This window comes from Citrobacter sp. Ca225 (assembly GCF_030337175.1).
Taxonomy (GTDB): domain Bacteria; phylum Pseudomonadota; class Gammaproteobacteria; order Enterobacterales; family Enterobacteriaceae; genus Citrobacter_A; species Citrobacter_A amalonaticus.
The window spans coordinates 57,672-170,666 of sequence record NZ_JAOWCD010000057.1; the positions used below are offsets into that span (position 1 = coordinate 57,672).

120 protein-coding genes and 3 pseudogenes (2 of these 123 running past the window's edge) are annotated in these 112,995 nt (G+C 53.8%); 54 read left to right on the forward strand and 69 right to left on the reverse strand.

The window, feature by feature from the left end; translation table 11 throughout:
* Together menA and rraA are read left to right on the forward strand one after the other, a co-directional pair.
* Nucleotides 1–148, forward strand: partial view of a 1,4-dihydroxy-2-naphthoate polyprenyltransferase gene (menA, locus tag OGW13_RS05960; protein WP_042998925.1) — the end only. The gene continues 782 nt to the left of window position 1, outside the view; the window shows 148 of its 930 coding nt (coding positions 783–930); the start codon falls outside the window, past its left edge; it ends in the stop codon at nt 146–148.
* 92 nt (nt 149–240) lie between these two features.
* Complete coding sequence (rraA, locus tag OGW13_RS05965) at nt 241–726, forward strand: ribonuclease E activity regulator RraA (RefSeq protein WP_042998924.1); 486 nt, start codon at nt 241–243, stop codon at nt 724–726.
* Nucleotides 727–947: 221 nt separating this feature from the next.
* On the opposite strand, the gene zapB is transcribed toward rraA, so the two are convergent.
* On the reverse strand, nt 948–1,193 hold the full coding sequence (gene zapB / locus OGW13_RS05970; protein WP_090050665.1) for a septal ring assembly protein ZapB: 246 nt from the start codon (nt 1,191–1,193) through the stop codon (nt 948–950).
* Between the two features lie 388 nt (nt 1,194–1,581).
* On the opposite strand from zapB, the gene glpF reads away from it, so the two are divergent.
* The 4 genes from glpF (at nt 1,582) to fpr (ending at nt 5,970) form a co-directional block, all read left to right on the forward strand.
* On the forward strand, nt 1,582–2,427 hold the full coding sequence (glpF, locus tag OGW13_RS05975; RefSeq protein ID WP_042998923.1) for a glycerol uptake facilitator protein GlpF: 846 nt from the start codon (nt 1,582–1,584) through the stop codon (nt 2,425–2,427).
* Nucleotides 2,428–2,449: 22 nt separating this feature from the next.
* Nucleotides 2,450–3,958 (forward strand): glycerol kinase GlpK, encoded by a 1,509-nt coding sequence (gene glpK / locus OGW13_RS05980; RefSeq protein ID WP_044257467.1) that lies wholly within the window; start codon nt 2,450–2,452, stop codon nt 3,956–3,958.
* A gap of 158 nt (nt 3,959–4,116) precedes the next feature.
* Complete coding sequence (gene glpX, locus OGW13_RS05985) at nt 4,117–5,127, forward strand: class II fructose-bisphosphatase (RefSeq protein ID WP_042998921.1); 1,011 nt, start codon at nt 4,117–4,119, stop codon at nt 5,125–5,127.
* A 96-nt stretch (nt 5,128–5,223) separates the two neighbouring features.
* Nucleotides 5,224–5,970: a ferredoxin--NADP(+) reductase gene (gene fpr, locus OGW13_RS05990; protein WP_287115797.1), complete on the forward strand. Its 747-nt coding sequence runs from the start codon at nt 5,224–5,226 to the stop codon at nt 5,968–5,970.
* Nucleotides 5,971–5,976: 6 nt separating this feature from the next.
* On the opposite strand, the gene OGW13_RS05995 is transcribed toward fpr, so the two are convergent.
* A complete protein-coding gene (locus OGW13_RS05995) occupies nt 5,977–6,405 on the reverse strand; it encodes a DUF805 domain-containing protein (RefSeq protein WP_042998919.1) in 429 nt (142 codons plus the stop codon).
* Nucleotides 6,406–6,505: 100 nt separating this feature from the next.
* Between OGW13_RS05995 and OGW13_RS06000 the strand changes: the two genes are divergently transcribed.
* Together OGW13_RS06000 and tpiA are read left to right on the forward strand one after the other, a co-directional pair.
* The gene (locus OGW13_RS06000) at nt 6,506–7,102 is read left to right on the forward strand and encodes a YiiQ family protein (RefSeq protein ID WP_287115798.1); all 597 of its coding nucleotides are present in this window, start codon (nt 6,506–6,508) and stop codon (nt 7,100–7,102) included.
* A gap of 112 nt (nt 7,103–7,214) precedes the next feature.
* Nucleotides 7,215–7,982 carry a triose-phosphate isomerase gene (gene tpiA, locus OGW13_RS06005; protein ID WP_042325562.1) on the forward strand — a complete coding sequence of 256 codons (768 nt, stop codon included), beginning with the start codon at nt 7,215–7,217 and terminating at the stop codon, nt 7,980–7,982.
* Between the two features lie 42 nt (nt 7,983–8,024).
* Here tpiA and OGW13_RS06010 read toward each other — a convergent pair whose 3' ends face one another.
* From OGW13_RS06010 to fieF, 10 genes are all read right to left on the reverse strand, one after another.
* Nucleotides 8,025–9,497 (reverse strand): DASS family sodium-coupled anion symporter, encoded by a 1,473-nt coding sequence (locus tag OGW13_RS06010; protein WP_090050662.1) that lies wholly within the window; start codon nt 9,495–9,497, stop codon nt 8,025–8,027.
* Nucleotides 9,498–9,609: 112 nt separating this feature from the next.
* The gene (locus OGW13_RS06015) at nt 9,610–10,914 is read right to left on the reverse strand and encodes an SLC13 family permease (RefSeq protein ID WP_042998914.1); all 1,305 of its coding nucleotides are present in this window, start codon (nt 10,912–10,914) and stop codon (nt 9,610–9,612) included.
* An 85-nt stretch (nt 10,915–10,999) separates the two neighbouring features.
* Nucleotides 11,000–11,722, reverse strand: a complete 723-nt coding sequence (locus OGW13_RS06020) for a GntR family transcriptional regulator (protein ID WP_043001793.1) — start codon at nt 11,720–11,722, stop codon at nt 11,000–11,002.
* A 62-nt stretch (nt 11,723–11,784) separates the two neighbouring features.
* On the reverse strand, nt 11,785–12,825 hold the full coding sequence (locus OGW13_RS06025; RefSeq protein ID WP_042998913.1) for an ADP-ribosylglycohydrolase family protein: 1,041 nt from the start codon (nt 12,823–12,825) through the stop codon (nt 11,785–11,787).
* A gap of 18 nt (nt 12,826–12,843) precedes the next feature.
* Nucleotides 12,844–13,794: a PfkB family carbohydrate kinase gene (locus OGW13_RS06030; RefSeq protein ID WP_046401643.1), complete on the reverse strand. Its 951-nt coding sequence runs from the start codon at nt 13,792–13,794 to the stop codon at nt 12,844–12,846.
* A gap of 10 nt (nt 13,795–13,804) precedes the next feature.
* Entirely contained in the window at nt 13,805–15,139 is a 1,335-nt protein-coding gene (locus tag OGW13_RS06035) for an MFS transporter (protein WP_042998911.1), read from the reverse strand.
* 265 nt (nt 15,140–15,404) lie between these two features.
* Nucleotides 15,405–16,160 (reverse strand): CDP-diacylglycerol diphosphatase, encoded by a 756-nt coding sequence (locus tag OGW13_RS06040; RefSeq protein ID WP_042998910.1) that lies wholly within the window; start codon nt 16,158–16,160, stop codon nt 15,405–15,407.
* Nucleotides 16,161–16,262: 102 nt separating this feature from the next.
* Nucleotides 16,263–17,252, reverse strand: a complete 990-nt coding sequence (gene sbp / locus OGW13_RS06045; protein ID WP_054176967.1) for a sulfate/thiosulfate ABC transporter substrate-binding protein Sbp — start codon at nt 17,250–17,252, stop codon at nt 16,263–16,265.
* Between the two features lie 202 nt (nt 17,253–17,454).
* Nucleotides 17,455–18,417 carry a 6-phosphofructokinase gene (pfkA, locus tag OGW13_RS06050; protein ID WP_042998908.1) on the reverse strand — a complete coding sequence of 321 codons (963 nt, stop codon included), beginning with the start codon at nt 18,415–18,417 and terminating at the stop codon, nt 17,455–17,457.
* A gap of 184 nt (nt 18,418–18,601) precedes the next feature.
* Nucleotides 18,602–19,504 carry a CDF family cation-efflux transporter FieF gene (gene fieF, locus OGW13_RS06055; RefSeq protein WP_042998907.1) on the reverse strand — a complete coding sequence of 301 codons (903 nt, stop codon included), beginning with the start codon at nt 19,502–19,504 and terminating at the stop codon, nt 18,602–18,604.
* A 286-nt stretch (nt 19,505–19,790) separates the two neighbouring features.
* Here fieF and OGW13_RS06060 point away from each other — a divergent pair, with 286 nt between their 5' ends.
* Nucleotides 19,791–20,438, forward strand: coding sequence for a hypothetical protein (locus tag OGW13_RS06060; protein ID WP_059328368.1), 648 nt, complete (start codon nt 19,791–19,793; stop codon nt 20,436–20,438).
* A 26-nt stretch (nt 20,439–20,464) separates the two neighbouring features.
* Here the strand turns inward: OGW13_RS06060 and OGW13_RS06065 are convergent, their stop codons facing one another.
* Together OGW13_RS06065 and OGW13_RS06070 are read right to left on the reverse strand one after the other, a co-directional pair.
* Complete coding sequence (locus tag OGW13_RS06065) at nt 20,465–20,707, reverse strand: Ogr/Delta-like zinc finger protein (protein ID WP_001251454.1); 243 nt, start codon at nt 20,705–20,707, stop codon at nt 20,465–20,467.
* A gap of 48 nt (nt 20,708–20,755) precedes the next feature.
* On the reverse strand, nt 20,756–21,874 hold the full coding sequence (locus tag OGW13_RS06070; protein WP_287115799.1) for a phage late control D family protein: 1,119 nt from the start codon (nt 21,872–21,874) through the stop codon (nt 20,756–20,758).
* 157 nt (nt 21,875–22,031) lie between these two features.
* Here OGW13_RS06070 and OGW13_RS06075 point away from each other — a divergent pair, with 157 nt between their 5' ends.
* From OGW13_RS06075 to OGW13_RS06100, 6 genes are read left to right on the forward strand one after another with little or no spacing between them, the layout of a single operon-like run.
* Nucleotides 22,032–23,225: a phage tail sheath subtilisin-like domain-containing protein gene (locus OGW13_RS06075; protein WP_182945189.1), complete on the forward strand. Its 1,194-nt coding sequence runs from the start codon at nt 22,032–22,034 to the stop codon at nt 23,223–23,225.
* A gap of 12 nt (nt 23,226–23,237) precedes the next feature.
* Nucleotides 23,238–23,753 (forward strand): phage major tail tube protein, encoded by a 516-nt coding sequence (locus OGW13_RS06080; RefSeq protein ID WP_001207579.1) that lies wholly within the window; start codon nt 23,238–23,240, stop codon nt 23,751–23,753.
* 14 nt (nt 23,754–23,767) lie between these two features.
* Complete coding sequence (locus OGW13_RS06085; RefSeq protein ID WP_287115800.1) at nt 23,768–24,103, forward strand: phage tail assembly protein; 336 nt, start codon at nt 23,768–23,770, stop codon at nt 24,101–24,103.
* A 50-nt stretch (nt 24,104–24,153) separates the two neighbouring features.
* Nucleotides 24,154–24,228 (forward strand): GpE family phage tail protein, encoded by a 75-nt coding sequence (locus OGW13_RS06090; protein WP_322928566.1) that lies wholly within the window; start codon nt 24,154–24,156, stop codon nt 24,226–24,228.
* Entirely contained in the window at nt 24,229–27,162 is a 2,934-nt protein-coding gene (locus OGW13_RS06095) for a phage tail tape measure protein (protein ID WP_287115801.1), read from the forward strand. It abuts the gene before it with no gap.
* Nucleotides 27,163–27,172: 10 nt separating this feature from the next.
* Complete coding sequence (locus OGW13_RS06100; protein ID WP_087855241.1) at nt 27,173–27,622, forward strand: phage tail protein; 450 nt, start codon at nt 27,173–27,175, stop codon at nt 27,620–27,622.
* A gap of 106 nt (nt 27,623–27,728) precedes the next feature.
* On the opposite strand, the pseudogene OGW13_RS06105 reads toward OGW13_RS06100, so the two are convergent.
* A pseudogene (locus tag OGW13_RS06105) lies at nt 27,729–28,109 on the reverse strand (recombinase family protein); the annotation flags it as partial.
* A gap of 12 nt (nt 28,110–28,121) precedes the next feature.
* On the opposite strand from OGW13_RS06105, the pseudogene OGW13_RS06110 reads away from it, so the two are divergent.
* Nucleotides 28,122–28,415, forward strand: a pseudogene (locus OGW13_RS06110) (tail fiber assembly protein); the annotation flags it as partial.
* On the opposite strand, the gene OGW13_RS06115 reads toward OGW13_RS06110, so the two are convergent.
* The 16 genes from OGW13_RS06115 to OGW13_RS06190 all read right to left on the reverse strand — a co-directional run bounded on the left by OGW13_RS06115 (nt 28,387) and on the right by OGW13_RS06190 (nt 38,846).
* Nucleotides 28,387–28,980, reverse strand: coding sequence for a tail fiber assembly protein (locus tag OGW13_RS06115; protein ID WP_287115803.1), 594 nt, complete (start codon nt 28,978–28,980; stop codon nt 28,387–28,389). The pseudogene OGW13_RS06110 and the gene OGW13_RS06115 overlap by 29 nt on opposite strands.
* Nucleotides 28,980–30,080 carry a phage tail-collar fiber domain-containing protein gene (locus OGW13_RS06120; RefSeq protein ID WP_287115804.1) on the reverse strand — a complete coding sequence of 367 codons (1,101 nt, stop codon included), beginning with the start codon at nt 30,078–30,080 and terminating at the stop codon, nt 28,980–28,982. The genes OGW13_RS06115 and OGW13_RS06120 overlap by 1 nt, the downstream gene beginning before the upstream one ends.
* Entirely contained in the window at nt 30,070–30,684 is a 615-nt protein-coding gene (locus OGW13_RS06125; RefSeq protein ID WP_088732422.1) for a phage tail protein I, read from the reverse strand. The genes OGW13_RS06120 and OGW13_RS06125 overlap by 11 nt, the downstream gene beginning before the upstream one ends.
* Nucleotides 30,677–31,588, reverse strand: a complete 912-nt coding sequence (locus tag OGW13_RS06130) for a baseplate assembly protein (RefSeq protein ID WP_016246759.1) — start codon at nt 31,586–31,588, stop codon at nt 30,677–30,679. The genes OGW13_RS06125 and OGW13_RS06130 overlap by 8 nt, the downstream gene beginning before the upstream one ends.
* Nucleotides 31,585–31,947 (reverse strand): GPW/gp25 family protein, encoded by a 363-nt coding sequence (locus OGW13_RS06135; RefSeq protein ID WP_287115805.1) that lies wholly within the window; start codon nt 31,945–31,947, stop codon nt 31,585–31,587. Before OGW13_RS06135 ends, OGW13_RS06130 begins: the two co-directional genes overlap by 4 nt.
* Nucleotides 31,944–32,573 carry a phage baseplate assembly protein V gene (locus tag OGW13_RS06140; RefSeq protein ID WP_287115806.1) on the reverse strand — a complete coding sequence of 210 codons (630 nt, stop codon included), beginning with the start codon at nt 32,571–32,573 and terminating at the stop codon, nt 31,944–31,946. Before OGW13_RS06140 ends, OGW13_RS06135 begins: the two co-directional genes overlap by 4 nt.
* 157 nt (nt 32,574–32,730) lie before the next feature.
* A complete protein-coding gene (locus OGW13_RS06145) occupies nt 32,731–33,375 on the reverse strand; it encodes a phage virion morphogenesis protein (RefSeq protein WP_087855248.1) in 645 nt (214 codons plus the stop codon).
* Nucleotides 33,336–33,830 carry a phage tail protein gene (locus tag OGW13_RS06150; protein WP_000917106.1) on the reverse strand — a complete coding sequence of 165 codons (495 nt, stop codon included), beginning with the start codon at nt 33,828–33,830 and terminating at the stop codon, nt 33,336–33,338. Before OGW13_RS06150 ends, OGW13_RS06145 begins: the two co-directional genes overlap by 40 nt.
* A complete protein-coding gene (locus OGW13_RS06155) occupies nt 33,830–34,360 on the reverse strand; it encodes a DUF2514 family protein (RefSeq protein WP_087855249.1) in 531 nt (176 codons plus the stop codon). Before OGW13_RS06155 ends, OGW13_RS06150 begins: the two co-directional genes overlap by 1 nt.
* A 101-nt stretch (nt 34,361–34,461) precedes the next feature.
* Nucleotides 34,462–34,902, reverse strand: a complete 441-nt coding sequence (locus OGW13_RS06160; protein WP_087855250.1) for a lysozyme — start codon at nt 34,900–34,902, stop codon at nt 34,462–34,464.
* Nucleotides 34,886–35,221, reverse strand: a complete 336-nt coding sequence (locus OGW13_RS06165) for a phage holin, lambda family (RefSeq protein ID WP_000543937.1) — start codon at nt 35,219–35,221, stop codon at nt 34,886–34,888. The genes OGW13_RS06160 and OGW13_RS06165 overlap by 17 nt, the downstream gene beginning before the upstream one ends.
* Before the next feature lie 10 nt (nt 35,222–35,231).
* Nucleotides 35,232–35,432 carry a tail protein X gene (locus OGW13_RS06170; protein ID WP_087855251.1) on the reverse strand — a complete coding sequence of 67 codons (201 nt, stop codon included), beginning with the start codon at nt 35,430–35,432 and terminating at the stop codon, nt 35,232–35,234.
* On the reverse strand, nt 35,432–35,920 hold the full coding sequence (locus tag OGW13_RS06175; RefSeq protein ID WP_087855252.1) for a head completion/stabilization protein: 489 nt from the start codon (nt 35,918–35,920) through the stop codon (nt 35,432–35,434). Before OGW13_RS06175 ends, OGW13_RS06170 begins: the two co-directional genes overlap by 1 nt.
* A 102-nt stretch (nt 35,921–36,022) precedes the next feature.
* Nucleotides 36,023–36,871 (reverse strand): phage terminase small subunit, encoded by an 849-nt coding sequence (gene gpM, locus OGW13_RS06180; protein ID WP_063159707.1) that lies wholly within the window; start codon nt 36,869–36,871, stop codon nt 36,023–36,025.
* 42 nt (nt 36,872–36,913) lie between these two features.
* Nucleotides 36,914–37,960, reverse strand: coding sequence for a phage major capsid protein, P2 family (locus tag OGW13_RS06185; protein WP_001246220.1), 1,047 nt, complete (start codon nt 37,958–37,960; stop codon nt 36,914–36,916).
* A gap of 40 nt (nt 37,961–38,000) precedes the next feature.
* Nucleotides 38,001–38,846, reverse strand: coding sequence for a GPO family capsid scaffolding protein (locus tag OGW13_RS06190; RefSeq protein ID WP_087855261.1), 846 nt, complete (start codon nt 38,844–38,846; stop codon nt 38,001–38,003).
* A 153-nt stretch (nt 38,847–38,999) separates the two neighbouring features.
* Between OGW13_RS06190 and OGW13_RS06195 the strand changes: the two genes are divergently transcribed.
* Complete coding sequence (locus OGW13_RS06195) at nt 39,000–40,712, forward strand: terminase large subunit domain-containing protein (RefSeq protein ID WP_287115807.1); 1,713 nt, start codon at nt 39,000–39,002, stop codon at nt 40,710–40,712.
* Entirely contained in the window at nt 40,713–41,762 is a 1,050-nt protein-coding gene (locus OGW13_RS06200; protein WP_181561891.1) for a phage portal protein, read from the forward strand.
* A 394-nt stretch (nt 41,763–42,156) separates the two neighbouring features.
* Here the strand turns inward: OGW13_RS06200 and OGW13_RS06205 are convergent, their stop codons facing one another.
* From OGW13_RS06205 to OGW13_RS06260, 12 genes are all read right to left on the reverse strand, one after another.
* The gene (locus OGW13_RS06205) at nt 42,157–42,795 is read right to left on the reverse strand and encodes a hypothetical protein (protein ID WP_064165005.1); all 639 of its coding nucleotides are present in this window, start codon (nt 42,793–42,795) and stop codon (nt 42,157–42,159) included.
* Between the two features lie 3 nt (nt 42,796–42,798).
* The gene (locus OGW13_RS06210) at nt 42,799–43,797 is read right to left on the reverse strand and encodes an ImmA/IrrE family metallo-endopeptidase (protein ID WP_052929074.1); all 999 of its coding nucleotides are present in this window, start codon (nt 43,795–43,797) and stop codon (nt 42,799–42,801) included.
* Between the two features lie 158 nt (nt 43,798–43,955).
* Nucleotides 43,956–46,310, reverse strand: a complete 2,355-nt coding sequence (locus tag OGW13_RS06215) for a replication endonuclease (protein ID WP_287115808.1) — start codon at nt 46,308–46,310, stop codon at nt 43,956–43,958.
* Nucleotides 46,310–46,615, reverse strand: a complete 306-nt coding sequence (locus OGW13_RS06220) for a DUF4406 domain-containing protein (RefSeq protein WP_048275531.1) — start codon at nt 46,613–46,615, stop codon at nt 46,310–46,312. Before OGW13_RS06220 ends, OGW13_RS06215 begins: the two co-directional genes overlap by 1 nt.
* Nucleotides 46,615–47,586: a DNA adenine methylase gene (locus tag OGW13_RS06225; RefSeq protein WP_000620903.1), complete on the reverse strand. Its 972-nt coding sequence runs from the start codon at nt 47,584–47,586 to the stop codon at nt 46,615–46,617. Before OGW13_RS06225 ends, OGW13_RS06220 begins: the two co-directional genes overlap by 1 nt.
* A gap of 1 nt (nt 47,587) precedes the next feature.
* Complete coding sequence (locus OGW13_RS06230) at nt 47,588–47,800, reverse strand: hypothetical protein (RefSeq protein ID WP_000166617.1); 213 nt, start codon at nt 47,798–47,800, stop codon at nt 47,588–47,590.
* Between the two features lie 42 nt (nt 47,801–47,842).
* Nucleotides 47,843–48,025: a DUF3927 family protein gene (locus OGW13_RS06235; RefSeq protein WP_000946669.1), complete on the reverse strand. Its 183-nt coding sequence runs from the start codon at nt 48,023–48,025 to the stop codon at nt 47,843–47,845.
* Nucleotides 48,025–48,459 carry a tellurite resistance TerB family protein gene (locus OGW13_RS06240; protein ID WP_000482341.1) on the reverse strand — a complete coding sequence of 145 codons (435 nt, stop codon included), beginning with the start codon at nt 48,457–48,459 and terminating at the stop codon, nt 48,025–48,027. The genes OGW13_RS06235 and OGW13_RS06240 overlap by 1 nt, the downstream gene beginning before the upstream one ends.
* Before the next feature lie 94 nt (nt 48,460–48,553).
* On the reverse strand, nt 48,554–48,784 hold the full coding sequence (locus OGW13_RS06245) for a phage filamentation protein Fil family protein (protein ID WP_048275527.1): 231 nt from the start codon (nt 48,782–48,784) through the stop codon (nt 48,554–48,556).
* On the reverse strand, nt 48,774–48,980 hold the full coding sequence (locus tag OGW13_RS06250) for a DUF4761 family protein (protein ID WP_000290619.1): 207 nt from the start codon (nt 48,978–48,980) through the stop codon (nt 48,774–48,776). Before OGW13_RS06250 ends, OGW13_RS06245 begins: the two co-directional genes overlap by 11 nt.
* Before the next feature lie 10 nt (nt 48,981–48,990).
* Nucleotides 48,991–49,194, reverse strand: coding sequence for a hypothetical protein (locus OGW13_RS06255; RefSeq protein ID WP_016246742.1), 204 nt, complete (start codon nt 49,192–49,194; stop codon nt 48,991–48,993).
* A gap of 10 nt (nt 49,195–49,204) precedes the next feature.
* A complete protein-coding gene (locus tag OGW13_RS06260) occupies nt 49,205–49,486 on the reverse strand; it encodes a Cox family DNA-binding protein (protein ID WP_238058969.1) in 282 nt (93 codons plus the stop codon).
* 100 nt (nt 49,487–49,586) lie between these two features.
* Between OGW13_RS06260 and OGW13_RS06265 the strand changes: the two genes are divergently transcribed.
* Nucleotides 49,587–49,907, forward strand: a complete 321-nt coding sequence (locus tag OGW13_RS06265) for a helix-turn-helix domain-containing protein (protein WP_000229411.1) — start codon at nt 49,587–49,589, stop codon at nt 49,905–49,907.
* Nucleotides 49,908–49,976: 69 nt separating this feature from the next.
* Nucleotides 49,977–50,957 (forward strand): phage integrase, encoded by a 981-nt coding sequence (locus OGW13_RS06270; protein ID WP_287115809.1) that lies wholly within the window; start codon nt 49,977–49,979, stop codon nt 50,955–50,957.
* Nucleotides 50,958–51,134: 177 nt separating this feature from the next.
* Here the strand turns inward: OGW13_RS06270 and cpxP are convergent, their stop codons facing one another.
* The gene (gene cpxP, locus OGW13_RS06275; protein ID WP_043001792.1) at nt 51,135–51,635 is read right to left on the reverse strand and encodes a cell-envelope stress modulator CpxP; all 501 of its coding nucleotides are present in this window, start codon (nt 51,633–51,635) and stop codon (nt 51,135–51,137) included.
* Nucleotides 51,636–51,785: 150 nt separating this feature from the next.
* On the opposite strand from cpxP, the gene cpxR reads away from it, so the two are divergent.
* Both cpxR and cpxA read left to right on the forward strand, forming a co-directional pair.
* Nucleotides 51,786–52,484 (forward strand): envelope stress response regulator transcription factor CpxR, encoded by a 699-nt coding sequence (gene cpxR / locus OGW13_RS06280; RefSeq protein WP_001033731.1) that lies wholly within the window; start codon nt 51,786–51,788, stop codon nt 52,482–52,484.
* On the forward strand, nt 52,481–53,854 hold the full coding sequence (gene cpxA, locus OGW13_RS06285) for an envelope stress sensor histidine kinase CpxA (RefSeq protein ID WP_044257455.1): 1,374 nt from the start codon (nt 52,481–52,483) through the stop codon (nt 53,852–53,854). Before cpxR ends, cpxA begins: the two co-directional genes overlap by 4 nt.
* A 116-nt stretch (nt 53,855–53,970) precedes the next feature.
* On the opposite strand, the gene yiiM is transcribed toward cpxA, so the two are convergent.
* On the reverse strand, nt 53,971–54,645 hold the full coding sequence (gene yiiM, locus OGW13_RS06290; protein WP_287115813.1) for a 6-hydroxyaminopurine reductase: 675 nt from the start codon (nt 54,643–54,645) through the stop codon (nt 53,971–53,973).
* A gap of 152 nt (nt 54,646–54,797) precedes the next feature.
* On the opposite strand from yiiM, the gene OGW13_RS06295 reads away from it, so the two are divergent.
* Entirely contained in the window at nt 54,798–55,688 is an 891-nt protein-coding gene (locus tag OGW13_RS06295; protein WP_044257454.1) for a dihydrodipicolinate synthase family protein, read from the forward strand.
* Nucleotides 55,689–55,773: 85 nt separating this feature from the next.
* Here OGW13_RS06295 and kdgT read toward each other — a convergent pair whose 3' ends face one another.
* Together kdgT and sodA are read right to left on the reverse strand one after the other, a co-directional pair.
* A complete protein-coding gene (kdgT, locus tag OGW13_RS06300; RefSeq protein WP_044328279.1) occupies nt 55,774–56,757 on the reverse strand; it encodes a 2-keto-3-deoxygluconate transporter in 984 nt (327 codons plus the stop codon).
* Between the two features lie 193 nt (nt 56,758–56,950).
* Nucleotides 56,951–57,571, reverse strand: a complete 621-nt coding sequence (sodA, locus tag OGW13_RS06305) for a superoxide dismutase [Mn] (protein ID WP_044257452.1) — start codon at nt 57,569–57,571, stop codon at nt 56,951–56,953.
* 286 nt (nt 57,572–57,857) lie between these two features.
* Between sodA and rhaT the strand changes: the two genes are divergently transcribed.
* A complete protein-coding gene (gene rhaT / locus OGW13_RS06310; RefSeq protein WP_042998900.1) occupies nt 57,858–58,892 on the forward strand; it encodes an L-rhamnose/proton symporter RhaT in 1,035 nt (344 codons plus the stop codon).
* Here rhaT and rhaR read toward each other — a convergent pair.
* Nucleotides 58,889–59,737: an HTH-type transcriptional activator RhaR gene (gene rhaR, locus OGW13_RS06315; protein WP_042998899.1), complete on the reverse strand. Its 849-nt coding sequence runs from the start codon at nt 59,735–59,737 to the stop codon at nt 58,889–58,891. The two genes, rhaT and rhaR, sit on opposite strands and share 4 nt — an antisense overlap.
* Nucleotides 59,738–59,877: 140 nt before the next feature.
* Nucleotides 59,878–60,714, reverse strand: a complete 837-nt coding sequence (gene rhaS, locus OGW13_RS06320; protein WP_042998898.1) for an HTH-type transcriptional activator RhaS — start codon at nt 60,712–60,714, stop codon at nt 59,878–59,880.
* Nucleotides 60,715–61,014: 300 nt separating this feature from the next.
* On the opposite strand from rhaS (OGW13_RS06320), the gene rhaB reads away from it, so the two are divergent.
* The 9 genes from rhaB to rhaM all read left to right on the forward strand — a co-directional run bounded on the left by rhaB (nt 61,015) and on the right by rhaM (nt 70,914).
* Nucleotides 61,015–62,484 (forward strand): rhamnulokinase, encoded by a 1,470-nt coding sequence (gene rhaB, locus OGW13_RS06325; RefSeq protein ID WP_044265192.1) that lies wholly within the window; start codon nt 61,015–61,017, stop codon nt 62,482–62,484.
* A complete protein-coding gene (gene rhaA, locus OGW13_RS06330; RefSeq protein ID WP_042998896.1) occupies nt 62,481–63,740 on the forward strand; it encodes an L-rhamnose isomerase in 1,260 nt (419 codons plus the stop codon). The genes rhaB and rhaA overlap by 4 nt, the downstream gene beginning before the upstream one ends.
* A 110-nt stretch (nt 63,741–63,850) precedes the next feature.
* Complete coding sequence (gene rhaD / locus OGW13_RS06335) at nt 63,851–64,678, forward strand: rhamnulose-1-phosphate aldolase (RefSeq protein ID WP_042998895.1); 828 nt, start codon at nt 63,851–63,853, stop codon at nt 64,676–64,678.
* Nucleotides 64,679–64,777: 99 nt separating this feature from the next.
* Nucleotides 64,778–65,764 carry a rhamnose ABC transporter substrate-binding protein gene (gene rhaS, locus OGW13_RS06340; RefSeq protein WP_042998894.1) on the forward strand — a complete coding sequence of 329 codons (987 nt, stop codon included), beginning with the start codon at nt 64,778–64,780 and terminating at the stop codon, nt 65,762–65,764.
* 119 nt (nt 65,765–65,883) lie between these two features.
* A complete protein-coding gene (locus OGW13_RS06345; RefSeq protein WP_058587293.1) occupies nt 65,884–67,389 on the forward strand; it encodes a sugar ABC transporter ATP-binding protein in 1,506 nt (501 codons plus the stop codon).
* Nucleotides 67,389–68,393, forward strand: coding sequence for an ABC transporter permease (locus tag OGW13_RS06350; RefSeq protein ID WP_109739657.1), 1,005 nt, complete (start codon nt 67,389–67,391; stop codon nt 68,391–68,393). Before OGW13_RS06345 ends, OGW13_RS06350 begins: the two co-directional genes overlap by 1 nt.
* A complete protein-coding gene (locus tag OGW13_RS06355) occupies nt 68,390–69,394 on the forward strand; it encodes an ABC transporter permease (RefSeq protein ID WP_287115814.1) in 1,005 nt (334 codons plus the stop codon). Before OGW13_RS06350 ends, OGW13_RS06355 begins: the two co-directional genes overlap by 4 nt.
* Nucleotides 69,395–69,454: 60 nt before the next feature.
* On the forward strand, nt 69,455–70,603 hold the full coding sequence (fucO, locus tag OGW13_RS06360) for a lactaldehyde reductase (protein ID WP_042998890.1): 1,149 nt from the start codon (nt 69,455–69,457) through the stop codon (nt 70,601–70,603).
* A complete protein-coding gene (gene rhaM, locus OGW13_RS06365) occupies nt 70,600–70,914 on the forward strand; it encodes an L-rhamnose mutarotase (protein WP_042998889.1) in 315 nt (104 codons plus the stop codon). Before fucO ends, rhaM begins: the two co-directional genes overlap by 4 nt.
* 43 nt (nt 70,915–70,957) lie before the next feature.
* On the opposite strand, the gene OGW13_RS06370 is transcribed toward rhaM, so the two are convergent.
* Complete coding sequence (locus OGW13_RS06370) at nt 70,958–72,349, reverse strand: carbohydrate porin (protein ID WP_109739658.1); 1,392 nt, start codon at nt 72,347–72,349, stop codon at nt 70,958–70,960.
* Nucleotides 72,350–72,688: 339 nt separating this feature from the next.
* Nucleotides 72,689–73,234: pseudogene (locus OGW13_RS06375) on the reverse strand (helix-turn-helix domain-containing protein); the annotation flags it as partial.
* Between the two features lie 98 nt (nt 73,235–73,332).
* On the opposite strand from OGW13_RS06375, the gene OGW13_RS06380 reads away from it, so the two are divergent.
* Together OGW13_RS06380 and OGW13_RS06385 are read left to right on the forward strand one after the other, a co-directional pair.
* Nucleotides 73,333–73,992: an AzlC family ABC transporter permease gene (locus OGW13_RS06380; RefSeq protein ID WP_042998885.1), complete on the forward strand. Its 660-nt coding sequence runs from the start codon at nt 73,333–73,335 to the stop codon at nt 73,990–73,992.
* Nucleotides 73,992–74,315, forward strand: coding sequence for an AzlD domain-containing protein (locus OGW13_RS06385; RefSeq protein ID WP_287115815.1), 324 nt, complete (start codon nt 73,992–73,994; stop codon nt 74,313–74,315). Before OGW13_RS06380 ends, OGW13_RS06385 begins: the two co-directional genes overlap by 1 nt.
* Nucleotides 74,316–74,361: 46 nt before the next feature.
* On the opposite strand, the gene OGW13_RS06390 is transcribed toward OGW13_RS06385, so the two are convergent.
* The 7 genes from OGW13_RS06390 to OGW13_RS06420 are packed head-to-tail and all read right to left on the reverse strand — an operon-like array spanning nt 74,362 to nt 79,213.
* Nucleotides 74,362–74,922, reverse strand: a complete 561-nt coding sequence (locus OGW13_RS06390) for a P-loop nucleotide/nucleoside kinase family protein (protein ID WP_044265183.1) — start codon at nt 74,920–74,922, stop codon at nt 74,362–74,364.
* Nucleotides 74,919–75,356 (reverse strand): PTS sugar transporter subunit IIA, encoded by a 438-nt coding sequence (locus OGW13_RS06395; RefSeq protein ID WP_044257193.1) that lies wholly within the window; start codon nt 75,354–75,356, stop codon nt 74,919–74,921. Before OGW13_RS06395 ends, OGW13_RS06390 begins: the two co-directional genes overlap by 4 nt.
* 32 nt (nt 75,357–75,388) lie before the next feature.
* Nucleotides 75,389–75,658: a hypothetical protein gene (locus tag OGW13_RS06400; protein WP_042998881.1), complete on the reverse strand. Its 270-nt coding sequence runs from the start codon at nt 75,656–75,658 to the stop codon at nt 75,389–75,391.
* Nucleotides 75,659–75,717: 59 nt separating this feature from the next.
* On the reverse strand, nt 75,718–76,560 hold the full coding sequence (locus tag OGW13_RS06405; protein WP_042998880.1) for a class II fructose-bisphosphate aldolase: 843 nt from the start codon (nt 76,558–76,560) through the stop codon (nt 75,718–75,720).
* Nucleotides 76,547–77,914: a PTS sugar transporter subunit IIC gene (locus OGW13_RS06410; RefSeq protein ID WP_287115816.1), complete on the reverse strand. Its 1,368-nt coding sequence runs from the start codon at nt 77,912–77,914 to the stop codon at nt 76,547–76,549. The genes OGW13_RS06405 and OGW13_RS06410 overlap by 14 nt, the downstream gene beginning before the upstream one ends.
* On the reverse strand, nt 77,907–78,221 hold the full coding sequence (locus OGW13_RS06415) for a PTS sugar transporter subunit IIB (RefSeq protein ID WP_287115817.1): 315 nt from the start codon (nt 78,219–78,221) through the stop codon (nt 77,907–77,909). The genes OGW13_RS06410 and OGW13_RS06415 overlap by 8 nt, the downstream gene beginning before the upstream one ends.
* A gap of 11 nt (nt 78,222–78,232) precedes the next feature.
* Nucleotides 78,233–79,213 (reverse strand): 6-phosphofructokinase, encoded by a 981-nt coding sequence (locus tag OGW13_RS06420; RefSeq protein WP_044265180.1) that lies wholly within the window; start codon nt 79,211–79,213, stop codon nt 78,233–78,235.
* A gap of 483 nt (nt 79,214–79,696) precedes the next feature.
* On the opposite strand from OGW13_RS06420, the gene OGW13_RS06425 reads away from it, so the two are divergent.
* The 4 genes from OGW13_RS06425 to OGW13_RS06440 are packed head-to-tail and all read left to right on the forward strand — an operon-like array spanning nt 79,697 to nt 84,413.
* Entirely contained in the window at nt 79,697–80,143 is a 447-nt protein-coding gene (locus OGW13_RS06425; RefSeq protein WP_044265178.1) for a PTS fructose transporter subunit IIA, read from the forward strand.
* A gap of 10 nt (nt 80,144–80,153) precedes the next feature.
* Entirely contained in the window at nt 80,154–81,605 is a 1,452-nt protein-coding gene (locus OGW13_RS06430; protein WP_287115818.1) for a PTS fructose-like transporter subunit IIBC, read from the forward strand.
* Complete coding sequence (locus tag OGW13_RS06435; RefSeq protein WP_287115826.1) at nt 81,595–82,665, forward strand: aminopeptidase; 1,071 nt, start codon at nt 81,595–81,597, stop codon at nt 82,663–82,665. The genes OGW13_RS06430 and OGW13_RS06435 overlap by 11 nt, the downstream gene beginning before the upstream one ends.
* Nucleotides 82,665–84,413 carry a putative frv operon regulatory protein gene (locus OGW13_RS06440; protein WP_287115819.1) on the forward strand — a complete coding sequence of 583 codons (1,749 nt, stop codon included), beginning with the start codon at nt 82,665–82,667 and terminating at the stop codon, nt 84,411–84,413. The genes OGW13_RS06435 and OGW13_RS06440 overlap by 1 nt, the downstream gene beginning before the upstream one ends.
* A gap of 54 nt (nt 84,414–84,467) precedes the next feature.
* Here OGW13_RS06440 and OGW13_RS06445 read toward each other — a convergent pair whose 3' ends face one another.
* Together OGW13_RS06445 and fdhD are read right to left on the reverse strand one after the other, a co-directional pair.
* On the reverse strand, nt 84,468–84,680 hold the full coding sequence (locus OGW13_RS06445) for a YdgH/BhsA/McbA family protein (protein ID WP_042998873.1): 213 nt from the start codon (nt 84,678–84,680) through the stop codon (nt 84,468–84,470).
* A gap of 128 nt (nt 84,681–84,808) precedes the next feature.
* Nucleotides 84,809–85,645 (reverse strand): formate dehydrogenase accessory sulfurtransferase FdhD, encoded by an 837-nt coding sequence (gene fdhD / locus OGW13_RS06450; RefSeq protein ID WP_187251526.1) that lies wholly within the window; start codon nt 85,643–85,645, stop codon nt 84,809–84,811.
* Between the two features lie 192 nt (nt 85,646–85,837).
* On the opposite strand from fdhD, the gene fdnG reads away from it, so the two are divergent.
* The 7 genes from fdnG to fdhE all read left to right on the forward strand — a co-directional run bounded on the left by fdnG (nt 85,838) and on the right by fdhE (nt 95,239).
* Nucleotides 85,838–88,888 (forward strand): formate dehydrogenase-N subunit alpha, encoded by a 3,051-nt coding sequence (fdnG, locus tag OGW13_RS06455; RefSeq protein ID WP_080721738.1) that lies wholly within the window; start codon nt 85,838–85,840, stop codon nt 88,886–88,888.
* 12 nt (nt 88,889–88,900) lie between these two features.
* A complete protein-coding gene (gene fdoH / locus OGW13_RS06460) occupies nt 88,901–89,806 on the forward strand; it encodes a formate dehydrogenase O subunit beta (RefSeq protein WP_042998870.1) in 906 nt (301 codons plus the stop codon).
* Complete coding sequence (gene fdoI / locus OGW13_RS06465; protein WP_061069452.1) at nt 89,803–90,438, forward strand: formate dehydrogenase cytochrome b556 subunit; 636 nt, start codon at nt 89,803–89,805, stop codon at nt 90,436–90,438. The genes fdoH and fdoI overlap by 4 nt, the downstream gene beginning before the upstream one ends.
* 184 nt (nt 90,439–90,622) lie before the next feature.
* The gene (locus OGW13_RS06470; RefSeq protein ID WP_287115820.1) at nt 90,623–91,960 is read left to right on the forward strand and encodes a vWA domain-containing protein; all 1,338 of its coding nucleotides are present in this window, start codon (nt 90,623–90,625) and stop codon (nt 91,958–91,960) included.
* 17 nt (nt 91,961–91,977) lie between these two features.
* Nucleotides 91,978–93,474, forward strand: coding sequence for a sensor histidine kinase (locus OGW13_RS06475; RefSeq protein ID WP_109739661.1), 1,497 nt, complete (start codon nt 91,978–91,980; stop codon nt 93,472–93,474).
* Between the two features lie 4 nt (nt 93,475–93,478).
* Entirely contained in the window at nt 93,479–94,165 is a 687-nt protein-coding gene (locus OGW13_RS06480; protein ID WP_287115821.1) for a response regulator transcription factor, read from the forward strand.
* A gap of 144 nt (nt 94,166–94,309) precedes the next feature.
* Complete coding sequence (fdhE, locus tag OGW13_RS06485) at nt 94,310–95,239, forward strand: formate dehydrogenase accessory protein FdhE (protein WP_042998866.1); 930 nt, start codon at nt 94,310–94,312, stop codon at nt 95,237–95,239.
* Nucleotides 95,240–95,269: 30 nt separating this feature from the next.
* On the opposite strand, the gene OGW13_RS06490 is transcribed toward fdhE, so the two are convergent.
* Nucleotides 95,270–95,656 (reverse strand): type II toxin-antitoxin system VapC family toxin, encoded by a 387-nt coding sequence (locus tag OGW13_RS06490; RefSeq protein ID WP_044328134.1) that lies wholly within the window; start codon nt 95,654–95,656, stop codon nt 95,270–95,272.
* Nucleotides 95,656–95,898, reverse strand: a complete 243-nt coding sequence (locus OGW13_RS06495) for a ribbon-helix-helix domain-containing protein (protein WP_161215612.1) — start codon at nt 95,896–95,898, stop codon at nt 95,656–95,658. The genes OGW13_RS06490 and OGW13_RS06495 overlap by 1 nt, the downstream gene beginning before the upstream one ends.
* 207 nt (nt 95,899–96,105) lie before the next feature.
* Here OGW13_RS06495 and OGW13_RS06500 point away from each other — a divergent pair, with 207 nt between their 5' ends.
* Complete coding sequence (locus tag OGW13_RS06500) at nt 96,106–97,032, forward strand: alpha/beta hydrolase (protein WP_287115822.1); 927 nt, start codon at nt 96,106–96,108, stop codon at nt 97,030–97,032.
* Between the two features lie 15 nt (nt 97,033–97,047).
* On the opposite strand, the gene fabY is transcribed toward OGW13_RS06500, so the two are convergent.
* From fabY to OGW13_RS06535, 7 genes are all read right to left on the reverse strand, one after another.
* Nucleotides 97,048–97,989, reverse strand: a complete 942-nt coding sequence (gene fabY / locus OGW13_RS06505) for a fatty acid biosynthesis protein FabY (RefSeq protein WP_042998862.1) — start codon at nt 97,987–97,989, stop codon at nt 97,048–97,050.
* A gap of 44 nt (nt 97,990–98,033) precedes the next feature.
* Nucleotides 98,034–98,471 carry a D-aminoacyl-tRNA deacylase gene (gene dtd, locus OGW13_RS06510; RefSeq protein WP_061075714.1) on the reverse strand — a complete coding sequence of 146 codons (438 nt, stop codon included), beginning with the start codon at nt 98,469–98,471 and terminating at the stop codon, nt 98,034–98,036.
* The gene (locus OGW13_RS06515; RefSeq protein WP_044257165.1) at nt 98,468–99,340 is read right to left on the reverse strand and encodes a virulence factor BrkB family protein; all 873 of its coding nucleotides are present in this window, start codon (nt 99,338–99,340) and stop codon (nt 98,468–98,470) included. The genes dtd and OGW13_RS06515 overlap by 4 nt, the downstream gene beginning before the upstream one ends.
* Nucleotides 99,334–99,933 (reverse strand): glucose-1-phosphatase, encoded by a 600-nt coding sequence (gene yihX, locus OGW13_RS06520; protein ID WP_044265152.1) that lies wholly within the window; start codon nt 99,931–99,933, stop codon nt 99,334–99,336. Before yihX ends, OGW13_RS06515 begins: the two co-directional genes overlap by 7 nt.
* 143 nt (nt 99,934–100,076) lie before the next feature.
* A complete protein-coding gene (locus OGW13_RS06525; RefSeq protein WP_200016097.1) occupies nt 100,077–102,698 on the reverse strand; it encodes an autotransporter outer membrane beta-barrel domain-containing protein in 2,622 nt (873 codons plus the stop codon).
* 433 nt (nt 102,699–103,131) lie between these two features.
* Nucleotides 103,132–103,935 (reverse strand): DeoR/GlpR family DNA-binding transcription regulator, encoded by an 804-nt coding sequence (locus OGW13_RS06530; RefSeq protein ID WP_044265149.1) that lies wholly within the window; start codon nt 103,933–103,935, stop codon nt 103,132–103,134.
* A gap of 32 nt (nt 103,936–103,967) precedes the next feature.
* Nucleotides 103,968–104,864: a sugar kinase gene (locus tag OGW13_RS06535; protein ID WP_044265147.1), complete on the reverse strand. Its 897-nt coding sequence runs from the start codon at nt 104,862–104,864 to the stop codon at nt 103,968–103,970.
* A 166-nt stretch (nt 104,865–105,030) separates the two neighbouring features.
* Between OGW13_RS06535 and yihU the strand changes: the two genes are divergently transcribed.
* The 7 genes in view from yihU to OGW13_RS06570 are tightly spaced (at most 49 nt apart) and all read left to right on the forward strand, a layout consistent with a single transcriptional unit that may run on beyond the window.
* Complete coding sequence (gene yihU, locus OGW13_RS06540; protein ID WP_042998855.1) at nt 105,031–105,921, forward strand: sulfolactaldehyde 3-reductase; 891 nt, start codon at nt 105,031–105,033, stop codon at nt 105,919–105,921.
* Between the two features lie 20 nt (nt 105,922–105,941).
* On the forward strand, nt 105,942–106,820 hold the full coding sequence (gene yihT, locus OGW13_RS06545) for a sulfofructosephosphate aldolase (RefSeq protein WP_042998854.1): 879 nt from the start codon (nt 105,942–105,944) through the stop codon (nt 106,818–106,820).
* Nucleotides 106,821–106,835: 15 nt separating this feature from the next.
* Nucleotides 106,836–108,077 carry a sulfoquinovose isomerase gene (yihS, locus tag OGW13_RS06550; RefSeq protein ID WP_044326763.1) on the forward strand — a complete coding sequence of 414 codons (1,242 nt, stop codon included), beginning with the start codon at nt 106,836–106,838 and terminating at the stop codon, nt 108,075–108,077.
* A gap of 18 nt (nt 108,078–108,095) precedes the next feature.
* A complete protein-coding gene (locus OGW13_RS06555; RefSeq protein ID WP_042998853.1) occupies nt 108,096–108,938 on the forward strand; it encodes an aldose-1-epimerase in 843 nt (280 codons plus the stop codon).
* Between the two features lie 49 nt (nt 108,939–108,987).
* Nucleotides 108,988–111,024 (forward strand): alpha-glucosidase, encoded by a 2,037-nt coding sequence (locus tag OGW13_RS06560; RefSeq protein ID WP_287115827.1) that lies wholly within the window; start codon nt 108,988–108,990, stop codon nt 111,022–111,024.
* Between the two features lie 45 nt (nt 111,025–111,069).
* Nucleotides 111,070–112,452 (forward strand): MFS transporter, encoded by a 1,383-nt coding sequence (locus tag OGW13_RS06565; protein ID WP_287115823.1) that lies wholly within the window; start codon nt 111,070–111,072, stop codon nt 112,450–112,452.
* Between the two features lie 44 nt (nt 112,453–112,496).
* A protein-coding gene (locus OGW13_RS06570) for an MFS transporter (RefSeq protein WP_287115824.1) crosses the window boundary here: on the forward strand, nt 112,497–112,995 show its 5' end (the start). 923 nt of this gene lie beyond the right edge of the window; the window shows 499 of its 1,422 coding nt (coding positions 1–499); its start codon is at nt 112,497–112,499; its stop codon lies beyond the right edge, outside the window.

Below are 112,995 nucleotides of genomic sequence, written 5' to 3' on the forward strand. Positions count from 1 at the left end.
ACCGGTACTGGTAAAACAGGCGCGTTACGTGATGCGCCAGATGGAACCAGCAGCGATGCGCCCAATGCTTGAACGTACGGTAAAAGCCGCGTTGCTGACTAACCTGCTGTTTGTTGTCGGGATTTTCTTAAGTCAGTGGGCAAGATAACTGACAAATATCAATTAACAATTGATGATTTTGCCAACAGTACGCATAGCGCGATATACTAAAAATTCTCGCAGCAACTGAACGTTAAGCCTATGAAATACGATACTTCCGAGCTTTGTGACATCTATCAAGAAGATGTCAACGTCGTGGAACCACTGTTCTCTAACTTTGGAGGACGGTCGTCGTTTGGCGGACAAATCGTCACGGTGAAATGTTTCGAGGACAACGGGTTGCTGTACGATCTGCTCGAACAAAATGGCCGTGGTCGCATTCTGCTGGTCGATGGCGGCGGTTCTGTCCGTCGTGCGCTGGTCGACGCCGAACTGGCGCGTCTGGCTGTACAAAATGAATGGGAAGGCCTGGTCATCTACGGCGCAGTGCGTCAGGTAGACGATCTGGAAGAGCTGGACATCGGCATTCAGGCGATTGCCGCGATTCCGGTAGGTGCAGCAGGCGAAGGGATTGGGGAAAGCGATGTCCGCGTCAATTTCGGCGGCGTGACCTTCTTCTCCGGCGACCATCTGTACGCCGATAACACCGGTATTATCCTCTCCGAAGACCCACTCGATATCGAGTGATCGAAAAAGGCACCGTAAGGTGCCTTTTTTATTGGTTATCGCGGGCTACTGGATGGCGGCTTGCGCCTTATCCGGCCTACAAGCTACTTGCTCAGGAATCCTCTAAAGATTTCGCGTTAGGGCAAGGCGGCAAGCGAATGAATCCCCAGGAGCGTAGTAAACTACGTGACCGGGGTGAATACGCGCAGCCAACGCCGCCATAACGTGAAAGATGACGAGGATTAGACTTCTTCCATGCGGCCCAGCAATGCCTGCAAACGATCCTGCCAGCCATTCTGCTGTTCTTTCAGAGACTGATTTTCGCGCTCGAGCTCTTCACGGCTGTGCTGTGCAGATTGCACTTCCTGCGCCAGCGAGCTGTTCTTCTCTTTCAGCTCTTCAATTTCCATCTGCAACAAGGTGATGGTATCAATCGCCTGCTGTACTTTTGCTTCCAGTTTCTCAAACACTTCTAAAGACATGGTCATACTCTCCTGAATTGCAAGGCGACGCTTCACGTGAACGCGCACAATATATAGTGCCGATTGTATGAAGCCCCGCTCTCCCTGTCCAGCGGCATCCCGCGCTGATTGCGGTTTGCAACACTTTTCAGTCGACTCTTACAGACATCGACGGCCTAACCCTTAAGTGTTAACGCTTTGGTTAATGAAATGATTCAGCTCACACTATTTTTGTATAACAAAACGCGCCTCATGGCGCGAAAACGCTCATTTTATTGACGGAGTACACACATTTTAAGTTCGATATTTCTCGTTTGTGCTCGTTAACGATAAATTAACAGTGTGCCTACAGGGCATCGCGGACGTCAGTGACCTCCTCGCATACAATAAACATTAAACTCTTCAGGATCCGATTATGAGTCAAACATCAACCTTAAAAGGCCAGTGCATTGCTGAATTCCTCGGTACCGGGTTGTTGATTTTCTTCGGTGTGGGGTGTGTCGCTGCGCTTAAAGTCGCGGGTGCGTCTTTTGGACAGTGGGAAATCAGCGTCATCTGGGGATTGGGGGTAGCCATGGCTATCTACCTGACCGCAGGGGTGTCTGGCGCACATCTCAACCCGGCAGTCACTATCGCGTTGTGGCTGTTTGCGTGTTTCGACAAGCGCAAAGTTGTTCCTTTTATCCTTTCTCAATTTGCCGGTGCCTTTTGCGCAGCGGCGTTAGTTTACGGGCTTTACTACAATCTTTTCGCCGACTTCGAACAAACGCACCACATTGTACGTGGCAGCATTGAGAGTGTTGATCTGGCCGGCACTTTCTCAACGTATCCCAACCCACATATCAATTTTGTGCAGGCCTTCGCGGTTGAAATGGTGATTACCGCTATCCTGATGGGGCTTATTCTGGCACTGACTGATGACGGTAACGGTGTACCGCGTGGCCCGCTGGCTCCTTTGTTGATTGGTTTACTGATTGCGGTTATCGGCGCATCCATGGGCCCACTGACCGGGTTTGCGATGAACCCGGCACGTGACATCGGTCCGAAAGCGTTCGCCTGGCTTGCAGGCTGGGGTAATGTCGCCTTCACCGGTGGCAAAGATATTCCTTACTTCCTGGTGCCGCTGTTTGGCCCCATCGTTGGTGCTATTTTGGGCGCTTTCGCCTATCGCAAGCTGATCGGTCGCCATTTGCCGTGCGATATCTGTGCCGTGGAAGAGAAGGAAACCACGACCACTTCACAACAAAAAGCTTCGCTGTAATGTGACTACGGGACAAATAATTATGACTGAGAAAAAATATATCGTTGCGCTCGACCAGGGAACCACCAGCTCCCGCGCCGTCGTGATGGATCATGATGCCAATATCGTAAGCGTCTCACAGCGCGAATTTGAGCAGATCTACCCGAAAGCAGGCTGGGTAGAACACGACCCGATGGAAATCTGGGCAACGCAGAGCTCTACCCTGGTGGAAGTCCTGGCGAAAGCGGACATCAGTTCCGATCAGATTGCAGCTATCGGGATTACTAACCAGCGTGAGACGACCATCGTCTGGGAACGTGAGACCGGTAAACCTATCTATAATGCGATTGTCTGGCAGTGCCGTCGTACCGCGGATATCTGCGAACATCTGAAGCGCGATGGCATGGAAGAGTACATCCGCAATAACACGGGTCTGGTCATTGACCCGTATTTTTCCGGCACCAAAGTGAAGTGGATCCTCGACCACGTCGAAGGCTCTCGTGAGCGCGCACGTCGCGGCGAACTGCTGTTCGGTACCGTTGATACCTGGCTTATCTGGAAAATGACCCAGGGACGCGTACACGTAACGGATTACACCAACGCCTCGCGTACCATGCTCTTCAACATCCACACGCTGGACTGGGACGACAAGATGCTGGATGCGCTGGATATTCCACGCGCCATGCTGCCGGAAGTGCGCCGTTCTTCCGAGGTCTACGGTCAGACCAACATCGGCGGTAAAGGCGGCACGCGTATTCCGATCTCCGGTATCGCCGGTGACCAGCAGGCTGCACTGTTCGGCCAGCTGTGCGTGAAGGAAGGGATGGCGAAAAACACCTACGGTACCGGCTGCTTTATGCTGATGAACACCGGCGAAAAAGCGGTGAAATCCGAAAACGGCCTGTTGACCACCATCGCCTGCGGCCCGACCGGGGAAGTGAACTATGCGCTGGAAGGCGCTGTGTTTATGGCGGGCGCTTCTATTCAGTGGCTGCGTGATGAAATGAAGCTCATCAGCGACGCCTTCGATTCCGAGTATTTCGCGACCAAAGTGAAGGACACTAACGGCGTGTACGTCGTCCCCGCCTTCACCGGCCTGGGCGCGCCGTACTGGGACCCGTATGCGCGTGGCGCGATCTTCGGCTTGACCCGTGGTGTGAACGCCAACCACATCATCCGTGCAACGCTGGAATCTATTGCCTACCAGACCCGCGACGTACTGGAAGCGATGCAGGCAGACTCCGGCATTCGCCTGCACGCCCTGCGCGTGGACGGTGGCGCGGTCGCCAACAACTTCCTGATGCAGTTCCAGTCTGACATTCTTGGCACGCGCGTTGAGCGTCCGGAAGTGCGTGAAGTCACGGCGTTGGGTGCGGCCTACCTGGCCGGTCTGGCAGTCGGTTTCTGGCAGAACCTTGATGAACTGCAGGAAAAAGCGGTCATCGAACGTGAATTCCGCCCTGGCATCGAAACCACCGAGCGTAACTACCGTTACAGCGGCTGGAAGAAAGCGGTCAAACGCGCGCTGGCGTGGGAAGACCACGAAGAGTAATCGCGAATTGCCGGATAACGATGCGAAAGCGTCTTATCCGGCCTACGGATGAGATTACGGTGCGGGGACAACCCCGCACACTCACCCTCTGATATCAATAATTTCCCCCTCTCCCCTGTGCTACACTTCGCGCCATTCCTTTCTGCTACGAGTTTGCTATGAGACGAGAACTTGCCATCGAATTTTCCCGCGTAACCGAAGCGGCGGCGCTGGCTGGCTACAAATGGTTAGGACGCGGTGACAAAAACACCGCCGACGGCGCGGCGGTTAACGCCATGCGCATAATGCTAAACCAGGTCAACATTGACGGGACCATCGTGATCGGGGAAGGCGAGATCGACGAAGCGCCGATGCTCTACATCGGTGAGAAAGTCGGTACCGGTCGCGGCGACGCGGTGGATATTGCCGTCGACCCCATTGAAGGCACACGAATGACGGCGATGGGCCAGGCCAACGCGTTGGCCGTTCTGGCCGTGGGTGACAAGGGTTGCTTCCTGAACGCACCTGACATGTATATGGAAAAGCTGATTGTCGGACCGGGCGCAAAAGGCAGCATCGATCTCAATCTGCCGCTGGAAGAGAACCTGCGCAATGTCGCCAACGCGCTGGGTAAACCGCTGAGCGAACTGACGGTGACGATTCTGGCGAAACCGCGTCATGATGACGTGATCGCAGAGATGGCGAAGCTTGGCGTGCGCGTATTCGCGATTCCTGATGGCGATGTTGCCGCGTCCATTCTGACCTGCATGCCGGACAGCGAAGTGGATGTGCTGTACGGGATTGGCGGTGCGCCGGAAGGCGTGGTGTCCGCCGCGGTGATCCGCGCACTGGATGGCGACATGCAGGGCCGTCTGCTGGCTCGTCATGATGTCAAAGGCGACAGCGAAGAGAACCGTCGCATTGGCGAACAAGAGCTGGCACGCTGCCAGGCAATGGGCATCGAGGCGGGTAAAGCGCTGCGTCTGGATGAAATGGCGCGCAGCGATAATGTTATTTTCTCCGCAACCGGCATCACCAAAGGCGATCTGCTGGAAGGGATCAGCCGTAAAGGTAATATCGCGACCACCGAAACGCTGCTGATCCGCGGTAAGTCACGCACCATCCGCCGTATTCAGTCGATCCACTATCTCGACCGTAAAGACCCGGACGTGCAGGCGCACATCCTGTAACTGATTTGTTCGTTCGAGCCTTCCAGCCCCTCCGGGCTGGAAATCTTTCCGCCAACGAACGAAGATAAGGGAACGAGACCCGTACAGGAGAAAACCATGGCAGATTGGGTAACAGGCATAGTCACAAAGGTACAGAACTGGACTGATGCTCTGTTTAGTCTGACCGTTCACGCCCCCGTTCATCCCTTCACCGCAGGTCAATTTACCAAACTCGGTCTTGAGATTGACGGCGAGCGCGTCCAGCGTGCCTACTCGTATGTGAATGCCCCTGACAATCCCGATCTGGAGTTTTACCTGGTCACCGTGCCTGACGGTAAGCTAAGCCCACGTCTGGCGGCACTCAAGCCCGGCGACGAAGTACAGGTAGTGAGCGAAGCCGCCGGTTTCTTTGTGCTTGACGAAGTACCGGACTGTGACACGTTATGGATGCTGGCAACGGGCACCGCCATTGGTCCCTATTTATCGATTCTGCAACTGGGTAACGATCTCGAACGTTTCAAAAATCTGGTACTGGTCCACGCCGCACGATACGCCGCCGATTTAAGCTACCTGCCGCTGATGCAGTCGCTGCAAAAGCGCTACGAAGGCAAACTGCGGATCCAGACGGTGGTGAGCCGGGAGACCGTCGCGGGTTCACTGACCGGCCGCATTCCGGCATTGATTGAAAGTGGCGAACTGGAAAAAGCGGTAGGCTTACCGATGGATAAAGAGACCAGCCATGTGATGCTGTGTGGAAATCCGCAAATGGTTCGCGACACACAGCAGTTGCTGAAAGAGACCCGGCAGATGACGAAACACCTTCGTCGCCGGCCAGGCCATATGACCGCCGAGCATTACTGGTAATACGGTTCAGGGCGCTGATTTAAACGCGACATCCTGCGTGTCTTTACCGTATTTATTTTCGCCCTGGGTGCCAACAAACGCCCCCAGGTCGATAAGAGTCATGATGAGGATAAGCGTCGGCGCAAACCGTCCGACCACCCATTGCCACATCCCCGGCAGAATAGCCCAGTTACCGGCTAACAGCATCCAGGCAAGAATAATCAATAACGCCCACAGCCCCGAACGCCCACGATCGTGCAGACGTTTCACCGTAACCGCTGCCGTCGGCCAGAGCAGACACACCAGGGCAAAGGGAGCAATCTGATCGGGAAGTAATTTTTGACTCTCGAGCGAAAACAGAACCACCATGCTGACAATCCACAGCGCAATCCAGATCCAGAAATCACGGCGTCCAATACGCCCTTTAAATGAGAATAACCACTGCTGTAGGGTCATGTCTGTTCCTTTAAAATGACTATCTTCGACAGTTTACCCTTTTGACAAGCCAGACGGTTATCGTTTTAATCGTGGACAGTCATAACGAAAGGTAAGATTGATGAAGCCAGGATGTTCACTGTTTTTATTATTGTTTTCTGCGATGCTCTCCAGCCCTCCGGCGCTGGCGGCTGAGCCATTGGCGGCCTCCACCGCACCGTATTTACTCGCCGGTGCCCCCACGTTTGACCTTTCGATCAGCCAGTTTCGCGAAAACTTTAATACGCAAAATCCGAAGCTTACCTTAAATGAATTCCGCGCCATCGACAGTAGTCGCGACAAAGCCAACCTCACCCGTGCGGCCAGCAAAATAAATGAAAACCTGTACGCCTCGACCGCTCTTGAGCGCGGAACGCTGAAGATTAAGAGCATGCAGATAACCTGGCTGCCGATTCAGGGGCCGGAACAGAAAGCGGCGAAAGCCAAAGCGCAGGAATATATGGCGGCAGTGATCCGCACGGTCGCCCCCTTATTGACCAAAGAGCAGAGCCAGAAAAAGCTGCAAAAGCTGCTTACGTCGGGGAAAAATAAGCGCTATTACGCGGAGACCGAAGGCGCAATTCGCTATGTTGTCGCAGATAACGGCGAAAAGGGGCTGACCTTCGCGGTTGAACCGATTAAGCTGGCGTTATCTGAAAATCTGGACGGGCCCAATTGATGATAAAAAGCAAAGCCTTTCCGGGGAGTGATCTCTATACTGTTTCACAGACCATGCTGCCCTGCGGGGCGGCCATCTTCCTTAATTCGCTGACAAAGCGTGGAGAATAGAAATGCGACATCCTTTAGTGATGGGTAACTGGAAACTGAACGGCAGCCGCCACATGGTAAACGAACTGATTGCTAACCTGCGTAAAGAGCTGGCTGGCGTCGCTGGCTGTGCGGTAGCGATCGCACCGCCAGAAATGTATATCGATCTGGCAAAACATGCTGCGGCCGGTAGCCACATCCTCCTGGGCGCACAGAACGTTGACCTGAACCTGTCCGGCGCATTTACCGGTGAAACAAGTGCTGAAATGCTGAAAGACATCGGCGCACAGTACATCATCATCGGCCACTCTGAGCGTCGTACTTACCACAAAGAGTCTGACGAACTGATCGCGAAAAAATTCGCTGTGCTGAAAGAGCAGGGTCTGACTCCCGTTCTGTGCATCGGTGAAACCGAAGCTGAAAACGAAGCGGGCAAAACAGAAGAAGTGTGCGCACGTCAGATCGACGCCGTTCTGAAAACACAGGGTGCTGCGGCATTCGAAGGCGTAGTTATCGCTTACGAACCGGTTTGGGCAATCGGCACCGGCAAATCCGCAACGCCAGCGCAGGCACAGGCTGTTCACAAATTTATCCGTGATCATATTGCCAAAGCGGACGCGAAAATTGCTGAGCAGGTCATCATCCAGTACGGCGGTTCCGTAAACGCAGCTAACGCGGCAGAACTGTTCACTCAGCCGGATATCGACGGCGCGCTGGTTGGCGGTGCTTCTCTGAAAGCTGACGCTTTCGCCGTGATCGTAAAAGCAGCTGAAGCAGCAAAACAAGCTTAAGTTGTGTAGTCGGGGGGACCTCTCCCCCGACTTATCCCCGTATTACCAGTATCCCAGCCAGTGCCACCAGAAAGCCCCTGTCACCGCCCAGATAGTCAGGTTTACCACACTCATCACCAGCCCCGTCTTCCACCATTCCGCCAGAGTGGCATAGCCAGAGCCAAAAATAATCGGCGCAGTGCCCGTACCGTAGTGGGTGAGCGACATCATCAGCGAAGAAGAGAAACCGAGCATCAGCCCCAGCAGGGCCGGTGGCGCGCCCAGACCTAACCCCGCGATGAAGAAGGCGGAGAACATGGCCGTGATATGCGCCGTGGTGCTGGCGAAAAAGTAATGAGAGTAGACGTAAAGCAGGATCAACAGCAGTGTCGCAATACTCCAGTGGACGCCAAGGTGATTGATTGCCGTCCCCACACTGGTCGCAAGCCAGCCGACCAGTCCCAGTTTGCTGAGGAAATCCGCCATCATCACCAGCGCGGCAAACCAGACAATGGTATCCCAGGCACCGCGGCACTTAAGGATGTCCTCCCAGTGTAATACCCCCGTCAGCAACAGAATCGATAAACCGATCAGCGCCGCACTGGTGGGGTTAACGGTCCAGCCGCTGCCCATGATCATCGCGGGAACGCCAGCCCACAGGCAGAGCAGCAAAATGAACACCGCCAGCGTGATTTTTTCCGCCAGCGACAGTGGGCCGAGAAGATCCAGCTTTTGCCGGGCGAACTGCGGCGCATTGGGTGTGCGGGTAATGGCGGGTGGATAGAGCCACCAGATAACGATGGGCATCACAATCAGCGAAACGACCGCCGGAAGAAGCGCCGCAATGGCCCACATCCCCCAGGTCATATTCAGTACCCCATCCGTTCCCTGGGACAAAAAGGTGACAATGAGGGGGTTAGGGGCGGTTGCGGTGATGAACATCGCTGAACTGATCGGGTTAATGTTGTAATTCACCAGCGCCAGATAGCGCCCCGTTGAGCCATTTTCGCTATTGCCGGGCTGCGATCCAAGGCTGTCGGCAATGGCGCGCATCACCGGGTGAATAATGCCGCCGCCGCGTGCCGTGTTACTTGGGGTGACGGGGGCAATCAGCGTTTCCGCGAGGGTTAATGCCCACGCGATACCTAAGGTTCGCTTACCAAACAACGCAATAAATCCGTAGCCGATACGCGCCCCAAGTCCTGTTTTCAGCAAGCTTTGCGACAGCATGATCGATAAACCGATCAGCCAAATCAGTTGGTTGGAAAAGCCACTCAGCGCATCGTTAAGCGCTGCCGCAGGCTTACCGGGATTCGTCACACCGGTCATCGCCACCAGCATGATCGCCACAACAGCAATCGCCCCGATGGGCATCGCTTTGCCGATAATGGCCGCAATCGTACCGATAAACAGCGCCAGCAGATGCCATGCCTGTGGCGTCACGTCCGCAGGACAAGGGATGATAAACCAGATGGTCAGTGTGATAACCATCGAGATGATGGCGGGCCAACCGCGAATGGGGGTCAATCTATCCATGGTTCAATCCTTGAGTATCCTGCGCATAAGTATGCGTTTCAGTATTAACCGTCATTCGTGCAGGTAAAACTCACCACCCTCTCACAAAACTAAAATAATCAGGCAATTAACACTACAATTTTCCTAATAGATTAAACCATGCATAGTCCAGTGGCAGCAGGATCAGATACGTCGTCAGCGCCAGCACCAGACACAGGAGCAGCCCGGCTCTCGCTGGCACCCTGCCTAACGCCATCGCCACCACAATAGGTGATGCCTGATACGGCAGTAGCGGCGTTGAATAGCCCAGCACCTGAATCATAATCACCGACAGCAGCGGGAATTGCGTTGCCTCAGAAAAGCTCTGCGCCAGAGTGGTATACAGCGCCGGAACGCCGTTGGCGGTCATAATGAAGTTAAGCGCAGTGGTGATGCCGGTCAGGGCGAGAAAACTGGTGAACGGTTTCTCCGGATCCAGCGGCATCACGTGCAGCAACGCTTCACCGACCGCATCGCCAATACCGGTTTGCGTCACAACGCTCGCCAGTCCAAGAATACCGGCAACATAAATGCAGGTACGGATGTTAACCCCCGTGGAAAACTCCTCTCCATTGATGAACCCGACACGCGGTAACAGGGTGATGACCGCTGCCGCCAGCCCGGTCCACGCCGGGCCAATGCCATGCCAGCTTTCGCTGACCCACATCACCAGCACGACTGCCAGCATCCAGGCCAGTCGCTTTTCGTCGCGGCTCATTGGCTCCGGTGGTGAGAATTCACGTGGCGCATGGGGTTTTCCGGGAAATAGCCAGCAGATCAGCGCAATCAACAGTCCGCCTTTCAGCCAGCCTAATACCGGCGTATGCAGCAGCAGATAAGGCAGATAGTTCAGATGGATACCGTACGATCCTTCCGCCGCCCCGCTCATTACGAGATTCGGCACGTTAGCAGGCAAAATGGTGGCGGAAAGCTGAAAAGTGCCAAAACCCACAGCAAGCGCCAGGCCATACCACGCACGGGTGCCATCAAGGATCCCGGCACGCTTCGCCATCGCTGCAACAACGGGCATCAGCAGCGCGATACGTCCCATATTGGAGGGCATTACAAACGCCAGTGCATAGCTCAGCAGCACCACGCTTGAGACCATCAGCGGCCAGGATTCCGTCAGCCGTGATGACAACGCTCTTGCCGCCCTGTCCGCCAGTCCGGTTTTGCGGATCGCCACGCCCAGCACAAAGCCGCTGAATACCAGCCAGAACGCCGAGGAGGCAAAGCCGCCAAAGATGACGTCCGGTGGGGCGATTTTCGCCACCATCGCCACCGTGAAGAACAGCAGCGCAGTGATAAATTCCGGTAATAGCGAGGTTGCCCAGAGCAGGATGGTGACAATCACCACCAACGAGGGCAGAAACAGAGGGTGTGAAAACCAGAGCGACATGCCTGTCTCCTGTTGTTTTTTTCAACAAGAATACGGGGGCATCCCCCTTCTGTAAACGCGCGTCTCCCCCTAAAAAAGCAGAGGGTCAGTGATAATGGATTTCGCCGAAGTAGTCAGACAGCACATAGTAGCGGCAATACTCAAAGGGATGCGCTTCCCCCGCCATAAACGTCTGGCGCGCCACGGAAAGGAGTGGTTTGTTCTCAGCAATCTGCAGCTTCTCGCATAAATCAGGACTGGGCAGAATGGCATCGACCTTTTCGATCGCTGAGTCGCTTTTCACATTCAACAGGTGATAAAGCGAGGTATGGGCCAGTTCATCCGCTGTCAGGGTTAATCCCGGAAAGAAGGAGAGATCGAGATAAATTTTCTCGTGGTTAAACGGGCGATCGTTCAGATATCGCACCCGAGAAATATAGAGATAGTGATGATGGGCCGGCAGGCTTAAACCATCTTCCTGCGCGTCGCGCGCCCGGCGTGTGGCGATTTCCAGAATGCGGTTCTCAACCGCCACGCTGGCATCACGCAGGTCGCTGGTGATCCCGCGAAAGGTATGACCATAGCTGACGCCTTCCGGCACCGCGCTCACCACGGAACCACTTCCGCGCTGAGAGGTGATCACACCGGCGTTGATCAACTCACTCCACGCCTGCTTCACGACGATCAGCGACACATTATAGGTTTGGGCGATCGCTTTTTGCGTTGGCAACTGACTCCCCAGCGGCAGGGTCCCGTTCTGGATCTGCTGGCAGATGATATAAAACAACTGCTTATACAGCGGAGTGAAACTCGTTTTATCAACCTGCAAGCCATTTACCTCGAAAGTCTGCCAGTCGGGGACGGTTGTCGCCGCCCCCGCAGGGCAGCGCACTACCCTTTAATCTGTCTGGCGAGTTCAGCCAAATCGAAATGATTCATACGATTAACGGTAGTTAAATAGTCGGCAGGAAAAGCATCAGCACCGTGCCAGGCGCCGGAGAGTGCCCCAACCATGGTGGCGACGGTATCGGTGTCATTGCCGATATTAACGGCGGAAATAATAGCATCAACGGCCGAATCCGGACAACACGCGAACAGACCAAACGCGGCCGGAACCGCCTCGCTGACGTGCAACCCGGACCCGATGATATCGGCAATCTCAACAATCGCCGTCTCCCAATGGGCGTGCCGCTTACCGATCGCTACCGCCAGTTCAATACGACGCGCCACCGACGGCCCGGCAACCATCATCGCGCCCTGTTCTGCCGCCAGCGCATAACCCCTGTCAGCGCCGTAAATCCCGGCCGCAATGATGCTTTCCGCACTCGCCACGGACTGTAACGCCTCGCTGGTTGCTGCCGCCATCGCCGCTGCGCCAGACATCGCCAGTACGTTATTATGGGTAAAGCGGCAGATTTCCAGCGCAGTCTGAATCGCTTTTTCTATGTCGCCAGGATGCAGTACGGCGGCAGGCCAAATCTTCATTGCCGCGCCGTTGGTGGCTTCCGCATTCCCCTTATTGATAATCTGTACCGACTGTTTCTCACCTTCCAGTTCCCCCTGCAGGGACACGCGATTATCGTTAAATATGGCTTTCATCGCGGCTCGGGTGGTTGGCCCGGTAAAATTGGCGTAGTACGGATAGGCCAGCCAGCGCTGGAAGGCTTCACGCATTGCTTCATCGCTCACCTGACGATGGTGCTGTAGCAGGGCGTCCATGATGTACTTCGCCTGAATAAAGTCATCGGTACACATTCCGGCTTCGTTACAGCGACCAAACGTATCGGCGGGCGGTTTCTCAAAACCGGTCACCCAGCCACCAAAGTATTCGCGAATTTGTTGCTGAGTACGCACTTCGGTCGCTGCGCCCATCGCGTCCGCCGCAGCGGCACCAATCAGGCAGCCCAGTATTTTGTTAATTTCAACGTGCATGAATGACTCCTTAACGGTTTAGCATATTTTTTCCAGTGGATGACTGGCGCGAAAAGCCGCGAGCTGTTCAGGATAAGGCAGCGCGGTCATCGCCCCTTTTGCCGTGACCACCATCGCGCCGCAGGCATTGGCTGTACCGATCGCCTGCGCAAGCAAGTGACTGTCCCAGGAAGCGGCCTGTGAAAGGGTATAAAGCAGCCCGCCGACAAAGGCATCGCCCGCTCCGGTGGTGTCCACCACGGAAATTTTCGCGGCCGGGAACGCGCATTCGCCCTCTGGCGTCACCAGGTACGCCCCTGCATCGCCCAATGAGATAACGGTGGTTTCACAGCCAAGTTCACGCATCAGATAGCGTGCGTCCTGCCAGCGTTCGACCTTACCCAGCCAACACAGCTCATCCGCAGAGACCTTGCAGATGGAGGCCAGCGCAATAGATTGTGCGAGTAAGGGGACGATTTCCTGGGTATCCCGCCACATGCTGACGCGCAGGTTAACGTCGAACATGACGTGCCCTCCCGCCGTCTTCATGCGTCTGGCGCCTTCCAGACACGCCTCACGCGCCGGACTGTCTGTCAGGCCAATCGAGCTGAAGTAAAACCACTCGTTGGCGCTGAAAGTCGGTAAATCCTGCACCGAGACAAAAGTGTCCGCGCCGGGATGTACCAGATAGGTAAAACTGCGCTCGCCTTCTGGCGTCAGATTGACGATCAGTACCGCGCTGGTTTGCTGTGGGTCGAGGCGCAATGACCCCACACCTACCCCGTTTTCTGCCAGCGTCTGGCGGAGAAAACGTCCGGCGTCATCCTCCCCAAGACAGCCGATAAATTCACAGTCGCCACCCAGTCGCGCGATGCAAACGGCGACGTTAGCCGATGCACCCCCCGGACATTTCAGGTAGGTGTCCGCGCCTTCCGGCACCAGATCCACGGACGCGTCGCCAATCACCCAGACTTTTTTGAGATGACTCATCTGCTCCTCCTCACGCCTGACGCTGCGCCAGTTCACTCTGGATATCGCGGTAATAATCGTTGTTGATCAGATACTTTTTCATCACCACGCCAACCACCAGATGGAAGACGGCAGGGATGAGCGTCATCATCAGCGCAATCCCGGTCAGCGAGCTTGCACTCTGCTGGACATCCGCCTGGTAGCCGAAGTGGCTCAGCAGGAAGCCAAGGACGCCGCCGGCAATCCCCATCCCGAATTTCTGAAAGAACAGAATGCCGCCGAAAGCCAGTCCGGAAACGCGCAGCCCGGTTTTCTTCTCGCCGTAATCGACGGCCTCCGCGATGGAAGACCAGAACACCGGCATTTGCATGTCGCAGAAGAAGTTGATGAGAAAGTAAAAGACAAAGGCGAGGATCAGGTTCTGCTGCCCGACGCAAAGATACATGCCGATACTCAGCGCGAAGGTCATCAGTTGGGTGTAGCGGAACATTTTTATTTTGTCCCAGAACTTAGTCACCCACGTGGTCGCAATCATCGCCAGAATAGACGCCACCACGCCGACGGTCAGGAACGGTGAAATCAGGCTGTCACCGCCATTCAGATAATATTTGGCGTAATAGGCCGCGACCGAACCGCGGATCACGTAGCCGCACATCAGCAACATAATCACCACGCCCAGAATCAGCCACTGGTCGTTACGCAGTAAATTCGCGAACTGCTGTTTGACGGACAGTGACGGCAATTCAGGCTCGCTGCGTTCGCGGGTGGTCATAAAGCAGAAGATAAACAGCACGGCGCCCATCGCCCCCATCAGGCCCATAGAGAGCTGATAACCCAGCGCTTTATTGCCCTGTCCCAGCCAGACCGCCAGCATGGGAACCACAATCGTCACCAGAAACGCGGCGATTTTGGTCATCACAAAACGATACCCGTTGGCGCTCAGACGCTCGCCCGGATCGTCCGTGATAACGCCAATCAGAGAGATATAAGGGATGGTGATCGCCGTATAAACCAGCGTCATCAGAATGTAAGTGAAATAGGCCCATGCCAGCTTCGCCATATACGCCATATCCGGCGTGATAAACATCAGATAGACGGCAAAGCCAAATGGAATGGCAAACCATAACAACCATGGACGATAGCGTCCCCAGCGGGTCGACACTTTGTCGGTCAGCATTCCCATTGCCGGATCGATAATGGCATCGATCATCCGCACCACCACCAGCAGCACACCCACATCCGCTGCCCGTAAACCGTAAATATCCGTGTAGAAATATGCCAGCAGTAGCTGCATGGCAATAATCACTACGTTGATCGCCATATCCCCGGCGCCGAAACCTATTTTTTCCACGATAGACAATTTCATATCGGTATTCCTTTTGCGCCGTTCAGCGCAAGAATGTCGAAAAAAGGATGACGTAACTACGTGAAATAAAAGCTTTTATGATTAACGCATGACCCAGAAAACCAGGATCAGGCGTTATAAGGGAGTGTAATGGAACCACAAAAGATATAAAGGTATACCTTTATATCTTTTGATCGAATTCACATTATTTTAACCAACGATACATCTTCGCTGGCCTGAAGTGGGAGATTGAGCAAAAAAACGCCGACAACCGTCGGCGTGGCGATCAGGGCTGAGTCAGGAGCTTACAGTCGTGATCCTGAATTTCTTCTGCCGACGCCCGGTTAAACGCCAGCATGTTGCGCTGCGTGGCCAACAGAACAAAAGCGTCATCACTTTGACGCGCCAGCGCCAGCGCGTAGCTGCCCATTCGCTCACGCGCTTCCGGCACCTCTTCGGCCAGCATCATAAACGGACTGCGCTGCGCCAGTTCGCTTTCTGTCACGCGACGGGCGAGATACTCATGCCCGCGCAGTCCGCCCGGCAGCGGTAACCAGCGGGTGCTGATTTTGGTCTGGTTAGCGTCCAGTTGCGCTCTGACATCAGGACGAAGGCAGGAAATATGGATGTGGAAATGGTTTTGCGTCCGTCCGCTGCGCGAATTGATTGCCAGCGACACGACGCTGTCCGGAATATCCTTGCCATACTTTTGGCTCATGAAATCGCGCGCCTGCCAGGCCAGCCAGAAGAAATTCGGCGTGTATTGTTCCACCAGCAACGGACTCTCGGTGCCATTAATGCGATAAGTCGGCATCAGCAGATATTGCAGCGGACCATTGCGATCTTTAAAGACCACATATCCGGCATCGGGCTTCACTTCGACACATGGCGCAGGGTTTTGATGCTGCAACTGGTTGGGCAGGCATTGCTCAAGCACAATCTTACGCAACGCATCCGGGTTTCCGGCCAGCTTCCAGTAGCCAAAACCTGCCGCAGCGGCAATAACGACAACGGCCAGTAGTCCATAGCCTGTTTTTTTCATAACGCGTTCCCTGTATCTCAACGGCCTGCAAGAGTAACGCAAAATGATGACAAATAAAAAAGCCCGGCGGTAAATACCCCGGGCTTCTTCTCCTGCCAGCTCTTAACGCTTGCTGATTTGATCGAACGTTCCGCCATTCGAGAAGTGTTCTTTCTGCGCTTTCGTCCAGCCGCCGAACGTTTCATCAATGGTAAAGAGTTTCAGCTTCGGAAACGTATTTTCGTATTTCTTCGCCACCTCTGCATCACGCGGACGGTAGTAGTTTTTCGCCGCAATCTCCTGACCTTCCGGTGAGTAGAGATACTTTAGATAGGCTTCCGCCACGGCCTGAGTGCCTTTCTTCTCGGTCACTTTATCCACAACGGAGACTGTCGGTTCAGCCAGAATGGATTCGCTCGGCGTCACGATTTCAAATTTATCTTTGCCCAGCTCATTGGTCGCCAGCAGCGCTTCGTTCTCCCAGGCGATCAGCACGTCGCCGATGCCGCGTTCGACAAAGGTATTGGTCGCACCGCGTGCGCCAGAGTCCAGCACTTCGACATTCTTAAACAGCGCCTTCACAAAGTCCTGCGCTTTTGCCTGATCGTTGTTATTGTGATGCAGCGCATAACCCCAGGCAGCCAGATAGTTCCAGCGTGCGCCGCCGGAGCTTTTCGGGTTAGGCGTGATCACCGAAACGCCAGGCTTAACCAGATCGTTCCAGTCATGAATTTGCTTCGGGTTGCCTTTACGCACCAGGAACACAATGGTGGAGGTGTAAGGCGCAGAGTTGTCCGGCAGGCGTTTGATCCAGTTTTTATCAATACGACCACGCTCGGCAATCGCATCCACATCATAGGCCAGCGCCAGTGTCACCACATCCGCCTCAATGCCGTTAATCACCGAGGTCGCCTGTTTGCCTGACCCGCCGTGTGACTGACGAATCACCACGTTATCGCCCGTTTCTTGCTTCCAGTGTGCGCTAAACGCTTTGTTGTACTGCTCGTACAGCTCACGCGTTGGATCGTAAGACACGTTCAGTAATTGAATATCCTTTGCCAGAACGCCGCTGGATGCCAGCAGCAAAGTTAACCCTACGCCCCATTTGTTCATCGCCCAACTCTCTTATGTTGTGTTGTGATGAGCAAAGCGTGCCAGAAAGGTATCCAAACATTAAAGAATAAAAAAAGATTGGCTATAACGAGAGGGAATATATGGAGGGCGTATGCCGGATGGCGGCTGACGCCTTATCCGGCCTACAAGTCTTGCGATCTGTAGGCCGGGTAAGCGTAGCGCCATCAGGCGCAGAGAAGAATCAGTACAGTTTCTTCGCGCAATCCAGCCAGTCACCTTTGAACGGACGCTTCATGTTTTCGATAGCATCGATGATGTCATGGTGAACCAGTTTTTCGTTCTGAATACCGACGCAACGACCACCGTGACCTTCCAGCAGCAGTTCAATGGCGTAAGAACCCATACGGGAAGCCAGGATGCGGTCATAAGGCACTGGAGAACCGCCGCGCTGGATGTGACCCAGTACGGTCGAGCGGGTTTCACGGCCCGTCTCTTTCTCAATGTAATGCGCCAGTTCGTCGACATCGCACATGTGCTCAGTGATTGCCACGATAGCGTGTTTCTTACCCTTCGCAATACCCGCTTTGATTTCAGCAACCAGATCGTCACGGCTGAATTCCACTTCCGGTACCACAACGAACTCACAGCCACCGGCAATCGCTGCCGCCAGCGTCAGGTCGCCACAGTAACGCCCCATCACTTCAACGATAGAGATACGCTGGTGAGAAGACGAGGTGTCGCGCAGACGGTCAATCGCTTCAACCACGGTGCCCAGCGCCGTAAAGTAACCGATGGTGTAGTCAGTGCCTTTGATATCGTTATCGATAGTGCCAGGCAAGCCGATGCACGGGAAGCCCATTTCAGTCAGGCGTTTCGCACCCATGTAAGAACCGTCACCGCCGATCACCACCAGCGCGTCGATTCCACGTTTTTTCAGGTTTTCGATAGCCACGGCGCGGACATTTTCGTCACGGAACTCCGGGAAACGAGCGGAACCCAGGAAGGTACCACCGCGGTTAATCATGTCGGACACGCTATAACGGTCAAGCTGCACCATGCGGTCTTCGTACAGACCCAGGTAGCCATCATAAATCCCCATGACTTCCAGTCCTTCCGTCAGTGCTGCGCGCACCACACCACGGATTGCTGCGTTCATGCCCGGCGCATCACCGCCGCTTGTCAACACACCGATTTTCTTAATCATGACTACCTCTGAACTTTGGAATGCAAAATGAAGTCTGTTGCCGGAAGTCGATCCTGCATAGCGAGACGATCCAACGAATATGCAAATAGTATAACAATCACGTCCTGCTGAATTGATTCAGGTCAGGCCAAATGGCGGTAATTTATACACAAAATGCGGGCCTGGCTCTCTTTTTTACGCTCACTTACGAAAGCTCAAACCTTTTGCCTTCCCTGGGAACGACGGAACACGGGTCCTGATGGATAATGACATCGGAGCCCGGAAAACGCCGTAAAATCGCCTGCTCTACCTGTTCAGCCACAACATGCGCCTGAACGAGCGGCAGATTATCTTCCATTTCCAAATGAATCTGAATAAAGCGGGTCGGCCCTGACTGCCGCGTACGGAGATCGTGAGCACCACTGACGCCAGGCCATGATGTCACGATGTCAAAAATTTCCTGACGTTCTTCATCGGGTAATGCGCGATCCAGTAACGACTGCACGGCATCATAACCCATGCGTAACGCGCTATATAAAATATAGATGCCAATCCCCAAAGCAAACAACGCGTCTGCACGATGCCAGCCGTACCAGGCCAGACCGAGCGCCACGAGAATCGCACCGTTCATCATAACATCAGACTGATAATGAAGCATATCCGCCCTTACTGCCTGGCTTTGCGTCCGCTTCACCACCCAGCGCTGAAACGAGACCAGCACCACAGTACATATCAGGGCGATAATGGTAACCACAACCCCCACGCCGGGTTCGTTCATCGGCGTGGGGGTAATCAGATGCTGGATACCCGTTAAAAATAAAAACAACGCCGAACCGGAAATAAACATGCTTTGCGCCAGCGCAGCCAGTGATTCCGCTTTGCCATGACCAAAGGTATGTTCATCATCCGCGGGCTGCAGCGAATAGCGCACCACTAACAGGTTAGTGAGCGACGCGGCAATATCCACCAGCGAGTCGACCAGGGCCGCCAGAATACTCACCGACCCGGTGTACCACCACGCAAAAATTTTGATCAAAAGTAACAGCGATGCCATCACTGTCGCGGCAATGGCCGCCCGACTGACTAACCGCCCATAGGATTGATTCATAAACACTCCTGCCATTTCATGCCGGTAGTATAACGGATGGTGTAAGACAATCAGTGATTATGACGATGACAATTTGCAGGCAAAAAAAACCCCCACATCATGTGGGGGAAGACAGGGATGGTGAAGAAATCCGGTCAGTAACACAATGGAATAAAAGGATTTATTCTAATCTTCGTCTACATTTTGACTACACTTCGACAAAGAAGCAGCCAGGCGCACCGCGCTTGGCTGTTCCGTTTTTGAGCACCATCGACAATAATACCCGCCTTAATACGGAGGGTACTCAATGGAAACAATCATCACCGTTATCGCTGCTGTTGCTGGGATCGCTTTTTGGGTTGGGCTAATCAATCCCAAATGGGTTTTTATGCCAAATCGAAAGCGCTCATCTGCTATCTACTTCGGGGTGTGCCTCTTGGCAGCAATCATAGGTTCAATGGTTGCACCAGTCGCGCCGAAAGCTGTTGCTGATAACAAGCCTCAGCCAGCAGTGACAACCGCAGATCAAACACAACCCGCGGCTAAACCCAAAGAACAATTAACAACCACTATCGACTTTTCAGAAGCGGCCAATCAACTTCCCCCAGCTTTATCTAAGGCGCTCGGTAAGTTGAACCTCACAGTTAAGCCCGTCATTTACAACAAAGCTTTAGTGGTCGCATTCAATTTTGACAGCATAGAAGAATTACAGGCGACAAGCGCCATCCAGTCCGTATGTCTCAGCTACTTCAATCATGGGGAATCTAACAGGGCATGGAAGGCTAGTTTATTCGATCATATTTATGTGACTAACGACATTTTAACCAAAGGCTACGTTTTTCAAGGTGGCGAATCTTCGTGTGATATCTGGGGCAAGAAGGCCGGGGATAGTGGCGATCAATATTTAAGTGAAAACCTTACACGCTCAAGGTTTGTAGCCATAAACATGAAATAAATAACGGCCCCATTTAGGGGCCGCTTTTATAATGCCAGCGATAGCTGATCTTCGCCGTGGTGACTTCGTGGAAAAGCTTCTTGTGGCACCATCGCGCCGGGCGCTGGCTGGGTCTGGTTTAGTGAACCGTCTATTTCCGTCATGCTGGTGAAACAGTACCCGCACAACATATTTTGACACTGGTGATAGCTGCGCCGTACAAGCAAACTCAGCTCAACGCTGGTTCTGGTTTTTGCTATTGCACGGCAGCGAGGACAGCGCATTGCCATACGCGGGCCTCCTTTCAGGACTGGTTAATATCAACGCAAGTATAACGCTTAAGACGTTGAATCGTCACTCTCCGCTGTCCAGTCGTCGATTTTTACTTCCAGTTCCAGTGACGTGGTAAATCCTCCCCCGCCAATATCGTGAACGCACCGCGTTATCGTCCAGTTTCCACTGTCGATCGTGGACTTAAAACCGTAGACGCTGGCGGGCTGTTCCGGGTACAAATCTGCGCGGCCACGCGCCAGGGTGATGCTGAACGTTGCCGCCCCGCGCTGTAACTCCCGCCACTTAGCCGCAGCGGCACGCTTCGCCGCCTTTTCCGTCTTGAAGGTTTTACGTATAACAAAAACGTTACCTTCGGCCCCGGCCAGATAATCACCCTCTTTTTTGCTGGATGCAGGCTCTTTCTTTTTGGCCTGGCTGGTTCGTCGCCTGCGGGCTGTTTTCTTCACGGTAGTGGATGGTTTCTTGCCAAAGTTGAGATCAAGCCAGTATGCAGTTACGCCCGTGTACGCGTCGCGGTCAGCTACGTTAAAGCTATGTTTATCACCGCTTGACCGGACTATCTCGATCACCGGCAGCGGCTTGCCGCTCTGCGTCACTCCCTTGCCCGGCGTGATAAACAGAAGCATACCGTTTTTAATGGTTGCCACCGCGCCCAGCATTTCGGCCATGCGCGTTAAGAAACTGATATCTGATTCACTCGTCTGATCGGCGTGGTCTATCTCAATCTTCGCCAGTTCTTCGCTGACACCCGCACGCAGATCGTAGCGGCTGGCAATGCTGGCGACCACATCCCCCACGGTAATATCGTGCCAGCTATATTCCCTCTTCACGTTGAAGGTATCGCGGAAATCTGCGCTTCTGGCACTGATCGTTAACTGGTCAGGCGGGCCAGCGTGCCCAATCTCGTCAACCGTATAGACGCCCTTAAAAACCAATGGATCATTATCCCAGCCCAGCGCCACCGATATCTTTGCGCCGCGTGGTGGTAATGCTACCTGCCCATCTGCATCATCCAGAGTCAGATCCAGCGTGTCAGCTTCAAAGCCCCGGTTATCTGTCAGGGAAAGAGAGATCAGCCGGTTATCCAGCGCCGTAAGCTGATTACCTTCAATTTCTATACTGAACGCCGGGCGCGGCGAATATCGGTTTTCTGTCGTGTCCATATCAACCCCTTCATCATGATGGGGTACATCGTCGCCACGCGCGCGCGCATGAACAACGCCCCGTCATTGTTGCAGGTTGCTGACAACCCTTATTCATCGCATCGGCCTGCCATTGCCGCAATGATATTCGCAGTCATTAAACTGGCGAGGCAAATACATGGCCACTAACTACCATCACGGTGTAACCGTCACGGAAACCACCGACCTTAGCACGATGATCACCGACATTGATTCGGCGGTGATCGGCGTTGTCTGCACCGCTGATGATGCGGACGAAACAGCGTTCCCGCTGGATACCCCTGTACTGATCACCCGCGTGGCTAACATGCTGGGCAAGGCAGGTAAAACCGGCACCCTGTTTACCACCCTGAAAGCTATTTCAGACCAGACCAGCCCGCAAACCATTGTGATCCGCGTTGCCGATGCGTCAAAAATTGTTCCGCCAGAAGGCGGCACTGCGCCGACACAGGATCAACTGGTTATTGGCGGCACCGATGCAAACGGACGCTTTACCGGCATGTACGCGCTGCTGTCTGCCGAAATGCGCGTAGGCGTGCGCCCGCGTGTGCTGGCTGTTCCCGGGCTTGATACGGAAGCGGTAGCCGCACAACTCGGCGTCATTGCCGAAAAGCTGCGCGCATTTGCTTACGTAGCCGCGAACGGCTGCAATACGATTGCCGAAGCGAAAGCCTACCGCGAACAGTTTGCACAGCGTGAAATGATGGTTATCTGGCCTAATTTCATCTGCTACGACACCAACGCCGGGGCGAATGCCACCGTGCCCGTTGGGGCCCATGCGGTTGGGATGCGCGCCAAAATCGACGCAACGCAGGGCTGGCATAAAACCATTTCCAACGTGCCCGTTAATAACGTGCTGGGGATGGATCGGGATATTTATTTCACGTTGCAGGGCACCGATACCGACGCCGACGAACTGAATGCGGCAGGCGTTACCACGCTGATCAAGCAGGACGGCTACCGCATCTGGGGATCGCGTACCTGCGACAAGGAAACGTATATCTTCGAAAGTTATACCCGAACCGCGCAGATCGTTGCGGATACCGTCGCCGAAGCCCACTTCTACTATGTTGATAAACCGCTTACCCCGTCGCTGGTTAAGGACATCGTGGACGGCATCAACAAGAAGCTGACCGCTTATGTGACGGAAGGCAAGCTGCTGGGCGCCCGCTGCTGGTACGACCCTGAACCGAACACCACGGAAAACCTGCGCAATGGTCAACTGACCATTAATTACGACTATACGCCGGTTCCGCCGCTGGAAAATCTCAGCCTGATCCAGACATTTACTGATACCTACTTCGCTACGTTTTCCAGCGCAGTGAACAACTAACCGGGGGCGCTCATGGCACTGCCTAAGAAACTCAAATATTTCAATATGTTCTTTGACGGGGATAACTACTTCGGCATGGTGCCGGAAATTACCCCCGCCAAACTCACCAAAAAAACCGAAGACTACCAGGCGGGCGGTATGCCGGGTTCGGTTGCGGTGGATCTGGGCTTCGACGCTGGCGCCCTGGATATGGATATTACGCTGGGCGGCATGGATGCCGGGCTAATGAAAAAATGGGGCGTTACCACTGCGGACGGAATGCAGGTGCGCTTTGCTGGCTCTTACCAGGACGATGCAACCGGCGACGCCGTGCCGTGCGAAATCCAGACCCGTGGCCGCTTCACTGAACTGGATCCCGGTTCGGCAAAAGTTGGGGATGATACTTCGCATAAGTACACCCTGAAAAACACCTATTACAAGCTGACCATCAATAGCGAAGAAATTATCGAAATTGATGTGCTCAACATGATCTACAAAGTTGCCGGTGTGGATGTGCTGGAAAAACACCGCGCTAACATCGGCTTATAAGGAAACCCGGCACCATGAGCAAGACCAAAGAAAACACCGTTATTCTTACCGCCCCTATTACGCGCGGTAAGACCAAAATCACCGAAGTGGCGATCACTTCCGTGCTTAAACAGGCTGGATCACTGCGCGGCTTAAAAGCCTATGACGTTCTGACGTCCAACTATGACGCGCTGGTTATTCTGCTGCCCCGCGTTACCGCTCCGGCATTAACCGCCAATGAGATTGCCCGAATGGATACCTGGGATTTTTGCCAGTTAGCCAACGCGGTGGTTGATTTTTTGCAACCCTCTTCGGATCTGACCGCGACGGATACGGGCAACGAATCATCCGATGCCCCTGCGAACGCATAGAAGACCTGATGGCAGATATCGCCGTCATATTCCACTGGCGGCCGGTAGAGATGGACGCCATGACGGTACAGGAAATACTGTTATGGCGTGATCAGGCGGCTGCGCGCAGTGGTGGAGATCACTAAATGGCAGACCGCAATTTGAATATCAGGGTGGCATTCAGCGCCCTGAATAATATGTCCCGCCCTGTCAACGCGGCGCGCCAGAGTGCCGCCGCGTTGGCGTCTCAGATCAACCAGACCAAAACCAGCATTAAAGGGCTTGAGCGTCAGGCAACCAGCTTTGACCGCCTCACAGCAGCCAATAAAAAAACCACCGAACAACTGGCCCAGGCGAAAGAACAGGCCCGGCAAATGGCGGCGGCTTATGGCCCGTTACGCCAGCGCAGCGCCGAACAAGTTGCCGCCCTCAATCAGCAACGTGCAGCCATTCGCCAGTTAACCCAGCAGCAGAAAGGTGAGCAGACGCAGCTTAACCAGTTGCGTGCCAGCTTCTACAGCGAAGGCATTGCGATCAGCAGCGCCAGCCGGGCGACGGAACAGATCAACCAGCGCACCGCGCAATATAACCGCCAGCTTGCCGAACAGCAGCGACGGCTTGACGCTGTTAACCAGGCGCAGGCCCGTTACAGCCGTGCCAAAGAAACCGGCGAAAAGATGATGAGCGGGGGGATGAAAACTGCCGCCGTGGGCGCGGCAACCCTCGCGCCTGTCGCCGCTGCGGTGAAATCCTACAGCAGCCTTGAAGACGCCATGAAGGGCGTAGCCAAACAGGTAAACGGCTTACGTGACGACAGCGGCAACCGCACCCCGCAGTATGAAGAAATGCAGCGGGCGATCATGGATGCCAGCGAAAAGCTGCCAATGGCTAACGGTGCTGTTGACTATGCCGCACTGGTCGAAGGCGGCGCGCGTATGGGCGTCGCAAACAGCGATGATCCGTGGCAAAAGCAAAAAGCCGATCTACTGGCTTTTGCCAGCATGGCGGCAAAGGCTTCGGTAGCCTTTGAACTGCCCGCCGATCAGCTTTCTGAAAGCCTGGGTAAAATTGCCGGGCTGTATAAAATCCCCACCCAGAATATTGAACAGTTAGGCGACGCCATAAACTACCTGGACGATAACGCGAAGTCGAAAGGCTCCGATATTATCGACGTACTCCAGCGTGTTGGCGGGCTCGCCAGCCAACTGGATTACAAGCAAGCCGCCGCGCTGGGTTCCACCTTTCTGACGCTTGGCACCCCTGCCGAAGTTGCCGCCAGCGCCACCAATGCAATGGTGCGCGAACTCTCAATCGCTACGGTTCAGGGCAAAAACTTTATGCAGGGTCTGGACGCCCTCGGCCTCAGTGCCGAAAAAGTCCAGAAGAGCATGTCAGTGGACGCGATGGGCACAATCATTTCAGTGCTGGAAGCGTCCAAAAAACTGGCCCCGGATCAGCAGGTAGCCAACCTTACCCAGATTTTCGGCAAAGAGTTCGGCGATGATGCGCAGAAACTTGCCAACAACCTGCCCGAACTACGCCGCCAGATAGAACTGACGCAGGGCGCAGCCGCTAAAGGATCCATGAATCGGGAATCTGATATCAATAAAGCTTCCCTTTCTGCTCAGTGGCAACTGACCAAAACCGGCGCGGTTAACGCATTCAGTTCAGCAGGGGAAACGCTCCGCGAACCGCTGATGGATATCATGCTTACCGTCAGTAAGGTGGTTGGCAGCGTCCGCCGCTGGGTTGAGGCTAACCCTGCTCTGGTTGGCTCAATCATGAAAGTCACCGCAGCCATAGGCGCGTTGCTGGTTGTCGTGGGTGGCCTGATGCTGTCCATCGGCGCAGTGCTCGGCCCGATGGCACTTGTTCGCCTCAGCTTCACCACGTTGGCCGGTGAAGGAGGAATAGCGCGGCTGACTGGTGGAGTAATGCGCCTGGGTGGTGCGTTCCAGTGGCTTGCTGGCTCGCCTATGCAGGCATTGTTAAGCGCCGGTCGCATGGTATTCGGCCCGCTTATCACGCTACTGGCTGGCATTTCTGCGCCCGTCTGGGGGCTGATTGCTCTCTTTGCTGCGGCAGCAGTGGCCGTCATTAAATTCTGGGAACCAATACAGGCATTTTTCACTGGTTTCTTTAACGGCATCATGACGGGCTTACAACCTGTATTTGATGCTTTCAACGCTGTTTTCGCTCCATTAGCCCCAATCTTTGACGCGATAGGCTCCGCTATTAGCGGCGTTTGGGATTGGTTTACAAAATTGCTTGAACCGATCAAATTTTCCAGCGATGCGCTAGAAACTTGCACTACTGTTGGCGAAACATTTGGGAGGGTTCTGGGTACTGCAATAAGCGGTTTGCTTTGGCCGCTACAAAAACTGATGGAGGGTGTCGGCTGGGTACTGGAGAAACTTGATCTAATTCCTGCTGGACTTGATGCAGCAAACGCCAAAGCAGAAAGCCTTAAAAAAGATCCGGTTGTCTGGGAGTGGGATCCGCAGCAAAAGAAAATGGTTAAAAAGGATTGGCACTGGTCGCCGGATAAACCAAACCAACCTAAACCGCCAAAACCACCAATAACGCCGAAGCCAGTTGGCATCCCAGACCTTATGGGAGCGCCAAACTTAACGCCGAAGATGAGCAAGAGTCTGGATAAAATCGCAGACAACACGGGAAAAATGGCGGCAAAAGACGGCCCCGGCGAAATCGTCTTCAAGAATAAGCAGCCCTATATCCCGATCCGGGGCGGATATTCGGAACCGCTTAAGCAGGCGCAGCGCCAGCTACCATCCCTTACCGATTGGGTGACGCAGCAGGCCGGATCGCTGATCGCCTCCGTTACGCCGTGGCAGGTTGAGAAGCCCGCCGCACGGGTGCCCGTTTCGGCGTCGCCGTCTGCGGCTTCCGTCGCTGCGCTGATGCCTGCACCGGGTGGCGATGTATATAACCTTAGCTTCGACTTTAGCGGCCAGAAACTGGATGAAGAAACCATTATCAGGCGCGTGCGCGAAGAACTTGCGTTAGCGAAGCAGCAGGCTGACCGGCGCAAGCGTTCCCAACTGATCGATCACGTCTAAGGGCAATATCATGATGATGATTCTGGGGATGTTCCCCTTTTCACTGCAAACCACGCCTTACCAGAGTGCGAATAAAACCAATTCCTGGCGGCACGTCAAAAACGATCGCGTGGGAAAATCCCCGCGCTATCAGTTCATCGGCGCAGATGAAGAACCTTTCGTACTCAGCGGCACGCTGTACCCCGAAATAAGCGGCGGTGATGTGTCGCTTGTCATGCTGGAAACTATGGCCTTTTCCGGGCGCCCGTGGCCCCTGATTGAAGGCACGGGCAGGATCTACGGCATGTATGTAATTGAGCAGATCATGCAAAACCGGACGGAGTTCTTTAAAGACGGGAAGGCAAAGAAAATTGATTTTACGCTCAACCTGAAACGGGTTAGCGAGGACATACGGGAAAAGCTGGCCGAAACCACTACCGACGATCTCTTCTCTCTGGTGAAAACAAACCTTTCGATATAAGAAAAGCGGGCCTTTGCCCGCTTCGTCTTCCGGAACACACCGCCATAACTGACCGTGCTGCAGCATCGTTAAAAATGACTGTACTCGATGCACACGGCCAGCACGGTTAGAACCGGTCATGCGTGCCGGAATTCTTATCTCTGGTCGCTGGGAATTTTTTGTAAAGCGTAGATATTCCAACATCGTAAATTATAGCAACCCTCCGGCGCGATTCCCCTGACGCTATTAACCTACCCGCCTGCGCCCATTGTTCTGGTGTTAGTTTTGGTCGTCTACCTCCAATCCTTCCCTGCGCGCGAGCGGCCACCAGTCCTGCACGCGTACGCTCGACAATCAATTCTCTCTCCATCTCTGCCAGTGCCCCCATAACATGAAAAAAGAAACGCCCCATTGGCGTTGATGTATCAATACTGTCAGTCAGGCTGCGGAAGTTCACGGAACGTTGCTTTAGCTCCTCCACAAGAATGACCAGGTTCCGCATACTCCGCCTGAATTTAACGGGAAGCCGCCGGAAGGAAAAATGCGGGGTGTTGTTTATAACATGCCAGCATGGGTTGATATTCCTCTCCCAACATATGAGGAAAAAATAGCCGCCGCAGAAGCAATTAAGTTGAATCTGAAAGCTAACGCAGATTCTGAAATCGCCTGGCGACAGGATGCTGTTGATGCAGGTATCGCGACGGATGAGGAAACTGACGCGCTGGCTGACTGGAAAAAATACCGGGTTCTGCTGATGCGCGTTGACACAGCAAAACCCGACTGGCCTATGCTTCCGGAGGAAAAGGCCAGTTAATATCCGGTGCGGTTGCTATATCGGTTACAGTAACCGCATCAATATAATCAAGCGTCGCATTGAGTTTATTTTTTTCTGCATCACTCAGCGCTCGCCCTGCCTGCAATTTCAATTGAATGACACTGATAGACTGCATCGCAACACTTATTAATTGCTGGCGTTGCAGTTCTGCTTTGGCTATGGCATCAGCCTGCTGCGCCTCAGTATCGGTTACCCACTTTTTCCCGTCCCACGCATCGTATGGGGTAGACGGTGCAACGCTGGTGTAACCATCGTGAACGGAGCCAATATAATCAACGGTGACGGCGCTGCCGGCAGCAGTTGACCAGACCGTTTCACCCCGATGGTCTTCTTCCAGTCGCCAGCCTGTACCGGTGAACAAATACACCTTTTCTGCGACCAATTCACCCGGTTCGATATCAGTTGAATCGCCGGGCATCGAAACACCAACATTAATAAATTCGTCAGACCAGCCGGTATATTCTCCAGTCTCTGCGTCGTAATAAAAACAGCGGATTTTACCCGCCTCAATAGCCAGGCCATTTTTATCAAATACCGGTTTCATTATTTAGCCCTCACCAGAAAGTTGAATGCGATGTTTCTTGGTCGAGTTTCAGCAGTAGTTGTTGAGTTATCAATTAAATAAAAATTGCCATTTCCCGTAAATATAGTGGCACCATTCATACCCTTTATTGGAATAAGGTCAGAATTTGGACTTTGCCCAAGAACATCTTTCGTACCGGACGCTGATGTTCCGTACGCCATTGAGATATCGTGGCTATGTCTTTGTACTGCTTGCGCCTGGCTGGTCAAAAGACCACGCCCGCTATCTACGCCGCGCCCGTCGTCCCAGATTCGCGGGAATTCGCCGCGCATATCCGGGATTACCAACCCCGTCCAGACCTTCGCCAGTTTTGGATATTCCGCTGCGGAAAACGATGCACCGTTATGCTTCAGAAACACCATATTTTCCCATTCATCCATGACGGTATTTGGCATCGCCGCCAGCGGCCAGAAGAACGGAATTCCTATTGCCGGAGCGCCTGCTCCCAAACGAAGGTTTTTGAGAACCTCGTCAACCAATCCGGCGTCGGCCATTTCTTTGAGAGCATTCGCAATCAATGGGTACTGATCATGTGGATTCTCACTCGCAAGATGTGTACCCATCAAATCATCTGCATAGGATTTAGCGCTAATAATCTGAGAATCAACATAAGCGCGAGTTGCCAGCACTACGGACGGGTCAATTTTGAGCGTCACAGCGGCGGTGCTGCTAACAATCAAAATCATGCGAACAATCTGAACGCGTCCGCTACCTTCCTGCAACTGCGGTTTATACGTTTCCGCACAGTTGGCTACGGCAATCATATCGCCGTCTTCATCGAATAAACCGATTTCACGGATCCACCACCCGCCCACTTCTTCTGGGATCACCTGTTCGGCAATTATCTGGTTGGCGTTGTTCTGGTCAATGCTCAGGGTATTGAGTGGCGCGCGGCGTAACTCATGAACCAGCGCCGTTTGTGCCGGGTTCGGCGTCGGCAATGCGCCGTTACCATCGCCTACAGCCATCTGGGTGATCTCAACCTGCGCACCCAATGCTGTGGCTTTTGCCAGTTTCGCCGCGCCTACATTGGTTAGCACAGCATAATATTTAGTCGCCACTTGCGATCTCCACGGTGTCAATTAAATGGATTGCCGCCCCGGTGTAATCATCACCGCCCACGGCTATGGTTTCAGGGAAATACGGGTATACGGTCAGCGTATCGCCGGAATAACTGCCCGCGCCGATATACAGATCGCCGGTTGTTTGCAGGTGAAGAGACATTCCCAGCATATGGCGGCTGCATGGCTTTACATCGGCGATCAGGCGTTCAATCTCCTGATAGGTTTCTTCACTAATGCCCTGGTCTTCCACGCCAATATCCAGCGTGAAGGTGCCCGGTGCGGTGTCGATGTTCCACCACTCGTTAACCCGGATGAAGAAGCCGAACGGCTCCACAACCCGGCGCATGGCGCCCGTTGTACCCTTGTACTTATGCAGGTAGAACGCATCTGCCACCGCCTTTCGTTTTGTGCTGATCGGCCAGGCCTCATCCCAGCGATCAACGGAGAAGGCCCACGCCAGATAGGGCAACAGATCAGCCCGACACGTCCACGGGTTCCACAACTGACGCAGCGGTACGGGCACTTCACCCAACGACGCGCAGACGCGCGCGGCGACGCGCTCCATTCGGCTGGCGCTGGGTGGTAACAGGTCATTACTCATCGTAACCACCCACCGTTATGGTGTATTCGGTGCAGTGCGATGCCTGGTAGTCACTCAGCACGATATCCGCAACAGGCTGCGCCAGTTCCACGCGCTGGACGCCTTCGACGTGCAGGGCGGCGTATATAGCTGAAAGACGGATATCGCGCCCTAAGCGATTCTGCGCGGCAATATACGCCTGTAACTGTTGCTCCGATGCCTGCCGGACGGGTTCGGCTTCCGGCCCCGGATATATGTAAAGCGTTGCATCGATCTGATACGGCACGATCTCCGCAGACTGCACCGTTACCCTGTCGGCTACCGGGCGCACCTCTTCATCGTTCAGGGCAGCAGCGACCACGGAAAGCAGATCATCGCTGGCCGTTCCGTCACCCTCACGCGACAGCACCGAAATGGTGACGCAGGCAGGCGTAGGACTGACCGCCGAAATATCAGCTACGCGCCCGTCAGCCGAACGCCCCCAAAACTCATATGCCGCCGTTGGCCCTGCCACGCTCAGACCTTCAAAAGCCTGCTGGGTACGCGTGCGTAAATCCGGGTCTGACTCCATCACGGCTTCAATAGGCGGGGTAACGCTGTCGTCTTCTTCCTGAATCGTCAGACGTTCAACGTTGAAATTGACCGCCAGATTATCCAGATCGCTATCCGTGGAATAAGCCAGCATCACCGCGCGGGCCGCTTCATTCACCCGCTGGCGCAACAGCAATTCACGATAGCAATTCTCTTCCAGCAGCATGGTGATCGGCTCCGATTCAAGCTCAAGCGTGCGGGCGATCTCTTCCTGCTCGTCTTCCGGGTACATCGCAATAAATGCGGCCTTGCGCTGCGCGAAAAGCGTTTCGAAGTCCAGCGGTTCAACCACCACTGGCGGCGGTAGCTGCGATAAATCGATCGTGCCGCTCATACCTGGCCCCTCAATGTGATATCGGCATTAAATGGCGTCTGATTGTCGGTGCGATTGGCCTGGATAGTGGCAACCAGCCGACCGGCACCCGGTGCGCTCAGGGTGATACTGGTCAGAGAGATCCGCGGTTCCCATAAATACAGGGCGCTGTAGATGGCAGACATAACGCGCAGCTTCGTTATGGCGTTATCGACCGGTTGATCTATCAGGTTGAAAAGCTGCGAACCGTAAGCGCGGCGCATTACGCGGGAACCGATCGGCGTTAACAGAATATCGCCGATAGACTGCGCTATATGCTCGTTGTCGGTGATGGCATGGCCTGAACCGGCATTCATGCCGCTGTAACGGGCTGTACTCATACCGGGCCACCTGTATTACTACCACCGGACTGGACGCCGCTATGTTTGTGCGAATGGACAACGACACCATTAGACGAAAGCGATCCGCCTGAATGGGTAATATTGCCCTTCATTTCCCCGCCGTTTTGTACTTCCAGCGTGGCGGTGATCAGCTTGTTGGTGCAGACCACTTCCGGCGTGTCCAGGGTAACGCGCGTATCTGCCTTGACAGTTACCACCGGCACGGTGGCGGTAATGGATTCCGACGCGGTGACGCTTGCCGTTTTCACCCCGCTGACAACCAGCGCGCTGGCCTCCGGGTCATATGAGATACGGGCGCCATCCGGGTGCAGGATCACGCAGGAGATAGCGCCATCATCTGGCGGCGGTGCGTCTTCGCTGTAAAGGCTTCCGGCAATGAATGCCGTTTCCATCTCACCGCAGGGGCACAAGATATAAACCTGTTCTCCCACTGTCGGCGCCCACCACGTCACGGCTTCACCGGCGCGCGGCACCGCCCAGCGGATCCAGTCGGTTTTGTTCTCGCCGGTTTCGACGCGCGCAAGATACTTTTCCGTGTCCACTTCCAGCACGGTGCCAATACGGGCGAGATTGCAGATAAGGCGGTAGAGTTCGTTTAAATTCATAGTGCTGACTGTTTCCCGTGGTGCCGGTTACGCTGTCCGGCGTCGCTTCCACCCGGTAGCAGGCTTTACGACCGTTTCGGCTTTTGGGTTATGCAGTCAGTATCAGGAGTCGCGCGCGCGCAAACAACGCGGCGCCATTGTGGCGGGTTGGTGACAATCAAATCTCTTGCATGAAGGCTACAACAGTATCGGCCAGCCAGTCTAAATCCCCCTCGGTCATGCCCAGGAGTTCACGCACCGGGTAGCGTGCATGGGCACCCGGTACCACGTTATCGACTTCACCGTACTGGTGAACGCTGGCAATTTCGGCGGTATGCCCCTGAAATCCAACCACCGCCATGCCGCCCGTACCGTAAGCCTTAAGAAAGCGTGCGGTGCGCAGCTTGCGGAACATCGGATCCTTTCTGGTGCGGTTCTGCTTGGACTGGTTGAGATTGATTTCAATATAGCGCTGGATATCGCGCTTATAGAACGTGCGCAGGGCACCGCGATCAACGTCATAGCCGGTGATTGCGCGGTGCTCACCCCTGCCCGTGGTTCGCCAGTTGCGTAACTCCCTGGCCTCATCATTCCATATGAACTTTATCCCGCCCTGGGTGCGAAGGATTTTGCGGCGGCGGGCCTGATAGCTTTCGCCGCTGGGGTTCTTCTGGCTGGCGATACGCTTTTGCTGACGCTTACGCAGCCCGATCGCAACGTCGCGCGTCAGCTTGCGACGGTGCCCCGGCGAAAGCTGCGCGGCCACGCTGGCTAGCCAGTCGTCTAACTGCTGGAAGAGGGGATCGGTTTGTTGTCCTGCCATGTTTCGCCGCTGACCTCATCAACAAATACCAGTGACCACGCGCCAATTTCCGGCCCCGGCGCAGGGTCAGCACGGTGACGGGTGACGATCTCGCCATCTTCACGGGTGACGATCACTGCCTCATCAGTCTGAATCTGGATCAGCACGTCCATCGTGCTGTTACTCAGAATATCGGCTTCGAATGTTATGCCGTTCTGCTGCCTGTCCGGGTTAAACAACAGATCAGGCTGATATAAGCGCGCCCATGCCAGCACCGGCACGCTGATAGTATCCAGAGATTCAGGGTAATCCATCACCAGCACTTCCAGCGTATAGCGATACTCAAACGCAGCAGCACGCTGGCCGGTGCTGACCATACGGCCTTTACGCAGGTAAACAGCCAGATTATCGGGATTCTCTCGCAGCCAGGGCACATGCTGGCTTATCATCTGCCGCAGCAAATCGGGTTTAAGCATTACTTATCCCTCCCTGACGTAACCGCATCATATGCGGCCTCACAGGCTAATCCTCTGGCTCTTGCTTCATCAGCATCTTTTGCCAGTTGCCCCGCTCGATCGTCAGCGCGGCGGAACAGGTCGGCGAGCAGTACGGCACCGCTGGTTTCTGCCTCGCTTCTGCCGGGAGTTCCGGCACCGCAGGCGCGTTCACGGTCTGCCAGTTGCCTGGCGAGTTTGTCGGCCCTGTCGTGCAGCCCACGAGAAGCAGCACGGGCACGATCGGCATCAGCCTGCACGCCAGCAAGCTGCTGGCTGGCTTGTTTTCTGATCGCATCAATTTCACCTTGTCGGCGTTGTTCTTCTGCCCTGGCCTCAGCCTGCCTTTGCGCCAGCGCGGTGGCGTCGCGTGCATCACGTTGCGCCCACTCTCCACGCCAGTGCTGATCGGCATCACCATAACCGGCGCTGTAACGCCAGTGGCTAAAACCCCAAACAGCAGCAGCGGCCAGCACAAGACAAACGATCACTTTCCAGCGTGACAACCCCATCTCTAAACCTCTCGCCAGCTCGCACCGTCAATACCGGACGTGCTGCAGCACTGTCAAAAATGACCGCGCTCGATACGCACGGCCAGCACGGTTAAAAATGATCAGGCCAGAAATAACGTGCGCTCGGCTTCCCGACGTTTAACCAGCCCCGGCAACACCTTGCCGCCTGCTTTATTCCATTTTGGAAACTGAGCCGCAGCCCCGGCGTAATCGCCAGCATTCAGCTTTTTCAGCAGTGTGGAACCTTCCAGCGCCTTTACGCCCAGGTTGTAGGCAAAATCAACCAGCGCATCGAACTGATTTTGATTGATAGTGACTTTAACCAGCCCCGTAACGCCTTTTTCATACTGCACCAGACCGCTACGCAACAGGCTATCGGCAGTTTCCTGCGTAATGGTCATGCCCTTGCCAACCGGCACGCCGTTGACGGGTTGAGTCCATCCATAACCGATCGTCCAGATGCCTACAGAATCCTGATAAGCGGCCAGCCTGCACCCTTCAAAGCCTTTCAGCATGTTGATGCCGTTATTGCTCATCTCCACCTTTCATCCCTCCGATTCGGTTTTCGATAAACCCGGTAACTTTGTTGCGGACTTTATCCGCGCCCATAAATCCGATTGAGGCGCCCACGAATGTTACTGCGTTGGACGGAAGCCCCAGATATTCCAGCGAACCGGCCACAGCAAGCGTGACAATCCCACATACCAGCGATCCGGTGGCGGTTTTAAGCAAAGACTGCCCATCGTAAAGGCTCATTAGCGCCGAAATACTCAGCGCCGCACCAGCCGCAAACAGTGTCGGCAGATAAGTAGCGATCCATTTCATTGTTTGTTCGAGTAATCCCGGTGGTGTGTCGTGCATACCCTCCCCCTTAATCCCATAGCTGCACGGTTTCCCGCTGGGCTGGCGGCTGGATCTCTGGCAGGTAGACAATCTGCCCGGTCTGCAACTCAGTGGCGGCGGAAATGCCCTTATTGGCATCGATCACCGCCTCGGTAACGCCTGCTGTTCTGCCGTAATAGCGCCAGCAAAGCAGGTCGATCGTGTCATTTTGCTGCGCCTGAACGTTCATTACACCAACTCCGCCAGGCCCCGGCTTTCGTCCTGGATATCACGGATTGACCAGCGCACATCCCGCCACAGCGTATCGATCTGCGTGCTCAATGCCGCCGCGTGGTCTTCGCCTTTACTGGTGGTGTCAATATCGCGGTAGCCTTCAATCAACAGCGCCTTAGTGAGTGAATACACGGCGTTTTTATAGCGCCATACCTTCACGGAGGCGCCATTCACCGGACTGGCCGGAATTTCTGCCAATGACTCATAGCCCGCATCAATCTGCACCTGGCGCCACAGGAAAAGCTGATCATTAACATGGGCCACCGCTTCCACCGTTCGCGACATCAGGCGATCGGTTGTCACCTGCCCATCAAGACGCATCGCGCGGCGTAGTTCAGCCAGCGAAATGACCGGCCAGAATGGCAGGCTTTCAACTTTCGCACCGCCATCATCAGGCACAGGATCGGATGGTGGCCGTACTGGCTCAGTGGCTACCAGACTCATGATCTCTACTCCGTATAAGTCAGGCGGTGGACGGCAGGACAAAGACGCGGCGTTGCCTGTTTTCGCCTGCCGTGCCGCCTGGGTGCGCGGGGGCACGTTCGGTTATGACGCCGCCTTCTGGCGGGCTGTCGTGGTTCTTTTCTTCGCTGCCGGCTTGCTTTTAGCGGCGGGCTTTTTGGTTTCCCGCTTCGCTTTTGGCTGGGCTGGCGGAGTTGCCGTCTGGGTTTCGGTGCTGTTTGCTTCTGGCTTGCCGTCTGCGCCCTCACCGTCAGCAGGTTGCCCGGACTTCTTAAGCGCACGTTGCAGAAGCTCAATATCACGGGTTACGCCTGCTTTTTTCGGGTTCAACACTGCCGCCTGGCGCAGGTATTCAACCGCAGCGGTAAGCGATTCAACGTTGTCAGTCAGGCGCAGCGTATACCCCAGCGCCTTAAGCAGCTTTGAGCGCACCTCATCCGGCATATCTTCGTTCAGAGTTAAGCCCCGTAACGCTTCCAGCAGGTCAGCGGCGACCGGCGCAACAGCCGGGTTAGCTTTGAATGCAGCCAGGACGGGATCGCAAATTTCTTCCACCAGTACGGTGGCGGTGGTACGGCGATACTGATCCGGCATAGGCAACTTATGGCGCAATACGTACTGACCAATGCGCAGGGCTTCGGCGATGTTTCCGCAGTCACAGCACCAGATCATGACGGTGGTTAACACGTCGTCAGACTGGCCGGAATCTGCCGTAAGTACGCCTTCAATCCACGGCTGATAGTCCGGCAGGAGTTCGCGTTTTAAATCCGCTTTAGCCTTCTGGGACTGGACACGGCTCAAACGGGCTTTATCCAGTCGCAGGCGGTGAAGCATGGTTTCGTATGCCGTCATTTCAAGCTGCGACGGCTCACGGCTGGCGTGGCGGCGTTCAGCCATCACGCGGTTAAAATGTTGTTGAGCAGGTGTCAACATGATGCCCCCAAAGCGGCCAGCAGTTAGCTGGCCTGCGCTGATTTATGGTGCCGGTGCTGGTTCGGCGGCGGTAATGCCTTCGATCAGACAGCCGAAGCCGTAATCTTCAACAACATAGGCATCATTTGACGAACTGTAGGTAGAGACGCGGTTATATTCCGGCTCTTCCACGATACGGCGACGGTGCGCACCTTCCTGCCAGTAAATCGACAGGTTTTCCCACGAAGTGATAAACATGCTGCCATCAGGGAAGAAAGGCGCGATGAACGAAGGCAGGTTGCCGATCGTCTTACGCGAGGCAATCAACTGACCGGCCAGTGCTTCGGAGTTCGGGTTATTGGTGCTGACGGCGTTGATGATCGGGAACGAACGGCTAACCGTCAGGTTACGACCAGTGATCACCACCAGATTGGGCGAATCTTTGTACCATTCGTCCATCAGTGAGTTAACCGCGTCATAAACCAGCGAGTCATAGTTACCGTAATCACCTTTAGCGATCACCTGGTTGGAATCGTCGCGACTGGTCACGGTGATATCTTTCATGACTCGTTGCGGCGCGTTCGCGCGGTACTGTTGCAGCCAGCCGATACCACAATCCTGCAAAAGCGGGTTGGCATTGCGGTCGGACTTATCCGCGTAGCTGGTTCCGTTAAAGCCGATCATGATGCGATCAAGCGCGATACGCTGAATGATCTGATTGCTCAGACGCTGCTGGAAATCAGGGAATTTAGCCCAGGCATCAAGCTGCGCATAAGAGGCGAAAGTATCCGCGTTCACCTTATTACAGGTGTACTTGTTCGAATCCAGCGCCGTGACGGATACAGGCTGGCGGCGATCGGTGGTGGAATTGTTGGTGCTGGAAATCGGGCCGCTCACGCCCAGACCGATTTTTTCACCGGACTGATCGTTAACACCGTAGATATTAATCTTCTTCAACATTTCGGAAGACTGCTGCACCTTGTCTTCAAGCGTCTGCTCAACGCTCGGATCAATGCTGAACGCCTTTGTTACGTGGGATTTGTTGATGTGATTCAGTTCAGCTTGTCGCTCAAGATACGCATCAAACAATTCACGGGTAGAATTACGCATAGTTATTTTTCCTGTACTGTTCCTTCGTTACTGACGGCGATCAGCAGTCAGCAAGCTGGGCGTTAGATTTTTCAGTTGCCCCGGTCGCTTCCGGGCGGCGGTATTTGCTGGCGTCCTGGGTAGAAAGCTGCGCTTTCATCTCGTCGAACTCAGAGCGCAACTTCTCCACCGCTTCGGCGGTCTGCTTGTTCTTAAGCTGCCCTGCGCTCAGTTTTTCCACTTTGTCCAGCAATTCACCCTGGCTTTCCGCTACCAGTTCAACCGCCTGGCGAATATCGCCATTTTCACGATCGAAGTGCTGGCGGGTTCCGGTCAGCATTTCCTTGATACGGGAAAAGAAATTCTTCCCGGTGTCGGACGCTGGCGGCTCTTCCTGCGCAAATTCGAGGGATGATTCAAGGGTTTCAGTGAAGAAGCATTCAGGTGCGTAGTGACGCGCGGCCAGTGGGTTGGCGCTGGCGTTCTGGGTGCAAAACTTCATCATTTCGGTGCCCAGGCTCGCCGGGTTATCGGTGCAGGCCAGCCCCATAAGGTAGGCTTTGCCGGTGTCGGCAAAGGACGGATGCACCTCAATGCTATGGTAGATTTTCTGGCGTTTGCCTTTCAGTTCTACCAGTTCGTCCGTGGCGTCCACCTTCACCAGAAGCGCCAGTTTGCCCTTTAACGGGCCCTCGGCAATCTCTTCGGCTTTGGCTTCAACCACGTCACCATACGCGCGGAAATCGCTTGTCGGCGACCAGCCTAAAATGTGCTCCAGATTGACGCGGGCACCATAGACCTGGGGATCGTACTGTTCGGCCATTTCGGTGATGTGCTGACGTTCCAGTACTCGGCCGTCACAGGTTGCGCCCTCTACTGCGGCGCGGAAAAAATTTGTCATTGGCATGGTGACAAAGCTCCGGGTTGGTAAGCGATTGATATTAACCAGTGCCCCAATCATTCCCTTTGCAGCCGGAAGGCGCAAAGCCTTCACTTTGTCGGACTCAGGCGACAACCAGCGGCGATATTGTTGCGCGCGCGAGCGCGATAGCCTGTTGCCATGAATACAGCCGAAGACCTCAGCACAAAAGCCAAAAGCCTCTACTGGCAGGCGTTTAGCATCACTCAGATTTCTAAGGAAATCGGGGTGAGCATTAACACGATCTACAGTTGGCGCCGCCGCTATGAATGGGATAAAGCCACCCCCATGCAGCGGGTGCAGGATCGCACGCACGTTCGTTACCTGCGCCTGGTGGAAAAGGACGACAAAACCCCGAAGGACTTCAAAGAAATTGACCTGCTGGCGCGCCAGCTTGACCGCTTTGAACGGCATGAGCGACGCGACCAGGAGAAAGAGAAGAAGGCGAAGACCCCGAAAAACCATTTCACCGAAGAACAGATAACCCAGCTTCGCGCCCTGGTCTTTGATTCGCTATACGAGCATCAAAAACGCTGGTTCAAACAGTGGAACCGGCGTAACCGCTTTATCCTCAAATCGCGCCAGATTGGTGCCACCTGGTACTTTGCCCGCGAAGCGCTGTTGCGTGCGCTGGAAACCGGAAATAACCAGATATTCCTGTCAGCCAGTCGCGCCCAGGCGTTCCAGTTCAAGCGGTTCATTCAGAAGCTGGCAAGGGAAATAGGAGTAGAACTTAAGGGCGGTGATGCCATTGAGTTAAGCAACGGTGCGATCCTGTATTTTCTCGGCACCTCCGCCGCGACGGCCCAGAGCTACACCGGCGATCTGTACCTTGATGAAGCCTTCTGGATCAGTAATTTCATCAAACTGCGCTCAGTGGCCGCAGGCATGGCGACACAAAAAGGACTGCGCCGCACCTACTTTTCGACGCCTTCCAGTGAAGAACATGAAGCCTATCCTTTCTGGACTGGCGATCAGTTCAATAAAAACCGCCGCCGCTCCGATCGGGTGGATATCGACACCAGTTATAAGGCACTGAAAAACGGCAAGCTATGCGGGGATAACATCTGGCGCCAGATAGTCACGCTGGAAGACTCCGTGAAGCTCGGCTTCGATCTGGTTGATACCGATGAAATCCGTAACGAGAACTCCCCCGATGAATACGCCAACCTGTACGGCTGCATGTTCGTTAAAGCCGGGGAACGCGCCTTCGACTACAACGCAATTCTGGGCTGCGGCGTTGATGGCTACATGCCGGACGCGTGGCCGGACTGGAACCCGTTTGCACCCCGTCCGCTGGGTAATCGCCCTGTCTGGGTAAGCTATGACCCCAACGGCAGCAGCGGCAAAGGCGACAGCGCCGGGCTGGTTGTGCTGGCCCCGCCAGCCGTGCCGGGTGGTAAGTTCCGCGCGGTAGAACGCCACCAGTTACGCGGCATGGAGTACGAAGAGCAGGCCAAATTTATTAAAGAGATCACCACCCGCTACAACGTGCAGCACATTGCTATCGACGGCACAGGGATCGGCGATGCGGTTTATCAACTGGTGATCAAGTTCTTCCCGCAGGCGGTTAAATACAACTATTCACCGGTTCTTAAGCGGTCGATGGTGCTCAAAATGTTGATGGTCATTCGTGCCGGGCGCTTTGAGTTCGACGCCGGAATGATGGATCTCGCACAGTCGTTTATGACCGTGCGTAAAGTCACCGCAGGCGGCGTTATTACCTACCAGTCCGATCGGGCCCGTGGCAGCAATCACGGCGATCTGGCATGGGCAACTATGCAGGGCATTTACAACGAACCGATCGGCGCGGAAGTGACCGGCGATAACGGCAGTTTTGTGGAGGAGTTTTAATTGAGCGGCAAAAAGAAATTCAGGGCGCCAACTGCTGCGCCAGCCAGCACGGCCAGCAACGCAGCCACCCCGCTGGAAAGCGTGGAATCTTTCAGCTTTGGCGACCCGATCGCAGTCAACGATCGCGCGTCTCTTATGGAGTGCCTCGAATGCCATAACAATGGCCGCTGGTATGAACCACCGATCAGCCCCTACGGGCTGGCGCGCATGTTCGACGTTGCCGCCTATCACCAGTCACCGCTGATATTTAAACGCAATGTTATCGCCAGTTGCTACATACCGCACCCGCTGTTGACCCGGCAGGAGTTCACCGCCTGGGTGCAGGATTATTTAATTTTCGGTAACTGTTACATGGAATGCCGCCGCAACCGACTCGGCCAGCCGATCGAGCTGCGGCACAGCCAGGCAAAATATACGCGGCGCGGCATAGACCCGGCGCAATTCTGGTTTGTTCCGCGCTACGTTGACGATCACGCGTTCGAACCTGGCAGCGTCTGCCAGATCAAGAACCCCAGCCCGCACCAGGAGATCTACGGCGCGCCGGAATATCTGGCCGCGCTACAAAGCGCCATGCTGAACGGTGAAGCAACGGTATTTCGCCGCAACTACTACATTAACGGCAGTCATGCGGGGGTGATCGTCTACCTCACTGACCCGGTAGCGAATAATAACGATGTGGAAAAGCTTAAGAAGTCGCTGAAAGATGCACGCGGCAACGGTGCCTTTAAAAACCTGTTTGTCTACGCGGCGGGCGGGAAAAAAGACGGCCTGCAAATTATGCCGTTCAGCCAGGTGGCGGCGAAGGATGAGTTTACCGGTATCAAAGACGCCACCCGCGACGACCTGCTAGCCGCGCACCGCGTGCCGCCCGTTCTGATGGGGGTAATGCCTAATAACTCCGGTGGCTTCGGCGACGTAGAGAAAGCGGCGAAGGTGTTTTCCATCAACGAACTGGCCCCGATACAAGAAAGCCTGAAAGAGTTAAACGACTGGCTGGGGATCGACGTGGTGCGCTTCACCCCTTACGCACTATTGCAGGCAGCGATCTGACGCCAACCCGGACACACCCACCACCACCGTGGAACGGCCAGCACGGCCGCAACTGACCACACCGCACGTAAGCCCCTCAGCAGCCCCTGGCAGGGGCTTTTCTTTTGCCTCAAACCACCACGACGAACCGAAAACGACGCAGCAGCGAGGCGCAGCGGCGCGAAAATCGGCGCAGATAATACCGACCCTATCCCACCCCTCAGCGCGCGCTCATTCCCCCGCCTCGCCCGCACGCAGAAACCCCGCTTTTTTGTGCAAATGTGCAGACCACCGGAAGGCCCGCCCCGTCTGGTCTGCACTGACAATACGAATGCCGAAATTTTTGTGCATTTACGTGCAATTTTTTGCATTGTTTTTGATGCAATAAAAAAGGGCTTTGTTAGCCCTTAATTTTTTATCTTCCCCACTCCCGATCAGGAAGTCGATCTTTGAAGGCAAGGTAATCGTAAAACTCACGAGTATGGGAAAAAATACATTCGCACATTGCAGCGCCTGCGTTTGAAAGAGCCAATTTCAACATGCCGTCAGGTTTTGGATTACTCACCAAATTTTCATAAACTTGAGCCTGATCTGTACCGTGGACACATAGCAAAAGTGACGACTCAAATGTAACAACGGCATCCAATAAGCGCTGATGCACTACGGCAAGGGCTGGTTGGTTTGCAACAATTGCATTCAAACAGCGGCGATCACCTGTCATGAAGATGGCTTCCGGGTTCTCTATGCACGATGCAAGCAATAGCTGTTCGCCTACATCAATTCCGGGCACACTCCCCAAAAGCTCAATAAGCTGTGAGTCCTGAACTTCTGGGATATCCTGCACAGATTCGATGAAGGCACCCACCTGCTCGTAAACAACCTGACTACCACACTTCCTGATTGCTTTATCAGGATTTTTTGGCAGAAGCTGAAAACGAGCAGCAGGGTTAATGAAGATCTGTTCGGGGGGTTGATTAAAAACCACTGGCAGTTGTGATAACAGATTGCACTGGGCCAGCTTCAAAATGACATCATTGTCAGAAAGAACAATCACTTATTATTCCCCGATTAGATTTTCTAAAACCTTAAGATCATCTTCGTGAATATTTTCTAAATCCATCCCGCTTTTCATCATGGCCCTCACAAAATCCTGATCTGAGTCTTCACCAGCGCAGAGTGATTTAACAGCGTTAACAGCAACGCCCCAGCAGTTCTGCGCGAAACCATAATTTAAAGCGATGTGAGTTGGGTCAATGTGATTATCACTTCCAAACTTTTGAGCCGCGCGAGCCAAGCCTGGCCCATTCAACCTGCCAGCGGTAGGAACGATACGTAAAGACTTCTGCCCCGAAATGACCTGGAAGGCGAACTCGTTGGCTTCTTTCTCTACGTTGTCCGTCGAAGCATTCTCAATTTTTGCATCAATATGGCACTGCCCGTTTTCTGCGTTCAGATGCCCTCTGGCGATATGGCCTAACTCATGCGCGAGATCAAACAGCATATAGCCGTATTTCTGAGGCTGAGTAAGAACAATCACCGGGCGCCCGTGACTCATTAGTGCCAGCCCGGCCATTTTTTTGGCAGCTTGAGGGAAGCATTTTAGATAAACAACAGGAATGCCAATCGAATGACAGTATGTTACTAGGCTATCTAGCGACACCCATGATTCCTTAGTAAGAATCTGGGTTCGTATCGCCAAAGGATCCAGCACTGCACTGGCATCGTAAGGGACTTTGAAATTAGACGCGACAATACCGGCCGCAGTATAGGCAACAGCAGTAGCGATATCTAAATCGTTCTCGGCTACATTTTGGCGATGTTTATATTTATGGTTTCCACCAAAGTTAAAGCATACCCCTTCGCTACCATCTTTCAGGCTATCCGGGAGAATGCTAAACATACGCGCAAGGTGCAGGCACGCATACTGGCGCCCTGATGGGGTGTCAGCAAGCTTCTCATCCCACCAGTCAGGCAACAACCTGCGGATGTAAGAGAGATTAAACCCGGCCCGGCCGAATTTAGAATATATCTGACTCATCTGATTATGGTTCGTCATAAGAGCCTCCTAACTGCGTGTGTAAGCGAAATGCCATTTATTATTAGCTTAGTTATGACACAAAAGCGCGCACACTATAAGCAGAAAACGGCGAAAGTCATAACTATTTCGGTTGTGCGGAAAATGGGTAATTGCTTCTTAGAGCGGCTTATATCGGCTTAGTTCCGCGAAAATGCTGCTTTCATCCTGTTCACAAGATCGCTTGTTTTTTGCTTCGCCGCCATCACTTGCGACGGCAGCTTATCCAGCCCCGACGCGGCGCGGTTGCACGATACCAGCCGCCCGTCCTGCACGGTCATAACAAGATCGCCGCACGCCACTGACGCACCGGCCATGATCGATCTGACCATTCCGGCGCTGGCATCAATCCCACGTAGCGCCAGCAGTTCACTGATCTGCTGCTCTTTCACGGATAGCCCGGCCCCGCCTTCCCGTTCCGGTGGCTGCGTTTTCCGCTTGGCGCGTACATCGTCACTTAACCGCTGCGCCAGTTCCCGCTTTTCTTGCCGTGAAAGAGCATCAAAATTCACCGTCTCGCCCACTTCGTGATCGGCATGTTCAACACCGTCAGCACCTGCCGCGGGATCCCGCGTACAGTTATTGACAGAACTCCGAGGGGCGGCGCTGCCGCCTGAAAAACCAACGTCAACGGCCACACCGTCAGCGCTCTGGCGCTTCGGCACGATTTTGTATTGAGTGGTGCGGGTGAAGATCAAAGAGTCATTGCCCGTAATCGGGCAGTAAATACCAGTGATTCGCTGGACGTTATCACCGTAGGCGTTGCCGTTTTCAGTGGTTTCATAGTTCAGACGGATGCGCAGCTTATCGCGCTCAACCAACGGGCCACCCTGGGCTAATACGTAGTTATCCCATTCGCCACCGTTAGCGGCCTGCCGGGCGGTTTCCAGTTCAGGGTGTAACACCAGTTCGCGATCGCCCAGGCGGCGAAGTTCCCGATATACCGTGACCGGCGCACCGCCGATCTGCTGAAACTGGCGAATAGCCCAGCGCGATGCCCACGCACTAACGCGGAGTGACATTTCTTTCAGGTCTTCCCCGGTTTCGTCGTCCTTCTCACCATCCAGCGCGAAGCCGTCGATATTCTTCGAAATGTATTTCGCTATGTAGCCGGTTGCGCTGCCGTGGGCATCGTCGATCGGCACAACCTGAAAGCGGTTTTCCTGCGCTCCCGGTTCGTTGCCGTCTTCTTTCAGGGCATATTTACAGAAGATTTCGCGCGCCTGCTCGACGCATTCCGGGCGCATAAAAAGAAGTAAATGCCAGTGGGGCGTTGCATCGTGGTGCGGTTCGACCACGCGGAAACCAAAGACGCGGATCCCTTTTCTCTTCCAAGCTGCGCGGGTTCTCGCCCAGACTTTGCAAAGATATTGCTGCGTCTCGCGCGGCGACGCGCCACAGTATTTATTATTGCGGCGCCCGTTATGCTGCATGGAGTGGTAACGGGAAGGTGCTGTCAGCGTGTAGAAATCACCGGCCAACCCTTCCAGCTTCGCCAGATCTTCAAAGCCGCGCATTCTCGTCATGAGTTCGCGGCGACGGTTGGCCGGATTGGCAACACTGCCGGCGACTTTATCGATCAGTGAAATGCGCTCGCCCGTGTCCTGGTCTTCCAGTTCCATAGCCTTGAGGTATTCACGGTTAGCCTTTTTCTGGGCCAGCCATTCCGTAAGGCACGGGGCGCTACTGTATGGGGAAGATTTTTTCTGGACGTATCCCGCTGCGATCATCAAATGCTCACGCCACCGGGCATGGATACGGCGCAGGCGGTTTAACCACCACTGCGGTGACTCAAGACGGAGAACCGCGCGTAACGCGTCCTCCGCTTCAAGTTCTTCATTGCAATATGCTGTCCAACCTGGGATCGGCGTTTTCAGATGCACCGCCAGCGACGCAATACGGCCATAGCCAGAAAGCGCCGCGAACTCAGGATCGCCGGTGCGCGCCAACTGGTGATCGGACTCGCGTATAAACTCGCTCGTAAAGATATCGGCAAGCGTATAAGCCAGTCTTTTTAACTCTTTTTTCCCTGCCCAAAGCATACGGAAAAGCTGATCGCGGATTGGTAGCAGAATGCCGGGCATCACAGTGTCAGGCTGGTAAACACTGTTGACGCTATCAATACGCGTTAATACGTGGCGCTCAAAGGTATTAACCAGCCAGAGATCTGCCGCTTTACGGTCTTTCGCGTCCAGCGCATCCAGCTTCGCGGCAAAGTGACGGCGGATATACTGCGGAAGAGAAGCCAGACGGCGACGCAGCAGCTTACTGCGTTCCGGCTTTTCGTCTTCCGCTACCAGTTCACTGAACGCAATATGCTTACGCGTGCCGTCCGGCGTGAGATAGTCGAAACCATCCAGCCCCGGCGCTACATCAACGCCAATCGGCTGGTATGGTTTGTTCCCGCCATAAGCGTAAGGGATAGCATTGTCAGCGCTACCCGGATACGGTGGAGGTGGAGAGGGCGCGCGACGGCCACGGGTTACGGCGGTCATTACGCCCCCGTGAACCGATCGATCGTCTGGTGCTGGATCTTCAACCCCAGCTTTTGAGCTAACGCGTATTCTGCTCTTGCCCCGGCAGACTGCTGCCAGCCATCCAGCAAGAAGATCTCGTCAGCACAACGCAACATGGCGAAGCAAATATCCATGTATTCCGCCTGCTCTAATCCATCCGGCAAAATCGCCGGATTAAGGGCAACGTTTCCGCGTCGCACTACGTGCCCGGCTGCACGGTTAAATGCCTGCCGATTGAATCCAGGCAAACCGCTCATCGGGCCAGCGATATAAATTTTTGCCATTAAAAAGCCTCCAGATCGTCAAACGTGCCCGCCGCAACCATCGCGTTGTAAGTCGCATCACCCATCACGGCGCCACAATCAGGGCAACCGCCGCCGTAACGCCCGCAGCAGTCGCAGACAGGCAGCACGCCGATCACTTCTTTGGCCTTCTGTCGGTTGTCTTTGTCAGTGCTGACGGAACGTTGCACGCTGATTTCGTGCATCTTGAAGGGCTGATAAATCGCGCGGGTGGCTTCGGTGTCGCTGTTGGAAATGACGACCTTCACGCCATGCTTACGGTTAACTTCCAGCAGTGCCTGGACTAACTGGCGGTGGTTGTCTTCCGTGAATGGTTCGGTGTGGTATTGGGTAAAATCGGCTGTTTTGCTTTCAGGCAGGTAAGGCGGATCGCAGTAAACGAGAACATCGCCACCCGTGACGACCTGTAGAGAACGCTGGAACGGCGCGCAAAGAAATATTGCCTTTGTATCGTTGGCCTTTTCGGCAAACAGGCGGATTTCATTTTCTGGAAAGTAGACGCTCTTATACTTGCCAAACGGCACGTTAAAGCCGGTCTTCCGGCTGTATCGGCATAAGCCGTTATAACCGTGGCGATTCAGATACAGGAATTGAGCAGCGCGCATAATGCACGCCATTTCAGCGCCATAACGCAACCCACCGCTTTTTACCGTACCCACCTGCTTATTGAACGCGGCGCGGACTTCGTTGTATCCCTGCGGGCTGTTCTTACTGTTGAACAGTTCGCGGGCCGCATCGATCACTAAGTCCGGGTAACGGGTGACTTCCCGATACAGGTTAATAAGATCCGGGTTGATATCAGCCAGCACATAGCGGCGGTATTCAGTCGCCAGAAATACCGACGCGCCGCCTACGAACGGTTCGATCAGGCAGTCGGCTGTAGGAAGGTGTGGCAGCAGGTCAGGAAGGACACGGGTTTTACCCCCTGCCCATTTGATGAACGGGCGGATCATTTTATAGGACTCCGTAAGGGGAAGATGGAACAGCCGGACGCTGCAACGCCGTGGTAAGGCGCTGGCGCATGTCGTCGATAAAGCAGGAAACAGAGGGATCGTCAGAAGAAAGGGTTAACTCACCATCGCGGCGGGTTTTAATCGTCAGCCCTTCACGCTCAACAGCAGGTAAGAGAACGTGCAGGATGAAGTTATATTGATCGCGTTTAGTCATGATTCGAAGCCTCAGAAATTGCCGGGTTTCCCCGGCAATCTGTTACTGGTGATCCGCTGATTGGTTAGCTGACTTGAGGGCAGGCCAGACAAGGAGAAGAAGAGCGCCAACGAAGAAGGCGTCGCCAATCACCGAAAGCAGGTAGCTGGTGAAATCCACTGCTACGACCATGAAGGCCAACAGCAGGGCCAGCGCCGGACGTAGTGAATCCAGCACGCGCAGCATCAGAGATAATCCTCAACACGCAGCCCCAGACGGCGCCCGACCTCTTCCAGCACCTTCTGTTCTTCTGGTTCGATCTGGCCGTCCGCTTCGGCGATAGTCAGCATGTTGACGAAGACTTCTTCGGCTTCTTTCGGATCGTTTTTGATGTCGTCGATTTCGCGCAAAATGTTCATGCGGCCAACGCGGAAGCCAGCTTCAAGCTGTTCCGTATAGCGGTTGATGGTGGATGTAATTTCATTGCCGAAATGCGCAAGGCGCGGGTTAGAGCGGATAAGCTGATCCAGCTTGCTGGTTTCTTCTTTTTCGATCTCGCCATCGGCGGCAGATACCAAAAGACAACCGCCGACAATAGCTTCCATAAGATCGCGATTTTCCACTTTCTTAAGTTCAACTTTTGCCGCTGCTACTTTTTTTCCAAACAGTTTATTAAACATGCTATTTATCCTTTTTAGGATGAGTGAAAGCGCCATCACTTAATTAAGTAACGTCAGTGAAGACTGTTTTTTAATTACTATTTAACTGGCGTTGTTAGCCGATTAAATCTCTCAAAGAATTAACAAGGTTAAAAAGCAATCCTTTGTTTATCTTCTTCGTATAAACAAAGGGCTTACTCATTCCCTTAATAAATTGAACCTTGCTAGGCTCAGGTTTAAAGAATTGCCCGTCTGGTGTTTCCAGCCAGCCGCGTGAGTTTTTGAAGTGTGTAACCTGGCACCCGTGCTTAAGCAGGCTTGCCAGTGATGGGCCTTCATCGTGCATTACTGCCCCCTTGCTTATACATCTGATCAACCGTGCGCATGGCTTCCGCTAAAGCAAAGTCACGCCCGTAATAATCGCCATTGCTGGAAATACGATAAGAGTGCTTAAACGTAAATGGATTACGCGGGCACTTTTGAATCGTGAAGCCACGATATAAATATGAGTGACGACTTAACTGTATTAATTGCACAGCCACAAAATCCCCCTCACATTCCCAATTTAAGCAATTCACCATCAACATGGCGGGCCACGTCTTTGGTTATTTTCTTAATCAGCTTTTTATCCCTGATCATAAATTCGCCGCTATTGGTGCGAATCATGAAGCCCGTTTGCATATCTTTTAAATGGGTGTCCAGAATGTCGTTGCATTCACGCACCCGGTTTTCGTGGTTGGCTGTTTTCTGGCTCATCGCGATAACCTCAAAGACCGATCCACAGCAACCAAGCGTCGCGCTGCTCTCTCGGACGGTTGTAGTAGGCGTCACGCATTGCACGATTGAACTCAGGAATATAGATCCAGTTCTCAGCACGGGCGCCCAGGCTTTCCGGGTTCTTCCACGGGATGATCGGCAACTTACCATCATCAATCATGCTCTTAACCGTGGCGGGCTTCTTACCGATTAACTCGGCAAATTTAGGGTATGGAACCGCGTCAACGGCGTGACGCACTTCAATGAACCCCTCCAACTCTTTCTCTGTCATGTGTCATAATCCCCAACGGCGCTAGGCGCTTATTTCGGCTTGTAACTGCTTATATTGGCGGTTGCTCATGGTAGAGATTACCACCCTTAAGGAGAATGTTATGGTAGAGATCCCTACCCCGTCAAGCGGCGTGGGTGAAAAAATCAGAGCTATCAGGGATGCGGAGGGGTTAACAAGGCAGCAATTCTTTGAATTAACAGGAATACCTGCTGGCACGCAGAAGTATTACGAGACAGGAAGAGTGGAGAGTATTGGTAGCGATATCTTGCTTAAGATCACTCAGCATTCACGTTTCGCAAAATACACGCTCTGGCTTATGACAGATAAGACCGCCCCTCAAGCTGGTCAAATCGCACCGGCCCTCGCACACATTGGGCCAGAGTCAACTGGATCAGACCGCTCCGAGAAACAAACTGGTTAACTGTTTATAAACATTACATTTTCACTATCTGTTATCAGGATGGGGAAATAAACGCCGGAGGGCTTTCTTATGTCGATTAAGAAGCTCGAAGGTGGTCAATATGAAGTGGACGTATGGCCGCGCGGACGTAACGGAAAACGTATCCGCAGGCGATTTGAGAAGAAACAAGAGGCAGTTCTTTTTGAGCGTTATGTATTAGCCAACGCCGACAAAAAAGAATGGCTGGGCGCGAGCGTTGACCGCCGCACCTTAAGTGAGTTGTTAGATACCTGGTGGCTGCTGTATGGACAGACTCAGGAAAATGGCGAGATTGAAAAGCGGCACCTGAATAAAACAATCAGGGCGCTGGGTGATCCAGCCGTTAACCGACTGAACAAACGAATGATTGCACAGCACCGAAGCCAACGGCTGGAAGACGGTATCAGCGCAGCAACGATCAACCGGGATATTTACCGTTTGTCCGGGATGTTCAGCACGTTGATAAAGCTGGAAGAGTTCAGAAAGGAAAACCCCTGCAAGGGTCTGGAACCACTGAAAGAAGCGCTGCCAGCTATGACCTATCTCGCCAAATCAGAGATCAGCAGATTGCTGGATACTCTGACCGGCGATGATCGACGCGTAGCACTGCTATGCCTCAGCACTGGCGCTCGTTGGGGTGAAGGCAGCACACTGCGAGGTGAGCAGGTTAACCACGGGCGCGTAACGTTCCTTAAGACCAAAAACGGGAAAAAGCGTACGGTTCCGATTTCGGAAGAACTGGAAAAAGAGATCAAGACCAGCGACACCGGGCCACTGTTCAAAGTTGACTATGAAAACTTCTGCGAACAGCTCAGACAGGTTAAGCCCGATTTACCACGCGGGCAGGCCACGCACGTGCTTCGGCATACGTTCGCAAGCTGGTTCATGATGAACGGTGGGAACATTATTGCGTTACAGCAAATTCTTGGGCACGCCAGCATACAACAGACGATGGTTTATGCTCACCTAGCACCTGATTACCTGCAACACGCAGTAACGTTAAACCCTCTCGGCGGTGGTCTGGCGGTGTGACAATGTTGTCTACATCTTGTCTACACCCGTAACGCTATATCCTTCTTGTAACTGCTTATGGCTGTTGAAAGGAGGATTGATTTATAAGGGATTTTTTCTAAGTACCTGATAAAAAAAACCCCCACATCATGTGGGGGAAGACAGGGATGGTGTCTATGGCAAGGAAAACAGGGTTTACTACTGGGAACGTGAGTTGCTACTACTCAATAACTTCAACGAAGAACTTTTTTGCCAGTGCGTCACGTCGCGCAATTGCTCCATTCTTTGTTGGTGCTTCTCGTTTAAAACCGCTTGCTGCTCGGGGGTAAGCAGGCGATACATCTGGTTGCGAACGCGGGCCATTTCGACCTGTCTGGCAACCTGTGCCTGCGCCATTTTTTCTGCCTGAGCGCGTACAGCGGTTTCATCAAAATTTTCTGCAGTAATAAGACGATGCATCGTCTCCATTTCGCTAACATTAACAGGCGGCTGCTCATGGCGGGCCTGTTGCATCAGATCTCTCATCTGTTGACGTTGATGTTCGGTTAAACTTATGCCGTCAAACATATGGCTCTGTACAGTGCGCGGCGCAGAGGATTCTCCCGGGTGCCAGTTATCGCCTGTAACGACTTCAGCTGCATGGCTAACCGTACTGAGTGCCAGCGTTGAGGCCATGACGGCAGCGGTAACTTTGCGCATCATTTGCTCCCAAAATCTTTTCTGTCGCGATTCAACGAGAGACAGTTTACGATTCGGGCTGCAAACATGCGTCAGGGGGTGTAAAACAACGTAAAGTCATGGATTAGCGACGCCTGATGACGTAATTTCTGCCTCGGAGGTACTTAAACAATGAATAAAATCCTGTTAGTTGATGATGACCGAGAGCTGACTTCCCTGTTAAAGGAGCTGCTCGAAATGGAAGGCTTCAATGTGCTGGTTGCCCATGACGGGGAGCAGGCGCTTGAGCTTCTGGACGACAGCATTGATTTACTTTTGCTTGATGTGATGATGCCGAAGAAAAACGGTATCGATACGTTGAAAGCGCTTCGCCAGACACACCAGACGCCCGTAATTATGCTGACCGCCCGCGGCAGCGAACTGGATCGTGTACTCGGCCTTGAGCTGGGTGCAGATGACTATTTGCCGAAACCGTTTAACGATCGTGAACTGGTCGCCCGTATCCGCGCGATCCTGCGTCGTTCGCACTGGAGCGAGCAGCAGCAGAGCAGCGATAACGGCTCGCCGACGCTGGAAGTGGATGCCCTTAGCCTTAACCCGGGCCGCCAGGAAGCCAGCTTTGATGGTCAGACGCTGGAGTTAACTGGTACCGAATTCACCCTGCTCTATCTGCTGGCGCAGCATCTCGGCCAGGTGGTATCGCGTGAACATTTGAGCCAGGAAGTGCTGGGTAAACGCCTGACGCCTTTCGACCGTGCCATCGACATGCATATCTCCAACCTGCGGCGCAAACTGCCGGAGCGGAAAGACGGGCATCCGTGGTTTAAAACTCTGCGTGGTCGCGGCTATCTGATGGTTTCCGCTTCATGATAGGGAGCTTAACCGCGCGCATCTTTGCCATCTTCTGGTTGACGCTGGCACTGGTGTTGATGTTGGTACTGATGTTACCCAAGCTCGACTCACGCCAGATGACCGAGCTACTGGACAGCGAACAGCGCCAGGGGTTAATGATTGAGCAACACGTAGAAGCTGAACTCGCGAACGATCCACCCAATGATTTGATGTGGTGGCGTCGCCTGTTCCGTGCGATTGACAAGTGGGCGCCGCCAGGACAGCGGTTATTGCTTGTGACTACAGAAGGACGCGTGATCGGCGCTGAACGCAGCGAAATGCAGATCATTCGTAACTTTATTGGTCAGGCGGATAACGCCGATCATCCGCAGAAGAAAAAGTACGGTCGCGTTGAAATGGTGGGGCCCTTCTCCGTCAGAGACGGGGAAGATAACTACCAGCTTTACCTGATTCGACCAGCCAGCAGTTCCCAATCCGATTTTATCAACCTGCTGTTTGACCGCCCGCTGTTGTTGCTGATTGTCACGATGTTAGTCAGTTCTCCGCTGTTGTTATGGCTGGCGTGGAGCCTGGCAAAACCGGCACGTAAGTTGAAAAACGCGGCGGATGAGGTGGCTCAGGGTAACCTGCGTCAGCATCCGGAACTGGAAGCCGGTCCGCAGGAATTTCTTGCCGCAGGCGCCAGCTTTAACCAGATGGTGACCGCGCTGGAGCGGATGATGACCACGCAACAGCGTCTGTTGTCTGATATCTCACACGAACTGAGAACCCCGCTCACCCGTTTGCAACTGGGGACCGCGCTGTTGCGTCGTCGCAGCGGCGAAAGTAAGGAGCTGGAGCGTATTGAGACGGAAGCGCAGCGTCTGGACAGCATGATCAACGATCTGCTGGTCATGTCGCGCAATCAGCAGAAAAATGCGCTGGTCAGCGAAACGATGAAAGCCAATCATTTGTGGGGTGAGGTGCTGGATAATGCCGCCTTTGAAGCCGAACAGATGGGCAAATCGCTTACGGTGAATTTCCCGCCGGGACCGTGGCCGCTGTACGGAAACCCGAACGCGCTGGAAAGTGCGCTGGAAAACATCGTCCGTAATGCCCTGCGCTATTCACACTCGAAGATTGAAGTCGGCTTCGCAGTGGATAAAGACGGAATTACGATCACGGTGGATGATGATGGTCCTGGCGTCAGCCCGGAAGACCGTGAGCAGATTTTCCGCCCGTTCTATCGCACCGATGAAGCACGCGATCGCGAATCCGGCGGCACCGGTCTGGGTCTGGCAATTGTAGAAACCGCCATTCAGCAGCATCGCGGCTGGGTGAAAGCCGAAGACAGCCCGCTGGGCGGTTTACGGCTGGTGATTTGGTTGCCGTTGTATAAACGTTCGTAACGGTATTGTGCCGGATAGTGGCGTAAACGCCTTATCCGGCCGACAAATCTCCACGAACGGTAGGTCGGATAAGCGTTGCGCCATCAGGCATTTTTTCCGTTGCCGGATAGCAGCGCTTATTTGCCCCACAAACGCCGGGATTGATCTTCGATTTTGCCGCTTAAACGGCGCTTTTGCATCGTTCGCGTCCAGCTCTTCGACAGCCCCGCCGCTGACAGTAAACGATGGTGCTGTTCATCATCAAAAGGCATATGCCAGGCTATGGCGATCGCCTCCTGTACGCTGACGTCGCTTACGCGGGAAACCAGCTCCAGTGGCGCATCGGCTGACACCATGCCTGGCGCAATCACACTACACAGCCAGCCCGTTTTGCCGCAGTTCTGCATCAGGCTCGCCATATCGCTAATACCAAAGTGGAAATTAAGCTTAAAGCACGGTGAGCGCGGCTGTGTGACCTGAATCAGCGCTTCGCCCCAACGGAAAATATCGCCAATATAGACATTGTGTTCCGTCAGGCCATCGGTAGAGAGGTTCTCACCAAACGCCGGGGCCACGAATTGATCCGCCTGATCGGGGAACTCCCGCGCCCAGTACAGATAATGTTCGCGCGGATAATGGCACAGCGCACGATCGGGCCCGCCGTGGATTTTCGTTTCTGCCTGTTCATCACCTTCCAGACCCAGTTCCGTCAGCATCAGTTCGCCATCGACCTGAATTTTGCCAATTGCACTGGGGCGGCTTCCCGCGTAGTCCTGAATCTTGCCGCTGAACACGTCTACTGGATATCGCATCTGGCCCTCTCCCTGATCAATTTGCCTTATTTAACCACAATTATTTTACCTCAACCGCGCAAAATGAGAGCAAGGTTCACACGACGCGCAAATATCCATGCTATCAATGGAAGTGATTTTGAAACGGCATTTCATAATAAGGAGTCAACAACGTGACAGGTCAAACGCAGTTTGCTGGCGTCTGGTGCCCCTCCATTACGCCAATGGATCAGGATGGTAATATCGATCTCAACGGTCTGAGCCAACACCTTCAACGCCTCACTGACGCAAAAATCGACGTGATTTTGCTGATGGGCAGTATCGGAGAGTTCGCTTCCTTCACCCTTGACGAACGCCTGCTGTTGATTCGCGAGGCGCGCGGCATGAGCCCATTGAAGATGGTAGCTAACGTCTCCTCCACCTGCATCCACGATGTCTTGCGGATGGCGCAGGAAGCGTATCGCACAGGCTACGATGCAGTGATGGTTCTGCCACCCTATTACTACGGTCAAACGCCGAAGCAACTGCTGAGCTACTTCCGCCAGTTGGGGCAAAAGCTCAGCGGGAAATGGTTTGCCTACAACTTCCCGCCGCGCACCGGCAGCGACTTAACGCCGGATCTGGTTGCCCAGCTTGCCAGCGAGTTCCCGAACTTTGCCGGGATCAAAGATACCGTTGACTGTCAGTCGCATACCCGCAGGATGATCGAGGCAACGCAGGCCGTGCGTAACGACTTTGCCGTCCTTTCAGGCTATGACGAGTACTTTATTCCTAATCTGCTGGCTGGCGGCGCGGGGATTATCTCTGGGCTCAACAATGTGATGCCGGAGCTGTTTGTCAGCGCGCGTGAGGCGTTCAAGGCCGGTGACCTGGCGGCCCTTCGCGACATTCAGCAGAAAATTGGCGTATACATGTCGATTTATGCCATCGGCGAAGATTTCGTCACCACCATCAAGACGGTGGTATCGCGCAAGTTTGGCTATTGCACAGGGGTTTCACGCAATGCGGGCGGCGAGTTGAACGAACACGATTGCCGGACGATTGATGAGGTGTTTGGTCGTTAATAGACAAGGCCCGGTGAGATTCACCAGGCCTTTTTATGACGCAAAAACAAGCCGGATAAGCGTAGCGCCATTCGGCATTATTGTATTATTTCACTGCATGCTGGATGTCGACTGCCGCCACTTTTGCTTTGACCTTCTTCGACCAGATGGAGGTGATAATCGGCACCAGGATTGATGTCACAATCACCGAGGTGGCGACCAGCGAAGTTGCAGCCGGTGCCATCGGTTTAAACGCGGGCACCATTTCTGCGATCAGTACCGGCGTCGCCACTGCAGCCCCTGCTGAGCTGGACGCCGCAATCCCTGCTGTACCGTCGCCACCGCCAATCAGTTTATCGGCAATAATCAGCGGAATACCGGTGACGATAATCACCGCCACACCCAACAGAATACCCAACAGACCGGTCTGTGCTATCACGCTCAGATCGATGGTGTTACCCAGCGCAAAGGCGAAGAAAGGGATCAGCGTCTGGACGGCTTTACTGAAGAATTCACGCAGTTCCGGGTCAAGGTTACCCAGCGTAAAGCCCACCAGGAAAGGCAGCACTGCGCCGACAAACACATGCGGTTCAAACGACGCAATCCCGGCCGTACCGAGGATGATCATCGTCATCAGCGGTCCGGACTCTAGCGACATCAGAACAAATGCCCCGGCCTCTTCTTTGGTGCCGTACTGTTGCATAATGGACGCGTACAGCCCGCCGTTGGTCATGTCCATTGCCGCAACCAGCGCCAGTGTCGACAGCCCGGCAAAGAATCCTGCCTCCACGCCATGTTCAGGAATAATCCGCGAGGCAATCGCCGCCACTACCCACGCCACGGCAATTTTAGTCACCACCAGCGTCCCGGACTTACGCAGGACGGTACCCGTCGCGCTTAGCTTGATGGAGGCTCCCATGCAGAAGAACCACACGGCCAGAATAGGCACCGTGCCGGTGATCATCCCGTTGGTGAATGAGCCAAAATATTTCCCCGCGTCAGGAGAGAACGTGTGACACAACGCGCCCAGGAACAGAGGGACGAGCATCATGCCACCAGGAATTTTTTCTATCGTGCGTTTAATCTGCATTTCCATCACCTTCCGATGTAAAGATGTGTCAACGATAGACATTCAGCACAATAATAAAAGTGATCCCAACCACACAATAAAACAATGTTTCAATTTTTGTGGATCGCTGTTTTTCATTCGATTTTGATCACAAAAAAACCCCACCGGCCACGCCGACGGGGTCATATAAACGCGATGTCTTGTTAAATAAGACTTATTTTTTTGCAGCGAAACGCGCAGCCGCTTCGTCCCAGTTCACCACGTTCCAGAACTCTTTGATGTAGTCCGGACGACGGTTCTGGAATTTCAGGTAGTAAGCGTGTTCCCACACGTCCAGGCCCACAATCGGGAAGCCAGACGCACCAGAAATCGCTTCACCCATCAGCGGGGAATCCTGGTTTGCGGTTGAAACGACCGCCAGCTTGTCGCCTTTCAGCACCAGCCAGGCCCAGCCGGAACCGAAACGGGTGGCGGCAGCTTTTTCGAATTCTGCTTTGAAGTTATCAACAGAGCCGAAATCACGTTCGATAGCCGCTTTCAGATCGCCCTGCAGGGTAGTGCCCTTTTTCAGGCCTTTCCAGAACAGGCTGTGGTTAGCGTGACCGCCCGCATTGTTACGCAGAACGGTTTTCTTGTCGGCCGGTACCTGATCCAGTTTAGCGATCAGCTCTTCAGCAGACAGGTTAGCGAATTCAGGCAGACTTTCCAGCGCCGCGTTGGCGTTGTTTACATAGGTCTGGTGGTGTTTGGTATGGTGAATTTCCATCGTCTGCTTATCGAAGTGCGGTTCCAGCGCATCATAAGCGTACGGCAGGGATGGCAGTGTATAACTCATAATCATCTCCATTATTGTCGAGCGGCCGGGTGTTAACGCCGCGTAAGCAGTTGGTTCATTATAGTTAATTAAATGATATTGAAAATGATTATCAATGCCGTACTTTTACTAAGGTTATTACATTAACGTCTATTGCTGATTATGTGAGCCATATCACCCACTTAACCGGGTCTTTGCCAGAAAGGGAAAATCGCGGCAATCGGCAAAAGGTTATACATCTGCGCAATTTTTAAACTCATGACGTCGGAAGGCTAGAAACGACGATAAAAACAATGAGGATGATGTGATGAGTAACGCGATTACGATGGGTATTTTTTGGCATTTGATAGGTGCGGCCAGTGCAGCCTGTTTCTATGCCCCGTTCAAACAAGTGAAACAGTGGTCATGGGAAACCATGTGGTCGGTCGGTGGGATTGTCTCGTGGCTGATCCTCCCGTGGACCATCAGCGCCATGCTGCTGCCTGACTTCTGGGCCTACTACAGTTCATTCAGCCTTTCCACTCTACTGCCGGTGTTTCTGTTCGGCGCCATGTGGGGCATCGGCAATATCAACTACGGTCTGACCATGCGCTACCTCGGCATGTCGATGGGGATTGGCATTGCCATCGGCATTACGCTGATTGTCGGTACGCTGATGACCCCTATCATCAACGGCAATTTTGATGTGTTGATTAACACCGAAGGCGGGCGTATGACGCTGCTCGGGGTGCTGGTTGCGCTGATTGGCGTCGGGATCGTCACCCGCGCGGGCCAGCTCAAAGAGCGTAAAATGGGCATCAAAGCCGAAGATTTCAACCTGAAAAAAGGGCTGTTGCTGGCGGTAATGTGCGGCATTTTCTCCGCGGGCATGTCGTTTGCGATGAACGCGGCGAAGCCGATGCATGAAGCCGCCGCGGCGCTGGGTGTAGACCCGCTGTATGTCGCCCTGCCGAGCTATGTAGTGATCATGGGCGGCGGCGCGTTGGTCAACCTGGGTTTCTGTTTTATTCGTCTGGCAAAAGTGAAAAACCTGTCGGTAAAAGCCGACTTCTCGCTGGCAAAATCGCTTATCATCACCAACGTGCTGCTGTCCGCGCTGGGTGGCCTGATGTGGTATTTGCAGTTCTTTTTCTACGCCTGGGGCCACGCGCGCATTCCGGCGCAATATGACTACATCAGTTGGATGCTGCACATGAGTTTCTACGTGCTGTGCGGTGGTATTGTCGGTCTGGTACTGAAAGAGTGGAACAACGCCGGGCGTCGTCCTGTCAGCGTCCTGAGTCTGGGATGTGTGGTGATCATCATCGCCGCCAACATTGTCGGTCTGGGTATGGCAAGCTAATCCGTTGAATTACTGAGATGACGCCACTGACTGGGCGTCATCCCGGTTTCCCGCGTAAACACCACAGAAAAGTAATTACTGTCTTCAAAGCCACACTTCATCGAAATCTCACCGATCATCAGACGGCTGTGCTGAAGTAAATATTGCGCATGACAGACGCGAACCTGGCGCTGATACTGGTTAATCGTCATTCCGGTCTGGCTACGAAACTGCTGGCGCAGCACGCGTTCACTGCACGCTTCCCGATCGCAGAAGACATCCAGCGCAAACGGACGCTCCAGACTGGCGGCCAGCGCGGTAATCAGTTTATCCAGCAGCGTTTCGCTGGAGGTCGCTGGCAGCGTGTCGGTCGCATAGCGATGACGCTTCAACGTCATCACCAGTTGGCCAAAGAGCAGTTCCGCCATGTCGTTGGCGATCGGATCGTGCTGGTTACTTTCATGCTCAAGCTGGCTTATCACCTGGCGCGCCTGCGTCATACCCACACTGCCCAGTCGCCAGTGCGGCTGTCGCGGTGTGCCGTTAAAACCCGGGATCGCGCTCTCCCAGCCCAGATTCAGCTTTAACCGCTCCGGGCAATAGATGATGTTTTGTAACACGAGATCGTTAACGGAGGTGTAAGAGTGCTTGTCTTCGGCGCGAATATAAAACAGATCGCCACGGGTGATGCGATAGGGACGGTCATTGAGCACATGCAGACCATTGCCGCGCCAGACGATCACCAGCTCACAAAAATCATGCGTATGTTCGGCAAACACATCCTGCGGATAGCGATCGGCGACAGCGACGGCCTGTCCGGCATTCGCAAAGAAGTCATCTTTTAGAAGAATCAGTTGATTCGCCACCTGAATATTCCTTGCCGGATGATGGCTTCGCCTTATCCGACCCGCAAATTACGTCAACACCCAGGCCGGATAAGATTTCCGGCATCACAGATCGATGATTATTAACATTCTGGCGGCGAAAAACGTTGATAGCATTCGCGTTACTGAAGTAACGCATCCCGTCCCTGGCGAATGTCGCGCGGCGACCAGTCAAATTCACGGCGAAACAGAGTCGAAAAGTGGTTACTGTCGCCAAAACCACAGCGATAGGCGATTTCTGTGACGCTTTCATCGCTATGACGCAACAGATGGCGGGCTTTGATTAAGCGCAGACGGTTAAGATAGCGCTGCGGCGTCAGCCCGGTCTGTTGTTTCAACTGGCGGTGCAGCGTGCGCAGGGAAAGCGAGAAGCGATCGGCCAACGCCTCCCAGCAGACCTCCTCCGCAAAATGATCTTCCAGCCAGGCCATCAACTGGTTCAGGCGCGCATCGTTATTGTCCGCCCCTTCCATCAGGCTACTTTTGCGCAACAGCACCAGCAGTTGCATAAACAGAATTTCACGATTGGCGACGCCGGGGAGATCGCTCTCATCGCCGTCCTGTTCCATTTTTGCCACCAGTTGGCGCACCTGTTGTAGCGCGCTCTGATTCACCCGCCAGTGAGAGGGATACACGCCATCCTGTTCCTGCGGCAGTAACTGATCTAACCCGGCCAGAAAGCGGAACGCATCGGGCGAACGGTAGAGCACATTGGTCAGGCAAAGATTGTCCGTATGCTCATACAAGTGCCGGTCATGGTCGCGGACAAAGCAAACCGTACCGCCGCTGATGGTATAGGGCTGTCCATTGAATACATGAATACCGGTGCCATGTTCCACAATCACAATCTCATGAAAATCATGATGATGCTCTGGAAAAGCGGACTGAGGTAAGCGGGGCTCAATGGCCACAGGCGCTTTACCTGATGGAAAAAAATCCACGCAGTGCAGTACGGTCATGATGGCATCCAGGTCAAATGAACATGTCAGAAATAGTAATTAAGGGTTAGCCACCTCACCTTAAATTTTTGACATAAAACCGAGCAAACAAGGTCAATTTTTCAAGAAAAGACGGGAAAGATCCGGAAATGCGGACGGCGTCACATCAGGGGAAATCGCGCCTATTACCGGAAACTGTGAACGTTATCACGTTCACCTTTGCTTTCTTGCCAACGGCCAATTTTGCCTGTCAGTAACAAGAAGGTGAGCCATGACGAGGTTTTTTAGACTGGGCTTAATGAAACTCAGAAGGACCTCACTATGACTTTTCGCCATTGTGTCGCTGTCGATCTTGGTGCCTCCAGCGGACGCGTAATGCTGGCGCGCTATGACAGTGAACATCGCACCCTGACGCTGCGTGAAATCCATCGCTTCGCGAACTGCCTGCAAAAGCAGGACGGTTTCGACACCTGGGATCTCGACAGTCTCGAAGACGCCATTCGCCTGGGGCTGGAAAAAGTCTGCGATGAAGGCATCCGCATTGACAGTATCGGTATTGATACCTGGGGCGTGGACTATGTCCTGATCGATAAACAAGGCCAACGCGTCGGGCTACCGGTTTCTTATCGTGACAGCCGCACCACAGGCGTAATGCAACGCGCACAGGAACAGCTCGGTAAAACCACTATTTATCAACGCAGCGGGATCCAGTTTCTGCCGTTCAACACGCTCTACCAGCTGCGTGCGCTGGTTGAACAGCAGCCGGAGTGGGTTTCGCAGGTCGCACATGCCTTGCTGATCCCCGACTACTTCAGCTTCCGTCTGACCGGGGAGTTGAATTGGGAATACACCAACGCTACCACCACGCAACTGGTAAACATCAACAGCGATGACTGGGATGAGACGCTGCTGGCATGGACGGGGGCAGACAACGCCTGGTTTGGTCACCCGACGCATCCGGGCAACGTGATTGGTTACTGGATTTGCCCGCAGAAGAATCAGATCCCCGTGGTGGCCGTCGCCAGTCACGACACCGCCAGCGCGGTGATCGCCTCGCCGCTGGCTGATAAACACAGTGCGTATCTCTCCTCCGGCACCTGGTCGTTAATGGGCTTTGAAAGCCGAACGCCTTACACCAACGACGCCGCGCTGGCGGCGAACATCACCAATGAAGGCGGCGCGGAGGGGCGTTATCGGGTACTGAAAAATATCATGGGTCTGTGGCTGCTGCAGCGCGTGCTGAAAGAGCGCCAGGTGGACGACCTGTCCGCGCTGATTGCCGCCACGCACGCATTGCCCGCCTGCCGTTTTCTGATCAACCCGAATGACGATCGCTTTATCAACCCCGGCAACATGAGCGCTGAAATTCAGGCCGCCTGTCGCGAGTCCGGACTGCCGGTGCCTGATAGCGATGCAGAACTGGCGCGCTGTATTTTCGACAGTCTGGCGCTGCTGTACGCCGATGTGTTGAAAGAACTGGCGACGCTGCGCGGCGAGACCTTCAGCCAGTTGCACATTGTCGGCGGTGGCTGCCAGAACGCCCTGCTGAACCAACTGTGCGCCGATGCCTGCGGTATTCGCGTCATGGCTGGGCCTGTTGAAGCCTCTACGCTCGGCAACATCGGTATCCAGTTGATGACGCTGGATGAACTCAACAACGTCGATGACTTCCGTCAGGTGGTCACCGCTAATTACAACCTGACGACGTTTACCCCCAATCCTGACAGTGAGATTGCCCGCTATGTGACGCAATTTCATTCAAAACGACAGACAAAGGAGCTTTGCGCATGACCACTCAACTGGAACAAGCCTGGGAACTGGCGAAACAACGCTTCGCCGCAGTAGGTATTGATGTCGAGGAGGCGCTGCGCCAGCTCGATCGTCTGCCGGTCTCAATGCACTGCTGGCAGGGCGATGATGTAGCCGGTTTCGAAAACCCGGAAGGATCGCTCACCGGCGGTATTCAGGCCACCGGTAACTACCCGGGTAAAGCGCGTAATGCCCATGAGCTACGCGCCGATCTGGAGCAGGCGCTTAGCCTGATCCCTGGGCCTAAACGCCTGAACCTGCATGCCATCTATCTGGAATCCGATACCCCGGTCGCCCGTGACAAAATCAAACCGGAACACTTTAAAAACTGGGTAGAGTGGGCAAAAGCGCATCAACTTGGTCTGGATTTCAACCCGTCCTGCTTCTCGCATCCGCTGAGCGCTGACGGCTTCACGCTGGCGCATGCCGACGACACAATCCGCCAGTTCTGGATCGACCACTGCAAAGCCAGCCGCCGCGTATCCGCCTACTTTGGCGAGCAACTGGGCACGCCGTCGGTGATGAATATCTGGATCCCGGACGGCATGAAAGATGTCACCGTGGACCGCCTGGCCCCGCGTCAGCGTCTGATGGACGCGCTGGACGAAGTCATCAGTGAAAAACTGAATCCGGCGCACCATATCGACGCCGTTGAAAGCAAACTCTTTGGCATCGGCGCAGAAAGCTACACCGTCGGCTCCAACGAGTTCTACATGGGATATGCCACCAGCCGCCAGACCGCGCTGTGCCTTGATGCGGGCCACTTCCATCCGACAGAAGTGATCTCCGACAAAATCTCCGCCGCCATGCTGTATGTGCCGCGTCTGCTGCTGCACGTGAGCCGCCCGGTGCGTTGGGACAGTGACCACGTGGTACTGCTGGATGATGAAACCCAGGCGATTGCCAGCGAGATCGTACGCCACAACCTGTTCGACCGCGTCCACATCGGTCTCGACTTCTTCGACGCCTCCATCAACCGCATCGCGGCATGGGTCATCGGTACCCGCAATATGAAAAAAGCGCTGCTGCGCGCCCTGCTGGAACCCACCGAACATCTGCGCCAACTGGAAGCCAGTGGCGATTACACCGCACGCCTAGCATTGCTGGAAGAGCAAAAATCGCTGCCGTGGCAGGCGGTATGGGAAATGTATTGCCAGCGTCATGACACACCCGCTGGCAGCCAGTGGCTCGAGAGCGTTCGCGCCTATGAGAAAGAGATTTTGAGCAAACGCGGTTAACACATTATTGCCGGATGGCACTGCGCTTATCCGGCCTACTGACACATTCAACATCGCAGGCCCGATAGGCGCATTGCCATCGGGCATTGACTAAAACAGGTAGACCTTTTATGCAAAATATTCTCGACGCCTGGTTTGTCCAGGGGATGATTAAAGCCACCTCCGACGCCTGGCTGAAAGGCTGGGACGAGCGCAATGGCGGCAACCTGACGCTGCGTCTCGATGACGCGGATATTGCCCCTTTCAGCGCCGATTTCCATCCTGCGCCACGCTACATTGCCCTGAGCCAGCCAATGCCGCTGTTGGCGAACACGCCGTTTATCGTGACCGGCTCTGGTAAATTCTTCCGCAACGTACAACTCGATCCCGCCGCCAATTTGGGCATCGTGAAAGTGGACAGCGACGGAGCGGGCTACCACATTCTATGGGGGCTGACGAACGAGGCGGTGCCCACCTCTGAGTTGCCGGCACACTTCCTGTCGCACTGTGAACGTATCCAGACCACGCAAGGTAAAGATCGCGTGATCATGCACTGCCACGCCACTAACCTGATCGCCCTGACCTACGTGCTGGAAAACAGCACCGCGCTTTTTACCCGCAAACTGTGGGAAGGCAGTACCGAGTGTCTGGTGGTCTTCCCGGATGGCGTGGGCATTCTGCCATGGATGGTGCCGGGCACCGATGAAATCGGCCAGGCCACCGCGCAGGAAATGCAGAAACATTCGCTGGTGTTGTGGCCGTTCCACGGCGTATTCGGCAGCGGCCCGACGCTGGATGAAACGTTTGGACTGATCGATACCGCCGAGAAGTCCGCCGAAGTGTTAGTCAAAGTGCTGTCGATGGGCGGTATGAAGCAAACCATCAGCCGCGAAGAACTGATCGCGCTGGGTAAACGCTTTGGCGTCACCCCGCTCGCCAGTGCATTAGAACTGTATTGATAACAACATCGCGCCCCGCTCACTGAGACGGGGCGAACTCTGTCACCTGCAAATCCAAACCATTCCCCATGGGAATCAACATGATGTGGAGTAAAAGCAATGAATATAAAGACAAGCTTGATCCTCACCGTTGCCGCTCTGGCGTTGTCCGGTTCCGCTTTAGCTGAAGTAAAAATCGCCCTGGTGGCGAAATCGTTAGGTAATGGATTTTTCGAAGCGGCAAACGTCGGCGCTCAGGAAGCCGCCAAAGAGATCGGTGATGTCAAAGTGATCTACACCGGTCCCACCACGACTACCGCTGAAGCGCAGATCGAAGTATTGAATGGGCTGATCGCCCAGGGCGTTGATGCGATCGCCATCTCTGCCAACGATCCCGATGCCGTTGTACCCGTCCTGAAGAAAGCGATGCAGCGTGGTATCAAAGTCGTGTCATGGGATTCCGGCGTCGCGCCTGCGGGGCGGCAGATCCACCTTAACCCGTCAAATAATGCCCTGATCGGCGAAACCAACGTCAAACTCGCCGCCGATGCGCTGAAGGCATTGAACGTGGAGAAAGGCGATGTGGCGATCCTGAGCGCCACGCCAACGTCGACCAACCAGAATATCTGGATTGCGGAGATGAAAAAGGTGCTTCCGCAGTATCCGTCTATCAACCTGGTGACCGTGGCTTATGGCGACGATCTCTCAGACAAGAGCTACCGCGAAGCAGTAGGGCTGCTCAAATCTTACCCGGATCTGAAAGTGATCGTCTCCCCGTCTTCCGTCGGCATTGTCGCCGCGGCGCAGGCAGTGAAGGATCAGGGCAAAATTGGCAAAGTGTATGTGACGGGTCTCGGTTTGCCATCCGAAATGGCGGGCGCGGTGAAGTCAGGCGCGTCGAAAAGTTTTGCGATCTGGAATCCTATCGATCTGGGCTATGCGGCGACGTATCTGGCGGACGATCTGGTTAAAGGCACCGCCAGCAAAACCGAAGCCAATATGGGGAAACTGGGTAAAGTGCAACTGGATGCCGACGGCAATGGGGCGATGGCTAAGCCATTCGTCTACGATGCCAGCAACATTGATAAGTTCTCAAAAATCTTCTGATCCCTGGGTCACGCCGCCGGGTGACGTTGTGCTTATCCGGCCTGCGGGTACCGATACGTTTTGTAGGCCGGATAAGCGTTAGCGCCATCCGGCAACACTACATGAAGAGGAGAACCTACATGTCCACCCCTTTATTGCAACTTCATGGGATCAGCAAGATATTCCCCGGCGTGCGCGCCCTTGAGAACGTGCAGCTCGATCTCTGGCCAGGCAAAGTGACCGCACTGGTGGGCGAAAACGGCGCGGGGAAATCCACGCTGGTCAAAGTCATGACCGGCATCTATCAGCCTGATGAGGGGGAAATCCTCTACAAGGCTATTCCTGTTCAGCTCCCGACGCCGGAAGCGGCGCATAAAGTCGGCATCACCGCGATTCATCAGGAAACGGTGCTGTTCGATGAGCTGTCGGTGACTGAGAATATTTTTGTCGGCCAATACCTGTATAAAGGCTTTTTCAAAAAGCTCGACTGGCCAGAAATGCACCGTCGGGCGCAGGCGATCCTCACCCGCCTTGAGGTGCAGATCGATCCGCGCGCCACGCTGAAAACCCTGAGCATCGCCCAGCGCCATATGGTGGCCATTGCCCGTGCGCTTTCCTTTGAGGCCCAGGTAGTGATTCTCGATGAACCGACCGCCGCACTGTCGCAACACGAAATTCTGGAGTTCTATCAAATCGTTGAGCGCCTGAAGCAGGAAGGCAAAGCGATTCTGTTTATCTCCCATAAGTTCGATGAAATCTTTGAGCTGGCGGATCACTACACCATTCTACGCGACGGCGTATTCGTCAGTTCCGGCGACATCCATGAGATTAGCGAAGAGCGGATGGTCGCCATGATGGTAGGACGCGCGATTACCCAGACTTTCCCGAAAGTGGCCTGCGAGAAAGGCGAGACAGTACTGGAGGTGAAAGATCTCTGCCATCCCACTGAATTTGCCCACATTGATTTCACTCTGAGAAAAGGGGAGATCCTCGGTTTCTACGGGCTGGTGGGGGCAGGACGGACCGAGTTGATGCAGGCGCTGTCCGGCGTATCCCGGCCTTCTCACGGTGAAATCCGTCTCAACGGACGGGCCATTCATTTTCATCAGCCTGCCGATGCGATTCGCGCTGGTATTGTCTGCGTGCCGGAAGAACGACAAAAACAGGGGGCAATCATTGAAATGAGTATCGCCGAGAACATCAGCCTGCCGCAGTTGAGTAAGCTGAATCCGCGTGGCGTGCTCAATGCGGCGCGAGAGTGGCAACTGGCGGACAGCTATGCTAAACGCCTGCAGGTCAAAGCGTTTAGCTGGCGTCAGGCGGTCGAAACGCTTTCCGGCGGCAATCAGCAAAAGGTGGTGATCGGTAAATGGCTCGCCACCCATCCTGAAGTGATTATTCTCGACGAACCGACCAAAGGCATCGATATCGGCTCAAAAGCGGCGGTGCACCAGTTTATGTCCGAACTGGTGGCGCAAGGGCTGGCGGTGATTATGGTCTCCTCTGAACTCCCGGAAGTGATGGGCATGGCAGACAGAATTATCGTCATGCACGAAGGGTTGATGGTCGCGCAATACCGCGCCGGTGAAGCCACAGCGGAGGCCATTGTCAGCGCCGCCAGCGGCATCAATAAGGAGGCAGCATAATGATTCAGCGCCTGCTCAAACACCGCGAAGCCCTGCTGGCAGTGGTTATTCTCCTGATGATCGCCGCCATCGGCAGTCGCGTCCCGTCGTTTGTCTCTCCTGGCAATCTGGCCGAAATCTTCAATGACACCTCGATTCTGCTCATCCTCGCGCTCGGGCAAATGATGGTACTACTGACCAAAGGTATCGATCTGTCGATGGCCGCCAATCTGGCGCTCACCGGGATGATCGTCGCCCTGCTCAACTTCCAGCATCCTGAGATCCCCGTCTGGGCGTTGATATTACTGGCAACCGCCTGCGGTCTGGTGATGGGAATGATCAACGGTCTGCTGGTCTGGAAATTAGGTATCCCGGCGATAGTGGTCACGCTCGGTACCATGAGCATTTATCGCGGCATTATCTTTTTGCTGTCGAACGGCGGCTGGATTAACTCGCATCAGATGAGCGACAGCTTCCTCGCCCTTCCTCGTTTTGCTCTGCTTGGCCTGCCGGTACTGAGCTGGTGCGCCATCGCCGCCGTTATCGTAGTCAGCTACTTCCTGCGCTACAGCCGCACAGGACGAGCGCTGTACACCGCAGGCGGGAATGCCACTGCGGCGTATTACACCGGGATCAACGCCGGGAAAATGCAGTTCATCAGCTTCTGCCTGTCGGGTGCCCTCGCCGGTTTCTGCGGCTACCTGTGGATTTCCCGATTCGCTGTTGCCTATGTCGATGTAGCTAACGGTTTTGAGTTACAGGTTGTGGCAGCCTGTGTGATTGGGGGTATCAGTACAATGGGAGGAATCGGTCGCGTTCTCGGTTGCCTGTGTGGCGCATTGTTCCTTGGCGTGATCAATAACGCATTGCCCGTCATTGGCATCTCACCCTTCTGGCAGATGGCTATTTCCGGCGCGGTGATCGTGATTGCCGTTCTGCTCAACGAACGCAGCAATAAACACAAAGGCCGGTTAATTCTGCGCAACGCAGCGCTGGCACGGCAAAAACAGGCGGTGAACTCATGAATAAAGTGATGACGTCTGGAGCGATCGAACGCGCCCCCGATACGCGCGCGGTCTGGCAACGCCTGTTGTGCTGGGAGGGTTTTCTGTTCGCCGTCACCCTGGCGGTATTTATCGTCAACGCGCTGGCCTCGCCGTACTTCCTTAATATCTGGAATCTCTCCGACGCAACGTTCAACTTCACCGAAAAAGCGATCATCGTGCTGCCCATGGCGATGCTGATTATCGCCCGGGAAATTGATCTCTCGGTGGCGTCAACTCTGGCGCTGAGTTCGACGGCCATGGGGTTCTGCGCGGCAGCGGGAATGGATACGCCCCTGCTGGTCTGCGTCGGGCTGGGAACCGGACTCTTGTGCGGGCTGCTGAACGGCATCCTGGTGACGCGGTTTAATCTCTCATCCATCGTGATCACCATCGGCACCATGAGTTTGTATCGCGGCATAACCTACATTTTACTCGGCGATCAGGCGCTGAATGCTTACCCGGAAAGCTTTACGTGGTTTGGTCAGGGCTACGTCTGGGGCGCGCTGTCGTTCGAGTTTGCGCTGTTTATCGTACTGGCGATCGTGTTCACCTTCCTGCTGCACAAAACGAACTTTGGTCGCCGCACCTACGCCATCGGTAATAACCCGGTGGGCGCGTGGTACTCCGGCATTAACGTGAAACGTCACAACCTGATTTTATTCGCTCTGGTCGGACTCATGGCGGGACTGGCCGCCGTGTTGCTCACTTCCAGACTCGGCAGTACGCGTCCCACCATCGCGATGGGCTGGGAGCTGGCCGTGGTAACAATGGCGGTGCTGGGTGGCGTCAATATTCTCGGCGGCTCCGGCAGCATGACCGGCGTCATCATCGCAGCGTTCCTGATGGGGCTGGTGACCTTCGGCCTGAGCCTGCTCAACGTGCCGGGCATCGTGATGTCGATCATTATCGGCGCGATGCTGATCGTGGTGATCTCGCTGCCAATTCTTACCCGCCGAATGATGCAACGACGACGAATCTGAATCCCTCCGGCGACATGGAGTTTTGCCGCCGGAAATATCATCACTTTAAGGAGAAACAACATGAGCTTTATGCTGGCACTTCCGAAAATCAGTCTGCATGGCGCGGGCGCGATTGGCGATATGGTGAACCTCGTAGCGAATAAGCAATGGGGAAAAGCGCTGATCGTCACCGACGGTCAACTGGTTAAGCTGGGCCTGCTCGACAGTCTGTTTGCGGCGCTGGATGAGCACAAAATGTCGTACCACCTGTTCGATGAGGTGTTCCCGAACCCGACCGAAGCGCTGGTGCAAAAAGGCTACGCGGCTTATCAGGACGCGAACTGTGATTACCTCATCGCCTTTGGCGGCGGCAGCCCGATCGATACCGCTAAAGCCGTGAAAATCCTCACCGCGAACCCGGGGCCTTCCACCGCTTACTCCGGCGTGGGGAAAGTGAAAAACCCAGGCGTACCGCTGGTTGCCATTAACACCACTGCCGGAACCGCTGCCGAGATGACCAGCAACGCCGTGATCATCGACTCCGGACGCCAGGTGAAAGAGGTTATCATCGATCCGAACATTATCCCGGATATCGCCGTGGACGATGCCAGCGTGATGCTGGAAATCCCGGCCTCCGTGACGGCAGCAACCGGTATGGACGCGCTGACCCACGCGGTGGAAGCATATGTTTCTGTTGGTGCACACCCGCTGACTGACGCCAATGCGCTGGAAGCGATTCGCCTGATCAACCTGTGGCTGCCAAAAGCGGTCGATGATGGCCACAACCTGGAAGCGCGCGAGCAAATGGCGTTTGGTCAGTATCTGGCGGGGATGGCGTTCAACAGCGCCGGCCTGGGGCTGGTTCACGCCCTGGCGCACCAGCCGGGCGCCACGCATAACCTGCCGCACGGCGTTTGTAACGCCATCCTGCTGCCGATTATCGAAAACTTTAACCGCCCGAACGCAGTGGCGCGTTTTGCCCGCATCGCGCAGGCGATGGGTGTCGATACCCGTGGTATGAGCGATGAAGCAGCAAGTATGGAAGCGATCAACGCCATCCGCGCATTAAGCAAACGTGTCGGTATTCCGGCTGGTTTCAGCCAGCTTGGCGTCACTAAAGAGGATATCGAAGGCTGGCTGGACAAAGCGCTGGCGGATCCTTGTGCGCCGTGTAACCCGCGGACTGCCAGCCGTGACGAAGTACGCGAGCTGTATCTGGAGGCATTATGATCCGCAAAGCGTTCGTGATGCAGGTGAATGCCGACGCACATGAGGAGTACCAGCGTCGGCATAATCCCATCTGGCCGGAGCTGGAAGCTGTGCTGAAAGCGCACGGGGCGCATCATTACGCGATCTATCTCGATGCGCCGCGTAATTTGCTGTTTGCGACCGTAGAGATTGAGTCCGAAGAACGCTGGAACGCCGTTGCCAACACTGACGTTTGTCAGCGCTGGTGGAAGCATATGCGCGACGTCATGCCCGCAAATCCGGATAACAGCCCGGTGAGCGCAGAGCTGAAAAACGTGTTTTATCTGGAGTAATCGATGAGCCCGGTAGACCTCGGCGCTACCGGGCCTTTTTCGTTTAGAAATAATATTTAAAGCGAACGCGACCACCATAACGATTATCAGAATCGTCGCCGTTCACGTTATCGCCTTCGCTATCCAGAATTGAGTAATATGCGCCAAGGTAAATATTGAAGTTTTGCATATTCATCACATTAGCAAACTGATACGACGCGTGAATGGTATGAATGTCATAGGTGCCTTTATTATTAATCCAGCAGCCGTCATCACACACCACCCCTTCAAAGTCATCAATTTTGTTATGCGCGTAGATATAACCTAATTCAAAACGTTTCCACAGCGCGTTCAGCCCGGCGGTAAAATCGTTTTCATTATTGGCATCAAGATAAGCGGTATTCAGGTTTACCACCATGCCATTCTCCGGATCGCTCTTTAAACCATTCCATGTCATCGTCATACCGTAACCGGTACGGTCCGACTGATCGACAAATTTACCGTTTGCGTTGGTGTAGCCATAGGCGTTATTGACGACGTTCGACTCCATCGCAGCAGCTACCGAGAACGCATCCTGCGACCATGAAATAACCGGACGCAAATAGGCAACGTTTTTCTGTTGATCCATTCTCCGGCCGTGGAATTCGTCATCGTTATAGAGTGAAATGCCTTCTTCCAGCAGAGTGTTTAACTCGAAGTACCAGTTATCCACCTGCTTGCTGACGAGGAAGTTACCGCCAGCATCAGAACGACCGCGGCCTTCTTTCATCATATAGATGTAACCGCTGCCGTCGTCATACAGATTGTTGGCGGTATTCCCCGAATGTTCAACAAAGGTATCCTGATTCAGTGGGAACATATCGTAGGCTTCGAAGCGCCCCACCTTCACTTTCCAGTCATTCTCTTTACCAAAGAAGAAGACGGCATCATCGATATTCACCGTACCGGTCATATCTCCCAGCGGTTGGGCGGAGAATCCGGCATAATAACCCTCACCCAGCTTACGTGTACCATCAAAGCCCAGTAAAATCCGGCCATTAATATTCCACTGTTCGTTAGTCGGGTCATGGTCAACACTGGCATTGGTCATTGCCAGCAAGCCATGATTACTTTCCGCATCCATGTTGAATTCAACGTCACCATAGATTTTCAGATCGCCATAACCGGAAAGCAGCAGATTCGGTGTCGCGGCATTCTTTTTCGTCTCCTCAGGAGGGGTTTGGCCGTTAACTGGCGTGTTGCCCTGTGCCGCCTTAATTTCACGGATTTCGGTTGCCTGTTGGGTCTGTAATTGCTGAACCTGATTTTCCGCCTTTGCCGCCCGATATTCTGCGGCCTCCAGTCGCGCTTCCAATTGTTCGAGCCGTTGTTCCAGCGTCATTTTTTGCGTTTTAGCAAAACCATTATTAGCGATTAATAACAGACCTATTGCTAAAGCCAGCGTCGATTTCCTCATTTATTTGCGCTCCTTGAAAATAAATAATGGACAGCGTATTTCTTTGAGAAATACGCAAAATGAATAACAAAATAGTATGTGTTATTTTTATATTTAATAACGGCTACAATTGATGATAATAATCAACTGTTACCGCGCCGCAGGCCAGCAATTACTAACATGCAGCTTTCTTTGTGTAAACGCAGAAAGCTTTCAGTTCGTGAGGAATATAACAAAAGGGCTAAAATAAACGAAATATCATAAAAACAATTAAATATGCATTAAGAGAAAAAATAATTAGAAGTAATCATTCGGGGGAGCCTTTTGCATACCATAACGGTGAAATTCCAGGTTCGCTAAACTCTGCTCGGCCACCAGAATCGCCTGGGTATCCGCTTCCAGCGCCTGGAAGATATGCTCCTGATCGGCGGGATAACAAATATAGTCGCCCTCACCTAACACTTCTGGCGCTTCTGTCAGCCCGACCAGCGCTTTTCCCTTCGTGACAATAATATGCTCGATCGAGCCCGGTGGATGCGGCTGAGAAATGCGGTCGGCTCCTGGCTGGGTCAACAACAGATAGATATCACGCCGTGCGCCAGGCGGGCAGGCAGCCAGTAAAATCGCCTGATAGTGCGCCTGTTCAGCCACTACTTTCGTACCCTCACCGCACCGGATCACCTGCGTTTTTTGCACCTGCGGCTCCAGCAGTCGCGCAAAGGGAATATCCAGCGCCACACAAAGCGACCAGAGGGTTTCCAGGCTAGGATTACCGTTCCCCGCCTCCAGTTGGGAAAGCGTCGACTTGGCGATCCCCGCCCGTCGGGCGATTTCTGCCAGCGACAGACCCGTCCGCTGACGCTCGCGAACCAGACTTTTGGCGATCACGCTGATGGGTTGTGTCATACCCGACTCCATGTTTTTTATATCGAACGAATCGTTCATCTTGTCAAACACTGATGTTGCGTTCATTATAATGGAAATTCGTTCGATATGGCTAAATCATGGCGCACTTCTTCTCCTGTCTGAAGGCAGACACGATAAAAGCAATCTTTCTGGTCTGCCTGGCGGTAGGCGTGGTTGGGATGTCCTACGGTTCACTGGCGATGGCTTATGGCTTCCCGGTGTGGGTGCCGTTTGTACTCTCTATTTGTGTGCTGGCAGGAGCGTCCGAATTTATGTTTATCGGCATTGTCGCCAGCGGCGGTAATCCGTTAGCCGCTGCCGCAGCCGGTTTACTGGTTAACGCCCGCCATGTTCCGTTTGGCGTGACGGTACGGGATCTGGTCGGCACCCGCGCGGCGAGTTTTTTCGGCTGCCATATTATGAACGATGAAAGCGTCGTGTTCGGCCTGTCGCAGAAAACCCCAGAGCAGCGCAAAGCCGCCTACTGGCTATGTGGCCTCGGCGTTGCCATTCTGTGGCCGCTGGGGACCCTACTGGGCACCGTGGTGGGTCAATTGCTGCCAGCCCCGGAAACCATCGGGCTGGACGCCGTGTTCCCGGCTATCCTGCTGGCTCTCGTCGTCCCGGCGTTTAAAAACCGTACCACTCTGATTCGGGGCCTGAGCGGAGCCGCCGTGTCGCTCGCCGCCGTGCCTTTCGCGCCGGTCGGGCTGCCAGTTCTGCTCTCCCTGCTGGGCTTACTGACGAGGAAAAAGTAATGGGTAACATGACGCTGTTTATCGTCGGTATCGCCATTTTATCGGCAGGCACCTATTTAATGCGCCTCGGCAGCGCCAGACTGGGCAGTCGCCTGGCGCTCTCTGAACGCGCTCAGGCACTGTTATCCGATGCCGCCACGGTACTGCTGTTTTCCGTCGCCCTGGCCACCACCTTTTATGAAGGCGAGCATTTTGCTGGCATGGCACGCGTTCTCGGCGTGGCGTTCGCGGTCTTTCTCGCCTGGCGTAAGATGCCATTGATTGTGGTGATCGTCGCCGCCGCCGTGGTGACCGCGCTGCTGCGAATGGTAGGGATACACTAAAAAAGCGCCCGCGGGCGCCCTTGAAGGGGTAACGACACTCTACCGTTCAGGTTTTGTCTATTTGTTCGTCTATCCAGGCGATAACGGATTCAATATCCAGCGTTTGCTGTTGATCTACCGTAAACACCGGCCCGAGCCGCATCGGTTCGGCGCATTCTGCCAGTTGCGCCAGTTCGGGTAGATACTCCTCACCGGGATGACCCGGTTTGCGATCCTGTAAGCGGGTGGCATAGCGCGTCACGGCCAGCTCAGGCGTGATCTGATTCCACACTTCCAACACCTTCTCAACGCCCGCCTGCTGCAAGAGTTGTTGCAACCTCTCGCGAGGCTGAAAGCCAAACCAGGCATCAACCAGCCAGACAACGTTCGCCGGAGCGTGGCCGATAATAGACCAGATCACCTCATAGGCCGCACAGCCCAACTGCCGGTTGAAAGGTCGGTCGATATCCGTAAAGCGCGCCATAAACGGCTCTTTGATCCCATCAATCGTCAGCAATGGCAGACTGAAGGTCCCGGAGAGCTGATGAGTAATGGTACTTTTACCTGAAGCGGGGATCCCGTTAATCAGAATCACTGTTTTACAGTCCGGCGAGAGGTGTCGTTTCATAGCAACGCGACCACCTCTTCCTGGGAACGTGCCGCCCGCAACTTCGCCATGCGTTCATCGTTATCGAGTAAGGCGACAATGGCGCGGATGCCCTCTTCAATATGCGCATTACTGTCCTGTGCACCAAACATAATGACAATGTCGGCGGCTTCACTGTCGGCAAACTGAATGGGCTTATCCAACAGCACCATGCTAAAACAGTTGCGCTTCACCCCACATTCTGGACGGGCATGGGGGATCGCAACCCCTTCATCAAATACATAATACGCCCCATGACTGAGGGTGTTGTCGATAACTGCCTGACCGTATTCCGCTGAAATATACCCTTTTGCGACCAACGGTCTGGCCGCCAGTTGAATCACCTTCTGCCAGTCGTTTTCCGCGACGCCAACCTGAATGGCATCGGCCTCGATCAGTAATTCTTTTATCGTCATGACGACTCCCTAAGCGCTTAATAAACCCGACGCTAAATATTCCGGCGAATAACATTACGCAACTCATCTATACGCACAAAAAGCGAATCAATATCCTGCCGGTGCGTCTGGCTTTTGGCATAGACCGACAGCGCCCGGTTATAGATCAGCATTAATGCTTTCTGTATTTCACCATTACCCGGGTTGCCCTGCAGTTCACCTTCCAGCCTGGCGATTTCTCCTGCCAGAACACGGGACTGTTCATCATAATCTTCCGGCGGGCGTGTTTCTTTTTTCCATAACGATTTCAAAGATTCAAACATAGCGATCCCCCGCCCTGATGGACAACAGGGCAACAAAACATCATTTATTAATAACGGAGTTATTTAAATAACGCGATCTTTTCCATTAATACCTGGGTGACGGCATTATTTGCCGGAATTAAAAACTTACGTACGCTGTCATTCACTTTGCCTTTCTCAAAGGTATTTTTACACTGGTCGACCCACTGTACGTTCATTTCCGTGCCGACATTCACTTTATTAATGCCTTCAGTGACGGCCAGGCGCATATCGTCATCACTCACCCCCGTTCCCCCGTGTAATACCAGTGGAACACCGGTCGCGGCGCTGATCTCTTGCAGCCGCTGATGTTGAATCTGTGCCTTGCCGGTATACAGGCCGTGTACCGTCCCCACCGACACCGCCAGCATGTCGACTCGCGTTTCCTCAACGAAGCGTTTGGCATCTTCTACCGTCGTAAAGCAGATATCCTCTGCCGCCACTGCTTTACCATCCTCTGAGCCACCAATAGCCCCAAGCTCGCCTTCCACCGTAATATTGCGCGGTCTGGCCATCTCCACCACGATGCGGGTATTACCGATATTCTCTTCCAGTTCCAGGTGCGAGCCGTCATACATGACCGAGGAAAATCCGGCATTCATCGCCGTCTCAATGGCGCTGATATCAGAGCAGTGATCCAGATGCAGACAGGTCGGGACATTCTCGCTCTCTGCCAGCGAACGCACCGCATCAACCAGCAGGCGATAACCCAGATATTCTGCCGTCCCGGTTGAAATCTGAATCATTAACGGGCTATTCGTTTTTTGCGCCGCTTTAAAAAACGCAGGCAGCATTTCAATACAGTGCAGGTTAAAGGATCCAATCGCTTTGAAATTTCTTTCCTGGCCGATTTTTAGGATCTCGTTGAAATTATACAGACTCATGAACATTTTCCCCTTTTGGCTTAGCGGATTTACCGTTTACGAACCATGCCAGTGCGGCAACAAAAACAATGAACAACGCGACAAACAGCCAGTTATTCTGGAAGGCGTGGCCTAAAACGAGGCCGGAACTGATGACGTCAGAATCGCTGAACGTGACGCCGGTGAAACCGTAGGTTTCCAGCATCGGCACCAGAATCGCAGGCAGGAAGGTGATGAACAGCCCGTGAACTACGCCGCCGATCATCGCGCCACGACGGCCGCCCAGCGCGTTGCCAAAGACGCCCGCGGTCCCCCCGGCGAAAAAGTTAGTTAGCAGACCCGGCAGGATCATCGCCAGACCAAACATCGGGAACACCAGCATACCGATGATGGAACCGACAGTGGTCGCCAGGAACCCAACAATCACCGCGTTGGGGGCATAAGGGAACAGAACCGGGCAATCCAGCGCGGGCTTTGCATCCGGAACGATACGCATAGCGATACCGCGAAATGCCGGAACCAGTTCGTTGAGCAGTAAGCGCACGCCGCTGTAGAGCACGAAGACACCGGCCACAAACTGAATGGACTGCGTGAAGGCATACATCAGATAGTTCACGCCGCCGGAGAACTGGGCGATATATTCCGGACCCGCCGCCAGCGCCGGAATGAGGTACATCGGCACCATCACTACCGCCATGGCGAGATAGGTATCCTGTAAGAACTTGAAATTATCGGGTAATTCAAGGTCTTCCGTGGAGCGAGATCCTTTGCCCACCACTTTAGCCACCGCCGCCTGCACGAGATAGCCAATAGTACAAAAGTGCCCCAGCGCTACATCATCCGAGCCGGTGATGCGCCTGACCACCGGTTGCGCCAGCGCAGGCATCAGCACCGCCATCACGCCGCCAAAAACCCCGCCGGTCAGAATCAACGGCAGTCCGGTGAGCCCCGATTTATAGCCAATGACCGCGCCAATGGTCGCCATCCACAACAACGCTTGTCCGGTCAGGAAGATGTATTTCAGCGGTGTCAGACGCGCGATGATGATATTGACGGCAAAAATCACCATCAGGGTTAACGCCACTTCTGAGCCCAACTCACGGTTAGCTAACCCGGCGATGGCAGCCACATCGGTAATGTAGCCCTTCATACCAAATCCCTGAGTAAAAATATCGTTCAGGAAGGTCAGTGTGGCGACAATAATATTGATCCCGGCCATCATGATTAAAAAACCGAGCAGCGTTTTAAACGTCCCCTCTGCGGTTTTTCCCGGTGATTTCTTTTGTAGGATCAGTCCGAGCATCGCGATAAAGGCGATTAATATCGACGCCTGACCGAGCAAATCTTTAACGATGAATTCAACGAAGCTATTCATAATGAGCTACCTTCAGATTCCGCTCTTTTAAAAACGCGACGATTTTGGCTTCAATTTCGTCTTTGTCCGTGAGCTTATTCAGAACCACGACCCGTTTAATTTCTTCTTCACTGGCATCAGCCGTTAAGATGTCAGCAAAGGTTTTTTGCGTCAGGATCATGTCAGATTTAAACACCCCTGCTTCAGATACCGTGGTATGTTCGATATGCGCAGGAATTTCCAGTTTCTTTAAAACCGCTTTCGCCGTCATTTCAATAGCAAAACTTGAACCGAGGCCGCAGCCACATACGCAAAGAATTTTCAGCATGTAAGGTCTCCTCAAATAATATTGAGTTGTTTGGCAAGTTTGTAATGATGTCCTTCTGTATCGACCAGACGTTTTTTCATACTTACGAGATCAATCGGAATAGGTTTATTGCTTTGATTTATAATAATCGCTTTATTTTTCATCCCTGACTGGATGCATCGAACCACTTCGCTCGCCATGATGGTGCCCTGATAAATTTCTTCACAGGTCGGATCGCCATTACGTAAACCGTAACCAACAATCGTTTTACGAATGCGCTCGCCAATACGTGGTTCGAGCTGTTTTATCATGGTGTCAATCGCCCCCTGAAAACCGGGAGAATATTCTCTGGTGTAGCCTTCTGAACACAGAATAATCACGCTATTCTGGACGGTCAGTTTTTGACTTACCCGTTCCGCTAAGGCATCAAGCGACATCTGGCATTCCGGAATCAGGGCGATATCCGCATTGCATTTAATTGCGGATTGCAGCGTTAATTCACCACAATACCCCCCCAATAATTCCACCATAAACACACGACCAGGTAGCGCTCTGCCCGTATTTCGTAAACGAGAAACCTCCTTAATAATCTGTTCACAGGCGGTCGAAAAACCAATCGTATAATGACTGCCATAAACATCATTATCGATAGTCATCCCCACGCCAAAACAATTAATATCAAATTCGCTCAGGGTATTGAGAAACTGTAAACTGCCGTCACCGCCCGCCATAATTAACACATCAATGTGCAGCGACTTGAGTTTTCTGGCGATCGTTTCATATTCGCTACGCTGCAACTTACGGGTCGTTCTTCCCGAGGTAATGAGAGGTATTGCCGCGATAGAAAAATCGACCAAATCGCGCCATGCCACGTCATGATGATTTTTCTCCAGCAAGCCGGGAATACCACCATTGAATAAGGTAATTTTTGCATCCGCGAGTCGGGCAATCTGGAATATGAAATTATTTATTCCAGACACATCGCCCCCACTAATGACAATACCAATTTTCATTGCGTTTCCTCCGAAGCACCCGTGGAAACATTTTTCCCTGACTTCAAGTCCGCTATTTGCAATGAAGATCACATTATGCTGATAAATTCAGAGGCGAGTAATATTGACAGACTGATTGCATGGTCAATTTTTGTGATACCAATCACATATAAAAGTGAAATTTATCAAAGCGTGATTTTTTAATTCCGTTAATTATCATTTAGTTAATTGAAGCCCCCCTCATCCTTTTTACGCACCCCTATTCTGTACGTTATATCGAGTTTATAAAAAGAGAGAAATGTGAGAAATATCGCATTTTTTTGCGTCCGGGAGGTTTATCAGCGCATTATTTCTTTCTGCGTCGCGTTGCAAAATGTGGCCTTGTGCACAAAGCCTGTTGATGCTTAGCCCACATTATGTCACTCCGCTCAGACATATTGCCGCTCATCTCAATACGAAAGCATCGTTAAAATCGTAGAAAAGAGGTTTTAACGGAGTCTCTCTATGTCAGTGCTTACGGTACGTTGTATTGACCTGAATATTCAGGGCAACAGCACTTATTCCATTCTGAAACAACTCGCGGAAATGGCGTTTAGGAATGGCGCGATCACCGATCGCCAGTTGTTTTTACAAACGCTGCTGATGCGGGAAAAACTGCATTCTACCGGATTCGGATCAGGTATCGCTGTGCCCCATGGCAAAAGCGCCTGCGTAGAACACCCCTTTGTACTGTTTGCCCGTAAAACTCACGGAGTGGACTGGCAGTCCAGCGATGGCGAAGCCGTTAACTGTTGGATCTGCCTCGGCATACCGCAAACCGGCGAAGACGATCAGGTCAAAATCATCGGCACCCTGTGTCGCAAACTTATCCATCAGGATTTCATCAATCAACTGAAGCAAGGTGACGCCACTCGGGTACTGACTTTGCTCAATCAGACCTTAACTTCATAAGGAAGCGGCTATGGAGTCATCCTTACGTTTAGTAGCAATCACCAACTGTCCTGCCGGCATCGCCCACACTTATATGGTGGCCGAAGCGCTTGAGCAAAAAGCACGCTCGCTCGGTCATACGATTAAAATCGAAACCCAGGGGGCAAGTGGTGTAGAAAACCGCCTGACGCAGGATGACATTGCCGCCGCCGATTACGTGATTTTAGCCACCGGGCGTGGCTTAAGTGGTGACGATCGGGCGCGATTTGCCGGGAAAAAAGTCTATGAGATCGCCATTTCCCAGGCGCTAAAAAATATCGACCAGATTTTCACACAGTTGCCTTCTCATTCGCAGATGTTTACCGCAGATAGTAGCGTTAAACTCGGTAAACAGGATGTCCAGCAAGGCAGTGTAATGAGCCACCTGATGGCGGGGGTTTCCGCTGCGCTCCCGTTTGTGATCGGTGGCGGTATCCTGGTCGCCATCGCGAATATGCTGGTGCAGTTCGGCTTGCCGTATACCGATATGTCGAAGGGTGCGCCGTCATTTACCTGGATTATCGAATCCATCGGCTATCTGGGCTTCACCTTTATGATCCCCATTATGGGGGCGTATATCGCGTGGTCGATTGCCGACAAACCCGCATTTGCCCCGGCGTTTCTGGTCTGCTATCTGGCTAACGACAAAGGATTGCTCGGCACCCAGTCTGGTGCTGGTTTTCTCGGCGCGGTGGTACTGGGTTTGGCAATCGGCTATTTCGTGCTGTGGTTTCGCAAAGTCCGTCTCGGCAAAGCGCTCCAGCCGTTGCTTGGCTCGATGCTAATCCCATTCGCCACTTTGCTGGTGTTTGGCGTGCTGACGTATTACGTTATTGGTCCGGTGATGTCGGATCTGATGAGCGGCCTGCTGCACTTCCTGAACACGATCCCCCCGTCCATGAAAATGGGCGCCGCCTTCCTCGTTGGCGCGATGCTGGCATTTGATATGGGTGGGCCCATCAACAAAACCGCATGGTTTTTCTGCTTCTCACTGCTGGAAAAACATATCTATGACTGGTACGCCATCGTCGGCGTAGTGGCGCTAATGCCTCCCGTCGCGGTAGGCATTGCCACGTATCTGACACCCAAACTGTTTACCTCACAGGAGAAGGCCGCCGCGAGCAGCGCGATTGTGGTCGGCGCCACTGTCGCCACCGAACCCGCAATTCCTTATGCCCTGGCCGCACCGCTGCCAATGATTACCGCCAATACACTCTCCGGTGGTATTACCGGAATGCTGGTGATCGCTTTCGGAATCAAACGCCTCGCGCCGGGATTAGGTATTTTTGATCCGCTGATTGGCCTGATGTCGCCGGTAGGCTCCTTTTACCTGGTGCTGGCTATTGGCCTCGCACTGAACATTGCGTTGATTATCATCCTGAAAGGGCTGTGGCTGAGACGCAAGACCGCGCAACAGGAACATGAACATGAACATGAACATTAAGTTACTTCAGCAATTATGCGAAGCCAGCGCGGTCAGTGGCGATGAACAAGAAGTGCGTGCAATTCTCATCAATGAGCTGGAATCCTGCGTGGATGAAATGACGTTTGACGGCCTCGGCAGTTTTGTTGCTCGTAAAGGTCATTGTGGGCCAAAGGTGGCAGTCGTCGGTCATATGGATGAAGTCGGCTTTATGGTCACACATATCGACGATAGCGGTTTTCTGCGTTTTACGACAATTGGGAGTTGGTGGAGTCAGTCGATGCTGAACTACCGGGTCACTATTTGTACACGCAAGAGATTTAAAATCCCTGGTGTTATCGGTTCCGTTGCACCGCATGCCCTCACCGAAAAACAGAAACAGCAACCACTGACATTTGACGAAATGTTCATTGATATTGGCGCAAGCAGCCGCGAAGAGGTAGAAAGGCGCGGTATTGCGATCGGTGACTTCATTAGCCCAGAGGCGAACTTTGCCTGCTGGGGCGACGACAAAATCGTCGGCAAAGCACTGGATAATCGTGTCGGCTGCGCCCTGATGGCAGAACTTTTGCAGTCCGTCGATAATCCGAATATCACCCTCTATGGCGTGGGCAGTGTGGAGGAAGAGGTGGGGCTGCGCGGCGCGCAAACCTCAGCAGAACACATCAGGCCCGACGTGGTTATCGTCCTGGATACTGCTGTTGCTGGTGATGTCCCTGGAATCGACAACACCAAATACCCATTGAAACTGGGTGAAGGTCCAGGGCTCATGCTGTTTGATAAACGTTATTTCCCAAATCAACAGCTGGTCGCTGCATTAAGGACGAGTGCAGAAAACAGTGGCGCCCCTTTACAGTTCTGTACCATGAAAACCGGAGCAACAGACGGTGGACGCTACAATGTGATGGGTGGCGGGCGCCCCGTCGCAGCACTCTGTTTGCCCACCCGCTATCTGCATGCCAATAGCGGCATGATTTCTGCAAAAGATTATGATGCATTGTTTACGTTAGTCCGTGAGCTGCTGACTTCATTGACGGCAGAGCAGATCAAAACTTTCACCGACTTTCGCCGGGTGATCTGATGCTCAGTGAACGCCAGTTAACGCTTGTCGACCTTCTTGAACAACGGCCTAACTCACTCAGCGAGCTGGCGCGGCAAACTGGCGTTTCAGGTAGAACAATCCTGCGCGATATTGATTACATCAATTTTACCCTCAGCGGGAAAGCGCGCATTCAGCCTGGTGGCAGTGCGGGTTACCAACTGGACATTATCGACCGGCGCAGCTTTTTTCAGCTTTTACAACGCCATGATAACGACGATCGTTTGCTGGCACTTCTGCTGCTCAATACCTTTACCCCCCGCGTACAACTGGCTTCTTCGCTTAATTTGCCGGAAACCTGGGTCGCAGACCGTCTGTCGCGACTGAAGCAACGCTATGAGCGTGCATTTTGTCTTTCCAGCCGCCTCGGTGTGGGCCATTTCGTTGATGAACCAGAAGAAAAACGGATTGTCCTGCTGGCGAATCTGCTCAAAAAAGACCCGCTGTTAATTCCTCTCCCCGGCGTGACGCGAGACACTGTCGAACGACTTACCAGCGCATGTGAACATCTTCTTGCTGAGTTCCCACTGACGTCGGGTGAATACCTCGCCAGTCTGGTGCTGGCGGTCTATGCACTGCGTAATCAACTCTCGGGCACATGGCCTGAATGTCGGCATACAGTGTTAAAAAATGCCGTAGAACAGGGCGGGATCTATCTTGGCGAGAACGCGTTAAAAACGCTGCACGGACTGCTGGATAAACAGCAACAACAGGCCATGACTTTGTCTGCCGATACCGTGATTGCTTTACTACAACGCGTACCTGGCGTCGCCAATTTGAACCTTATCGATACGCAACTGGTTGAAAATATCACGGGTCACCTGCTGAGATGCGTTTCGGCCCCCGTTTGGGTACCGGAACATCGCCAGAGCAGCATGAATAACCTGAAAGCGGCCTGGCCCGCTGCATTTGACATGAGCCTGCGCTTCATTGCGCTACTGCGTGAACAGTTAGAAATTCCGCTGTTTGACAGTGATCTGATCGGGCTCTATTTCGCCTGTGCGCTGGAGCGGCACCAAAATGAGCGTCAACCCATCATTTTATTATCCGATCAAAATGCGATTGCCACCATAAATCAGCAGGCTATTGAACGTGATGTATTGAATTGTCGGGTGATCATTGCACGCACTCCCAGTGATGTGTACGCGATAAGACAAGAAGTTGATCCCCTGTTGATCGTCAATAACAGCCACTATTTATTGGATGACTCATTAAAAAATGTCCTGACTATTAAAAATATTATTTCCGCAGTCGGGTCCGAACAAATCAAAAATTTTCTTGCCACGGCGTTTATTCGTCAGCAACCGGAGCGCTTCTTCTCTGAGCCGGGCAGCTTTCACTATATGAATCTCGCCGACGAAACCTGGCATCACATTACCCATCAGATTTGCGACAAACTCGTGGCGCAGGAACATATCACCCGTGATGAAGCACTGCGGATATGCGCCCGCGAAGATGAAGGCGAAAACCTGATTATCAATCATCTGGCGATCCCCCACTGCTGGAGCGAACAGAAGCGTCACTTTCGCGGGTTCTTTATTACTCTGGCGCATCCCGTACAGGTCAATAATGAACCGGTCAGCCATGTACTGATTGCTTGCGCTGCCGCTGACGCACGTCACGAATTAAAAATCTTCAGCTATCTGGCCAGCGTGCTGTGTCAGCATCCCGCCGAAACCATTTGTGAGTTAACGGGATATGACGCGTTTATGTCGTTGTTAAAACAATAATGACAGACACAAAAAAAGCGCCTCAAGGGCGCTCTTTCGACAATGGAGATGAACTTATTTCAGCAGTTCCGCCGTCATGTGCACGCGGTTACCGGTGTAAGCCTGAGTGATTTTATAGGAGCTTGCACCAGCCTGTTCAGCCTGAGCGGCGATTTTTGCTTCAGCACTTTCCAGAGTAGAACCGGTCGCGGTCACAGACTGGGCAGCAAAAGAACCGAAAGAGGTAGCGAGAGCGATAACTGCGACAAAAGTTTTGATGCTTTTCATGATATAAACCCTTTAACTTAGTTGTTTAAGTAAGGCACCGTGCCTTGATGTGATAAATAATAGGCCGTTACTCAGACAACTAAAAGCGGAAGGATTTGCCCGTCTCATTCAAATTAATTGAACCAAAATCACTCAGCGATTAAACGCTGCGGATGAGTATAAATGGTCGCCCTGCCTGGCTTACAGAACCCCACCAGCGTCAGATTGCAGCGCTCAGCGACTTCCACCGCCAGCGTGGTGGCAGCAGAGACCGCAAACAGAATCTCAACGCCGCACATCGCAGACTTCTGCACCATCTCATAGCTTGCGCGACTGGAAACCAGCGCCGCTCCCGGCATCCAGCTTTCGCCTTCGGCGGCACGGCGCCCCAGCAGTTTATCCAGCGCAACATGCCGACCGACATCTTCATGTCCGCCCGCCAGTTCACCCGATGGCATCACCCACGCCGCAGCGTGCGTACACCCGGTGAGCTGCCCCACAGGCTGAAAATCTTTCAGATGTCTTAATGCGTGATCAAGTCTGGAGAGGTTAAAAGTCTGGGTGAACGGCAGCGGCTGCACCGGTTTACCGATGTCATTGAGCTGCTCAACCCCGCACACGCCACAGCCGGTGCGTCCGGCCAACGCGCGACGGCGTTCTTTCAGCCCCATAAAACGGCGACTGGAAAGCTCGATCTGGACTTCAAGTCCATTACAGGAGGGAACCACATCCATGCCATAGATCTCGCGCGGGCTGTCAATGATCCCCTCAGACAAGGAAAAACCGACTGCAAAATGTTCCAGATCCTTCGGCGAGGCCATCATGACAACATGAGAAATGCCGTTATAAACCAGCGCCACGGGCACCTCTTCAGCGACCTCATCCGGCTGAGGGTGATGCAAATCCTCACGCTTCCAAAGGTTAACCTGGCGAGAGCTCGTGACATTAATCACATTTCCGACTTCTTTTGGATGTATCTTATTCACTTTCTTTTAACCGTATAAGAACACACGTACCAACATTGTGGTATTCTGTCGCAAGCCCCTCCTGGATGGGGGGAATTAACCCAATTCTGGACCTTTGCGGTCCCGTCCGCAAAGAAAAATAACAACCACACCCTGAGCGCTCACCAACATGAATGTGAAAGGGATGTGACAATGTCGAAAAAGGAGCAAACCATGCAGGTCAGCAGAAGGCAGTTCTTTAAGATCTGCGCTGGCGGTATGGCAGGCACCACGGCGGCAGCACTGGGCTTCGCGCCCGGCGTAGCGCTCGCGGAAACCCGGCAATATAAACTGCTGCGCACCCGCGAAACCCGTAATACCTGCACTTACTGTTCCGTTGGTTGTGGGCTGTTGATGTACAGCCTCGGCGACGGTGCAAAAAACGCCAAAGCGTCAATCTTCCATATCGAAGGTGACCCGGACCATCCGGTCAACCGTGGTGCGCTCTGCCCGAAAGGGGCCGGTCTGGTGGACTTCATCCACTCCGAAAGTCGCCTCAAATTCCCGGAATACCGCGCGCCAGGCTCGGATAAATGGCAACAAATCAGTTGGGATGAGGCATTTGACCGCATCGCGAAACTGATGAAAGAAGACCGCGATGCCAACTACATTGCGCAAAACGCTGAAGGCGTTACCGTTAACCGCTGGCTGTCTACCGGGATGCTGTGTGCTTCCGCGTCCAGTAACGAAACCGGCTTTTTAACGCAAAAATTCACCCGCGCGCTCGGTATGCTCGCGGTCGACAACCAGGCGCGTGTCTGACACGGACCAACGGTAGCAAGTCTTGCTCCAACATTTGGTCGCGGTGCGATGACCAACCACTGGGTCGACATTAAGAACGCCAACCTCGTCGTGGTGATGGGCGGTAACGCCGCTGAAGCACACCCGGTCGGGTTCCGCTGGGCGATGGAAGCGAAGATTCACAACGGCGCGAAGCTGATTGTGATCGATCCGCGTTTCACGCGTACGGCGTCGGTGGCCGATTTCTATGCCCCAATCCGTTCTGGTACTGACATTGCCTTCTTGTCAGGCGTGATGCTGTACCTGCTGACGAACGAAAAATATAACCGCGAATACACCGAGGCCTACACCAACGCCAGCCTGATCGTGCGTGAAGATTTCGGCTTCGAAGATGGCCTGTTCACTGGCTATAACGCGGATCAACGCAAGTACGACAAGACCAGTTGGAACTATGAGCTGGACGAAGAGGGCTTTGCCAAACGCGATACCACCCTGCAACACCCGCGCTGCGTCTGGAACCTGCTGAAACAGCACGTCTCCCGCTACACGCCGGACGTGGTGGAAAATATCTGCGGTACGCCAAAAGCCGACTTCCTGAAAGTCTGCGAGTACATTGCGGAAACCAGCGCGAAAGACAAAACCGCATCGTTCCTGTATGCCCTCGGCTGGACACAGCACTCCATCGGTTCGCAGAACATTCGTACCATGGCGATGATCCAGTTGCTGCTTGGCAACATGGGGATGGCAGGCGGCGGCGTTAATGCCCTGCGCGGCCACTCCAACATTCAGGGGCTGACAGACTTAGGCCTGCTGTCACAAAGCCTGCCGGGTTACCTGACGCTACCGAATGAAAAACAGCCGGACCTGCAAACGTATCTGGCCGCGAACACGCCAAAACCGCTGTTGAAAGACCAGGTCAACTACTGGGGCAACTACCCGAAATTCTTCGTCTCGTTGATGAAGGCCTTCTACGGCGATAAAGCGACAGCGGAAAATAGCTGGGGCTTTGACTTCTTGCCGAAGTGGGACAAAGGGTACGACGTGCTGCAGTACTTCGAGATGATGAAAGAGGGTAAGGTCAATGGCTATATCTGCCAGGGCTTCAACCCGGTTGCCTCATTCCCGAACAAAAACAAGACGATCGCATCACTGTCCAAACTGAAGTTCCTGGTGACGATCGATCCGCTCAACACCGAGACTTCCACCTTCTGGCAAAACCACGGTGAGTCGAACGATGTGGATCCGTCGAAAATCCAGACCGAAGTGTTCCGCCTGCCGTCCACCTGCTTCGCCGAAGAGAACGGCTCGATCGTGAACTCCGGTCGCTGGCTGCAGTGGCACTGGAAAGGCGCAGACGCCCCGGGGATCGCGGTCACCGACGGCGAAATCCTGGCCGGTATCTTCCTGCGCCTGCGCAAAATGTATGCTGAGCAGAGCGGTGCCAACCCGGAACAGGTGCTGAGCATGACCTGGAACTACTCCACCCCACATGAACCGGCATCGGAAGAAGTGGCGATGGAGAGTAACGGGAAAGCGCTGGCCGATCTCATCGACCCGGCAACGGGCGCAGTGATCGTCAAGAAAGGCCAACAGCTCAGCTCGTTTGCTCAGTTGCGTGACGACGGCACCACCTCCAGTGGCTGCTGGATTTTCGCCGGTAGCTGGACGCCGGAAGGCAACCAGATGGCGCGTCGCGATAACGCCGATCCGTCCGGTCTGGGCAATACGCTGGGCTGGGCATGGGCATGGCCGTTGAACCGCCGCATCCTGTACAACCGTGCTTCCGCTGACCCGCAGGGTAATCCGTGGGATCCAAAGCGCCAGATCCTGAAATGGGACGGCGCAAAATGGAGCGGGATGGACATTCCGGACTACAGCGCCGCCGCGCCAGGCAGCGACGTCGGGCCGTTCATCATGCAACCGGAAGGGATGGGACGTCTGTTCGCTCTCGACAAGATGGCGGAAGGTCCATTCCCGGAACACTACGAACCGTTTGAAACGCCGCTGGGTACCAACCCGCTGCACCCGAACGTGATCTCCAACCCTGCCGCCCGTATCTTTAAGGGCGACGCCGAAGCGCTGGGTAAAGCCGATAAGTTCCCGTACGTCGGAACCACTTACCGTCTGACCGAGCACTTCCACTACTGGACCAAGCATGCGCTGCTTAACGCTATCGCGCAGCCGGAACAATTTGTGGAGATCGGCGAGACGCTGGCGAACAAGCTCGGTATCGCCCATGGCGACACTGTTAAAGTCTCCTCTAACCGCGGCTATATCAAAGCCAAAGCAGTGGTGACTAAGCGTATTCGCACGCTGAAGGCAGACGGTAAGGATATCGATACTATCGGTATTCCGATTCACTGGGGCTATGAAGGTGTGGCGAAGAAAGGGTTTATTGCGAACACCCTGACGCCATCGGTGGGCGATGCCAACTCACAAACGCCGGAATTTAAGTCCTTCCTGGTGAACGTGGAAAAGGTGTAACGGAGACGACTTATGGCTTATCAATCGCAAGACATTATCCGTCGTTCCGCGACTAACGGTCTCACCCCCGCGCCTCAGGCGCGGGACTTCCAGGAAGAAGTGGCGAAGCTCATTGACGTCACCACCTGCATCGGCTGTAAAGCCTGTCAGGTGGCCTGTTCAGAGTGGAACGACATCCGTGATGAGATCGGCAGCAACGTCGGGGTCTATGATAACCCGGCGGATTTAACCGCTAAATCCTGGACCGTGATGCGTTTCTCGGAAGTGGAGCAGAACGACAAACTGGAATGGCTGATCCGTAAGGATGGCTGTATGCACTGCGCCGATCCGGGCTGCCTGAAGGCGTGTCCGGCAGAAGGCGCTATCATTCAGTATGCCAACGGGATTGTCGACTTCCAGTCCGAGCAGTGCATCGGCTGTGGTTACTGCATCGCCGGTTGCCCGTTCGACGTGCCGCGACTCAACCCGGAAGACAACCGCGTCTATAAATGTACGCTGTGCGTTGACCGCGTGACCGTCGGCCAGGAACCGGCCTGCGTGAAAACCTGCCCAACGGGTGCTATCCACTTTGGTTCCAAAGAGGACATGAAAACGTTGGCTGGCGAGCGTGTGGCAGAACTGAAAACCCGTGGTTACGACAATGCTGGCCTGTACGATCCGGCGGGCGTAGGTGGGACGCACGTGATGTATGTGTTGCACCATGCCGACAAACCGAATCTGTACCACGGTCTGCCGGAGAACCCGGAAATCAGCGCCACCGTGAAATTCTGGAAAGGGATCTGGAAGCCTCTTGCAGCGGTCGGCTTTGCCGCGACCTTTGCGGCCAGCATCTTCCACTACGTCGGTGTCGGTCCAAACCGTGCGGATGAGGAAGAGAACAACCTGCATGAAGAGAAAGACGATGAGGTGCGCAAATGAAAAGACGTGACACCATCGTGCGCTACACCGCGCCGGAACGCATCAACCACTGGGTCACCGCCTTCTGCTTCGTGCTGGCGGCGGTGAGCGGACTGGGCTTTTTCTTCCCGTCCTTCAACTGGCTGATGCAAATCATGGGCACACCGCAACTGGCGCGTATTCTGCACCCGTTTGTGGGCGTCATCATGTTTGCCTCGTTCATCATCATGTTCTTCCGTTACTGGCACCACAACCTGATTAACCGGGATGACATTTTTTGGGCGAAGAACATTCGCAAGATTGTCGTCAACGAAGAGGTGGGTGACACCGGGCGGTATAACTTCGGCCAGAAATGCGTGTTCTGGGCGGCGATTATCTTCCTGATGCTGCTGCTGGTGAGCGGTGTGATCATCTGGCGTCCGTACTTTGCGCCAGCGTTCTCCATTCCGGTGATCCGCTTCGCGTTAATGCTGCATTCATTTGCCGCCGTCGCGCTGATTGTGGTTATCATGGTGCATATTTACGCCGCGCTGTGGGTAAAAGGTACTATTACCGCGATGGTAGAGGGCTGGGTAACCCGCTCCTGGGCGAAGAAGCATCACCCGCGCTGGTACCGTGAAGTTCGCGAAAAGCAGGATAAGACCCAGTCGTAAGCAAAGGCTGTTCGTGAACCGATAAGATAACGCCGGAGACTGAGTTTCCGGCGTTTTTTTAAGGGATATTTTTGGCCTGACAGGCCGTTTTGACAACTTTTTGACAACTTTATACAGATTACAGACCAACCGACGTTACAGTCGCATAAGAATGGAGTCGATTCTTAAGACAAGGAGACGTACCGTGAATCTCAAACACCTCTTCGCAGCCCTGGCAATGGGACTGCTTGCGACAACAACGGCGGCACAACCGCCCGCGCCGAAAGTGACGATTAAATCCGAACTGGCTTCCCCTCTGGTGCTGGAAAACAGCCAGGACAAAAACTACCTCAAAGTGTCACTGACGGGTTTCCCGCTGCATGCAACCAAACGCAGCCCGATCAACCTCGCGCTGGTGATTGACCGCTCCGGCTCTATGGGCGGCGAGCGTATCGAAGAAGCCACAGAAGCTGCCGTAATGGCGGTGAACACTTTAAGCGCCCAGGACACGCTCTCGGTGGTGATTTACGACGACGTCGTGGATGTCATTGTGCCGGCGGCCAAAGTCGACAATAAAGCGAAACTTATCAGCCAAATCCGTGAACGACTGACCGCACGCGGCGGTACTGCCCTGTTTGCCGGTGTTAGCCGCGGTATCAAAGAAAACAGTAAATTCCTCGATAAGGCCCATGTTAACCGCATCATCCTGCTGTCTGATGGTCAGGCGAACATCGGCCCTTCCTCCACCAGCGAGCTGGCAGAACTGGGTAAGATTGCCGCCCGCAAAGGGATTGCCATCACGACGATGGGTATTGGCGAAGGCTACAATGAAGATCTGATGGCGGCGATTGCCCAGTACAGCGATGGCAACCACGTGTTTGTACAAAACACCGATGCCCTGGAGAAGGCATTTGCCCATGAATTTGGCGATGTCATGTCCGTCGTCGCTCAGGATGTGGTGGTGCAAATTAACGTCGCCGACAACGTTAAGCCACTTCGCCTGCTGGGGCGTGAAGGTGAAATCCGCGACAACACGGTGACCGTTAAACTGAACCAGCTTTACGCCAATCAGGAGAAATATGTCATGCTGGAAGTGCTGCCGGCGAAAGGCCAGGCCGCACAAAGCAAGCCGCTCGCTGAGGTCAACGTCAGCTATAACAACCTCGCCACCGGGCAGAAAGAGCGTTGGGATGACAAGATGGCCGTCAGCTATACCGCCTCAGCCAACGAGGTTCAGAAAGCGCAGGTGGAGGATGTGATCGTCGATTCCGCCATTCAGAAATCCGCCATTCAGAATGAGCAGGCGTTACAGCTCATCGATGAAGGCAAAATGGACGAGGCGAAAGCGATCCTGCGCGAAAACTCCAGTACACTCAGCGCGTTACCGCTTAGCGCACCGGCCGCCAGAATGAAGGCACAGGCGAGCGCAGAGGAAAATCTTAAGTTGCTGGACAGGATGGAAAGCGAAAGCAAAGAAGCGTCGCGCAAGTCGCTGAAAGAACAGAGTTATAAAACCAAAAACCAGAGTTCGAAATCGAACTGATCCACAAGGAGTGCTGGATGTTCAGACGTAAGCCGATTTATCTCGTCATTACATTGATGTTTTTTATTCTGCTTGCTTACCTGGGCGTTCGCACTCTGGAACATGAAGTCTTGTTGCGTCAGTACCAGACCCAAACCCTGGCGAAATCGCAAACCGCCAGCGTCGCCAGGGGGATCGAAAATATTCTGCAGCAAAAAGCCTCCCGCCTGCATGCGATTGGCGATTTTATCGACCCCGCAGAGGTCGCCACCCTCAGCGCGCTTAAAGAGAACGACAGCGACATTGCCGACGTCTTTATGCTGCGGAAAAATCATCTCCTTTACCCCGATGAGCGTCAGCCGTTGAGCAACAAGGATAAAGAGTGGGTACGCCTGCTCAGCCCGCTGGTCAACGATCCCAGCCAACTTGCCAGTCATATGACGCAAAGCGAGCAGGACACGCCGCAGGCCGGCTGGTTTATTAGTTTTGAGACTCCGGAACCGCTGTTGATCTACTGGCGGCAGAAAGAGGGGGCGATCATCGGCTTTCGCCTCTCCTGGGTACAGCTGATGATGGATATGGCGAACGGCATACAGGTGAACCCGGGGGATCCGCAGCAGATTGTCAGGGTGACGGAAAACGGCCGTCAGCTTTATCAGAACGCGCAGGCGGATCTGCGGCGGCTCACTTTACTGGACTCCCGCACGCTGGCGTATCCACTCACAACGTGGCAGGTCAGCGCTTACGGCGTCAACGCACCGCTCTGGCATATCTGGCTGTGGGGCGGCGCATTAATCGTCCTGCTGCTTCTCGCCGTCGCACTGTTGGGCGTCTCGCTGTGGCGGGAATATACCCGCGCGGCGCGTCAGGCGCGCCAGCAGGTCGATTTTGTCAGCCAGGTGTCACACGAACTGAAAACACCGCTGACCAACATCACGCTCTATGCCGAACTGCTGCGCGAAGGGCTGGATGATGAACAAACGCATGAGCGACGCTATGTGGATGTGATCACTCAGGAAGGCCAGCGGTTATCACGGCTTATCCAGAATATCCTGACCTTTACGCGCGCACCGAAACTGCATCTTCAGCCAGTCAATCTCCGCCGTCTGATGACAGAAATTACGCAGATCTTTACGCCTGCGTTGCAGGCTAAAGGCATGACGATTCACATGTCCTGCCCTGAGAATCTGATATTGCACAGCGATCGCGACGTGATCACGCAAATTGTCAGCAACTTTCTCAGTAATGCCGAAAAATACGCTTCGCAGGGCCAGCGCGTGGATCTGACCGTTGAACACGTTGCGGAAAACGTGGAGATCGCCGTTCGCGACTATGGTCCCGGTATTGCGGAAAATGAGATGTCCTTGATCTTCCGCCCGTTTTATCGGGTCAAATCCTCCATTACCGAGGGTGTTTCAGGTACCGGTATTGGGCTCACCATCGCTTGCCAACTGGCGCAACGCCTGCACGGCAAGATTCAGGTAACGGCGCAAGAGCCAGGCGTCCGCTTTACCCTTACGCTGCCGCAGGGATGAGAATATGAAGATACTGATTGCCGAAGATGATGCAAACATCCGCCAGGGTCTGGTGGATGCACTGTCGCGCGAGGGTTATTCGATCATAGCAGCACCGAACGGGCGCGCGGCGCTGGAGAGTTATCATCGCGACAAACCGGACTTTGTGCTGTTAGACATCATGATGCCCGAAATGGATGGCTATACCGTCTGCCGGGAAATTCGCCGCCAGAACGAACGCATTCCCATCGTGTTTCTCTCCGCCAAAGATGAGGAGATCGACCGTGTCGTGGGGCTGGAACTGGGTGCAGATGACTACATCAGCAAACCGTTTGGTATTCATGAACTGCGGGCGCGGATAAAAACCATCGCCCGTCGTTGTTTAAACCATAGCGCCACGCAGCCTAACCTCAGTTTTGCTTTTGGCGACCTGACGGTGTTCCCGAATGAACTGTGCGCCTGGCGCGGCGAGCAAAAGCTGGAGCTGACGCTGCGGGAAGTTCGCATTTTAAGCTGTCTTGAGCGTCATAAAAATCAGGTGGTTACGCGCGATATGTTGTTCGATGCGGCGTGGGGGTACGACTATTTGCCCAATAGCCGTACGCTGGATCAGCACATTTCCCGGCTCCGCAAAGTCATCGAACAGGATGCCAATCAGCCGCAGCTAATCCGAACGGTGCATGGTCTGGGGTATCGATATCAGGTATCGTAACGCACACATTGCGATGTCACCGCTATAACCCGCAGGCCGATTGCGGTTATCATTAATGACATTCACCAGCGCGGGCGCGAAATGCCCGCCAATTCACAGAGCGGATTACACCTAGCTAAATCTGCCTAACCAGGAAGTGACTGAATGAGCATTCGTATCATCCCGCAAGATGAGCTGGAAAAGAGCGAGAAACGCGCGACGGATATGATTCCACCGTTATTATTCCCCCGGCTCAAAAATCTGTATAACCGTCGCGCCGAGCGTCTGCGCGAACTGGCTGAGAATAACCCGCTGGGAGATTACCTGCGCTTTGCCGCGCTGATCGCCCATGCCCAGGAAGTGGTGCTGTATGACCATCCGTTGCAGATGGATCTCACTGCACGCATCAAAGAAGCCAACGATCAGGGTAAGCCGCCGCTGGATATCCACGTTCTGCCACGCGATAAGCACTGGCAGAAACTGCTGCACTCGCTGATCGCCGAACTGAAACCGGAGATGAGCGGCCCGGCGCTGGCGGTGATCGAAAATCTGGAAAAAGCCTCCGAACAGGAACTGGAACAGATGGCCAGCGCTCTGTTTGCCTCCGATTTCGCCGCGGTCAGCAGCGATAAGGCCCCGTTCATCTGGGCCGCGCTGTCGCTGTACTGGGCGCAAATGGCCAGCCTTATCCCGGGTAAAGCCCGCGCGGAATACGGCGAACAACGTCAGTACTGCCCGGTGTGCGGCTCGATGCCGGTCTCCAGCATGGTGCAAATTGGCACCACCCAGGGACTGCGCTATCTGCACTGCAACCTTTGTGAAACCGAGTGGCATGTGGTTCGTGTTAAATGCAGCAACTGCGAGCAAAGCCGCGATCTGCACTACTGGTCACTGGACAATGAGCAGGCGGCAATCAAAGCCGAAAGCTGCGGTGACTGTGGAACCTACCTGAAGATCCTCTATCAGGAAAAAGACCCGAAAGTGGAAGCCGTCGCCGACGACCTCGCGTCGCTGGTACTGGACGCGCGCATGGAGCAAGAAGGCTTCGCCCGCAGTTCCATCAACCCGTTCCTGTTCCCGGGAGAAGGGGAGTAAACGCCTTCAACAGGTGATGCCGGACGGTGCTTATCGTCCGGCCTGCAACTGATAAGGCGTAATGACGCCAGGTATCCCCGCGAAATCTCTGGTGTTGCGCGTCACAAGCGCAAACCGATGAATCTGCGCGGTAGCCAGAATGATCGCGTCCGGAAGTTTCATCCCATATTCCTGCCTGAGATTCACGCTTCGCTCAGCAATTTCCTGTGAAACGCCGATGATGTTGAACGCACTCAACGCCACACGTGTACGATATTCCTGATGGTATTTTTTTGCCCCCACCATTACTTCCATCCAGGTAACCAGGCTGATGGCATTCTGCGGCGGATACGCTTCCAGTACATGCTGTGCTTCCTGGTGCCCGCTGAATAAATCAATCAGGATATTGGTATCGAACAGCACGGGTCCCTTTTGCATTACCATTCCTCGCGTAGCGTCCTCTGATACTCAACGCCGTCTTCCTCACAGCCCTGCCAGAGCCCCAGCGCATTGGAAATCGTGGTTTCAGCCTGGCCCTGCCTTTCAAGGTACTGTTCAACCGCTTCGCGCAACAACTCCGCACGCGGCAGGTTGCGCTGCTGCTTGAGATCGTCAAGGCGCTTGATCACCTCATCGGATAAGTCGAGTAATATTCTGCCCATGTCCATTCCAGCCATTATGCTCACATATACCTCCAGTATATCATTGGCGAATAATTTTCAAACAACATACACCGTCAGCAAGCAGAAAAAAAGCGATCTCCGTAGTGACTTTTCCTTTTGCGAGGCGCTTTCCAGAATTTTACTCTGCCCTAAATCCACCATTCTCTTTCATGAAAAACCAGGTTATAACACTGTATATTCATACATATTTCAGGGATTAAGAAAATGGCGCTTGAAAACGGGATTGCACAACGGGTCGAGGAATTTATCGCGGCGGGACGTCCTTCTGTTCGTCGGCAACATATTGATGACCGGAGAGCAGGCTATATCGCCAGTACCGCGCTGGCCGGAAAGACCGAAATGCGCGTAGAGGTCAGCGATGTTGAACTGGAGGGGATGACGCTGCGCGTCGTATCACCGCGCCATGCTTCGGGTGCTCTGCCCTGCGTTATTTACTACCACGGCGGCTGTTTCGTGAGCGGCGGATTTGCCACGCATGATAATCAGTTGCGACAACTGGCGTATACCAGCGGTTGCCGGGTGATTGCCGTACAATACCGCCTCGCACCAGAACACACGTTTCCTGCGGCGCATGACGATGCTGAAAAAGGGGCCAACCTGATCTGGCAATATGCGGAACAGCTTGGCGTTGAACGCCAGCACATCACGCTTGCCGGGGACAGTGCGGGCGGACACCTGGCGCTGGTGACAGCATTGCGCCTGAAGGCAGCAAAGCAATGGCTGCCCGCACAATTGATGCTGATCTACCCGATGCTCGACGCGACCGCGAAATGTGAGAGCTATACCCGCAACGGTCTGGACTACCTCATTACCCGTGACACATTGCTAACCGGGTATGAGATGTATATGCCCCATACCGATCGCCAGCATCCCGAAGCCAGCCCGCTCTGGCGAGATGATCTCAGCGGCTTACCGCCTACGCACATCATCACCGCTGAATTTGATCCGCTGTGCGACGAAGGCGAACTTTTGTATGAGCGACTGACGACCCAACACGTCGACTGCACCTGCCAGCGCTACCTCGGCGTGATTCATGGTTTTTTCCAGCTAGCTGGCGTCAGCCATGCGGCGCGCAGCGCAATGCAGGATATCGCCTGGCGCGTGACTATCCCGTCCGTTAGCGAAGAATAGAGAAGGGAGTTCCCCCTACTCTTCCTCGTTTCCGCCTTCTTCATAGGGACCAAACGGTTTGGCGGGCAGGACGATGTAAATACCTTCAAAAATAGCGCCCGGTGTGTCATTGCCCAGCAGCTCTACCTGCAGTTGAACCCGCGCCTTTTTCCCACGCGCCAGACGGTCAAGATCGCCGCTCAACGAGCCGAGATCGGCAACCGCGGCGGGTCTGCCGCTGATAGGTTTGCTATAGCGGATATGGGCGTCAGCGAGAATGATCGTGCCCCCAAGATGGCGCTCACGCAACATCAGCCAGATAAGCCCCCAGCCGGTCAGCGTAGCCAGCGAAAACAGGCTCCCGGCAAACAGCGTGTGGTGCGGATTTTGATTGCCCGTCTCCGGCATGGTGGTAATAAATTTTTGCCCGGTGTACTGCTGAATACGTACACCCATCTTCTCGCTCAGCGGGATGTGCTCATACCACGCCTGCTGTAGCTGTCCGCACCAGTCGCCGCGATGCAAAATGTCATCGAGCGAGGCAATCGGTTTGATCATCAAAAAGTGGCGAACCGGCGTAGTTTGCGGCGTGGTGATTTCGCCCTGATTGACAAAACCCAGTTTGGCGAAGAATTCGACAGCGTCTTCCCGTGCGCTACAGGTCACTCGTTTGACCCCTTCCTGACGTGCGACGGACTCCAGCGTCATTGCCATCAGCGTTCCCAGCCCCTTTTCCTGCACGGTGGGATCGACAGCCATGAAACGGATGGAAGCCTCATTATCGGCATTGATGTACAACCGCCCGACGGCAACCAGATTGCCCTCTTCATCGACCACCATCTGGTGGTGCGCCATTGCGTCCCAGGCATCACGCTCGGAACCCTTCGGTTGATGCAGCGGCTTGCGCAGCATTTCCCAGCGAAACTGATAGTAACGCTCTAATTCTTCTTCTGTTTGCGGTACTCGAAGGTGATACATAGCGGTACTCTCTCTTGTAACCCGCGGCCACGCCGGAAGCTGATTCATACCTGTAACCAGAACGTCACGGGGCCGTCATTCACCAGCGCAACCTGCATATCCGCAGCGAAGCGACCGGTCTGCGTGTTCATTTCCTGCTGGCGGCAGCGTTCGACGAAATAATCGTACAGGGCCTCCGCCCGCTCCGGCGTCGCCCCTTTAGAGAACCCCGGACGCATGCCGCGTTCGGTATCCGCCGCCAGCGTAAATTGTGAAACCACCAGCACACTCCCGCCCGCCTGTTGCACGTTCAGGTTCATTTTGCCTTCGGCATCGCTAAAAATACGGTAGCCGAGCACACGTTCACACAGGCGATTCGCTTTCTGCTCGTCGTCATCCTTTTCGACACCCAACAACACTAAAAGTCCTGAGCCAATTTCACCCGTCACTTCGTCCTCCACGGTGACGCTGGCACGGGTTACGCGCTGAATTAATGCAATCATGGTTGGTCTGCTTCTTCTTGTTCTGCGGCTTGTTTGAGTTTGCGGTATTCCCCGAGAGTGACAGTTATTTCCGCACCAAGCAAGACGATACACCACGTCCAGTACACCCAGACAAACAAAATGGGTACCACCGCTAACACGCCGTAAATAAGCTGATATGACGGGAACATGGTGATATAAAGCGCGAAACCTTTCTTTCCGGCCTCGAACAGGACCGCAGCGACAAAGGCGCCGACAATCGCATCCCGATTCGGTACGCGCGTGGTCGGCACCACGCTGTAGAGGAGCCAGAATGAGAGCCAGGAGAGGATCAGCGGGAAGAGACGCAGCACATCATCAATCACGGTATTGAGATCGCTGGCCCAGCGTAATGAGAGAAGATAGGAACTGATCGCCAGACTGGCCCCTGCCAGTAATGGTCCCAGCGTCAAAATCATCCAGTACACGGCAAAGGAGTACACTTTTGGCCGCGTGCGCGTGCTGCGCCAGATAGTATTTAGCGCGCTATCAATGGCATACATCAACAGCAGCGCGGTGACGATTAATCCGCAGGCCCCCACCGCCGTCATTTTGTTGGAGTTGGCGACAAACTGCTCAATGTAACGTTGAATCACATCGCCCGTTGCCGGGATAAAGTTGGCAAAAATAAAGTGTCGCAACTGGACGCTGACATCGGAAAACATCGGAAAAGCGGCGAAAAGCGCAAATACAACGGCGATCAGCGGCACTAATGAGAGCAACGAGACGTAGGCAAGATTCCCTGCCAGGGTCGTCATATTGTCCTCATCAATGCGCTTCCAGAGGAGCTTCAGCCAGGCCCAGATCGGTCGGGTATGATGCCTGGCTTTTTGATGCACGGTTTTTAGCATAACAACTTCGCGAAATACTCAGGAATGACGGTTTTATCGGTCACCAGAATGCTGGTTATCCCCAACTGGTTGGCCCCTTCTATATTATCGATGTTGTCGTCAAAAAAGACCGTGTCGCTCGCTGAAAAACCCTCTTGCTGTAACACATGCTGATAAATCCGTGTCTCCGGCTTGCGCATCCCCAGATCCTGCGACAAATAAATATGGTCCGCCGCCTGGCGAATTTCTGGATATTCCTCTGGCCAGAACGTCGTATGCAGCCGGTTGGTGTTCGACAGGACGACCACGCGATGCCCCTGCTCACGCAGTTTCTGCATGATATCGATAACCTCAGGCCGTAGCGCGACAAAAACGGCCTGCCAGCCATGGGAAAACTGTTCGTAGCTCAGCGACAGATCCATCTCATGACAAAGGGCCTCGGCAAATGCTTCATCGGTGATTTCTCCCCGTTCGTGCTGATGGAAGGCCTCACCCATCGTAAAGCTCTGCTTTAACGACGCCAGCGGCACACGGCTCAGATCGCTCCAGGTACCTAATACGCGGTTGAAGTCGATATCGACAATCACATTACCTAAATCAAAGATATAGAGCATGTCCCTTCTCCTTACTTGCCGTGGATGAATAACTGTAGCGGGAAAGGGGCGTTTTGACTATGTACCCGTCAGGGAAAGATGAAGGAAAAAAAGGCGATGCCCTGAGAGCATCGCCTTGTTCTGGTGTGATATTTCTCGGTTTCTTAGAAGCTGTATTTCACCCCGAGCATCGCAGAGGTATCGCTGTAGCTGTTGTCGCCCATTTGCTGCGCCACGTTACCCCACACCTGCAGACGCGGGTTGATTTGCCCTTCAATACCCACTTTCAGCTCACCAATGTTACGTGTCCCGCTGATGTCATCCTTGATGGAGCCCATCTGTACGGTCTGGTTATTGGTGTTGTGGATCCAGTTCGCTTCAATGAACGGCTGGAAATCACGGCCTTTATCGGTATCTTTCTCCGCATGACCTTTCAGGTAAGCACGGACGCCGAGGCGAGTCATCAGGTTGCCGTCAGTTTTGTCTTTAACCACCGTCCCGTTGTGCTCACGGTGTGAATCGGCCTGCACGTCCATCCAGATAACCTGCGCTTTCGGTTGGATCCAGTAGGTTTTATTTTCACTTTCCCCGACCAGGAAGCTATAACCGCCTTCAACAGACGCCGTGATACCATCGGATTTGTAGTTTTCGCTGGCCAGATGTTCGCCACTAACGGTGTTATCAAACCAGTTATACAGTACCCAGCTATCCAGATAGGTCCCGGTCTTATCCGCTTCATTGGCATACCAGGTGGCATACAGACCGACGCTGTAACCATCTACCTGTCCACGAGACGAATAGCCAGTGTAACTGTTACGGGTTTTACTTTTCTGGTTGGCATAACCCGCCATGGCACCCAGATGCCAGCGATCGAGGCCGTCGCTGCTCCACTGCGCCAGGTCGCCGCCTAACTGCAAAACATAACGGTTAGCGTTGGTTTTCAACTGCCCGCTGCCGTCAGTAAAGCGATTATGGCCCCCTACGTTACGCATCCACATACTGGTGACTTTTTCTTCGCCAGTCAGCATATCGGTATACTGAGTTTCACCCAGACGGTCATGCAGACGGGTGATAAACATCGTATTGGCCGCATAGTTGTTCGCCAGATAACTCCCGAATTCAGGGCGATACTGGTGCTCGACGGGACCCGGATATACTGGCGGTCCTGGAGGATCAGTTGGGTCTGGCTGCGCGGGATCGGGATCCGGCTCAGTCGGTGGTGGCGGAGGCGGCTCCACTGGCGGCGGATCCACCGGTGACAGCTCGCTGGTCAGATACCAGTCACTGGCTTTTTTCACCACGTCATAGTCGTACGCACCGGCGACGATACGCCCTGATTTGGTAAAGGTACCGTCAGAGTTTCCGGCAACCTCAACAATTTTAATCCCATCGACGGTCAGTTCACCCACACCACCAATGTTGTTGATCCCCACTTTGGTATTACCGGAGGTATCGCCATTCACTTTCAGCATGTCAGTTAATGAACCGTCACCTTCCAGTACGGTATTCAGCACTAACAGCGCGTTGGTCCCGATGTAGTTTCCTATCACAGTCAATGTTTTGAAGGTTCCCGCATCATCGCGAGACACGCCGTCAGGACTGTAGCGCAGCGTCGCCTGATCCAGCGTCAGATTAGAGACCACGGAATTTCCAGTCATCGTCCATTCGCTGCTGGCGCCCTTCATACTCAAATCCAGCGAGCCGTGGTAGGTTGCATTACTATTCTCTTGTGAGGAATCGGCTTTGCCTACAAAGCGGCTTCCATCTTCCATACGCAGATCCATGGTGCCGCCATAATAAGCACGTAAATTGCCTTCAATGTCGTACACACCTGAGTCAGCCGTATCGGTAGCGTAATCCCATGAACGAATGACGGCCTGCGAACCATATGCGTAAATGGCATAAGCGCCACTGTCAGTTACCTGAATTTTCGTGTCGCCACCCAGGTTCACCGTTGCGGACTCAGTAGATGAAGACGCATAAACGCCGTGCGCAGTGACACCAGAGGTTTTTAAATCAACGTTATTTAGGTTTATGGTTCCTTTACGCCCCACATACACTGCATGTGCATTTCGACCTGACGTCGTGACTGACGTCGCGCCATTGAGCGTAATATCCGCATTTCCTCTTGCCGTTCCTGTCAGTTGTGCAGGATCTCTACCTGCATAAATACCATAACCTGTATTCATGCTTCCGGGACCACGAGTAACAATATCCGTATTCCCATGAATAATTATGGATGACTGGGCATTGTCTTTATTCGCCGATGCGTTAGCACGTAACCCCATTCCATTTTCAGCATCAACGGTCACGTCGCCATTGACTTCAACGATTGAATAATCCGCCTGGAGTTCACGACCGATATTTATACCATCAGCGCTACTTCCTGTTGCGGTGATGTAAATATTATCGGCAATCAGCTTGCCCCCAGCATTTTTAGAATGGATTCCATCTGCTGCAGTGCCTGTGGTATTGATAACCAGATTTTTGAACTTATAACCAATATTATCAATATAGACACCCCAACCTGTTAGGCCAGCAGTAGTACCTTCTGAAGTTGTATCAATACGCACTTCATCAAAACCACTGTAATCCCTTGCCGACCCGCCAAGTGGATTGCCGTAGTGATAGATTGTGGTGTTATCGCAAAAGAGTTGAGCAGTGGTGGTGTAACCGCATGCCGCAGCGACTTGCCCGCTAAATCCTCCGAGCGCCAGCGCACTGGCGATACAGAGTGCCAATTTCCCCGGTGAGGGTGGTTTGCATTTCATTTTTTGTGTTTTCATAGGAATACCTTTTCCGTACTACTCTTTTTTCGGATAAGAGCATAAAAGACGCAGTAAAAATTAATTAAAAGGCAAAGCGGGTCCGTTCATCTTTAAAACCTTAAAGATTCACTTACCTTAAAATTATAAATCTTTCCTTTTGCGCGATTAATACAGTTATTCAAAGGTTATGTCAACGGGGGTTGAACTGACGAAAAAGCAAAAATAATAAAATGACATCCATTTATTTATATTATTCCTGGGTGTTTTTTTAATGAATAAAAAGAGTGCGTAACGAGGGTAAAAAAAGCTTACGAATCAATGCGCATTAAAAGCACAATTTGATACTTCATGCGAGTTTTAGGATTTTTATACATAATACCAGGACGTTTAACTATTTATATTTTTTGTGATAAGAACCGCCTGAACGGCGGTTTATTTTGAAAGGAGTCTGTTACGAAGAAACGCCATCATCCTGGTCTGGGCTCACCTGAACGATTTCAACCTGATGAGTCTGAAGAAGCGTATGCAGAGCCGGGCCAGGGAGTTCATCAGTAAACAACGCGGTTACCGCAGAAACATTGCCAATTTCTACCGCCGCCGAGGCGTGGTATTTCGTATGATCGGCAGCAAGCAGAATATGGCGGGAGTGAGCCATCATCGTCTTCACCACACTGGCCTCATTGACGTCAAATTCCAGCATCGCGCCATCGCTTTCAATCGCCCCGACGCTGGTGACGAGGTAGTCCGCCCGGAAATCAGCGACAAACGCAGTCGCAGAAGGGCCAATAATCCCGCTGTTATGTGGACGCAGCGTTCCACCGGGGACCATCACTTCGAAACGGGGATTGTTATAGAGAATATGCGCAACCCGAAGGCTGTTGGTGATGATGCGCAGATGATTGTGGTTCAACAACGCCCGCGCCACTTGCTCTACGGTAGTACCAATGGTGATGAACACCGTTGAACCATCTGGAATGTAGTCCGCCACCGCTTCCGCGATGGCTTTTTTCTCTTGCGTCCACGAGACTTCACGTTGCTCAAAGGCAGTGTTAACCACGCTGGACGCGCGGCCAGCGCCACCGTGATGACGGGTAATCAGCCCCTGTTCGCTTAATTTACGGATATCACGGCGCACCGTCTGCGTAGAGACATCCAGTAAACCCGCCAGTTCGTCAATGTTCATATACCCACGCTCACCAACGAGCGATAGCAATTGATCATGCCGTGGGTTACCGGTCAGTTCGGTAAAACTCATGAAAATTCCTCGAAAAACCATTGCCCTGCATTTTATACAAAAAGTGACAGAAAAGATCGGGTTTGATCACAGTCAGGAATTCCCGCACGCCCACCTGGTCGGGTACACTTCAGTGCCGCCACCCCACTGGCGAACCTGACCGCGTCTTTCAGTTCGCTTCCTGATGCGAGGCTGAATGCCAGCGCACCGTGGAAAACGTCGCCTGCCCCGGTTGTATCCACCACATCCACTGCAAAACCGGCCTGGTGTTGCAGCGTGCCATTTTCTATCCAGTCACACCCTTCACTACCTTGCGTGACGTAGACATGTCCATTTGTGAGCGTTTGTGATTGTTTCAACGCATTGGCGGTCTCATTGATGCCCGTCAGGCGCGCCAGACCCGGGGCCGAAAACACAGCATGATCGCTTAAGGCCACCAGCTCGCTGATGTCCTGAGGCGTCACATCACCATCCAGCAGCGTCTCCACGCCCGCCTGATGCGCCAGCGTAAAGGCCTGCTTTGCCCCTTCATGCCAGCGAACGTCCGCCAGTACGATATCCCACTGGGAAAAGTCGATGTCATTGAGCCAGTCGGCCTCCGCCGGCAAATCGGGGCTCGGGAAATTGACGATAATCCGCTCCCCTTGAGCATCAACCATGATAGCCGATTGCGACGACTTTGCCCCCGCATAGCGCCGGGTGTAACGGGTATTGACCCCCAGAGATTCCAGCTCCGCCAACAGGTGTTTTCCGGTGTCGTCATCGCCCACACGGCCAATAAAGTTTACCTGTGCCCCTAACTTCGCCGCTGCCACTGCGGCAGTGGCGGCTGGTCCACCGCCCACCTCGGTATAACGACGCGCCACATATTTACCGCCTACAGCCGGTAACGTTTCTACGTAATAGATGCGATCCAGCACGGTAATACCTACACAAGCAATACGAATCATGGTCGTTCCTTAAGCATTTCGGGATGAGATTATTTTAATTCCACAAAATGTTTAAAAAGTGACGGCTGTCAATTTTTTGACCATAAATTACAAATACGATCAAAAACAGACAGAAACAACCGGTCATAATTGACAAAAAATGACACCACCGTCTCAGGAGAACGATATGGCAGTCATCGCATTTATCGGATTAGGACAGATGGGCGCCCCAATGGCGAGCAACTTACTCAAACAGGGTCACCAACTTAGCGTTTTTGACGTTAACCCCGATGCCGTCCAACGTCTGGTCGAAAAAGGGGCACAACCAGCCCGCTCTCCAGCACAGGCCGCAGAAGGCGCTGAGTTTGTCATCACTATGCTGCCCAACGGCGATCTGGTGCGCAGCGTATTATTGGGCGAAAAAGGCGTTTGCGAACGCCTCTCCCCACAAGCGCTGGTGATCGATATGTCAACCATCCATCCCTTGCAGACTGACAAGCTGATCGCCGACCTTCGCGTTAAAGGCTTCGCCATGATGGATGTCCCGGTCGGGAGAACCTCGGATCACGCCGTTGCCGGTACATTGCTGTTGCTGGCGGGCGGCACACCGGACCAGGTCGAGCGCGCCACACCGGTACTGATGGCAATGGGGAATGAGTTGATTAACGCCGGCGGCCCAGGAATGGGGATCCGCGTGAAGTTGATTAACAACTACATGAGCATTGCGCTGAATGCCCTGTCAGCCGAAGCCGCCGTGCTGTGTGAAGCGCTGGGTCTCTCCTTCGATGTCGCGCTACAGGTCATGAGCGGGACACCCGCAGGTAAAGGTCACTTCACCACCTCGTGGCCGAACAAAGTGCTGAAAGGCGATCTTTCCCCGGCCTTCATGATCGACCTGGCCCACAAAGATCTCGGCATCGCGCTGGATGTCGCCAACCAGCTGCACGTTCCTATGCCGCTCGGCGCGGCGTCCAGGGAAGTTTATAACCAGGCACGAGCCGCTGGCCGTGGGCGGGAAGACTGGACCGCCATTCTTGAACAGGTTCGCACTTCTGCCGGACTGAAAAACCACCATTGACAGGTAAAAAGGACTGAAGAATGACCACGTACACCCTGAAAGATATCACCAGACCTTCCGGCGGTTTCGCCATGCTGGCCGTTGACCAGCGTGAAGCAATGCGCCTGATGTTTGCCGCCGCAGGCACGCCAACGCCGGTCACCGATCAGCATCTCACGGATTTTAAAGTCAATGCTGCAAAAATTCTCTCGCCGTATGCCTCCGCGATCCTGCTTGACCAACAGTTTTGCTACCGCCAGGCGGTAGAGCAGAACGCCGTTGCCAAAAGCTGCGCCATGATTGTCGCCGCCGACGCCTTCATCCCGGGTAATGGCATCCCCGTCGACAGCGTAGTGATTGATAAAACCATCAATCCTCAGGCCGTCAAGCAGGATGGCGCGAAAGCCTTAAAACTGCTGGTGCTCTGGCGCAGTGATGAAGATGCGCAGCAACGTCTTGAAATGGTGAAAGAATTTAATACGTTGTGCCATAGCCAGGGTCTATTGAGCATCATCGAACCGGTAGTCCGTCCGCCGCGTCGCGGCGATCAATTCGATCGCGAACAGGCGATTATCGATGCCGCCAAAGAACTGGGCGACAGCGGCGCCGATCTCTATAAGGTCGAAATGCCGCTGCAGGGTAAAGGCACGCAGCAAGCCCTGCTCAGCGCGTCTCAACACCTGAACGAACACATCAATATGCCGTGGGTCATTCTCTCTTCCGGCGTTGATGAAAAGCTGTTTCCACGCGCGGTCAGCGTTGCAATGAGTGCTGGCGCTTCTGGCTTCCTGGCCGGTCGTGCGGTCTGGTCATCGGTGATTGGCCTGCCGGACAGCGAGATGATGCTGCGTGATGTGTCTGCACCTAAATTGCAACGCTTAGGTGAAATTGTCGATGAAATGATGGCCCGCCGCCGTTAATACGAGGATCAAAGCATGAAATGGTTTAACACCATGAGCCACAACCGCTGGCTGGAGCAAGAAACCGATCGCATCTTCAATTTTGGTAAGAACGCGGCGGTGCCAACCGGATTCGGCTGGCTGGGTAATAAAGGACAGATCAAAGAAGAGATGGGCACGCACCTGTGGATCACCGCCCGCATGCTGCACGTCTATTCCGTCGCCGCAGCGATGGGCAGACCGGGCGCTTACAGCCTGGTTGATCACGGTATTAAGGCCATGAACGGCGCGCTGCGGGATAAAAAATACGGTGGCTGGTACGCCTGCGTGAATGATGAAGGCGTGGTAGATGCCTCCAAACAGGGATACCAACACTTTTTTGCACTGCTGGGCGCTGCCAGCGCGGTCACCACCGGACACCCTGAGGCCAGGAAACTGCTCGATTACACCATTGAAGTCATTGAGAAATACTTCTGGAGTGAAGAAGAGCAAATGTGTCTGGAATCCTGGGATGAAGCGTTTAGCAAAACCGAAGACTATCGCGGCGGCAATGCCAATATGCACGCCGTGGAAGCCTTCCTGATTGTTTACGACGTCACCCATGACAAAAAATGGCTGGATCGTGCGATCCACATCGCCTCGGTCATCATTCACGATGTCGCCCGCAAAGGGGAATACCGGGTCAATGAGCATTTCGACGTGAACTGGAACCCGGTCCGCGACTACAACAAAGACAACCCCGCCCACCGTTTCCGCGCCTATGGCGGCACGCCAGGCCACTGGATTGAGTGGGGCCGTCTGATGCTGCATATCCACGCCGCGTTAGAAGCGAGAAGCGAACAACCGCCCGCCTGGTTACTGGAAGACGCAAAAGGTCTTTTCCACGCCACCATTCGTGATGCCTGGGCGCCCGACGGCGCTGACGGCATCGTGTACACCGTTGACTGGGATGGCAAACCCATTGTTCGTGAACGGGTGCGCTGGCCGATTGTAGAAGCAATGGGTACCGCCTATGCGCTATATACGGTCACGGGCGATCGCCAGTACGAAACCTGGTATCAGACCTGGTGGGAATACTGCATTAAGTACCTGATGGATTACGAAAATGGTTCCTGGTGGCAGGAGCTGGATGCGGACAACAAGGTCACAACCCGGGTATGGGACGGTAAACAGGATATTTATCACCTGTTGCACTGTCTGGTTATCCCACGTTTACCGCTGGCACCGGGCCTTGCTCCTGCGGTTGCTGCCGGTCTTCTGGATATCAACGCCAGGTAAGCAACGAGGATAGCAGCCATGCATAGCGGTGGAAAAACACTTCATCTTCAGGCCGGGCACTACTGCGCGAAAATAGTCACCGTTGGCGCCGGATTAGCAGAATTGACGCACCGTGGGCGTCACGTCGTTATTCCCCATAAGCCGGAAGAGATACCGTTGGCACATTTGGGAAAAGTGCTAATACCCTGGCCAAATCGCGTGGCAAAAGGCTGCTATCAACATAACGGCAAGCGCTTCCAGCTTGCCATTAACGATCCGGTTACGCATAGCGCTATTCATGGATTACTGGCCTGGCGGGACTGGCAGATTAATCAGCAGTCTAAAACGGAAGCGTCACTGACGATTTTTCTGCCGCCTTCTTATGGTTATCCCTTTGCGCTGGTTTCAGAGGTGATTTATCGACTGGAGGAAACACACGGGCTGCATGTCTTTATTCGTACGCAGAATCTGAGTGACGAAATCGCACCGTATGGTGCCGGAGCCCATCCCTATTTGACCTGCAATCTGCACCCCATTGATGGTTGTGAATTGACGCTTCCTGCGAGTGAAGAAACAGGTAGTGAACGGGATTTCACAACGCCGCGACGCATTGCAGGAACCTCTATCGATCATACATTCAGGGTCTTAACACCTGAGGTTGAGTGGGAAGTCAGGATGACCTGTGCCTCACAAAACATAACGACTTTTTTACGCAGCCATCAACCCTGGCTGCAGGTATATACCGGCGAGAAATTAGCAAGGCGTGGTCTTGCAGTGGAACCGATGACCTGCCCACCCGATGCCTTTAACTCCGGAACAGGCCTGATTTATCTCGCGCCAGGAGAAACACATCAGATGCATTTTCTCATCGGCAGCGAATAAAAGATTTCCGACAAATTACCGAATTACCCTATTTATTACGGAGACGATGATGAATTCGTTACAACAACGGTCAACCCCATTAGAGCTGACGACGTTACAGAATGGATTTACGCTTACGTACCACCAGCGATTAATTTTACGTCACAGCGAAGCAGCTCCCTGTCTGTGGGTTGGTGCTGGCGTCGCCGATATCGACATGTTTCGTGGCAACTTCAGCATTAAAGACAAACTTAACGAGAAAATTGCCCTGACCGATGCCACTGTCAGTGAATCAGCCGACGGCTGGCGAGTACGCTTTAGTCGTGGTGATGCCGTCACGGCGACGCTACGCATCTCCACCGATGAAGCGGGTCGTTTGCAACTGGATCTGCACAATGACGATCCCGACCATAACCGTATCTGGCTGAGACTGGCGGCTAACCCGAATGACCATATCTACGGTTGCGGCGAGCAGTTCTCTTACTTCGATCTGCGTGGCAAACCGTTTCCACTGTGGACCAGCGAACAGGGGGTGGGCCGTAACAAAACCAGCTACGTCACCTGGCAGGCCGACTGCAAAGAGAATGCAGGCGGCGACTACTACTGGACCTTCTTCCCACAACCCACGTTTGTCAGTACGCAGAAGTATTACTGCCACGTTGATAACAGTTGCTACATGAATTTTGACTTCAGCGCGCCGGATTATCACGAACTGGCGCTGTGGGAGGAGAAAACCACCCTGCGTATTGAATGCGCCGACACCTATATCGCGCTGCTGGAAAAACTGACCGCGCTGTTAGGTCGTCAACCCGAGTTACCAGACTGGATTTATGATGGCGTCACACTGGGCATTCAGGGCGGCACCGACGTTTGCCAGAAAAAACTGGATACGATGCGCCGTGCTGGCGTGAAGGTAAACGGCATCTGGGCGCAGGACTGGTCCGGGATCCGCATGACTTCATTCGGTAAGCGCGTGATGTGGAACTGGAAATGGAACAGCGACAACTATCCACAACTGGACAGCCGTATCAAACAGTGGAATGCCGAAGGCGTGAAATTCCTTTCATATATCAACCCGTATGTCGCCAGCGATAAAGACCTGTGCGCCGAAGCGGCAAAGCACGGCTATCTGGCAAAAGATATGTCAGGTAATGATTACCTTGTTGAATTTGGTGAGTTTTACGGCGGCGTGGTTGATTTGACCAACCCGGCGGCCTACGACTGGTTCAAAGACGTCATCAAGAAAAATATGATCGCACTCGGCTGCGGCGGCTGGATGGCGGACTTTGGCGAATATCTGCCGACCGACACGGTTCTGCATAACGGCGTCAGCGCGGAGATCATGCATAACGCCTGGCCTGCGCTGTGGGCAAAATGTAACTACGAGGCATTACAGGAAACCGGCAAACTCGGCGAGATCCTGTTCTTTATGCGCGCAGGCTATACCGGCAGTCAGAAATACTCGACCATGATGTGGGCGGGTGACCAGAACGTGGACTGGAGTCTGGACGATGGACTCGCCTCCGTTATTCCCGCTGCCCTGTCGCTGGCTATGAGCGGTCACGGCCTGCACCACAGCGATATTGGCGGCTATACCACCCTGTTTGAGATGAAACGCAGCAAAGAGTTGCTGCTGCGCTGGTGTGATTTCAATGCTTTCACGCCCATGATGCGCACCCACGAAGGTAACCGTCCCGGTGATAACTGGCAGTTTGACAGCGATGAGGAAACCATCGCCCATTTCGCCAGAATGACGACCGTGTTTACGACGTTGAAGCCGTACCTTAAGCAAGCCGTCGCGCAAAACGCCGCAACTGGCTTGCCAGTTATGCGTCCGTTGTTCCTGCATTACGAAAACGATGCGCGCACCTACACCCTGAAATACCAGTACCTGCTGGGGCAAGACCTGCTGGTCGCTCCGGTACATGAGCAGGGCCGCTGCGACTGGACGCTGTATCTGCCGGAGGATCATTGGGTGAATCTCTGGACAGGTGAAACGCAAAGTGGCGGCGAGGTAACCGTGGATGCGCCATTAGGTAAACCGCCAGTCTTTTATCGCGCGAAAAGTGAGTGGGCGTCGCTGTTTGCATCTTTACGCCACTTCTAATAAGGCTCGCCCATGGGAAAACTCATGGGCAAATGAGGGATAATCATGAGTCAAAACATAACCAACCCGGCAACCCTACGCTTGCCCTTTAAGGAAAAACTCGCCTACGGAATGGGTGATTTAGGTTCCAATATTCTTCTGGATATCGGTACGCTCTATTTACTGAAGTTTTATACCGATGTTCTCGGTTTACCGGGCACCTATGGCGGTATCATTTTTCTTATTGCCAAGTTTTTTACCGCGTTTACCGATATGGGAACCGGTATTATGCTCGATTCACGGCGTAAAATCGGTCCAAAAGGTAAATTCCGTCCTTTTGTTATGTACGCTGCGTTTCCGGTGACCCTGCTGGCTATCGCTAACTTTGTCGGTACACCGTTTGAAATCACCGGAAAAACGGTCATGGCGACCGTCCTGTTTATGCTCTACGGGCTGTTCTTCAGCATGATGAACTGTTCCTATGGCGCAATGGTGCCCGCCATCACCAAAAACCCGGACGAACGCGCCTCGCTCGCCGCCTGGCGGCAGGGTGGCGCGACGCTTGGCCTGCTGCTGTGCACCGTCGGTTTTGTGCCGGTCATGAACCTGATCGAAGGCAATTCGCAACTGGGGTATATCTTCGCCGCGACGCTGTTCTCGCTGTTCGGGTTGTTCTTTATGTGGTGCTGCTATGCCGGGGTGAAAGAGCGCTATGTCGAAATGAAACCTGTCGACGCGGCGCAAAAACCGGGATTATTGCAGTCCTTTCGCGCCATCGCCGGTAACCGTCCGCTTTTCATCCTGTGTATTGCCAATCTCTGCACGCTCGGCGCATTTAACGTCAAGCTGGCGATCCAGGTTTATTACACCCAGTACGTGCTGAACGATCCGATTTTGCTGTCGTGGATGGGCTTTTTCAGCATGGGCTGTATCTTCATCGGCGTCTTTTTAATGCCGGGGATGGTGCGTCGCTTTGGCAAGAAAAAGGTCTATATCGGTGGCCTGCTGATCTGGGTTGCAGGCGATCTCCTCAACTACCTCTTCGGCGGAGGCTCGGTCAGTTTTGTCGCGTTCTCCTGCCTGGCATTCTTCGGCTCTGCGTTTGTGAACAGCCTGAACTGGGCGCTGGTTTCCGACACGGTGGAATACGGCGAATGGCGAACTGGCGTGCGTTCTGAAGGGACGGTTTACACCGGTTTTACGTTCTTCCGTAAGGTTTCACAGGCGCTGGCCGGCTTCTTCCCGGGATGGATGCTGACCCAAATTGGCTATGTGCCTAACGTGGTGCAATCGGCGGGAACGGTCGAGGGGTTACGGCAGCTGATCTTTATTTATCCCTGTGCGCTGGCGGTCGTCACCATCATTGCAATGGGCTGTTTCTACAACCTCAACGAAAAAATGTATATCCGTATCGTTGGCGAAATCGAAGCCCGTAAACAAACGATTTAAAACAATAATATCCAACGCCCTACGGGGCGTTATGAGAGGCGATTATGTCTGACCATGATCCGCTAACGCTGAAACTGAGCCTGCGTGAGAAGTGCGCCTACGGCATAGGTGATTTCGGCTCAAACCTGATGCTGTGTATCGGGACGCTGTATCTGCTTAAGTTTTATACCGATGTGCTGGGGATGCCTGCGTATTACGGCGGCATAATCTTCCTGGTGGCGAAGTTCTTTACTGCCTTTACCGATATATTAACCGGTGTATTGCTGGATTCACGCCGTAATATTGGTGTAATGGGTAAATTCCGCCCCTTCATACTTTATGCCTCTTTTCCCGTGGCGCTGGTTGCCAGCGCGCAGTTCTTTGCCACGGACTTTACCTTAACGGTGAAGACGACGCTGGCCACCCTCCTGTTTATGCTGTTTGGTTTGTTTTATAGCCTTATGAACTGCTCTTATGGTGCAATGGTGCCAGCTATCACCAAAAACCCGCACGAACGCGCCCAGCTTGCCGCCTGGCGCCAGGGCGGCGCAACCATTGGTCTGC

Excerpts from the sequence above, each read along its gene's own strand:
- OGW13_RS06000 (WP_287115798.1), top strand. The coding sequence starts at position 6,506 with ATGAAGCCAGGATGTTCACTGTTTTTATTATTGTTTTCTGCGATGCTC.
- OGW13_RS06245 (WP_048275527.1), bottom strand. The coding sequence starts at position 48,784 with ATGCACGATGAAGGCCCATCACTGGCAAGCCTGCTTAAGCACGGGTGC.
- OGW13_RS05995 (WP_042998919.1), bottom strand. The coding sequence starts at position 6,405 with ATGACCCTACAGCAGTGGTTATTCTCATTTAAAGGGCGTATTGGACGC.
- OGW13_RS06515 (WP_044257165.1), bottom strand. The coding sequence starts at position 99,340 with ATGCTAAAAACCGTGCATCAAAAAGCCAGGCATCATACCCGACCGATC.
- OGW13_RS06170 (WP_087855251.1), bottom strand. The coding sequence starts at position 35,432 with ATGAACGTTCAGGCGCAGCAAAATGACACGATCGACCTGCTTTGCTGG.
- OGW13_RS06560 (WP_287115827.1), top strand. The coding sequence starts at position 108,988 with ATGAATTCGTTACAACAACGGTCAACCCCATTAGAGCTGACGACGTTA.
- rhaT (WP_042998900.1), top strand. The coding sequence starts at position 57,858 with ATGAGTAACGCGATTACGATGGGTATTTTTTGGCATTTGATAGGTGCG.
- OGW13_RS06445 (WP_042998873.1), bottom strand. The coding sequence starts at position 84,680 with ATGAAAAGCATCAAAACTTTTGTCGCAGTTATCGCTCTCGCTACCTCT.
- OGW13_RS06175 (WP_087855252.1), bottom strand. The coding sequence starts at position 35,920 with ATGAGTCTGGTAGCCACTGAGCCAGTACGGCCACCATCCGATCCTGTG.
- fdoI (WP_061069452.1), top strand. The coding sequence starts at position 89,803 with ATGAAAAGACGTGACACCATCGTGCGCTACACCGCGCCGGAACGCATC.
- rhaD (WP_042998895.1), top strand. The coding sequence starts at position 63,851 with ATGCAAAATATTCTCGACGCCTGGTTTGTCCAGGGGATGATTAAAGCC.
- OGW13_RS06530 (WP_044265149.1), bottom strand. The coding sequence starts at position 103,935 with ATGAGTTTTACCGAACTGACCGGTAACCCACGGCATGATCAATTGCTA.
- fieF (WP_042998907.1), bottom strand. The coding sequence starts at position 19,504 with ATGAATCAATCCTATGGGCGGTTAGTCAGTCGGGCGGCCATTGCCGCG.
- OGW13_RS06225 (WP_000620903.1), bottom strand. The coding sequence starts at position 47,586 with ATGATCCGCCCGTTCATCAAATGGGCAGGGGGTAAAACCCGTGTCCTT.
- OGW13_RS06140 (WP_287115806.1), bottom strand. The coding sequence starts at position 32,573 with ATGAATTTAAACGAACTCTACCGCCTTATCTGCAATCTCGCCCGTATT.
- OGW13_RS06265 (WP_000229411.1), top strand. The coding sequence starts at position 49,587 with ATGGTAGAGATCCCTACCCCGTCAAGCGGCGTGGGTGAAAAAATCAGA.
- OGW13_RS06555 (WP_042998853.1), top strand. The coding sequence starts at position 108,096 with ATGCATAGCGGTGGAAAAACACTTCATCTTCAGGCCGGGCACTACTGC.
- OGW13_RS06400 (WP_042998881.1), bottom strand. The coding sequence starts at position 75,658 with ATGTTTGAATCTTTGAAATCGTTATGGAAAAAAGAAACACGCCCGCCG.
- OGW13_RS06565 (WP_287115823.1), top strand. The coding sequence starts at position 111,070 with ATGAGTCAAAACATAACCAACCCGGCAACCCTACGCTTGCCCTTTAAG.
- OGW13_RS06085 (WP_287115800.1), top strand. The coding sequence starts at position 23,768 with ATGAGCAAGACCAAAGAAAACACCGTTATTCTTACCGCCCCTATTACG.
- OGW13_RS06190 (WP_087855261.1), bottom strand. The coding sequence starts at position 38,846 with ATGCCAATGACAAATTTTTTCCGCGCCGCAGTAGAGGGCGCAACCTGT.
- OGW13_RS06130 (WP_016246759.1), bottom strand. The coding sequence starts at position 31,588 with ATGAGCGGCACGATCGATTTATCGCAGCTACCGCCGCCAGTGGTGGTT.
- OGW13_RS06440 (WP_287115819.1), top strand. The coding sequence starts at position 82,665 with ATGCTCAGTGAACGCCAGTTAACGCTTGTCGACCTTCTTGAACAACGG.
- sodA (WP_044257452.1), bottom strand. The coding sequence starts at position 57,571 with ATGAGTTATACACTGCCATCCCTGCCGTACGCTTATGATGCGCTGGAA.
- OGW13_RS06355 (WP_287115814.1), top strand. The coding sequence starts at position 68,390 with ATGAATAAAGTGATGACGTCTGGAGCGATCGAACGCGCCCCCGATACG.
- OGW13_RS06420 (WP_044265180.1), bottom strand. The coding sequence starts at position 79,213 with ATGAAAATTGGTATTGTCATTAGTGGGGGCGATGTGTCTGGAATAAAT.
- yihS (WP_044326763.1), top strand. The coding sequence starts at position 106,836 with ATGAAATGGTTTAACACCATGAGCCACAACCGCTGGCTGGAGCAAGAA.
- rhaM (WP_042998889.1), top strand. The coding sequence starts at position 70,600 with ATGATCCGCAAAGCGTTCGTGATGCAGGTGAATGCCGACGCACATGAG.
- OGW13_RS06435 (WP_287115826.1), top strand. The coding sequence starts at position 81,595 with ATGAACATTAAGTTACTTCAGCAATTATGCGAAGCCAGCGCGGTCAGT.
- OGW13_RS06235 (WP_000946669.1), bottom strand. The coding sequence starts at position 48,025 with ATGCTGCGCGTGCTGGATTCACTACGTCCGGCGCTGGCCCTGCTGTTG.
- rhaS (WP_042998894.1), top strand. The coding sequence starts at position 64,778 with ATGAATATAAAGACAAGCTTGATCCTCACCGTTGCCGCTCTGGCGTTG.
- OGW13_RS06255 (WP_016246742.1), bottom strand. The coding sequence starts at position 49,194 with ATGAGCCAGAAAACAGCCAACCACGAAAACCGGGTGCGTGAATGCAAC.
- cpxR (WP_001033731.1), top strand. The coding sequence starts at position 51,786 with ATGAATAAAATCCTGTTAGTTGATGATGACCGAGAGCTGACTTCCCTG.
- yihX (WP_044265152.1), bottom strand. The coding sequence starts at position 99,933 with ATGCTCTATATCTTTGATTTAGGTAATGTGATTGTCGATATCGACTTC.
- OGW13_RS06080 (WP_001207579.1), top strand. The coding sequence starts at position 23,238 with ATGGCACTGCCTAAGAAACTCAAATATTTCAATATGTTCTTTGACGGG.
- OGW13_RS06370 (WP_109739658.1), bottom strand. The coding sequence starts at position 72,349 with ATGAGGAAATCGACGCTGGCTTTAGCAATAGGTCTGTTATTAATCGCT.
- OGW13_RS06240 (WP_000482341.1), bottom strand. The coding sequence starts at position 48,459 with ATGTTTAATAAACTGTTTGGAAAAAAAGTAGCAGCGGCAAAAGTTGAA.
- glpX (WP_042998921.1), top strand. The coding sequence starts at position 4,117 with ATGAGACGAGAACTTGCCATCGAATTTTCCCGCGTAACCGAAGCGGCG.
- rhaA (WP_042998896.1), top strand. The coding sequence starts at position 62,481 with ATGACCACTCAACTGGAACAAGCCTGGGAACTGGCGAAACAACGCTTC.
- OGW13_RS06210 (WP_052929074.1), bottom strand. The coding sequence starts at position 43,797 with ATGACGAACCATAATCAGATGAGTCAGATATATTCTAAATTCGGCCGG.
- yiiM (WP_287115813.1), bottom strand. The coding sequence starts at position 54,645 with ATGCGATATCCAGTAGACGTGTTCAGCGGCAAGATTCAGGACTACGCG.
- OGW13_RS06390 (WP_044265183.1), bottom strand. The coding sequence starts at position 74,922 with ATGAAACGACACCTCTCGCCGGACTGTAAAACAGTGATTCTGATTAAC.
- cpxA (WP_044257455.1), top strand. The coding sequence starts at position 52,481 with ATGATAGGGAGCTTAACCGCGCGCATCTTTGCCATCTTCTGGTTGACG.
- fabY (WP_042998862.1), bottom strand. The coding sequence starts at position 97,989 with ATGTATCACCTTCGAGTACCGCAAACAGAAGAAGAATTAGAGCGTTAC.
- glpK (WP_044257467.1), top strand. The coding sequence starts at position 2,450 with ATGACTGAGAAAAAATATATCGTTGCGCTCGACCAGGGAACCACCAGC.
- OGW13_RS06010 (WP_090050662.1), bottom strand. The coding sequence starts at position 9,497 with ATGGATAGATTGACCCCCATTCGCGGTTGGCCCGCCATCATCTCGATG.
- OGW13_RS06395 (WP_044257193.1), bottom strand. The coding sequence starts at position 75,356 with ATGACGATAAAAGAATTACTGATCGAGGCCGATGCCATTCAGGTTGGC.
- OGW13_RS06115 (WP_287115803.1), bottom strand. The coding sequence starts at position 28,980 with ATGAAACCGGTATTTGATAAAAATGGCCTGGCTATTGAGGCGGGTAAA.
- OGW13_RS06025 (WP_042998913.1), bottom strand. The coding sequence starts at position 12,825 with ATGCACGTTGAAATTAACAAAATACTGGGCTGCCTGATTGGTGCCGCT.
- OGW13_RS06195 (WP_287115807.1), top strand. The coding sequence starts at position 39,000 with ATGAATACAGCCGAAGACCTCAGCACAAAAGCCAAAAGCCTCTACTGG.
- yihU (WP_042998855.1), top strand. The coding sequence starts at position 105,031 with ATGGCAGTCATCGCATTTATCGGATTAGGACAGATGGGCGCCCCAATG.
- OGW13_RS06060 (WP_059328368.1), top strand. The coding sequence starts at position 19,791 with ATGGAAACAATCATCACCGTTATCGCTGCTGTTGCTGGGATCGCTTTT.
- OGW13_RS06040 (WP_042998910.1), bottom strand. The coding sequence starts at position 16,160 with ATGAAAAAAACAGGCTATGGACTACTGGCCGTTGTCGTTATTGCCGCT.
- OGW13_RS06185 (WP_001246220.1), bottom strand. The coding sequence starts at position 37,960 with ATGCGTAATTCTACCCGTGAATTGTTTGATGCGTATCTTGAGCGACAA.
- OGW13_RS06350 (WP_109739657.1), top strand. The coding sequence starts at position 67,389 with ATGATTCAGCGCCTGCTCAAACACCGCGAAGCCCTGCTGGCAGTGGTT.
- OGW13_RS06405 (WP_042998880.1), bottom strand. The coding sequence starts at position 76,560 with ATGAGTCTGTATAATTTCAACGAGATCCTAAAAATCGGCCAGGAAAGA.
- OGW13_RS06480 (WP_287115821.1), top strand. The coding sequence starts at position 93,479 with ATGAAGATACTGATTGCCGAAGATGATGCAAACATCCGCCAGGGTCTG.
- kdgT (WP_044328279.1), bottom strand. The coding sequence starts at position 56,757 with ATGCAGATTAAACGCACGATAGAAAAAATTCCTGGTGGCATGATGCTC.
- OGW13_RS06155 (WP_087855249.1), bottom strand. The coding sequence starts at position 34,360 with ATGGGGTTGTCACGCTGGAAAGTGATCGTTTGTCTTGTGCTGGCCGCT.
- rhaS (WP_042998898.1), bottom strand. The coding sequence starts at position 60,714 with ATGACCGTACTGCACTGCGTGGATTTTTTTCCATCAGGTAAAGCGCCT.
- tpiA (WP_042325562.1), top strand. The coding sequence starts at position 7,215 with ATGCGACATCCTTTAGTGATGGGTAACTGGAAACTGAACGGCAGCCGC.
- fdhE (WP_042998866.1), top strand. The coding sequence starts at position 94,310 with ATGAGCATTCGTATCATCCCGCAAGATGAGCTGGAAAAGAGCGAGAAA.
- OGW13_RS06345 (WP_058587293.1), top strand. The coding sequence starts at position 65,884 with ATGTCCACCCCTTTATTGCAACTTCATGGGATCAGCAAGATATTCCCC.
- OGW13_RS06015 (WP_042998914.1), bottom strand. The coding sequence starts at position 10,914 with ATGTCGCTCTGGTTTTCACACCCTCTGTTTCTGCCCTCGTTGGTGGTG.
- OGW13_RS06475 (WP_109739661.1), top strand. The coding sequence starts at position 91,978 with ATGTTCAGACGTAAGCCGATTTATCTCGTCATTACATTGATGTTTTTT.
- OGW13_RS06145 (WP_087855248.1), bottom strand. The coding sequence starts at position 33,375 with ATGGCAGGACAACAAACCGATCCCCTCTTCCAGCAGTTAGACGACTGG.
- OGW13_RS06410 (WP_287115816.1), bottom strand. The coding sequence starts at position 77,914 with ATGAATAGCTTCGTTGAATTCATCGTTAAAGATTTGCTCGGTCAGGCG.
- OGW13_RS06100 (WP_087855241.1), top strand. The coding sequence starts at position 27,173 with ATGATGATGATTCTGGGGATGTTCCCCTTTTCACTGCAAACCACGCCT.
- OGW13_RS06415 (WP_287115817.1), bottom strand. The coding sequence starts at position 78,221 with ATGCTGAAAATTCTTTGCGTATGTGGCTGCGGCCTCGGTTCAAGTTTT.
- OGW13_RS06380 (WP_042998885.1), top strand. The coding sequence starts at position 73,333 with ATGGCGCACTTCTTCTCCTGTCTGAAGGCAGACACGATAAAAGCAATC.
- OGW13_RS06215 (WP_287115808.1), bottom strand. The coding sequence starts at position 46,310 with ATGACCGCCGTAACCCGTGGCCGTCGCGCGCCCTCTCCACCTCCACCG.
- OGW13_RS06070 (WP_287115799.1), bottom strand. The coding sequence starts at position 21,874 with ATGGACACGACAGAAAACCGATATTCGCCGCGCCCGGCGTTCAGTATA.
- cpxP (WP_043001792.1), bottom strand. The coding sequence starts at position 51,635 with ATGCGCAAAGTTACCGCTGCCGTCATGGCCTCAACGCTGGCACTCAGT.
- gpM (WP_063159707.1), bottom strand. The coding sequence starts at position 36,871 with ATGTTGACACCTGCTCAACAACATTTTAACCGCGTGATGGCTGAACGC.
- OGW13_RS06260 (WP_238058969.1), bottom strand. The coding sequence starts at position 49,486 with ATGACAGAGAAAGAGTTGGAGGGGTTCATTGAAGTGCGTCACGCCGTT.
- rhaB (WP_044265192.1), top strand. The coding sequence starts at position 61,015 with ATGACTTTTCGCCATTGTGTCGCTGTCGATCTTGGTGCCTCCAGCGGA.
- OGW13_RS06430 (WP_287115818.1), top strand. The coding sequence starts at position 80,154 with ATGGAGTCATCCTTACGTTTAGTAGCAATCACCAACTGTCCTGCCGGC.
- rraA (WP_042998924.1), top strand. The coding sequence starts at position 241 with ATGAAATACGATACTTCCGAGCTTTGTGACATCTATCAAGAAGATGTC.
- OGW13_RS06270 (WP_287115809.1), top strand. The coding sequence starts at position 49,977 with ATGTCGATTAAGAAGCTCGAAGGTGGTCAATATGAAGTGGACGTATGG.
- OGW13_RS06135 (WP_287115805.1), bottom strand. The coding sequence starts at position 31,947 with ATGAGTACAGCCCGTTACAGCGGCATGAATGCCGGTTCAGGCCATGCC.
- OGW13_RS06230 (WP_000166617.1), bottom strand. The coding sequence starts at position 47,800 with ATGACTAAACGCGATCAATATAACTTCATCCTGCACGTTCTCTTACCT.
- OGW13_RS06125 (WP_088732422.1), bottom strand. The coding sequence starts at position 30,684 with ATGAGTAATGACCTGTTACCACCCAGCGCCAGCCGAATGGAGCGCGTC.
- OGW13_RS06075 (WP_182945189.1), top strand. The coding sequence starts at position 22,032 with ATGGCCACTAACTACCATCACGGTGTAACCGTCACGGAAACCACCGAC.
- sbp (WP_054176967.1), bottom strand. The coding sequence starts at position 17,252 with ATGAACAAATGGGGCGTAGGGTTAACTTTGCTGCTGGCATCCAGCGGC.
- OGW13_RS06030 (WP_046401643.1), bottom strand. The coding sequence starts at position 13,794 with ATGAGTCATCTCAAAAAAGTCTGGGTGATTGGCGACGCGTCCGTGGAT.
- OGW13_RS06035 (WP_042998911.1), bottom strand. The coding sequence starts at position 15,139 with ATGAAATTGTCTATCGTGGAAAAAATAGGTTTCGGCGCCGGGGATATG.
- OGW13_RS06425 (WP_044265178.1), top strand. The coding sequence starts at position 79,697 with ATGTCAGTGCTTACGGTACGTTGTATTGACCTGAATATTCAGGGCAAC.
- OGW13_RS06535 (WP_044265147.1), bottom strand. The coding sequence starts at position 104,864 with ATGATTCGTATTGCTTGTGTAGGTATTACCGTGCTGGATCGCATCTAT.
- OGW13_RS06500 (WP_287115822.1), top strand. The coding sequence starts at position 96,106 with ATGGCGCTTGAAAACGGGATTGCACAACGGGTCGAGGAATTTATCGCG.
- OGW13_RS06065 (WP_001251454.1), bottom strand. The coding sequence starts at position 20,707 with ATGGCAATGCGCTGTCCTCGCTGCCGTGCAATAGCAAAAACCAGAACC.
- OGW13_RS06220 (WP_048275531.1), bottom strand. The coding sequence starts at position 46,615 with ATGGCAAAAATTTATATCGCTGGCCCGATGAGCGGTTTGCCTGGATTC.
- OGW13_RS06525 (WP_200016097.1), bottom strand. The coding sequence starts at position 102,698 with ATGAAAACACAAAAAATGAAATGCAAACCACCCTCACCGGGGAAATTG.
- OGW13_RS06385 (WP_287115815.1), top strand. The coding sequence starts at position 73,992 with ATGGGTAACATGACGCTGTTTATCGTCGGTATCGCCATTTTATCGGCA.
- yihT (WP_042998854.1), top strand. The coding sequence starts at position 105,942 with ATGACCACGTACACCCTGAAAGATATCACCAGACCTTCCGGCGGTTTC.
- glpF (WP_042998923.1), top strand. The coding sequence starts at position 1,582 with ATGAGTCAAACATCAACCTTAAAAGGCCAGTGCATTGCTGAATTCCTC.
- pfkA (WP_042998908.1), bottom strand. The coding sequence starts at position 18,417 with ATGATTAAGAAAATCGGTGTGTTGACAAGCGGCGGTGATGCGCCGGGC.
- fucO (WP_042998890.1), top strand. The coding sequence starts at position 69,455 with ATGAGCTTTATGCTGGCACTTCCGAAAATCAGTCTGCATGGCGCGGGC.
- OGW13_RS06095 (WP_287115801.1), top strand. The coding sequence starts at position 24,229 with ATGGCAGACCGCAATTTGAATATCAGGGTGGCATTCAGCGCCCTGAAT.
- OGW13_RS06490 (WP_044328134.1), bottom strand. The coding sequence starts at position 95,656 with ATGCAAAAGGGACCCGTGCTGTTCGATACCAATATCCTGATTGATTTA.
- dtd (WP_061075714.1), bottom strand. The coding sequence starts at position 98,471 with ATGATTGCATTAATTCAGCGCGTAACCCGTGCCAGCGTCACCGTGGAG.
- fdoH (WP_042998870.1), top strand. The coding sequence starts at position 88,901 with ATGGCTTATCAATCGCAAGACATTATCCGTCGTTCCGCGACTAACGGT.
- zapB (WP_090050665.1), bottom strand. The coding sequence starts at position 1,193 with ATGACCATGTCTTTAGAAGTGTTTGAGAAACTGGAAGCAAAAGTACAG.
- OGW13_RS06165 (WP_000543937.1), bottom strand. The coding sequence starts at position 35,221 with ATGCACGACACACCACCGGGATTACTCGAACAAACAATGAAATGGATC.
- fpr (WP_287115797.1), top strand. The coding sequence starts at position 5,224 with ATGGCAGATTGGGTAACAGGCATAGTCACAAAGGTACAGAACTGGACT.
- OGW13_RS06150 (WP_000917106.1), bottom strand. The coding sequence starts at position 33,830 with ATGCTTAAACCCGATTTGCTGCGGCAGATGATAAGCCAGCATGTGCCC.